At 35.9% G+C, this 114540-nt stretch carries 135 protein-coding genes, 3 pseudogenes and 3 riboswitches (2 of these 141 running past the window's edge); of the genes and pseudogenes, 103 read left to right on the plus strand and 35 right to left on the minus strand.

Annotated features, from left to right (window positions below; all coding sequences use genetic code 11):
- From phoX to glcK, 10 genes are all read left to right on the plus strand, one after another.
- Positions 1-599, plus strand: partial view of a phosphate ABC transporter substrate-binding protein PhoX gene (gene phoX / locus ABH961_RS11050; RefSeq protein WP_098653267.1) — the 3' portion only. It extends 319 nt beyond the left edge of the window; 599 of the gene's 918 nt are visible here — the last part of the coding sequence; its start codon lies beyond the left edge, outside the window; the stop codon is at positions 597-599.
- A gap of 27 nt (positions 600-626) precedes the next feature.
- Positions 627-1577 (plus strand): phosphate ABC transporter permease subunit PstC, encoded by a 951-nt coding sequence (gene pstC, locus ABH961_RS11055; protein ID WP_000940910.1) that lies wholly within the window; start codon positions 627-629, stop codon positions 1575-1577.
- A 1-nt stretch (position 1578) separates the two neighbouring features.
- The gene (gene pstA / locus ABH961_RS11060; protein WP_098653268.1) at positions 1579-2445 is read left to right on the plus strand and encodes a phosphate ABC transporter permease PstA; all 867 of its coding nucleotides are present in this window, start codon (positions 1579-1581) and stop codon (positions 2443-2445) included.
- A gap of 28 nt (positions 2446-2473) precedes the next feature.
- Positions 2474-3289: a phosphate ABC transporter ATP-binding protein gene (gene pstB / locus ABH961_RS11065; protein WP_000226689.1), complete on the plus strand. Its 816-nt coding sequence runs from the start codon at positions 2474-2476 to the stop codon at positions 3287-3289.
- Between the two features lie 165 nt (positions 3290-3454).
- Positions 3455-4111 carry a phosphate signaling complex protein PhoU gene (gene phoU / locus ABH961_RS11070; RefSeq protein WP_048541577.1) on the plus strand — a complete coding sequence of 219 codons (657 nt, stop codon included), beginning with the start codon at positions 3455-3457 and terminating at the stop codon, positions 4109-4111.
- Positions 4112-4489: 378 nt separating this feature from the next.
- On the plus strand, positions 4490-6844 hold the full coding sequence (locus tag ABH961_RS11075; RefSeq protein WP_098047948.1) for a sugar phosphate nucleotidyltransferase: 2355 nt from the start codon (positions 4490-4492) through the stop codon (positions 6842-6844).
- A 68-nt stretch (positions 6845-6912) separates the two neighbouring features.
- A complete protein-coding gene (gene rpmG, locus ABH961_RS11080) occupies positions 6913-7062 on the plus strand; it encodes a 50S ribosomal protein L33 (protein ID WP_001265616.1) in 150 nt (49 codons plus the stop codon).
- A gap of 104 nt (positions 7063-7166) precedes the next feature.
- Positions 7167-7745 carry a 5-formyltetrahydrofolate cyclo-ligase gene (locus ABH961_RS11085; RefSeq protein ID WP_001206435.1) on the plus strand — a complete coding sequence of 193 codons (579 nt, stop codon included), beginning with the start codon at positions 7167-7169 and terminating at the stop codon, positions 7743-7745.
- Between the two features lie 103 nt (positions 7746-7848).
- Positions 7849-8049 carry a YqgQ family protein gene (locus tag ABH961_RS11090; RefSeq protein ID WP_000253699.1) on the plus strand — a complete coding sequence of 67 codons (201 nt, stop codon included), beginning with the start codon at positions 7849-7851 and terminating at the stop codon, positions 8047-8049.
- A 19-nt stretch (positions 8050-8068) separates the two neighbouring features.
- The gene (gene glcK / locus ABH961_RS11095) at positions 8069-9052 is read left to right on the plus strand and encodes a glucokinase (protein ID WP_000391711.1); all 984 of its coding nucleotides are present in this window, start codon (positions 8069-8071) and stop codon (positions 9050-9052) included.
- Between the two features lie 80 nt (positions 9053-9132).
- Here glcK and ABH961_RS11100 read toward each other — a convergent pair whose 3' ends face one another.
- Entirely contained in the window at positions 9133-9306 is a 174-nt protein-coding gene (locus tag ABH961_RS11100; protein ID WP_000524847.1) for a DUF2759 domain-containing protein, read from the minus strand.
- Positions 9307-9476: 170 nt separating this feature from the next.
- On the opposite strand from ABH961_RS11100, the gene ABH961_RS11105 reads away from it, so the two are divergent.
- Positions 9477-10106, plus strand: a complete 630-nt coding sequence (locus ABH961_RS11105) for an MBL fold metallo-hydrolase (RefSeq protein WP_048541550.1) — start codon at positions 9477-9479, stop codon at positions 10104-10106.
- Positions 10107-10115: 9 nt separating this feature from the next.
- Positions 10116-11228 carry a class I SAM-dependent methyltransferase gene (locus ABH961_RS11110; protein WP_098681505.1) on the plus strand — a complete coding sequence of 371 codons (1113 nt, stop codon included), beginning with the start codon at positions 10116-10118 and terminating at the stop codon, positions 11226-11228.
- A gap of 151 nt (positions 11229-11379) precedes the next feature.
- On the opposite strand, the gene ABH961_RS11115 is transcribed toward ABH961_RS11110, so the two are convergent.
- The 4 genes from ABH961_RS11115 to metI all read right to left on the minus strand — a co-directional run bounded on the left by ABH961_RS11115 (position 11380) and on the right by metI (position 15051).
- Complete coding sequence (locus ABH961_RS11115; protein WP_000894375.1) at positions 11380-11670, minus strand: ArsR/SmtB family transcription factor; 291 nt, start codon at positions 11668-11670, stop codon at positions 11380-11382.
- Positions 11671-12103: 433 nt separating this feature from the next.
- A complete protein-coding gene (locus tag ABH961_RS11120) occupies positions 12104-12616 on the minus strand; it encodes a cysteine hydrolase family protein (RefSeq protein WP_048541554.1) in 513 nt (170 codons plus the stop codon).
- Positions 12617-12778: 162 nt separating this feature from the next.
- A complete protein-coding gene (metC, locus tag ABH961_RS11125; protein ID WP_000122285.1) occupies positions 12779-13942 on the minus strand; it encodes a cystathionine beta-lyase in 1164 nt (387 codons plus the stop codon).
- Positions 13939-15051 (minus strand): cystathionine gamma-synthase/O-acetylhomoserine thiolyase, encoded by a 1113-nt coding sequence (gene metI, locus ABH961_RS11130; protein WP_048541556.1) that lies wholly within the window; start codon positions 15049-15051, stop codon positions 13939-13941. The genes metC and metI overlap by 4 nt, the downstream gene beginning before the upstream one ends.
- 242 nt (positions 15052-15293) lie before the next feature.
- A riboswitch (SAM riboswitch) is annotated at positions 15294-15403 on the minus strand.
- Positions 15404-15606: 203 nt separating this feature from the next.
- A riboswitch (SAM riboswitch) is annotated at positions 15607-15716 on the plus strand.
- Between the two features lie 70 nt (positions 15717-15786).
- Between metI and ABH961_RS11135 the strand changes: the two genes are divergently transcribed.
- The 6 genes from ABH961_RS11135 to ABH961_RS11160 all read left to right on the plus strand — a co-directional run bounded on the left by ABH961_RS11135 (position 15787) and on the right by ABH961_RS11160 (position 23496).
- A complete protein-coding gene (locus tag ABH961_RS11135; RefSeq protein WP_048541557.1) occupies positions 15787-17619 on the plus strand; it encodes a bifunctional homocysteine S-methyltransferase/methylenetetrahydrofolate reductase in 1833 nt (610 codons plus the stop codon).
- Positions 17619-21017, plus strand: a complete 3399-nt coding sequence (gene metH, locus ABH961_RS11140; protein ID WP_098681506.1) for a methionine synthase — start codon at positions 17619-17621, stop codon at positions 21015-21017. Before ABH961_RS11135 ends, metH begins: the two co-directional genes overlap by 1 nt.
- An 18-nt stretch (positions 21018-21035) precedes the next feature.
- Positions 21036-22094: an undecaprenyldiphospho-muramoylpentapeptide beta-N-acetylglucosaminyltransferase gene (gene murG, locus ABH961_RS11145; protein ID WP_088064408.1), complete on the plus strand. Its 1059-nt coding sequence runs from the start codon at positions 21036-21038 to the stop codon at positions 22092-22094.
- A 96-nt stretch (positions 22095-22190) separates the two neighbouring features.
- A complete protein-coding gene (locus ABH961_RS11150) occupies positions 22191-22451 on the plus strand; it encodes a DUF3966 domain-containing protein (protein WP_000817963.1) in 261 nt (86 codons plus the stop codon).
- Positions 22452-22553: 102 nt separating this feature from the next.
- Complete coding sequence (locus ABH961_RS11155) at positions 22554-22928, plus strand: nucleoside 2-deoxyribosyltransferase (RefSeq protein ID WP_404519402.1); 375 nt, start codon at positions 22554-22556, stop codon at positions 22926-22928.
- A gap of 79 nt (positions 22929-23007) precedes the next feature.
- Complete coding sequence (locus ABH961_RS11160; protein WP_141497593.1) at positions 23008-23496, plus strand: hypothetical protein; 489 nt, start codon at positions 23008-23010, stop codon at positions 23494-23496.
- Between the two features lie 36 nt (positions 23497-23532).
- Here the strand turns inward: ABH961_RS11160 and ABH961_RS11165 are convergent, their stop codons facing one another.
- Positions 23533-23844, minus strand: coding sequence for a hypothetical protein (locus tag ABH961_RS11165; RefSeq protein ID WP_001093232.1), 312 nt, complete (start codon positions 23842-23844; stop codon positions 23533-23535).
- 252 nt (positions 23845-24096) lie between these two features.
- Here ABH961_RS11165 and ABH961_RS11170 point away from each other — a divergent pair, with 252 nt between their 5' ends.
- Both ABH961_RS11170 and ABH961_RS11175 read left to right on the plus strand, forming a co-directional pair.
- Positions 24097-24312 (plus strand): DUF3912 family protein, encoded by a 216-nt coding sequence (locus ABH961_RS11170; RefSeq protein ID WP_001008334.1) that lies wholly within the window; start codon positions 24097-24099, stop codon positions 24310-24312.
- Between the two features lie 98 nt (positions 24313-24410).
- Complete coding sequence (locus ABH961_RS11175) at positions 24411-24818, plus strand: hypothetical protein (RefSeq protein WP_048546457.1); 408 nt, start codon at positions 24411-24413, stop codon at positions 24816-24818.
- A gap of 233 nt (positions 24819-25051) precedes the next feature.
- Here the strand turns inward: ABH961_RS11175 and ABH961_RS11180 are convergent, their stop codons facing one another.
- From ABH961_RS11180 to ABH961_RS11190, 3 genes are all read right to left on the minus strand, one after another.
- Complete coding sequence (locus ABH961_RS11180; protein ID WP_048546455.1) at positions 25052-26446, minus strand: L-cystine transporter; 1395 nt, start codon at positions 26444-26446, stop codon at positions 25052-25054.
- Positions 26447-26552: 106 nt separating this feature from the next.
- On the minus strand, positions 26553-26795 hold the full coding sequence (locus ABH961_RS11185; RefSeq protein WP_000440719.1) for a DUF2626 domain-containing protein: 243 nt from the start codon (positions 26793-26795) through the stop codon (positions 26553-26555).
- Positions 26796-26920: 125 nt separating this feature from the next.
- Positions 26921-27616: a helix-turn-helix transcriptional regulator gene (locus tag ABH961_RS11190; protein ID WP_048546453.1), complete on the minus strand. Its 696-nt coding sequence runs from the start codon at positions 27614-27616 to the stop codon at positions 26921-26923.
- A 205-nt stretch (positions 27617-27821) separates the two neighbouring features.
- Here ABH961_RS11190 and comGA point away from each other — a divergent pair, with 205 nt between their 5' ends.
- The 10 genes from comGA to ABH961_RS11240 all read left to right on the plus strand — a co-directional run bounded on the left by comGA (position 27822) and on the right by ABH961_RS11240 (position 33436).
- Positions 27822-28865, plus strand: a complete 1044-nt coding sequence (comGA, locus tag ABH961_RS11195; RefSeq protein WP_048546451.1) for a competence protein ComGA — start codon at positions 27822-27824, stop codon at positions 28863-28865.
- Complete coding sequence (gene comGB, locus ABH961_RS11200; RefSeq protein ID WP_098076701.1) at positions 28858-29889, plus strand: competence type IV pilus assembly protein ComGB; 1032 nt, start codon at positions 28858-28860, stop codon at positions 29887-29889. The genes comGA and comGB overlap by 8 nt, the downstream gene beginning before the upstream one ends.
- Positions 29890-29900: 11 nt before the next feature.
- Positions 29901-30200 (plus strand): competence type IV pilus major pilin ComGC, encoded by a 300-nt coding sequence (gene comGC, locus ABH961_RS11205; RefSeq protein ID WP_048546447.1) that lies wholly within the window; start codon positions 29901-29903, stop codon positions 30198-30200.
- Positions 30197-30652, plus strand: coding sequence for a comG operon protein ComGD (comGD, locus tag ABH961_RS11210; RefSeq protein WP_098047944.1), 456 nt, complete (start codon positions 30197-30199; stop codon positions 30650-30652). Before comGC ends, comGD begins: the two co-directional genes overlap by 4 nt.
- Positions 30645-30947: a competence type IV pilus minor pilin ComGE gene (gene comGE, locus ABH961_RS11215; RefSeq protein ID WP_098088696.1), complete on the plus strand. Its 303-nt coding sequence runs from the start codon at positions 30645-30647 to the stop codon at positions 30945-30947. Before comGD ends, comGE begins: the two co-directional genes overlap by 8 nt.
- Positions 30917-31387 carry a competence type IV pilus minor pilin ComGF gene (gene comGF / locus ABH961_RS11220; RefSeq protein WP_404519530.1) on the plus strand — a complete coding sequence of 157 codons (471 nt, stop codon included), beginning with the start codon at positions 30917-30919 and terminating at the stop codon, positions 31385-31387. Before comGE ends, comGF begins: the two co-directional genes overlap by 31 nt.
- Entirely contained in the window at positions 31384-31755 is a 372-nt protein-coding gene (comGG, locus tag ABH961_RS11225; protein ID WP_098076695.1) for a competence type IV pilus minor pilin ComGG, read from the plus strand. Before comGF ends, comGG begins: the two co-directional genes overlap by 4 nt.
- A gap of 175 nt (positions 31756-31930) precedes the next feature.
- The gene (locus ABH961_RS11230) at positions 31931-32581 is read left to right on the plus strand and encodes a 2OG-Fe(II) oxygenase (RefSeq protein WP_048546438.1); all 651 of its coding nucleotides are present in this window, start codon (positions 31931-31933) and stop codon (positions 32579-32581) included.
- Positions 32582-32699: 118 nt separating this feature from the next.
- Positions 32700-33197 (plus strand): shikimate kinase, encoded by a 498-nt coding sequence (locus ABH961_RS11235; RefSeq protein ID WP_098047940.1) that lies wholly within the window; start codon positions 32700-32702, stop codon positions 33195-33197.
- A 38-nt stretch (positions 33198-33235) separates the two neighbouring features.
- Positions 33236-33436, plus strand: a complete 201-nt coding sequence (locus tag ABH961_RS11240; protein WP_000106080.1) for a YqzE family protein — start codon at positions 33236-33238, stop codon at positions 33434-33436.
- A gap of 68 nt (positions 33437-33504) precedes the next feature.
- Here the strand turns inward: ABH961_RS11240 and ABH961_RS11245 are convergent, their stop codons facing one another.
- Entirely contained in the window at positions 33505-34137 is a 633-nt protein-coding gene (locus ABH961_RS11245) for a VC0807 family protein (protein ID WP_001073110.1), read from the minus strand.
- Positions 34138-34277: 140 nt separating this feature from the next.
- Positions 34278-34395: pseudogene (locus ABH961_RS11250) on the minus strand (GTP pyrophosphokinase).
- 73 nt (positions 34396-34468) lie between these two features.
- Here ABH961_RS11250 and ABH961_RS11255 point away from each other — a divergent pair.
- Together ABH961_RS11255 and ABH961_RS11260 are read left to right on the plus strand one after the other, a co-directional pair.
- On the plus strand, positions 34469-34696 hold the full coding sequence (locus ABH961_RS11255; protein ID WP_000032702.1) for a hypothetical protein: 228 nt from the start codon (positions 34469-34471) through the stop codon (positions 34694-34696).
- Positions 34697-34793: 97 nt separating this feature from the next.
- Complete coding sequence (locus ABH961_RS11260) at positions 34794-34925, plus strand: hypothetical protein (RefSeq protein WP_000064661.1); 132 nt, start codon at positions 34794-34796, stop codon at positions 34923-34925.
- Positions 34926-34961: 36 nt separating this feature from the next.
- On the opposite strand, the gene ABH961_RS11265 is transcribed toward ABH961_RS11260, so the two are convergent.
- Together ABH961_RS11265 and ABH961_RS11270 are read right to left on the minus strand one after the other, a co-directional pair.
- A complete protein-coding gene (locus ABH961_RS11265; protein ID WP_098047939.1) occupies positions 34962-35756 on the minus strand; it encodes a YqhG family protein in 795 nt (264 codons plus the stop codon).
- Positions 35743-37425 (minus strand): DEAD/DEAH box helicase, encoded by a 1683-nt coding sequence (locus ABH961_RS11270; RefSeq protein ID WP_001100048.1) that lies wholly within the window; start codon positions 37423-37425, stop codon positions 35743-35745. Before ABH961_RS11270 ends, ABH961_RS11265 begins: the two co-directional genes overlap by 14 nt.
- 391 nt (positions 37426-37816) lie before the next feature.
- Between ABH961_RS11270 and gcvT the strand changes: the two genes are divergently transcribed.
- From gcvT to ABH961_RS11330, 12 genes are all read left to right on the plus strand, one after another.
- On the plus strand, positions 37817-38917 hold the full coding sequence (gene gcvT, locus ABH961_RS11275) for a glycine cleavage system aminomethyltransferase GcvT (protein ID WP_000631766.1): 1101 nt from the start codon (positions 37817-37819) through the stop codon (positions 38915-38917).
- A 20-nt stretch (positions 38918-38937) separates the two neighbouring features.
- Positions 38938-40281 (plus strand): aminomethyl-transferring glycine dehydrogenase subunit 1, encoded by a 1344-nt coding sequence (gene gcvPA, locus ABH961_RS11280; protein WP_048546431.1) that lies wholly within the window; start codon positions 38938-38940, stop codon positions 40279-40281.
- Positions 40278-41753 carry an aminomethyl-transferring glycine dehydrogenase subunit 2 gene (gene gcvPB, locus ABH961_RS11285; protein ID WP_000795689.1) on the plus strand — a complete coding sequence of 492 codons (1476 nt, stop codon included), beginning with the start codon at positions 40278-40280 and terminating at the stop codon, positions 41751-41753. The genes gcvPA and gcvPB overlap by 4 nt, the downstream gene beginning before the upstream one ends.
- A 328-nt stretch (positions 41754-42081) precedes the next feature.
- Entirely contained in the window at positions 42082-42285 is a 204-nt protein-coding gene (locus ABH961_RS11290) for a DUF3929 family protein (RefSeq protein ID WP_000639160.1), read from the plus strand.
- 70 nt (positions 42286-42355) lie between these two features.
- On the plus strand, positions 42356-42547 hold the full coding sequence (locus ABH961_RS11295; protein ID WP_000535935.1) for a hypothetical protein: 192 nt from the start codon (positions 42356-42358) through the stop codon (positions 42545-42547).
- Between the two features lie 116 nt (positions 42548-42663).
- Positions 42664-43038 carry a GntR family transcriptional regulator gene (locus ABH961_RS11300; protein WP_001021351.1) on the plus strand — a complete coding sequence of 125 codons (375 nt, stop codon included), beginning with the start codon at positions 42664-42666 and terminating at the stop codon, positions 43036-43038.
- 3 nt (positions 43039-43041) lie between these two features.
- The gene (locus ABH961_RS11305) at positions 43042-43914 is read left to right on the plus strand and encodes an ABC transporter ATP-binding protein (protein WP_098124029.1); all 873 of its coding nucleotides are present in this window, start codon (positions 43042-43044) and stop codon (positions 43912-43914) included.
- Positions 43895-44563 (plus strand): ABC-2 transporter permease, encoded by a 669-nt coding sequence (locus ABH961_RS11310; RefSeq protein ID WP_098831468.1) that lies wholly within the window; start codon positions 43895-43897, stop codon positions 44561-44563. Before ABH961_RS11305 ends, ABH961_RS11310 begins: the two co-directional genes overlap by 20 nt.
- Positions 44564-44577: 14 nt before the next feature.
- Complete coding sequence (locus tag ABH961_RS11315; RefSeq protein ID WP_098076686.1) at positions 44578-45210, plus strand: ABC-2 transporter permease; 633 nt, start codon at positions 44578-44580, stop codon at positions 45208-45210.
- Positions 45211-45241: 31 nt separating this feature from the next.
- Positions 45242-45865: an ABC-2 transporter permease gene (locus ABH961_RS11320; RefSeq protein WP_404519408.1), complete on the plus strand. Its 624-nt coding sequence runs from the start codon at positions 45242-45244 to the stop codon at positions 45863-45865.
- A 10-nt stretch (positions 45866-45875) separates the two neighbouring features.
- Positions 45876-46472: an ABC-2 transporter permease gene (locus ABH961_RS11325; protein ID WP_048546478.1), complete on the plus strand. Its 597-nt coding sequence runs from the start codon at positions 45876-45878 to the stop codon at positions 46470-46472.
- Positions 46473-46718: 246 nt separating this feature from the next.
- Positions 46719-46907, plus strand: a complete 189-nt coding sequence (locus ABH961_RS11330; protein WP_404519409.1) for a hypothetical protein — start codon at positions 46719-46721, stop codon at positions 46905-46907.
- A 16-nt stretch (positions 46908-46923) separates the two neighbouring features.
- On the opposite strand, the gene ABH961_RS11335 is transcribed toward ABH961_RS11330, so the two are convergent.
- The 5 genes from ABH961_RS11335 to ABH961_RS11355 form a co-directional block, all read right to left on the minus strand.
- Entirely contained in the window at positions 46924-47181 is a 258-nt protein-coding gene (locus ABH961_RS11335) for a DUF3975 family protein (RefSeq protein WP_098076677.1), read from the minus strand.
- 15 nt (positions 47182-47196) lie between these two features.
- Entirely contained in the window at positions 47197-47511 is a 315-nt protein-coding gene (locus ABH961_RS11340; RefSeq protein WP_000312623.1) for a DMT family transporter, read from the minus strand.
- Between the two features lies 1 nt (position 47512).
- Complete coding sequence (locus ABH961_RS11345) at positions 47513-47845, minus strand: DMT family transporter (protein WP_000312348.1); 333 nt, start codon at positions 47843-47845, stop codon at positions 47513-47515.
- A gap of 71 nt (positions 47846-47916) precedes the next feature.
- Positions 47917-48498 carry a TetR/AcrR family transcriptional regulator gene (locus ABH961_RS11350; RefSeq protein WP_048546415.1) on the minus strand — a complete coding sequence of 194 codons (582 nt, stop codon included), beginning with the start codon at positions 48496-48498 and terminating at the stop codon, positions 47917-47919.
- 98 nt (positions 48499-48596) lie between these two features.
- Complete coding sequence (locus ABH961_RS11355; RefSeq protein WP_098076674.1) at positions 48597-49574, minus strand: LacI family DNA-binding transcriptional regulator; 978 nt, start codon at positions 49572-49574, stop codon at positions 48597-48599.
- Positions 49575-49892: 318 nt separating this feature from the next.
- Here ABH961_RS11355 and ABH961_RS11360 point away from each other — a divergent pair, with 318 nt between their 5' ends.
- Complete coding sequence (locus ABH961_RS11360) at positions 49893-50429, plus strand: DNA polymerase III subunit delta (RefSeq protein ID WP_141519961.1); 537 nt, start codon at positions 49893-49895, stop codon at positions 50427-50429.
- Positions 50430-50468: 39 nt separating this feature from the next.
- Here ABH961_RS11360 and ABH961_RS11365 read toward each other — a convergent pair whose 3' ends face one another.
- A complete protein-coding gene (locus ABH961_RS11365) occupies positions 50469-50852 on the minus strand; it encodes a rhodanese-like domain-containing protein (RefSeq protein ID WP_000108656.1) in 384 nt (127 codons plus the stop codon).
- A gap of 170 nt (positions 50853-51022) precedes the next feature.
- Between ABH961_RS11365 and ABH961_RS11370 the strand changes: the two genes are divergently transcribed.
- The gene (locus tag ABH961_RS11370) at positions 51023-51859 is read left to right on the plus strand and encodes a lipoate--protein ligase family protein (protein WP_404519411.1); all 837 of its coding nucleotides are present in this window, start codon (positions 51023-51025) and stop codon (positions 51857-51859) included.
- 28 nt (positions 51860-51887) lie between these two features.
- Here the strand turns inward: ABH961_RS11370 and ABH961_RS11375 are convergent, their stop codons facing one another.
- The 4 genes from ABH961_RS11375 to ABH961_RS11390 form a co-directional block, all read right to left on the minus strand.
- A complete protein-coding gene (locus ABH961_RS11375; RefSeq protein ID WP_000111930.1) occupies positions 51888-52727 on the minus strand; it encodes a hypothetical protein in 840 nt (279 codons plus the stop codon).
- 200 nt (positions 52728-52927) lie between these two features.
- Positions 52928-53599, minus strand: a complete 672-nt coding sequence (locus tag ABH961_RS11380) for a DUF1048 domain-containing protein (protein WP_098642278.1) — start codon at positions 53597-53599, stop codon at positions 52928-52930.
- Positions 53600-53606: 7 nt separating this feature from the next.
- Positions 53607-54293 carry a DUF1129 family protein gene (locus ABH961_RS11385; protein WP_098047931.1) on the minus strand — a complete coding sequence of 229 codons (687 nt, stop codon included), beginning with the start codon at positions 54291-54293 and terminating at the stop codon, positions 53607-53609.
- A 5-nt stretch (positions 54294-54298) separates the two neighbouring features.
- A complete protein-coding gene (locus ABH961_RS11390; RefSeq protein WP_048546407.1) occupies positions 54299-54616 on the minus strand; it encodes a PadR family transcriptional regulator in 318 nt (105 codons plus the stop codon).
- Between the two features lie 156 nt (positions 54617-54772).
- Here ABH961_RS11390 and splB point away from each other — a divergent pair, with 156 nt between their 5' ends.
- From splB to ABH961_RS11405, 3 genes are all read left to right on the plus strand, one after another.
- Positions 54773-55798 (plus strand): spore photoproduct lyase, encoded by a 1026-nt coding sequence (splB, locus tag ABH961_RS11395; protein WP_404519413.1) that lies wholly within the window; start codon positions 54773-54775, stop codon positions 55796-55798.
- A 144-nt stretch (positions 55799-55942) separates the two neighbouring features.
- Positions 55943-56371 (plus strand): transcriptional regulator MntR, encoded by a 429-nt coding sequence (gene mntR, locus ABH961_RS11400; protein ID WP_001143070.1) that lies wholly within the window; start codon positions 55943-55945, stop codon positions 56369-56371.
- A gap of 54 nt (positions 56372-56425) precedes the next feature.
- Positions 56426-57088 (plus strand): HAD family hydrolase, encoded by a 663-nt coding sequence (locus tag ABH961_RS11405; protein WP_048546402.1) that lies wholly within the window; start codon positions 56426-56428, stop codon positions 57086-57088.
- Here the strand turns inward: ABH961_RS11405 and ABH961_RS11410 are convergent.
- Positions 57085-57486 carry an SA1362 family protein gene (locus ABH961_RS11410; RefSeq protein ID WP_048546401.1) on the minus strand — a complete coding sequence of 134 codons (402 nt, stop codon included), beginning with the start codon at positions 57484-57486 and terminating at the stop codon, positions 57085-57087. The genes ABH961_RS11405 and ABH961_RS11410 overlap by 4 nt on opposite strands.
- Before the next feature lie 79 nt (positions 57487-57565).
- Positions 57566-58486 (minus strand): DUF1385 domain-containing protein, encoded by a 921-nt coding sequence (locus ABH961_RS11415; protein ID WP_000807116.1) that lies wholly within the window; start codon positions 58484-58486, stop codon positions 57566-57568.
- Between the two features lie 244 nt (positions 58487-58730).
- Between ABH961_RS11415 and ABH961_RS11420 the strand changes: the two genes are divergently transcribed.
- The 4 genes from ABH961_RS11420 to efp are packed head-to-tail and all read left to right on the plus strand — an operon-like array spanning position 58731 to position 61357.
- Complete coding sequence (locus ABH961_RS11420) at positions 58731-59219, plus strand: YqhR family membrane protein (protein WP_000076890.1); 489 nt, start codon at positions 58731-58733, stop codon at positions 59217-59219.
- A 52-nt stretch (positions 59220-59271) separates the two neighbouring features.
- Positions 59272-59712: a type II 3-dehydroquinate dehydratase gene (gene aroQ, locus ABH961_RS11425; protein ID WP_000757087.1), complete on the plus strand. Its 441-nt coding sequence runs from the start codon at positions 59272-59274 to the stop codon at positions 59710-59712.
- 4 nt (positions 59713-59716) lie between these two features.
- Positions 59717-60778, plus strand: a complete 1062-nt coding sequence (gene pepQ / locus ABH961_RS11430) for a Xaa-Pro dipeptidase (protein WP_098076666.1) — start codon at positions 59717-59719, stop codon at positions 60776-60778.
- Positions 60779-60799: 21 nt separating this feature from the next.
- Positions 60800-61357, plus strand: coding sequence for an elongation factor P (gene efp / locus ABH961_RS11435; RefSeq protein WP_000626521.1), 558 nt, complete (start codon positions 60800-60802; stop codon positions 61355-61357).
- A 35-nt stretch (positions 61358-61392) separates the two neighbouring features.
- Here efp and ABH961_RS11440 read toward each other — a convergent pair whose 3' ends face one another.
- Together ABH961_RS11440 and ABH961_RS11445 are read right to left on the minus strand one after the other, a co-directional pair.
- Positions 61393-61713, minus strand: a complete 321-nt coding sequence (locus tag ABH961_RS11440; protein WP_098076663.1) for a hypothetical protein — start codon at positions 61711-61713, stop codon at positions 61393-61395.
- The gene (locus ABH961_RS11445; RefSeq protein WP_098076660.1) at positions 61694-62272 is read right to left on the minus strand and encodes a GNAT family N-acetyltransferase; all 579 of its coding nucleotides are present in this window, start codon (positions 62270-62272) and stop codon (positions 61694-61696) included. The genes ABH961_RS11440 and ABH961_RS11445 overlap by 20 nt, the downstream gene beginning before the upstream one ends.
- 179 nt (positions 62273-62451) lie before the next feature.
- Here ABH961_RS11445 and ABH961_RS11450 point away from each other — a divergent pair, with 179 nt between their 5' ends.
- The 9 genes from ABH961_RS11450 to ABH961_RS11490 are packed head-to-tail and all read left to right on the plus strand — an operon-like array spanning position 62452 to position 67961.
- The gene (locus tag ABH961_RS11450) at positions 62452-62733 is read left to right on the plus strand and encodes a YqhV family protein (protein ID WP_000816054.1); all 282 of its coding nucleotides are present in this window, start codon (positions 62452-62454) and stop codon (positions 62731-62733) included.
- Between the two features lie 27 nt (positions 62734-62760).
- Entirely contained in the window at positions 62761-63687 is a 927-nt protein-coding gene (gene spoIIIAA / locus ABH961_RS11455; RefSeq protein WP_098076657.1) for a stage III sporulation protein AA, read from the plus strand.
- Positions 63681-64196 carry a stage III sporulation protein SpoIIIAB gene (spoIIIAB, locus tag ABH961_RS11460; RefSeq protein WP_000238693.1) on the plus strand — a complete coding sequence of 172 codons (516 nt, stop codon included), beginning with the start codon at positions 63681-63683 and terminating at the stop codon, positions 64194-64196. The genes spoIIIAA and spoIIIAB overlap by 7 nt, the downstream gene beginning before the upstream one ends.
- Positions 64197-64210: 14 nt before the next feature.
- Positions 64211-64414: a stage III sporulation protein AC gene (gene spoIIIAC, locus ABH961_RS11465; RefSeq protein ID WP_000020914.1), complete on the plus strand. Its 204-nt coding sequence runs from the start codon at positions 64211-64213 to the stop codon at positions 64412-64414.
- A 23-nt stretch (positions 64415-64437) separates the two neighbouring features.
- Positions 64438-64821 carry a stage III sporulation protein AD gene (gene spoIIIAD, locus ABH961_RS11470; protein WP_079998460.1) on the plus strand — a complete coding sequence of 128 codons (384 nt, stop codon included), beginning with the start codon at positions 64438-64440 and terminating at the stop codon, positions 64819-64821.
- A gap of 10 nt (positions 64822-64831) precedes the next feature.
- Positions 64832-66004 carry a stage III sporulation protein AE gene (gene spoIIIAE, locus ABH961_RS11475; protein WP_048546392.1) on the plus strand — a complete coding sequence of 391 codons (1173 nt, stop codon included), beginning with the start codon at positions 64832-64834 and terminating at the stop codon, positions 66002-66004.
- 12 nt (positions 66005-66016) lie between these two features.
- Positions 66017-66649, plus strand: a complete 633-nt coding sequence (gene spoIIIAF, locus ABH961_RS11480) for a stage III sporulation protein AF (RefSeq protein ID WP_001161039.1) — start codon at positions 66017-66019, stop codon at positions 66647-66649.
- On the plus strand, positions 66639-67301 hold the full coding sequence (spoIIIAG, locus tag ABH961_RS11485) for a stage III sporulation protein AG (RefSeq protein WP_048546389.1): 663 nt from the start codon (positions 66639-66641) through the stop codon (positions 67299-67301). The genes spoIIIAF and spoIIIAG overlap by 11 nt, the downstream gene beginning before the upstream one ends.
- 15 nt (positions 67302-67316) lie before the next feature.
- Positions 67317-67961 (plus strand): SpoIIIAH-like family protein, encoded by a 645-nt coding sequence (locus ABH961_RS11490; RefSeq protein WP_048546387.1) that lies wholly within the window; start codon positions 67317-67319, stop codon positions 67959-67961.
- An 86-nt stretch (positions 67962-68047) separates the two neighbouring features.
- Here ABH961_RS11490 and ABH961_RS11495 read toward each other — a convergent pair whose 3' ends face one another.
- Positions 68048-68242 carry a hypothetical protein gene (locus ABH961_RS11495; RefSeq protein WP_002107729.1) on the minus strand — a complete coding sequence of 65 codons (195 nt, stop codon included), beginning with the start codon at positions 68240-68242 and terminating at the stop codon, positions 68048-68050.
- A 470-nt stretch (positions 68243-68712) separates the two neighbouring features.
- Here ABH961_RS11495 and accB point away from each other — a divergent pair, with 470 nt between their 5' ends.
- From accB to ABH961_RS11570, 15 genes and pseudogenes are all read left to right on the plus strand, one after another.
- Entirely contained in the window at positions 68713-69201 is a 489-nt protein-coding gene (accB, locus tag ABH961_RS11500) for an acetyl-CoA carboxylase biotin carboxyl carrier protein (RefSeq protein ID WP_000472875.1), read from the plus strand.
- A 16-nt stretch (positions 69202-69217) separates the two neighbouring features.
- Positions 69218-70570 carry an acetyl-CoA carboxylase biotin carboxylase subunit gene (accC, locus tag ABH961_RS11505; RefSeq protein ID WP_000592872.1) on the plus strand — a complete coding sequence of 451 codons (1353 nt, stop codon included), beginning with the start codon at positions 69218-69220 and terminating at the stop codon, positions 70568-70570.
- 23 nt (positions 70571-70593) lie between these two features.
- Positions 70594-70986 carry an Asp23/Gls24 family envelope stress response protein gene (locus ABH961_RS11510; protein ID WP_000807630.1) on the plus strand — a complete coding sequence of 131 codons (393 nt, stop codon included), beginning with the start codon at positions 70594-70596 and terminating at the stop codon, positions 70984-70986.
- Positions 70987-71333: 347 nt separating this feature from the next.
- Positions 71334-71726: a N utilization substance protein NusB gene (gene nusB / locus ABH961_RS11515; protein WP_000830249.1), complete on the plus strand. Its 393-nt coding sequence runs from the start codon at positions 71334-71336 to the stop codon at positions 71724-71726.
- A 23-nt stretch (positions 71727-71749) separates the two neighbouring features.
- Positions 71750-72610 carry a bifunctional methylenetetrahydrofolate dehydrogenase/methenyltetrahydrofolate cyclohydrolase FolD gene (gene folD / locus ABH961_RS11520; RefSeq protein ID WP_000226735.1) on the plus strand — a complete coding sequence of 287 codons (861 nt, stop codon included), beginning with the start codon at positions 71750-71752 and terminating at the stop codon, positions 72608-72610.
- 26 nt (positions 72611-72636) lie between these two features.
- Entirely contained in the window at positions 72637-73995 is a 1359-nt protein-coding gene (gene xseA, locus ABH961_RS11525) for an exodeoxyribonuclease VII large subunit (RefSeq protein WP_404519417.1), read from the plus strand.
- The gene (xseB, locus tag ABH961_RS11530; RefSeq protein WP_000428423.1) at positions 73985-74215 is read left to right on the plus strand and encodes an exodeoxyribonuclease VII small subunit; all 231 of its coding nucleotides are present in this window, start codon (positions 73985-73987) and stop codon (positions 74213-74215) included. Before xseA ends, xseB begins: the two co-directional genes overlap by 11 nt.
- Positions 74215-75105, plus strand: coding sequence for a (2E,6E)-farnesyl diphosphate synthase (gene ispA / locus ABH961_RS11535; protein ID WP_000150365.1), 891 nt, complete (start codon positions 74215-74217; stop codon positions 75103-75105). The genes xseB and ispA overlap by 1 nt, the downstream gene beginning before the upstream one ends.
- Before the next feature lie 301 nt (positions 75106-75406).
- Positions 75407-77299 carry a 1-deoxy-D-xylulose-5-phosphate synthase gene (gene dxs / locus ABH961_RS11540; protein WP_000366437.1) on the plus strand — a complete coding sequence of 631 codons (1893 nt, stop codon included), beginning with the start codon at positions 75407-75409 and terminating at the stop codon, positions 77297-77299.
- A 3-nt stretch (positions 77300-77302) separates the two neighbouring features.
- Complete coding sequence (locus ABH961_RS11545) at positions 77303-78142, plus strand: TlyA family RNA methyltransferase (protein WP_001274751.1); 840 nt, start codon at positions 77303-77305, stop codon at positions 78140-78142.
- Between the two features lie 142 nt (positions 78143-78284).
- Positions 78285-78734, plus strand: a complete 450-nt coding sequence (argR, locus tag ABH961_RS11550) for an arginine repressor ArgR (RefSeq protein WP_001032581.1) — start codon at positions 78285-78287, stop codon at positions 78732-78734.
- Between the two features lie 266 nt (positions 78735-79000).
- Positions 79001-80740, plus strand: a complete 1740-nt coding sequence (recN, locus tag ABH961_RS11555) for a DNA repair protein RecN (protein ID WP_000947743.1) — start codon at positions 79001-79003, stop codon at positions 80738-80740.
- Between the two features lie 118 nt (positions 80741-80858).
- The gene (gene spoIVB, locus ABH961_RS11560) at positions 80859-82157 is read left to right on the plus strand and encodes a SpoIVB peptidase (RefSeq protein WP_048546381.1); all 1299 of its coding nucleotides are present in this window, start codon (positions 80859-80861) and stop codon (positions 82155-82157) included.
- A gap of 287 nt (positions 82158-82444) precedes the next feature.
- The gene (gene spo0A / locus ABH961_RS11565; RefSeq protein ID WP_033658812.1) at positions 82445-83239 is read left to right on the plus strand and encodes a sporulation transcription factor Spo0A; all 795 of its coding nucleotides are present in this window, start codon (positions 82445-82447) and stop codon (positions 83237-83239) included.
- Positions 83240-83467: 228 nt separating this feature from the next.
- Positions 83468-83860 (plus strand): annotated as a pseudogene (locus tag ABH961_RS11570) (glycosyltransferase family protein); the annotation flags it as partial.
- 186 nt (positions 83861-84046) lie between these two features.
- Here the strand turns inward: ABH961_RS11570 and ABH961_RS11575 are convergent.
- Positions 84047-84193, minus strand: coding sequence for a YycC family protein (locus ABH961_RS11575; protein WP_001247671.1), 147 nt, complete (start codon positions 84191-84193; stop codon positions 84047-84049).
- Positions 84194-84243: 50 nt separating this feature from the next.
- Here ABH961_RS11575 and ABH961_RS11580 point away from each other — a divergent pair, with 50 nt between their 5' ends.
- Positions 84244-84972: a glycerophosphodiester phosphodiesterase gene (locus tag ABH961_RS11580; protein ID WP_048546379.1), complete on the plus strand. Its 729-nt coding sequence runs from the start codon at positions 84244-84246 to the stop codon at positions 84970-84972.
- Between the two features lie 48 nt (positions 84973-85020).
- Here the strand turns inward: ABH961_RS11580 and ABH961_RS11585 are convergent, their stop codons facing one another.
- On the minus strand, positions 85021-85254 hold the full coding sequence (locus tag ABH961_RS11585) for a DUF2627 domain-containing protein (protein WP_001190198.1): 234 nt from the start codon (positions 85252-85254) through the stop codon (positions 85021-85023).
- 136 nt (positions 85255-85390) lie between these two features.
- Here ABH961_RS11585 and ABH961_RS11590 point away from each other — a divergent pair, with 136 nt between their 5' ends.
- The 19 genes and pseudogenes from ABH961_RS11590 (at position 85391) to ABH961_RS11680 (ending at position 104078) form a co-directional block, all read left to right on the plus strand.
- On the plus strand, positions 85391-87463 hold the full coding sequence (locus ABH961_RS11590) for a sigma-54 interaction domain-containing protein (protein ID WP_048546377.1): 2073 nt from the start codon (positions 85391-85393) through the stop codon (positions 87461-87463).
- Between the two features lie 195 nt (positions 87464-87658).
- Positions 87659-88558, plus strand: coding sequence for a phosphate butyryltransferase (yqiS, locus tag ABH961_RS11595; protein ID WP_088048131.1), 900 nt, complete (start codon positions 87659-87661; stop codon positions 88556-88558).
- Between the two features lie 34 nt (positions 88559-88592).
- A complete protein-coding gene (locus tag ABH961_RS11600; RefSeq protein ID WP_000171359.1) occupies positions 88593-89693 on the plus strand; it encodes a leucine dehydrogenase in 1101 nt (366 codons plus the stop codon).
- 87 nt (positions 89694-89780) lie between these two features.
- A complete protein-coding gene (gene buk, locus ABH961_RS11605) occupies positions 89781-90884 on the plus strand; it encodes a butyrate kinase (protein WP_000056197.1) in 1104 nt (367 codons plus the stop codon).
- A 4-nt stretch (positions 90885-90888) separates the two neighbouring features.
- On the plus strand, positions 90889-92310 hold the full coding sequence (gene lpdA, locus ABH961_RS11610; RefSeq protein WP_000090438.1) for a dihydrolipoyl dehydrogenase: 1422 nt from the start codon (positions 90889-90891) through the stop codon (positions 92308-92310).
- A 27-nt stretch (positions 92311-92337) separates the two neighbouring features.
- Positions 92338-93339 (plus strand): 3-methyl-2-oxobutanoate dehydrogenase subunit alpha, encoded by a 1002-nt coding sequence (bfmBAA, locus tag ABH961_RS11615; protein ID WP_000852549.1) that lies wholly within the window; start codon positions 92338-92340, stop codon positions 93337-93339.
- Positions 93340-93352: 13 nt separating this feature from the next.
- Positions 93353-94336 (plus strand): 3-methyl-2-oxobutanoate dehydrogenase subunit beta, encoded by a 984-nt coding sequence (gene bfmBAB / locus ABH961_RS11620; RefSeq protein WP_000290073.1) that lies wholly within the window; start codon positions 93353-93355, stop codon positions 94334-94336.
- Positions 94337-94351: 15 nt separating this feature from the next.
- The gene (locus ABH961_RS11625; RefSeq protein ID WP_098068060.1) at positions 94352-95668 is read left to right on the plus strand and encodes a dihydrolipoamide acetyltransferase family protein; all 1317 of its coding nucleotides are present in this window, start codon (positions 94352-94354) and stop codon (positions 95666-95668) included.
- Positions 95669-96008: 340 nt separating this feature from the next.
- A complete protein-coding gene (locus ABH961_RS11630) occupies positions 96009-97187 on the plus strand; it encodes an FtsW/RodA/SpoVE family cell cycle protein (protein WP_000831201.1) in 1179 nt (392 codons plus the stop codon).
- 107 nt (positions 97188-97294) lie between these two features.
- Positions 97295-97999 carry a DUF421 domain-containing protein gene (locus ABH961_RS11635; RefSeq protein WP_048546371.1) on the plus strand — a complete coding sequence of 235 codons (705 nt, stop codon included), beginning with the start codon at positions 97295-97297 and terminating at the stop codon, positions 97997-97999.
- Positions 98000-98069: 70 nt separating this feature from the next.
- Positions 98070-98534 carry an NUDIX hydrolase gene (locus ABH961_RS11640; RefSeq protein WP_404519420.1) on the plus strand — a complete coding sequence of 155 codons (465 nt, stop codon included), beginning with the start codon at positions 98070-98072 and terminating at the stop codon, positions 98532-98534.
- Positions 98535-98655: 121 nt separating this feature from the next.
- Complete coding sequence (locus tag ABH961_RS11645) at positions 98656-99063, plus strand: YjdF family protein (RefSeq protein ID WP_000366594.1); 408 nt, start codon at positions 98656-98658, stop codon at positions 99061-99063.
- A 142-nt stretch (positions 99064-99205) separates the two neighbouring features.
- Complete coding sequence (locus ABH961_RS11650) at positions 99206-99619, plus strand: BrxA/BrxB family bacilliredoxin (RefSeq protein WP_001998211.1); 414 nt, start codon at positions 99206-99208, stop codon at positions 99617-99619.
- Positions 99620-99871: 252 nt separating this feature from the next.
- The gene (locus ABH961_RS11655; RefSeq protein WP_000735475.1) at positions 99872-100651 is read left to right on the plus strand and encodes a transporter substrate-binding domain-containing protein; all 780 of its coding nucleotides are present in this window, start codon (positions 99872-99874) and stop codon (positions 100649-100651) included.
- A 36-nt stretch (positions 100652-100687) separates the two neighbouring features.
- Positions 100688-101347 (plus strand): amino acid ABC transporter permease, encoded by a 660-nt coding sequence (locus ABH961_RS11660; RefSeq protein ID WP_048546366.1) that lies wholly within the window; start codon positions 100688-100690, stop codon positions 101345-101347.
- The gene (locus ABH961_RS11665; RefSeq protein WP_098076652.1) at positions 101340-102062 is read left to right on the plus strand and encodes an amino acid ABC transporter ATP-binding protein; all 723 of its coding nucleotides are present in this window, start codon (positions 101340-101342) and stop codon (positions 102060-102062) included. The genes ABH961_RS11660 and ABH961_RS11665 overlap by 8 nt, the downstream gene beginning before the upstream one ends.
- A 100-nt stretch (positions 102063-102162) precedes the next feature.
- Positions 102163-103131, plus strand: a complete 969-nt coding sequence (locus ABH961_RS11670) for an aromatic acid exporter family protein (RefSeq protein ID WP_098076649.1) — start codon at positions 102163-102165, stop codon at positions 103129-103131.
- Positions 103132-103147: 16 nt separating this feature from the next.
- A pseudogene (locus ABH961_RS11675) lies at positions 103148-103706 on the plus strand (L,D-transpeptidase).
- A gap of 132 nt (positions 103707-103838) precedes the next feature.
- The gene (locus ABH961_RS11680; RefSeq protein WP_000281162.1) at positions 103839-104078 is read left to right on the plus strand and encodes a DUF3894 domain-containing protein; all 240 of its coding nucleotides are present in this window, start codon (positions 103839-103841) and stop codon (positions 104076-104078) included.
- 77 nt (positions 104079-104155) lie between these two features.
- Here the strand turns inward: ABH961_RS11680 and prli42 are convergent, their stop codons facing one another.
- The gene (prli42, locus tag ABH961_RS11685) at positions 104156-104248 is read right to left on the minus strand and encodes a stressosome-associated protein Prli42 (RefSeq protein ID WP_000549038.1); all 93 of its coding nucleotides are present in this window, start codon (positions 104246-104248) and stop codon (positions 104156-104158) included.
- A gap of 190 nt (positions 104249-104438) precedes the next feature.
- Between prli42 and ABH961_RS11690 the strand changes: the two genes are divergently transcribed.
- Together ABH961_RS11690 and ABH961_RS11695 are read left to right on the plus strand one after the other, a co-directional pair.
- Positions 104439-104984: a GNAT family N-acetyltransferase gene (locus ABH961_RS11690; RefSeq protein ID WP_002008488.1), complete on the plus strand. Its 546-nt coding sequence runs from the start codon at positions 104439-104441 to the stop codon at positions 104982-104984.
- A 127-nt stretch (positions 104985-105111) separates the two neighbouring features.
- Positions 105112-106230 (plus strand): tripeptidase T, encoded by a 1119-nt coding sequence (locus ABH961_RS11695; RefSeq protein ID WP_048546358.1) that lies wholly within the window; start codon positions 105112-105114, stop codon positions 106228-106230.
- A gap of 44 nt (positions 106231-106274) precedes the next feature.
- Here ABH961_RS11695 and ABH961_RS11700 read toward each other — a convergent pair whose 3' ends face one another.
- A complete protein-coding gene (locus ABH961_RS11700; RefSeq protein WP_046957503.1) occupies positions 106275-106475 on the minus strand; it encodes a hypothetical protein in 201 nt (66 codons plus the stop codon).
- Positions 106476-106619: 144 nt separating this feature from the next.
- Between ABH961_RS11700 and ABH961_RS11705 the strand changes: the two genes are divergently transcribed.
- Entirely contained in the window at positions 106620-107858 is a 1239-nt protein-coding gene (locus tag ABH961_RS11705) for a DNA polymerase IV (RefSeq protein ID WP_048546356.1), read from the plus strand.
- Between the two features lie 41 nt (positions 107859-107899).
- On the opposite strand, the gene ABH961_RS11710 is transcribed toward ABH961_RS11705, so the two are convergent.
- The 3 genes from ABH961_RS11710 to ABH961_RS11720 form a co-directional block, all read right to left on the minus strand.
- Entirely contained in the window at positions 107900-108601 is a 702-nt protein-coding gene (locus ABH961_RS11710; RefSeq protein WP_116443035.1) for an MgtC/SapB family protein, read from the minus strand.
- Positions 108602-108712: 111 nt separating this feature from the next.
- Positions 108713-111418, minus strand: a complete 2706-nt coding sequence (mgtA, locus tag ABH961_RS11715; protein ID WP_142330264.1) for a magnesium-translocating P-type ATPase — start codon at positions 111416-111418, stop codon at positions 108713-108715.
- A 328-nt stretch (positions 111419-111746) separates the two neighbouring features.
- Positions 111747-111914: riboswitch (M-box (ykoK) riboswitch) on the minus strand.
- A gap of 170 nt (positions 111915-112084) precedes the next feature.
- Complete coding sequence (locus ABH961_RS11720; protein ID WP_016086371.1) at positions 112085-112336, minus strand: DUF3932 family protein; 252 nt, start codon at positions 112334-112336, stop codon at positions 112085-112087.
- 189 nt (positions 112337-112525) lie between these two features.
- Here ABH961_RS11720 and rnz point away from each other — a divergent pair, with 189 nt between their 5' ends.
- The 3 genes from rnz to sdaAB form a co-directional block, all read left to right on the plus strand.
- Complete coding sequence (rnz, locus tag ABH961_RS11725) at positions 112526-113449, plus strand: ribonuclease Z (RefSeq protein ID WP_000397450.1); 924 nt, start codon at positions 112526-112528, stop codon at positions 113447-113449.
- Positions 113450-114001: 552 nt separating this feature from the next.
- Positions 114002-114148 (plus strand): hypothetical protein, encoded by a 147-nt coding sequence (locus ABH961_RS11730; RefSeq protein ID WP_179194447.1) that lies wholly within the window; start codon positions 114002-114004, stop codon positions 114146-114148.
- Between the two features lie 44 nt (positions 114149-114192).
- Positions 114193-114540: the 5' portion of an L-serine ammonia-lyase, iron-sulfur-dependent subunit beta gene (sdaAB, locus tag ABH961_RS11735; protein ID WP_000877441.1), read on the plus strand. The gene runs 312 nt beyond the window's last position; only the first 348 of its 660 coding nucleotides appear in the window; the start codon lies at positions 114193-114195; its stop codon lies beyond the right edge, outside the window.

Below are 114540 nucleotides of genomic sequence, written 5' to 3' on the forward strand. Positions count from 1 at the left end.
CGTTTGAAGTCGCTTACGATGGTCTTACGATCGTTGTGAATCGCCAAAATACTTGGGTAGACAATATGACGGTAGACGAGTTACGTCTATTATGGAGTGAAGATGAAAGCGAAAAGCGATGGTCACAAATTCATTCATCATGGCCACGTGAACAGGTGAAGTTTTATGCGCCAGGTGTAGACTCTGGTACGTATGATTATTTTCAAAATGTCATCTTACAAAATAGTCGCATTGTAAAAAAAGTCTCTTTGTCTGAAGATGATCAAGTTATTATGCAAGGGGTAATGAATGATAAAAATGCCATTGCTTTTGTAGGATATGCTTATTATATGGCCAATCGAGATAAGGTGAGAGCAATAAAAGTGAATGGTGTACTTCCGACGAAAGATACCATTCAATCAGGTAAGTATAAGCCATTATCTAGGCCGCTATTTGCTTATGTGAATGATGCATCTATCCGAAATAAAATGAATGTAGCAAATTATATTGAGTTTATGATTCAGCATGTTGGTGATCTCGCTGAAGAGGTAGGATATGTAAAATTACCAAAAGAAAAATACAATGAACAGCTGCGGATGTTAACAGAAATAAAAAGGTAATGTCAGGGTGGAAAGGGGTTTTCATCTTTGGCTCATAATGACAAAAGTCAAATTACATTTTCTGTACAACATTTGATTGAAAGAAATACAAAACAAAGAAAAAAAACGCAGCGAATCAATCGAATCGTTCCGTTATTACTAAAAATAATTGCTAGCGTGTCTATTGTAACGACACTTGGAATTATTTTCACACTGGCAAATGAAACATTGATGTTTTTTCAAACAATACCATTACACTCCTTTTTGACGGGAAAAGAATGGTTACCTTTTTTTGAAGATCCTAAATTCGGTATATTACCACTTATATGTGGAACGTTCCTTGTAACAGCAATTGCCATGTTCGTAGCAATTCCTATCGGTTTAGCGTGTGCTGTATTTTTAAGCGAATATGCTTCAAACGGTGCAAGGAAAGTATTAAAACCGATGTTAGAACTATTAGCAGGTATCCCGACAATTGTATATGGTTTTTTTGCATTAACAGTTGTCACACCACTTTTACAACGGATTATACCAGATTTACAGTTTTTTAATGCGATTAGTCCAGGTATTGTTATTGGTTTTATGATGATACCTACAATTGCATCTCTATCTGAAGACGCGATGAGAGCTGTAGCGAAAGGAACGAAAGAAGCTTCGTTAGCACTTGGAGCAACTCGGTTTGAGATGGTAAAACAAGTCGTGTTTCCTTCGGCTTTTACAGGGATTATGGCAGCGATCATATTAGCTGCTTCCAGAGCAATTGGTGAAACGATGATAGTTGTAATTGCAGCGGGATCTACACCGAATGTATCGCTCGATCCGACGCACTCTATTCAAACGCTAACAGCCTATATTGTGCAAGTGAGCTTAGGTGATGCTCCGCATGGAACAATTACGTATTACAGCATGTACGCTGTAGGCGCAACGTTATTCTTGTTTACTCTTATAATGAACATCATTTCATACTCTATTATGCGCCGCTTTAGGAGGGTGACATAATATGCGAATGTTGAATCATAAAAAAATACAAGAAAATATGGCATCACGTTTTTTAAAAGATCGAGTTTACAAGTTGTTATTTTATATAGCAATTTTGTTTTCAATAGTAATACTGCTTATTTTACTTTTTCAAATTTTTGAAAAAGGTATAAGTTACCTTTCGTTAGATTTCTTTACAAACTTCGCTTCGCGTAATCCGAAAGAAGCTGGGATTGCTGCAGCTTTGTCAGGAACAATATTATTCATGAGTATTGTTATACCAGTCTCCTTTATATTTGGAGTTGGAACTGCTCTTTATTTGGAGCAATATGCGAAGGAATCTATATTTAAAAAGGTAATAGAAATTAATAATCAAACGTTAGCAGGAGTACCTTCCGTTGTATTTGGATTACTCGGCTTAACTATTTTTGTATATGCTCTTCATTTAGGGGAGAGTATTATTGCGGCGGCACTGACGATGAGTTTACTCGTTTTACCGACAGTTGTTGTAGCGAGTCAAGAAGCGATACGATCTGTACCAAGTTCATTATTAGAAGCTTCTTACGGATTAGGTGCTACGAAGTGGCAAACGATGTATCAAATTGTATTGCCATCTGCTTTCCCGGGAATTATAACGGGTTGTACGTTAGCGATATCAAGGGGGATTGGAGAAGCGGCACCGCTATTAGTTATCGGGGCACTTGCATTTGCAAATTATGTTCCATTTAGTATGTTTGATAGATTTACAGTTTTACCAATTCAAATTTTTAATTGGATGAGTAGACCGCAAGAAGAATTTCAGTATGTAGCAGCTGCTGGGATGATTGTTTTGTTAGGTTTATTACTCTTTATCAATATGTTTGTCTTATGGTTACGAAATCGAAAATAAGTTGGAAATGGATGAAAGGGGAATTCAAATGGTAGCAACAGTAGTAAATGTACAGGTGAAAAACGAGGAGAAAATCGAGACTGCACCAAAGAAAGTAGTATTTGATACGAAAAACTTAAATTTATGGTACGGAGAAGACCATGCTTTAAAAGATATTAACTTAAGCATTCATGAGAATGAAGTTACAGCAATTATCGGGCCAAGTGGTTGTGGTAAATCAACGTACTTAAAAACATTAAATCGTATGGTAGAGTTAGTACCAATCGTGCGAACTACAGGTGTAATTGAATATAGAGAGCGCAATATATTTGAAAAATCATACCCAGTTGAAGAATTAAGAACTCATGTGGGAATGGTGTTCCAAAAGCCAAATCCATTTCCGAAATCTATTTATGAAAATGTAGCATATGGCCCGAAAATTCATGGTATTCGTGATAAGAAAACATTGGATGAAATTGTTGAAAAAAGTTTACGTGGAGCAGCGATTTGGGATGAGTTAAAAGATCGTTTGCATGATAATGCATACGGTTTATCTGGTGGACAGCAACAGCGTCTATGTATCGCACGTTGTTTAGCAATTGAACCAGACGTTATTTTAATGGATGAGCCAACATCGGCACTAGATCCAATTTCAACATTAAAAGTAGAAGAATTAATTCAAGAGTTAAAGAAAGACTTTAGTATTGTGATCGTAACGCATAACATGCAACAAGCAGCACGTATTTCAGACAAAACTGCTTTCTTCTTAAGTGGAGAAGTTGTGGAGTATACAGATACAAATAAATTATTTACGACACCTTCAGATAAGCGTACAGAAGATTATATTACAGGCCGATTCGGTTGATATCGTTGCAAGGCTAAGAGCAAATACCCTCTTAACAGAGGGTATTTCTTATTTTTACCTCATTTAATTAGAGAAGTAATACTTCTCCTATCTTAAGGCTTATTACAAGTAGGCTAGGTAGGAGATCTATATATAATGGCACATAATATTGAGGGGGAAGAAACAATGGTAAGAGAACAGTTTCAATGTGATTTAAAAATGTTGCAGCAAAAGGTGATTGAGCTTGGAGAGCTAGCGAGGGAAGCTTTATTGCTTGCTATGGAAGGTCTTCATAAAAGGGATGTAGAGAAAGCGTTAGAGGTAATAGATGGTGATTATCGTATGGATAATTTAGAAGAGGAAATAAATGATCTTGCGCTTATGCTTATTACGAAGCAGCAACCTGTAGCAAGTGATTTAAGAAGGATTTTCATTTCAATTAAAACAGCGACAGATTTAGAGCGTATTGCAGATCATGCTGTTAATATTGCGAAATCAACAATTCGTCTTGGGGAAAAAGAGGTGGTTGTTAGTTTGCACAATCTTGATGAAATGTTTGCAATTGCAAATAAGATGCTACAGTTAGCGCTAGAAGCATATGAGCAAGAAAATTTAACTTTGGCGAAACAAATTGCTGAAATGGATGATTCAGTTGATGAAATATATGGGAAAGCGATTCGTGAATTTATATCTTCAGTTCCAGAACAACCAGAAGCAATTACACAAATTACACAATTATCCTTTGTGGCGAGATATATCGAGCGTGTAGCAGATCATATTACAAATATTGCTGAAAATGTTTTTTATTTAGTAAAAGGAAAGCATTACTTATTAAATGAATAAAGAAAAAGGCAGGTGAAACATCACCTGCTTTTTTTAGTCAAAACATGACAAAAAAAGCTCGTTGTTTCCTTTAGTTTATGATGATAAGATGTATCATAATATAATGGAAAAAATAGGACATATATGTTGTTCACTTATTAAGAGATATTTTACTAAGTTAATAGTAAGCGCTTTCTTTCGTGGCGTTGAAAAGGTACATGTATATAGACAGTTTTACCGCCTGTAAAAGCCCGAGTGGTCAGGGCTAATAATCAGTGGGAGATGCACAAAATCCCTACTAATTAAAGTTTCATTTTATACTGCTAGTTAATGCGGGGTAGATAATATACATATCGTATATGAAGTTACTGATCATTATATAAGTGGAGGCTGAAGTATATGAAGGGGGTTATTTTAGCTGGAGGAAAAGGACGACGCCTTAGACCATTAACATGTAATACTCCAAAGCCGATGTTACCATTATTAGAAAAGCCAGTTTTGGAATACAATATTGAATTATTACGTCAGCATGGTATTCGTGAAATTGCAATTACTGTTCAGTATATGAGTACAGCCATTAAACAATATTTTGGTGACGGTAGCAAATGGGGAGTTAACTTGTACTACTTTGAAGATTCTCCCCCGCTTGGAACCGCAGGGAGTATTAAACAAGCGGAAACATTTTTAGATGAAACGTTTGTTGTGATAAGCGGGGATGCGTTAACTGATTTTCAATTATCAGAAGGAATTATGTTTCATGAACAAAAGAAAAGAATGGTAACTATGTTTGTAAAGGAAGTAGAAAACCCACTCTCATTCGGTTTAGTTGTAATGAATAAAGAACAAGAGGTTACACGATATATAGAAAAACCGAGCTGGAATGAAGTAGTCTCTAATATTGTGAATACAGGTATATATATTATGGAGCCAGAAATTTTTTCTTACATACCGCCCCGAGAGTTTTTTGATTTCAGTCAAGATGTGTTTCCGCTATTGGCAAATAAGAACGCGTTATTTGCATATTTGTCAGAAGGTTATTGGTTAGATATCGGTACATTTGATCAATATCGACAAGCACAATTTGATTTGTTAACGAAAAAATTGCAAGTACCTATTCCTTACACGGAAGTATTGCCGATGGTATGGATGGGGGAAGGTGTGACGATTGGAAAAGGAACGAAAATTCACGGTCCTTCTTTTATTGGAGAAGGAGCAAAGATTGGTGCTGGAGCTGTAATTGAGCCATACTCTATTATCGGGAAAAATAGTGTGGTTTCAAGTTATTCTCATCTTCAAAAAAGTATTGTTTTTGCAAATGCGCACATTGGTCAGTATTGCGAGCTATTAGAAACGATCATAGGAGAGCATACAATGGTGGAAGATGACGTTACACTGTTTCAAAAAAGCATTGTAGCGGATCATTGTCATATAGGGAAAAGTACGGTAATTAAGCAAAAGGGAAAACTATGGCCATATAAGGCAATTGACAGCTATTCAGTAGTAGGATCGGCTGGTGTTCAAGAAAGCGAAAAGAGTGCAGGATGGTTGCAAAAAAGCCGCATTGTAGGAAGAGGCAATGTTGAAATCACTCCTCAATTTATTGTGAAAGTTGCGATGGCGTATGGATCTCTTTTTGCCAAAGGAGAAAGTATATTAATTGGGAGTCAAGAACATATAGAAACGACTTCTTATAAAAATCTCTTTCTTCATGCGATTCATGGTATCGGGGTTCATACGATGGAATGCAAAGAAATGAACGAATCGCTTTTTCAGTATAGCATTCAGGATTTACAATGTGCTGGTGGGGTTTTCATTCAAGTGGAAAATGAAAAAGAGGTTGTTATAAAGTTATATGGTAAGGATGGGGTACAATTAACGTATAAGCAGCAAAAAGCGATAGAACAAGTATATATGTCCGAGTCGTTTTATTACGTATGTGAGAAAGAAATGGGGCGGAATAAGCTAGTCCACGTTTCTTTACATGATTATATAGAGGCTGTATTAGAGCGCGTTGATATTGAGAAAATACAAAAACAAAAGTTTCATCTTCTTATTAATAAGAGGAATGATATGTTACAACATTTACTGATGCTCTTTTTACAAAGGCTCGGATGCACAGTTACATGGATTTATGCGGGCGAACAAAAGGATCATGTGAAAGCTTTGATGAAATCAAGCAAAGCAAATATGGCACTTATGTTTTCAGAGCAAGGAAATTATTTCGAGTTATATGATAATCATAGTAATATTTACCAAGGAACAGATTTTGAAGAGGTAGATATTCCAGATTTATTACTTGAATCAGCAGGAAATATTTACCCGATGTCTTTGAAATTAGGAGAATGTTACCTTCTATTTTATACGCAGGATGAAAAAAAGTCGTTTCAAGCGAGATGGAAGCGAGATATTTTATATCGAATTGGAAAATTATTCGAGTTAATAGCATTGCAGGGGAAAACATTTCTCAGCATAGTAGAGCAATCACCGCCGCTTTATCTACTTTGTGATGAAGTTGTATGTTCATGGAATGAAAAAGGAAAAGTAATGAGGAAATTATTGGCTGATATGGAAAGAAAGGAAGAAGGTATATTTGAAGGAGTACAGTTCAAATATACCGAAAAAGAGTGGTCTTATATCGTTTCTGACACAAAACAACCGAAATTTTTAGTGTATTCGCATGCCAGAAACCCAGTAATAGCAAGGGAAAATATGAAAAATCTTATAGAAAAAATTAGACAATATCAAAAGGTGTAGAATTTTTATTTTAAAAGTGGTATTATAGTATAGTCTGATTTAAGTTATTAGTACTGGAGGGAATAAGAATGCGTGTGAATATTACTCTAGCATGTACAGAATGCGGAGATCGTAACTATATCTCAAAGAAAAACAAACGTAACAACGCTGAGCGTATTGAGCTTAAAAAGTATTGCAAGCGTGACAAGAAGTCTACGTTACACCGTGAAACAAAGTAAGCAGTAGGAATATTTTCCTACTGTTTCTTTTTTTATTCGATTCCTCTGTTAAAAGTGATACACTATCATCGTAGAGCAAAGTATCACTGTGAGGGGGAAAGTGTGTGAGAGAAGAGAAAGTACGTTTACGTAAACAAATAATAGAGCACATGAATTCTTTATCAGAAGAACGGTATACAACTTTATCAGAGCAAATTGCATTTTCGTTGTATGCGCAAAAAGAGTGGGCTGAAGCTAAAACAGTTGGAATCACTCTCTCAATGGAAAATGAAGTGAATACATATGCTATTATCGAAAAAGCTTGGGAAGAAGGAAAGAAAGTTGTTGTTCCAAAGTGTAACAAAGAAACACGAACAATGTCTTTCCGGCAAATTAGTAATTTTGATCAATTAGAAATAGTGTATATGAATTTACGTGAACCAATTCCAGCGCGTACGGAAGAAGTGAATGCAGATGACATTGATCTTCAAATCGTGCCAGGTGTAGCTTATACAGAGCGAGGAGAGCGGATTGGATATGGCGGTGGGTATTATGATCGTTATCTCTTGCATTATAAAGGGAAAACGCTATCATTAGCTTATAGTTTTCAAATAGTAGAACATATTCCAGTAGAGCCGTTTGATAAAAACGTAGAAAAAATTATTACAGAAAAAGGAACAATGGTTAAAAATGGGCTTGTATAGACAAATAAAAATTGACGAGACTTTTTCTTCTTGATTATAATAAAATATGTGAACGTTTTCTTATTATAATTTTTTATAGTAAGTGAGCATAGAGGGTGATAAAATGGTATCTATTTATGATATTCAGCAATTGCTAAAGAAATTTGGTACGATTATTTATACGGGTGATCGAATTGCAGATTTACAATTAATGCAAGATGAATTGCGTGAATTAAATCAATCACAGTTAATCGATCCACAAGACTATCAAACAGCTTTATTTTTATTGAAGCAAGAAATTCAAAAAGAGCTAAATAAGAATTAGATAAAGGTAGGTAAGCAACATGGAAGAGAAATGGTTAGTTGGGGTTGACCTTGGTGGTACAACAATTAAATTAGCATTTATTAATGTGTACGGTGAAATTTTACATAAGTGGGAAATCCCTACGAATACAAATGAGCAAGGAAAACATATTACGCTTGATGTAGCGAAAGCTATTGATAAAAAGTTAGAAGAGTTAGGTGAATTGAAAAGCAAGTTAATCGGTATTGGTATGGGAGCTCCTGGTCCTGTACACGTGGCGTCTGGAATGATTTATGAAGCGGTCAATTTAGGATGGAAAAACTATCCGTTAAAAGATTTATTAGAAGTAGAAACAGGATTACCTGTTGTTATTGATAATGATGCAAACTTAGCAGCGCTTGGTGAAATGTGGAAAGGTGCTGGTGAAGGAGCAAAAGATTTAATCTGTATGACACTTGGCACTGGTGTTGGTGGTGGTGTAATCGCCAATGGTGAGATTGTACACGGCGTAAGCGGAGCTGCTGGTGAGATTGGACATATTACAGTAGTTACAGAGAATGCTTTCCCATGTAATTGCGGGAAGTCTGGTTGCTTAGAAACTGTAGCATCTGCAACGGGTATTGTGCGTGTTGCTATGCAAAAAATACAAGAGACTAATAAAGAGAGTGTTCTACGTTCTATGTTAGCAGAAGAAGGGCGTATTACATCAAAAGATGTGTTTGAAGCACTTGGACAAGGTGACGAGCTAGCAGGCGAAGTAGTAGAAAAAGTAGCTTCTTATTTAGGGTTAGCTGTAGCGAACCTTGCTAGTACGTTGAACCCAGAGAAAATTGTTATTGGCGGGGGCGTGTCTAAAGCTGGAGATGCACTATTAGAGCCAATTCAACGTTATTTCGAGCAATATGCTTTCTCACGTGCTGTAAAGAGCACAAAGTTAGCGATTGCAATACTTGGTAATGATGCAGGTGTTATCGGAGGAGCTTGGCTTGTAAAAAAGCACAAATACGAAGCGAAGATGGTATAAGTTGTGAAATATGAAAAGAGGAAGGGGAAACCCTTCCTCTTTTTGTGTGAAATCTTGATGAAGAATAACATGTAAATGAATTAAGCTGCTGGTGGGTACCCGTTATATAGAACAGTCATGATCGTAAACCATCCGAAAACGAGTACAGTTGCAATTGCAAAGCCGCCCGCGAATAAGTTTTTTTCGCGAAGAGTTCTAAGCGTAGCGAATACAGCTAACAGAGTGACTAGCGCAAAAATAATAACAAGGCCCATACAATATCCTCCTCTGTCTACCCATTCCTCAATATGAGTTTTTAGAATATTAACTCTTTTATATTGTACATGTTTTAAAAATGATTGTCGAGATAGCATCCTTTCTTTTCCTAAGAGAAAAAAATGTTGTATCATTGAAAGTAAGTTTAATAATTGGAGGAGATTTTCATATGAAATGGATACAAATGCCGTTAGGCCCATTACAAACGAATGCTTATATTTTAACGAATGATCAAAATGAGTGTATTATCTTTGATCCTGGTCACGAAGGAGAGAAGCTCGTTACATATTTACAAGAAGAACAATTAAAGCCACTTGCTGTTTTATTAACACATGCTCACTTTGATCATATTGGTGCTGTTGACGCGGTAAGAGACGCTTTTCATATTCCTGTGTACGTACATAGAGAAGAAGCAGATTGGTTAGGCGATGCAACTGTAAATGGCTCTCAAATTTTTATGATGAATCGCAGTATTACAGCAAAACCAGCAGATCATATTATTGATGCAGAAGGTGCATTAGCAATTGGTTCATTTAATTTTGAGATTTTTGAGACGCCAGGACATTCTCCAGGCAGTATTTCTTATTATTGTAAAGAGGCGAATGCTGTATTTTCTGGTGATGTATTGTTCCAAATGAGCATCGGAAGAACAGATTTACCCGGTGGAAGTTTTGCTGAATTGATTGGAAGTATTGAAGAAAAATTATTTGTATTACCAGATGAAACAGCGGTGCTATGTGGACATGGTCCAGAAACAAGCATTGGTTTTGAAAAAGAAAATAATCCATTTTTACAGTAAGGAGCTAGTATGGAGATGGAGCTCATTTTAAAAGAATGGATGGAGAAAGAGAAGGATTATTCAATTTCATATAGTACGTATATGAACCTCGTATTGTACACAGAGGGACATGGCTATTATATGAAGGAACGTGAAAAAATTGGAAGACAAGGGGATTTTTTTACAAGTAGCAACGTATCCTCTGTTTTTGCAAAAACATTTGCTAAATTTTTTATTCGTCTTGTTGAAAATGGTGAAGTTGCTCCGAATATTTGTGAGATTGGTGGGGGAACAGGAAGGTTTGCCTATGATGTTTTACAAGAGTGGAAGCAAGTATCTCCAGAAACCTTTATTGATTTAAACTATTCAATGATTGAAATGAGCCCTGTTCATAGAAACTTACAGCAGAAAAATCTTTGTTCGTTTTCTAATGTATCGTATTATACGTCGCATAGTGAAATGGGAGAATCGTTCGAAGGGATTCTTTTTTCGAATGAGTTATTTGATGCATTTCCTGTTGAAGTAATTGAGAAGAGAAATGGAATATTGTATGAAGTACGTGTGACGTACACAGAGGAAGGGAAACTCGCAGAAGTATGTAGACCGCTACAGAAAAATATTGGTCGATACTTATTGAAATATAATATTCATCTTGCTGAAGGTCAGCGTTTTGAAGTGCCACTTGCGATGGAAGAATATATAGAAGAAATTGCGAAATGGTTTCAACGAGGTGTATGTATTACCGTTGATTATGGATACACAAAAGAAGAATGGATGCATCCTGCACATCAAGAAGGAAGTTTACGAGGATATTACGAGCATAAGTTAATCCGTAATCCTTTAGAGCATCCAGGTGAAATGGATCTTACTACTCATATTCATTGGGACGAACTGAAAGAGATGTTTAGCCTGCAAGGCATGAATATAGTATGGCATAAGAAGCAATCTGAGTTTTTGTTAGCAGCAGGAATATTAGATCAGCTTACGGGTCACCAAGATCGAAATCCTTTTTCTGAAACTCAAAAACAAAATCGTGCAGTTCGTTCTATGATTTTGAGCGGAGGATTAGGGAGTGCATTTGATGTTGTGATACATACGAAACATATGCAACAGTTACACTTGGATCAGCATTTGAAAATATAAAAAAACAAGACACAGCATATTTCTGTGTCTTGTTTTTTAATACGACTTTTTAATTATGTAGCATCATATATTTTCTCTCATGATATATATTTATATTAAAGATATGAGATAAAAAATATAAAATACGCCCTTTTTCTCTGTTTATGAGCTCTTAACCTAATAATACGCGAACGAGTTGAATAATTGTCTCGTTTTCTACTTTGTAATAAATTTCCAATCCTTTTCTTTCACTGGAAACGATTTTAGCACTTTTTAATTTTGCTAAATGCTGTGAAATTGTAGATTGTGGCATGTTTAAGCCAGTGTACATTGTAGAAACGTTGCTTGGACCACGTTCAATTAATCCTTTTACAATACATAAGCGAACAGGATGAGCAAGTACTTTCAATAATTCTGCATTGCTTTCATATAGTTCTATTTCTTTTTGAAAGGTTTCTAACATGTTCTTTTCCACCTCCGTGTGAGCTGTTATACCATACTATACATACCAAAAAATTAAAGAAAAGAAAACAGTTGTTGCAGAAAAAAAGTCCTAAAGTAAAGAAATTGTAAGAAAAGAGACCCTGATGTAAATAAAGTAGATAAATTTGCATGGTTTTGTAAAATGACATTTTTGGGCGAAAATTTCGATGCGTTTTAAAAATTGAAAGATATAGATATATTTGTAACACAATTTTATCATGATTTTCTTATTCTTTCAAATGAATATACAAAATTTTTAAAATAATAAGAAAAAGGAATTATAATGTTATATATAGAATATAAAACAGGTTAAAAGAAAGGAAGCTGAATATAGTCAGCTTCTTTATGGTGATAACAAAATATTTGAGTATAGCTGATAAATTTTAGAATTACCAAGACATTAGTTATATATTCTAGAGTTCATCTTTTATCAGCTTTAAAAATCTGCGGTTCCATATGTTCTCATAAAAATCAATCGTCTCTTTTGCGGACATAAATGGATTATTTAACGTAGAGGTTGCTTTCTGTACCATGAAGTTTTCGTATTCTAGTCCATGGGAAAATTTAATCGTAGCATCCATACAGTACTCTGTTTGGGCACCACAAAATTCAATACGGTGTACAGATAATTGTTCTAAAATCTCTTTCAAGTTTGTTTTATAAAATGAATTGGCATGTGTTTTTCTTACAAAAAAATCTTGTTCCTGAACATCTAGATCAGCATGAATAGCCCAAAGTTCTTTTTCGGGTACTAAATCATCGTCACAATGTTGAATAAAAATGATGGGTTTATTTGATTTTCTGTATGAAGAAATTCTTTTATTTACTTTTGTAAGTAAATTTTGTAAATCGAATAAATGCTCTTCGCTATAACATACTCCATTTTGTAAATCGATAACGATTAAAACATCTGCACAAATATCCATTATTTTTGCCCCCTTTTTTACTTCTTAATATATCAATTAATTCATTATTTAGAAATAGATGGTGCTCTTTTGTTTTTTTATGGACTATACGAAAAGTAAAAAATATACTTAACGGTATAAAAAAGAAGATATGAAAACTTAATTTCATATCTTCTGTTCGTTCTATGCATTTACAGGTTCTTCTACATAAGAAAGGGCATTTTCAAAATCGGATATTAAATCGTCAACATTTTCAAGGCCGACGGATAACCGAAGTAATGAATTAGAAATCCCTCTTTCATCACGAGCTTCTTGCGACAATGCTGCATGTGACATTTTAGCTGGGTAGGAAAGAATCGATTCGACAGCTCCTAAACTAACTGCAAAGACAGGTAATTTTACTTTTGATAAAAATTGGCGGAGTGCGTCTTCTGATTGTAAAGTGAAAGATAGGACAGCTCCGGCTGATGTAGCTTGAGATTGTTGAATATCAAATCCAAGATGTGTTTGTAAGCCAGGATAATAGACATTTTTAACTTTAGCGTGCTCTTGTAAATAATGTGCAATTTTATTGGCGTTTGCAGCTGAATGCTCAAGACGTACATGCAATGTTTTTAGACCGCGAAGTACGAGAGAACAATCTTGAGGACCTAAAATAGCGCCGAATGCATTTTGTAAAAATCCAAGTTTTTGAGCGAGTTCGGCATCTTTTACAACCGCTAATCCGGCAGTAACATCACTATGACCGGCAATGAATTTTGTGGCACTATGAAGAACGACATCGGCGCCAAGATCAAGTGGTTTCTGGAATAGTGGTGTCAAAAATGTATTATCAACAAAAGTAAGGGCGTCAATAGATTTTGCAAGTTTAGAAACAGCACGAATATCTGTCACTTTTAAAAGTGGATTAGAGGGTGTTTCCACATAAAAGAGTTTTGTGTTTGGCTTAATGTTTTGCTTTATTTCTTCTACATTTGTCATATCAACAAATGTATGTGACACACCGTAACGGGAGAGCACTTCAGTTATAATTCGGTAAGTTCCTCCGTATACGTCTTCTGAAATGAGTACGTGATCGCCTTGTGAAAGAAGGAGGAATGCAGTAGAAATCGCTGCAATTCCTGATGCGAAGGCAAATCCCTTTGTTCCTCCTTCTAATAAAGCAATGATATCTTCAAGAGCTTCACGAGTTGGATTACCAGAGCGACTATAGTCATATTTTCCGAACGTATCTACATCAAACTGATGGAATGTTGATGTATTATAGATGGGAACGTTAACAGCTCCTGTTTGTGAGTCATGTTTATATTGGTTGTGCAGTAAGAGTGTATCTATAGAATAACTCATATTCTTACCCCTTCTTTTACAAGTTTAATGGCTTGCTTTAAGTCTTGAATTAAATCGTTACTATTTTCAATGCCAACGGAAAATCGCAGAAGACGATTACATACACCGTTTGCTGTTCTGATTTCTTCAGGAATATCAGCGTGTGTTTGCGTTGCTGGATACGTCATTAAACTTTCAACACCACCAAGACTTTCAGCAAATGTAATTAAGGATAAAGATTGTAAGAATGGATTAATCCATGTTTCATCTTTCAGACGAAATGAGATCATGCCACCTCTTCCAGGATAAAATACATCTGTCACCCCGTCTTCATCATTTAAATAAGCAACAACTGCTTTTGCATTTTCTTCATGTTGTCTCATGCGAAGCGCTAACGTTTTCATACCACGAATTAATAGCCATGAGTCAAATGGACTTAAGACCGCACCAGAGGCATTATGATAATGAGCGATTTCCTCACAAAGTTCCTTTCCTTTTGCAACGACAAGTCCGCTTAGGACATCGTTATGTCCTCCTAAATATTTCGTTGCGCTATGAAGTACAATGTCGGCACCTTCTGTTAATGGCTGCTGTATATAAGGCGTATAGAATGTGTTGTCTACAATAAGAAGTAGTCCGTGTCTTTTCGCTACAGTTGCGACAGCGGCAATATCAGTAACTTGCATTAACGGATTAGTTGGAGTTTCTATGAAAATAGCTTTCGTTTCAGTTGTGATAGCTTGCTCAATTTGTTTAATGGATTGTGTATTTACGTATCTACATCGAACATTCCACTTTTTTTCGTGCTCAGAAAATAATCGATAAGTGCCCCCGTATAAATCTTCAGATACAATAAGTTCGTCTCCAGAACGGAATAGGGAGAGGACGAGGAGAACAGCTGCCATCCCTGAACTACAGGCATAACCTTGTTCACCATATTCTAAGTCTGCGATTGCCTGCTCTAAAAGACCACGAGTTGGATTGCCAGTTCGTGAATAGTCAAAGCCAGTAGAGTTACCAATTCCGTCATGACGATAAGCAGTTGAAAAATAAACAGGTGGGTTAACAGTTCCTGTTGTAGTTTCGCTCCGGTTTCCGATTTGTGCTAGTTTTGTTTCAATAGTTGACATGTGAAAATTCCTCCTTTTTAAATTAACAATTAAGTGAATGTAAAGTGAAACTTTAATCAGTGAGGGATTCATCCCCACTGATTATCAGCCCTCACCAATCGGGCTTTTACGGGCAGTTGATTCCCACCTAACTTCTTTGTTCCAGCTGAATTTTGAGTTGGGAATCTTACTGCCCTCAAATAGCGGGGGAAAATAAAAAAAGCCTTCTAAAGAAGAAGGCTTTCGGTTTGAATAGAGTCTTCTTCTCATCTGTCAAATCTTTCACAATTTGCTGGAATTAGCACCTTATTAACAAATGTTAATGGTTGCTGAGGCGTCAAAGGGCCAGTCCCTCTACCTCTCTAGATAAGAATGTTCGTATGAAATTTTATTATGTTTTTAACTTTACAACAAAAGATAATTGAATTGCAACTTTATTTTAAATAATTTTTATTTTTCCGCAAGTGTCATTGACTTTTGCATTTGTGCATGCTAAATTTATTAAAAAATTAACAAACATTGTTAAAAGGGGAACGTATTTCCTTTTAGCTACATAAATAAAATAATAAAGACAAACTCTTATTGAGAGCGGTGGAGGGAAAGGCCCTGTGAAACCCAGCAACCTTCAAACGAAATGTTTGAAACGGTGCTAATACCTGCAAAACGAATGTTTTGCATAATAAGAGGAGGAACAATTATGTCCCCCTCTTCAAAGTGAAGAGGGGGTTTTTATATTGATAGAAATGAGGGAGATTTGTGAAATTACTAGATTTATTATCAAAAGGAATTGTAATAGGTGATGGTGCGGTTGGGACGTTATTACATTCACATGGTTTGCAAAGTAGTTTTGAAGAATTGAATATATCTGATCCAGATTTAATTATATCGATTCATAAGCAATATGTAGCTGCTGGGGCTGATGTGATTCAAACAAATACGTACGGAGCAAATGAAGCGAAATTACGTATGTATGGTTTAGAAAATCAAGTTACTGAAATTAATAGAGCCGCAGTAAAACTGGCGAAAGCATCTGTTACAGACAGAAATGCAATTTTAGGAACAATTGGTGGTATGAAACATATCGGAGCTGTTACGACAACTGATATGGAAAGAGAATTTATGTTACTGGAACAGGCAAGTGCATTACTAGAAGAACAGGTTGATGGACTGCTATTAGAAACTTTTTATGATGAGTTTGAATTACTTCATGCTGTTCAGGTGTTACGAAAACAAACGAATATTCCAATTGTAGCTCAATTAGCATTGCATGAGGCAGGTACAACTCAAAATGGAAATGATGTAAATGAAATATTAAAACAGCTTTTAGATTACGGTGCAAATGTTGTTGGATTGAACTGTCAACTAGGGCCACTTCACATGACGGAAGCTTTTAAAATGATATCGATTCCGCAAAATGGCTACTTGTCAGCATATCCAAATGCAGGTCTCCCGAATTATGTGGAGGGACGCTACGTATATGAGGGAAGTCCGGCTTATTTCGAAGCGATGACACCGAAATTTATTGAGCAAGGTATCCGATTATTGGGTGGTTGTTGTGGCACGACTCCAGAACATATTGAAAGTATGAAACGTGCAATTGCAAATGTTACACCTGTAATAGAAAAGGATACGATTCAAAGACCGAAAGTAGTTCATACACATGAGAAACGTTCGAAAGCTCATGTCACTTTAGCAGAGAAAGCAAAAAAACAAACGACAGTAGTAGTGGAATTAGATCCACCGAAAACGTTAGATACGCAGCGATTTTTTGAAGGCGCAAGAGCATTGAAAAGAGCTGGGGCAGATGCTATTACTCTAGCAGATAATTCATTAGCATCGCCTCGCATCTCGAATATGGCAATGGGGGCATTATTAACGAAGCACGATATTCCGGTATTGACGCACTTAACGTGTAGAGACCATAACGTCATCGGACTACAATCTCATTTACTAGGCCTATCAGCGTTAGGTATGGAAGAAGTGTTAGCTTTAACTGGGGATCCAGCACGCGTTGGTGATTTTCCAGGTGCCACTTCTGTATATGATTTGTCCTCTATTGAGCTCATTAAAATGATTAAAGAAATGAACGACGGGCGCTCGATTTTAGGGAAATCAATTGGTCCAGCAACAAGGTTTTCAGTGGGAGGTGCGTTTAATCCGCATGTAAGACATTTAAAAGCAGCGGTTAAGCGAATGGAACGGAAAATAGATGCTGGAGCGGAATATTTCTTAACGCAGCCAATTTATGATATCGCGTTAATTGAAGAAGTGTATGAAGCGACAAAGCATTTGGAACAACCTATTTTTATTGGGATTATGCCATTAATAAGTAAAAGGAATGCAGATTTCCTTCATTTTGAGGTACCGGGTATTACACTACCTGAAGAAATAAGGGAGAGAATGGATGGACATGAAACGAAAGAGGCAGCAATTGAGGAAGGAATTCTCATTTCACAAGAATTAATCGATGCGGCGATGAAGTATTTTAACGGCATTTATCTTATTACACCATTTCTAAAATATGAAATTACAGAACATCTTGTTAAATATGTGAGAGAAAAGCAAGAAGTGAAAGAAGGTATTAATTGATGAAATGTATAGAAGAAAAATTACAAAATAACATCTTAATATTAGATGGTGCAATGGGAACAATGATCCAGCAAGAGGACTTAACTGCGGAAGATTTCGGTGGAGAAGAGTACGAAGGCTGTAATGAATATTTAGTAGAAACAAGGCCTGATGTCATTTTAAAGATTCATAAAGCTTATATTGAAGCTGGAGCAGATATTATTGAAACAAATACATTTGGGGCGACAAATATTGTATTAAGTGATTATGAGTTGTCTCATTTAGATGAGGAATTAAATGAGACGGCAGCGCGTTTAGCGAAGCAAGCGGTCAAAGAAAGCGGGAAGGAAGTATATGTTGCGGGAGCAATGGGACCAACAACGAAAGCGATTAGTGTTACAGGTGGTGTGACGTTTGAAGAATTAATTGAAGCCTATACACGGCAGGCTAGAGGCTTATTGAATGGCGACGTAGATGTATTACTCGTTGAGACGAGTCAAGATATGCGTAACGTGAAGGCTGCTTATATTGGAATTCAAGCAGCTTTTGATGAGCTAAATAAAATTGTACCTATTATGATTTCAGGAACGATTGAACCGATGGGAACGACTCTGGCCGGACAAACAATTGAGGCTTTTTACTTATCAGTAGAACATATGAAGCCATTATCTGTTGGGTTAAACTGTGCGACCGGTCCGGAGTTTATGAGAGACCATATTCGTTCACTATCTGAGTTGTCGGAGTGTTACATTTCTTGTTATCCAAATGCAGGTCTTCCTGATGAAGATGGACATTATCATGAATCGCCATCTTCTCTCGCTGAAAAAGTGAAGCGATTTGCTGAAGAAGGATGGGTTAATATTATCGGTGGTTGTTGTGGCACAACACCAGAACATATAAAAGTAATGAAATCCGCGTTAGCCTCTCTTAAGCCGCGTGAACACCACGAAAGAGCTGGACACGGGGTTAGTGGATTAGAGGCACTTCAATATGATGACTCTATGAGACCATTATTTGTTGGTGAAAGAACAAACGTTATTGGGTCACGTAAATTTAAACGATTAGTAGCAGAAGGGAAATTTGAAGAGGCTGCTGAAGTCGCAAGAGCGCAAGTGAAGAAAAATGCTCATATTATTGATATTTGTATGGCAGATCCTGATCGCGATGAAATAGAAGATATGGAAAACTTCTTGGCAGAAGTTACGAAAGTGTTAAAAGTACCAATTATGATTGATTCAACAGATGAAAATGTGATGGAGCGAGCTCTTACTTATATACAAGGAAAAGCTGTTATTAATTCAATTAATTTAGAAGATGGAGAAGAACGATTTAAAAAAGTGACGCCGCTTCTTCAAAAATATGGTGCTGCTATTGTTGTAGGAACAATTGATGAAGATGGTATGGCGGTTAGTGCAGAACGAAAACTCGAAATCGCAAAAAGAAGTTATGAGTTATTGACGACGAAATATGGTATACGCCCGTCAGATATTATTTTTGATGCACTTGTATTTCCTGTAGGGACAGGTGATGAAGAATATATCGGCTCGGCGGCAGCGACGATAGAAGGAATTCGTCTTATTAAAGAAGCCTTACCAGAATGTTTAACGATTTTAGGTGTAAGTAACATATCTTTTGGTTTACCACCAGCTGGCCGAGAAGTATTAAATTCCGTCTTTTTATATCATGCAACGAAAGCAGGATTAGATTACGCAATTGTGAATACGGAAAAATTAGAACGGTATGCGTCAATTCCAGAGGAAGAAAAACGTCTTGCTGATGCACTACTTTTTGAAACGACGCAAGAGACGTTAGAAGAATTTACAAATTTTTATCGCGCGGCAAAAAAGAAAGATGTCGTTACCCAAGAAACATTAACTCTTGATGAGAGGCTGGCAAATTACATTGTAGAAGGTACGAAACAAGGACTACAAGAAGATTTAAGCCGTGCACTTACAGAAGGAAGAAAACCTTTGGATATTATTAATGGCCCACTTATGACAGGAATGGATGAGGTGGGACGATTATTTAATAATAATGAGCTTATCGTTGCCGAAGTATTGCAAAGTGCTGAAAGTATGAAAGCTGCCGTAAGCTATTTAGAGCCACATATGGAATCTAGCGAGAGTGCGAAAAAGGGGAAAGTATTATTAGCAACTGTTAAAGGTGACGTACATGATATTGGGAAAAACCTCGTTGAAATTATTTTATCGAATAACGGATATGAGATTATTAATTTAGGAATCAATGTTCGTTCGGATCGAATTGTTCAAGAAGTACAAGAAAAGAAGCCTGACATTATTGGTCTTTCTGGTTTATTAGTAAAATCAGCGCAACAAATGGTAACGACTGCTGAAGATTTAAAAGCTGCAAATATTGATGTTCCAATCGTTGTAGGCGGGGCAGCGTTAACGAGAAAATTTACAGAAAATCGTATTTCACCATCATATAAAGGGCTCGTATGTTATGCGAGTGATGCGATGACTGGTCTTGATATTATTAATAAGCTTCAAAAGGAAGAAGAGCGTGAGAAGATGAAACAAGATAAAAAAGAGCGTCATCTTCATATCGTAAAAAAAGAGGAGAAGAAAGTAGAAATTCCAGCAGTAATTGAGCCATTAGCGAAGGCAGAGGTTATGATACCTGATTCAACAAAACGAATTGTATTACGTGATATTCCAGCCCTTCATCTCGCTCCATTTTTAAATAGACAAATGCTACTTGGACATCACCTTGGATTAAAAGGAAATGTGAAGAAGCTTTTGCGAGAGGGAGATAAGAGAGCACACGAATTAAATGATTTAATAGATGAATTATTGCAGGAAGGACAATCTTGGTTAAAACCGAAAGCGGTGTATCAATTTTTCCCAGCGCAAAGTGATGGACAAAACATTGTAATATATGATCCAGAAGATCATACGCGTGTTATAGAGCGTTTTACATTCCCAAGACAAGGAAAAGCACCATATCGTACTTTAGGTGATTATTTACGACCAGTTGGAGATGAGATGGACTATGTTGCTTTCCTATCTGTTACGGTTGGGGAAGGCGTTCGGAACATTGCTGAAGAGTGGAAGGCGAAGGGTGATTATTTACGCAGCCATGCGATCCAATCGTTAGCGCTTGAACTAGCAGAAGGTCTTGCTGAAAAAACACATATGCTCATTCGTGATCGCTGGGGTATTCCAGATTCACTAGAACTGACGATGGAAGAACGTTTCCGTACGAAATATAGAGGGATACGAGTGTCTTTCGGTTATCCAGCATGTCCAGAACTTGCGGATCAAGAAAAGTTATTTCGCCTTATTCATCCAGAAGAAATAGGTATTTCATTAACAGAAGGATTTATGATGGAGCCAGAAGCGTCTGTAACGGCTATGGTATTTTCTCACCCTGAGGCAAGATATTTTAGTGTATTATAGTGTAGAAGGGGGAGACGTATGAAGAAAATAGTCTTTACAGGTGGCGGTTCGGCAGGGCATGTAACACCTAATTTAGCCATCATTCCACATTTACAAGAACAGAATTGGGATATCTCGTATATTGGTTCTCATCAAGGGATTGAGAAAACGATTATAGAAAAGGAAGGCATTCCGTACTATAGTATTTCAAGTGGAAAGCTACGTCGTTATTTTGATTTAAAAAATATAAAAGATCCTTTTCTTGTAATGAAGGGTGTTATGGATGCGTATGTAAGGATTCGAAAACTAAAACCGGATGTGATTTTTTCAAAAGGTGGTTTCGTATCTGTACCAGTCGTAATTGGAGGCTGGCTAAATAGAGTCCCTGTTTTATTACATGAATCTGATATGACGCCAGGACTAGCAAACAAAATTGCGCTCCGTTTTGCTTCGAAAATATTTGTTACATTTGAAGAAGCTGCGAAACATTTACCGAAAGAAAAAGTAATCTATACAGGATCTCCTGTACGTGAAGAAGTGCTAAAGGGAAATCGTGAAAAAGGTTTAGTGTTTTTAGGTTTTTCACGTAAAAAGCCAGTTATTACAATCATGGGAGGAAGTTTGGGCGCAAAGAAAATTAATGAAACGGTTCGAGAAGCGTTACCAGAACTTTTGAAAAAATATCAAATTGTTCATCTTTGCGGAAAAGGTAATCTTGATGAAAGCTTACAAAATAAAGAAGGATATAAACAATTTGAATATATACATGGAGAACTGCCAGACATATTAGCGATAACAGATTTTGTTATTTCACGTGCGGGCTCTAATGCAATTTTTGAGTTTTTAACATTGCAAAAGCCGATGGTTTTAATTCCGCTATCGAAATTTGCAAGTCGTGGAGATCAAATACTAAATGCAGAGTCTTTTGAAAGACAAGGATATGCTTCCGTATTGTATGAGGAAGATGTGACTGTGAAATCACTTATAAAGCATGTCGAAGAATTAAATCAAAATAATGAAATGTATAAAACAGCACTAAAAAAATATAATGGAAAAGAAGCAATTCAAACAATCATTCAACATATTTCAGAGGCATGATGAAACAATCATGTCTTTTTTAGTAGGATGAAAGATTCCAAGGATTGATATTTTTATGTTACAATAACAAATGGATTAGTAGGGAAATTCCAAGTAATGAAGCGTGAAAATACGAATGGATTAGGAGTGACTGTGTTGGAGCTAAGTCTCTATGAAAATACTGCACTTATTATATGCTTTGTGTTGTACGTTGGTAGTGTTATTGTTTATATTTCAAGGAAATTTTCGCAAGAAAGAGAGCTTGAAAAATCAGAAATAACAGCTGAACTAGAAATGTTAGCTGATGAAAGTTATAAAAAGAAGAAAATAAAAGAAGAGCATGAAGAATCCCATCATTTAAACGCAAATAAGTTTTAAAGATGGGGATTTTTTTTTGAAGTCGTTCTTTAGTTCTTTATTATGTTTATAGCAAGTAACGCTAAAAGGAGTTTCCCGTACATAATGAAGGAGTGTATATAAATGAATTTTTATGTCGCCTCAGGATTCCAAAATAAACATCTTGTACGTTCTATAGCAAATGAACTGAAACATGCAGGATGGCACCATACATATGATTGGACAAGAAACGAAAGAGCAGTGAATCAAGATCAATTAAGAGAAATTGGTCAGACAGAAAAGAATGCTATTAAAGAAGCGGATGTCTTTTTACTTATATTAGATGGCGGAAACGGGAGCCATACAGAGTTTGGAATGGCGATTGCGCTAGAGAAAAAGATATATGTATATCATGAAAGAAACCCGCTTCAAACAACGTTCTATCATTTGCCAGAAATAAATATTTTTGAAGGAGATGCAACTGAATTTGCATCTTATGTTATGAATCATGTGAAATAATAGTAACGACCTAAAAGGTTATAAAAGTGATCTTTTGGGAACAGTGATGATAAGAAACGTATATAAAGGAGTATATAATATGAAATTAGAAAATGGATGGGAAACGAGCTTTTTAGAAGTCGTACAAAATAGTGAATTTAAGAAAGAGGCCGTTCTTAGTCAATTGCTTTGTGGGGATAGTGAAGAAGTAGAAGAGCTTGTGGATGATTACGGATATGAAGAGATTATTGAACGCGAACATGATGATGAATTAGCAGAAGTTTTAGGTGAAGAACTTTTCGGTGAGATGGAACGACACGTATTCTTATCTTCACAGCCAGAAGAAAAACTTATTTCATTCGTAAATGGATTAGGTTTTCATGTGTTAGATTGGATCGTTCTTCTTGAAACAGAATTTGGCATTGATAGTGTACACTTTACGTCGGACGCCGTGAAAATGTTAGAAAAACGCTTTAGACAATTTCCATACATAGAAGATAAGACAATTTTTGATATGACATTTGGAGAAGCAATGGATGTATTAGAATCCATTACAGGATTACAACTGAAGGAAAAGATGAACGTATAATGTAAAAAAAGAACGTGATATCCTCACGTTCTTTTTTTACATTATAATAATTTTGTCATCTAGTTTTGTTTGTCCGCTAAGAAGTGCGTTTAAATATTCCACTTTTCTTATACAGGCCTGTATATGTCTTTCAACCTCTTGCAACTCTGCTTGGTGATGTGTTTCAATCGGATGAATTTGTACGTTGAATTTTTCAAATTGACTACTATATGTTATTTCTGCATAGCCGCTCATAATATCCATTTCGTTATGAAATAAAAATTGTTTCGTTTTGTCACAGAATGATACATTCTGAAAGCCATATACTTTTAATGCGTCAATTACTTTTTTAATCATTTTTGTATTCATTTTTTAACCCTCTTTGCGAAGTTCTACTTATATATTATAACATAAAAAATTACATAGAAAGCGCTTCCAAGTGTATTTTATTATAAACTTTACGTTTCAATCACAAAAATGAAACAAAGAAAAAATAATTGTAAAGAAGGGAGGACTCTTTTATTGTTTCGTCATATATATAGAGAAATAGTGCAAGGAAAGGAAAATTTCCGAATTTGAGTTCGTATTTCAAATTTAAGCGCAATAAAAGAGGTGAGAGACTTGAACTTTGATATTGTAGGACAAAAAGCATATATAAAAGATGGACCGCATCGGAACCGAATTGGAATTGTAAAGAACAGCGAGACAAAATTAGAATCGCAGTTTGCTATTGTAATTGGAGAACAAATCATTGATGTAGAGCTAAAGGATATCGTGTTAGTTGGAGTAGACGTAGGACAATTTCATAAATGGTGCGAACAAAATGGTTATTTGTGAAAAGGACGGGCTGTGAGATAATAAAAATAATTGTAGCAGCATAAGAATGAGAGAATACGAGATTGGTATTCTCTTTTTCAGTGTTTTAGGAGGCGAGAATGAAGTATAAAGAACAAGATTTTACATTGGAGTTAAAAGAGAAAATTCAGTGTATGGAGAAGGAAACAGAGAGAATATCATTTAAACTTTTTAAAGATTATTCACATTTGTACATAGAAAAAAACATGGAATTATTTATAGAACTCATCAGAGATAAAGAAGATCCTTTTGAAACAGGATATTATTCATCCATTTCGATAGCTGTATTAGATGAAGAAGGAGAGATGACTGAATTTTATACAGTTCCTATCTGGGAATGTTGTAATTATTTTTTAGGAGTACCGCTTCAAATAAGGTTTTGGGGAAGTAAGTTAAGTGGTGAACTTGTTGATGAAACTTATTGTGAGATAGAGGAGGAGTTAAAGGAGCGGTTGGAAGAGTTTTTACAGTTTGCAGATGAGGAATAATAGTTAGTCTTTAGTTTATAATTAATAGTTATTAAAAAAATGAAAAGTAGCATAATTTAGTTATATCTATACGTAATGATATATAAGTGGTGTTCTTATCATGGCTGAAGTAATTGGTAGAGCTTTATACATAGTGTTTGAAACAATATGTTATGCCTTATGTATAAAAGACAAAGAGGAAGATGAAAAGAACTAAAAAAGGACGCTAACAGTTTTTGTTAGCATCCTTTTTATTATGAAGCAATTTCACCAGTTTTTGTATCATCTTGATTGTACGTATCTTGATCTAATTCACCAAGCCATTTACTAGAAATAAGACCTGCTGTCATAGAACCACTTACGTTAAGAGCTGTACGACCCATATCGATTAATGGTTCAACTGAGATAACAAGAGCGACAATACCGATTGGTAAGTTCATTGTAGATAGTACGATTAACGCTGCGAATGTTGCACCACCACCAACACCGGCAACACCGAATGAGCTAATAGCAACGACAGCGATTAAAGTTAAAATAAATTGTGGTTGTAATGGATCGATTCCTACAGTTGGAGCGACCATCATTGCAAGCATTGCTGGATAAATACCTGCGCAACCGTTTTGTCCGATAGATACTCCGAATGATGCTGCGAAGTTTGCAATCCCTTCGGAAATACCAAGCTTTTCTTTTTGCGCTTCAATATTTAATGGCATTGCACCAGCACTAGAGCGAGATGTGAATGCAAATGTTAATACAGGGAACACCTTTTTTAAATATTGAATTGGATTTAAACCAGATAGAGCAATTAATAATAAGTGGATAACGAACATTATGATAAGTGCCACGTAAGACGCTAACACGAAGTTACCAAGTTTTAAAATAGCATTTATATCGCTACCAGCAACTGTTTTTGCCATAAGAGCTAATACGCCGTATGGAGTAAGACGTAAAATTAATGTTACCATACGCATTACGATTGCATATACAGCATCAAGCATTTTCTTAAATAGTTCTGCTTGTTCTGGATATTTTCGTTTTACCCCTATAAAGGCGATACCGATAAAGGCTGCAAATATTACAACAGAAATTGTTGATGTTGGACGAGCACCTGTTAAATCAAGAAACGGATTTGTAGGTAACAGCTCTAATAATTTATCTGGAATTGTTGTTTTTTCAATAGAAGTAAATCTTTCTTCAACTAGTTTCAGACGAGCAGATTCTGCATCACCTTGTTGCAGGCCTGTTGCAGATACATCAAATCCTGCACTTGCGGCGATACCGACAGCTGCAGCAATTCCTGTAGTAAGAATTAAAATTCCGATAATAAGACCACTAATTTTACCAAGGTTTTTCGTTAACTGTAATTTTGTAAATGCGGAAATAATAGATACTAAAATAAGTGGCATAACGATCATTTGAAGTAATTTCACATAACCGTTACCGATCAAGCCAAACCAAGTATTTGATTCAATAATTACTTTAGAAGTTGGCTCATAAATAAATTGTAATATAAGACCGAATATAATTCCGACTCCTAAAGCAGTAAATACACGTTTATTAAAAGATACATGCTTACGTTGCATATAATATAATACGCCAACTAAGATGAGCATGACTGCAACGTTAATTCCGACAAGCAGTGTATTCATGTTGATTCCCCCTAATTCCAATCTGTTATATAGAATATAAGGTAATAAAACCTATAAGTCAACTAGGGAATTGCGGAATTAAAAAAAAGATGGCAAAATGCCATCTTTAATGTCCAGCTCCAGGGACAAGTAAAAACGTCGTGTAGTATGTAAATCCTATGAAGAAAACAGTTAAATATGCCCCGAATACGTATATATACATACGCTCTGTTAAATTTAAATAGCTTAAAAGTACGAAGAAACCTGTTTGTCCTAAAAATAGTAGTGCGGCCTGTTGCATATCCCCTACGTAAAACATAACCGAGAAAATTCCAGTCCAAAAGCCGAGAACGCGAAACATGCGCTCCATGCCATCTCCCTCCTTTTCTAAAAAAAGTAAACCTCTCCTCATTATAGTTTATTTTTCTTACTATTGTAAATATTCATTCATATAAAAAGAAGCCAATTATAATTGGCTTCTTTTTATATGAGAAATTAAATTGTTAGTTTATAATTACAAGATTTACATCCATCTAGTAGACTATCGTTTCGAGTTAATTCCGTGTTAGGGAATAGGATTTCAAAAATCCCTTTCATCATATCTCCGTGCATATTACAAATTTCAGTTGGGTGATGAACAGCAACCTCTTTAAATGGACAATTGTGTACATCGTAGAAAATTTTCGTTCCATCTGCACTTAATTCAAATGCAGGTGATAAACCAGCTGTTGAGAAAGCTTCTTTTGCAATTTGGACTTTTTGCTCTACTGTTAAAGCATCTTCATTCACATGTAAACGCTGCATATGTTGTTGCATTAACTCGGCCCCGAATTGTTTTCCTGTTTCGTATAGCGCTTTTTCACCAGCGGCGCCAAGGCTAAGTAAAGAATTAAATGCTATTCTTGCTAACAATTGATAATCGCGGAATGGAAATTGTAATTGAATCACATCTTCAGATAATACATATAATCTGCTTGGTCTTCCGCCTTTTCCAGTTTTTTTCGTTTCCGATTTCAGCATATGAACATCTTCTAATTTAGATAAATGTAAACGTGCTACGTTTGGATGAATGGCAAACTCATCTGCAATTTCTTGTACAGTTACGTAACTATGTTTTTGAGAAATATATTTATAAATGTAATAACGAGTTGGGTCAGATAATACACCAGTAATTTTTAAAGCTTGTTCCATGAGGATCTCCACCTTTATCACTTTATCCAAGATAATAACATTATAATACAGATAAACTTCCATATAGGTAATTTCAGACAATAATTCGGAAATTGTTCATAATTTCACAAACATATTTTCCCTTTTTGCTCTAGTGAAAATACAAAAATACCGATTTTTCTGATGGTTTTTTTCATGCTATATACATAGTGGGGAGGGAAAAATGATGAATGGAATTGAAAGCTTTGCGAATATGATTTTGAAAGAGGCGTGTAGGGTACAAGCTTCGGATTTACACATTGTGCCCCGGAAGAAGGATGTAGCGGTTCAACTACGTATAGGAAAAGATTTAATGACGAAACAATACATTGAAAAGGAATTTGGAGAAAAACTTGTTTCACACTTTAAATTTTTAGCATCCATGGATATAGGGGAGAGGCGGAAGCCACAAAATGGTTCATTGTATTTACAAATGGATGGACAAGAAGTATATTTGCGCCTTTCCACGCTTCCAACCGTATATCAAGAAAGTCTCGTTATTCGTCTTCATTTACAAGCATCTATTCAGCCGTTATCTCATCTTTCGTTATTTCCAAGTACAGCGAAGAAACTACTTTCTTTTTTGCATTATTCACATGGGTTACTCGTCTTTACGGGACCGACTGGTTCAGGAAAGACAACAACAATGTATGCATTATTAGAGGTAATTAGAAAAAAGAAAACACGTCGCATCGTTACACTAGAAGATCCAGTTGAAAAAAGAAATGACGATGTATTACAAATTCAAATAAATGAAAAAGCAGGTATCACATATGAGGCGGGACTGAAGGCTATTTTACGCCATGATCCAGATATTATTTTAGTCGGTGAAATTCGTGATGAAGAAACAGCGAAAATTGCTATAAGAGCAAGTTTGACTGGACATTTAGTAATGACGACATTGCATACGAATGATGCGAAAGGAGCGATACTTCGGTTTATGGACTTTGGCATAACAAGGCAAGAGATTGAACAATCTTTATTGGCTATAGCTGCACAGCGACTTGTCGAATTGAAGTGTCCGTTTTGCCAAAGAAAGTGCTCAACTTTATGTAAATCAATGAGGCAAGTAAGACAAGCGAGTATTTATGAGTTGTTATATGGATATGAGTTAAAACAAGCGATTAAAGAAGCAAACGGGGAATGTGTCACATACGAGCATGAGACATTAGAATCTTCGCTACGAAAAGGATACGCTTTAGGATTTTTAGAAGAGGATGTGTATGTTTAAGAGAATATGGAGTTTAAGTGATCAAGTAGTATTACTGAAACGATTAGGAGAACTATTAGAAAAAGGATACTCCCTTTTGCAGGCATTAGAATTTTTACAGTTTCAATTACCTTTAGAAAAGAAAGTACAATTGCAGCGTATGATTGATGGGTTAAAAGATGGAAAAAGTCTACACGATTCTTTTCATCAATTAAAGTTTCATCAGGAGATGTTAAGCTATTTATTTTATGCCGAGCAACATGGTGATATTTCTTTTGCGTTGCAACAAGGGAGCTCACTTCTTTATAAAAAGGATAAGTATAGGAAAGATATGATGAAAATAATGCAGTATCCTATGTTTTTGGCGTTCTTTTTAATAATCATGATTTTTGTTTTTAACCGCATTTTATTACCGCAGGTTGACATGGTATATAGTTCGTTTGGTTCTACAGCACCTTTACTTACAGAACAAATATTAAGTGCAATTAAGCTGCTACCCTATCTTATTATGAGCACTATTTTTATCGTCTTAATTGGCTGTAGTGTATATATAGTTTACTTTCGGAAGCTCCCGCATATGAAGCAGATAAAAATTATGCTTCGTATTCCCCTCATAAAAACATTTCTTATTTTAAAGCATTCGCATTATTTGGCTACTCAATTGAGCGGCTTATTACACGGAGGACTATCGGTACTTGAGGCTATAACAATAATGATGGAGCAAAAGTATCATCCATTCTTTCAGTATGAAGCGGGCCGAATTAAACACCAATTAATTGCGGGAGAACCGTTGCAAGCTATTATTGCAAAAAGTGGATATTACGAGGAAGAGCTATCTTATATTATTACGCATGGACAAGCAAATGGTAATTTGGCAATTGAATTAGGTGACTATAGCGATCTTATCATGGAGAAGATGGAGCAAAAAGTTAAACGTATGTTAGTGATCATTCAACCGATTTTGTTTACGTGTATTGGAGGAATAGTCGTTCTTATGTATTTAGCGATGATTATGCCAATGTTTCAAATGATGAATTCTATTTAGGAGGTATTTACATGCAAAATGAGGAGGGATTTACCCTTTTAGAAATGTTATTAGTTATGGTCGTTATAACTGTACTATTACTATTAATTATTCCGAATGTAGTTACACAGCGTTCATCCGTCGAAGGAAAAGGATGTAAAGCCTATGTGAAATCTATAGAAGCGCAAATACAAGCATACCATTTACAACATAATAAAATTCCTTCGCTAAAAGAGCTAAGGGATGAAAAATATATTACATCTGATAAGTGTCCGAATGGTGAATCCATTCATATTTCAAATGATGGCACAGTAACAACTGGGAAACTGTGAAACAAAAAGGTTTTACTCTTTTAGAAATGCTACTCGTTCTCTTTGCAATTTCTGTGCTAAGTATGGTCATGTATTACAATGTACATTCGTTATATGAAAAACGGAAAATCGAACAATTTTTGAGGCAGTTTTCAAATGATATTTTGTATATGCAACAATTAGCGATAAACCGTCAAAAACATTATACATTACGATGGTATAAAGATAGACATATGTACTATATAGGGGAATCGAGTACGAATCTTGCTATCATTAAAAGAGAATATGATAGCGATATACAAATTGATTTGAATACTTTTCCCAATCCGATGACATATAATCCGAGTGGAAATATTAATAGAGGTGGTACAATTTTACTTTCGTATCGAAGTTATAAATATGAGGTTGTATTTCAGCTTGGAAGAGGGAGATTTACGTATCGTGAAATGTCAAAAAGGGTCAGTGATGGCTGAGATGCTTGTAGCATTAAGTATAGTAATGATGGCGGTATCTTTACTACTTCCGCAAACAGTATTAATTATGCAAGAACGAAAGAATATACAGATGCGTTATAATGCATTTGTATTATTAAAAAGGGAAGCAGCTTTATATATGTATGAAAATGAGGCGAAACAACAGAAAGAAAAAGTCATAAATGGAAATGTATATTACACATATTGGGGAGGAAATGAAGTTTGTGCTATGTGGAAAGATGTGAAAGGAAGAATGATGGAACAATGCTTTTATGCAGGAGAAAAAACAAATTAGAAGTTGGATTTACATTAATAGAAATGATCGTATGTTTTTTTCTGTTATCACTGTTCTTTTTACTCTTGCCACGTTTAAACTTTATCGGAATAGAAAACAAACAATTGAAAGGATTAAATAATTGGGAATGGGATGTGTTTATAGGACAAGTACAGTTAGAGTTTCGTGAAGTATCTTTTGTAGAAAAAATAGTCCCTGAAAATAAAGATAATCTTTTGCGCTTCCGTCTTCGTACTGGAGATGAAGTGACGTATGAAAAATTGAATAATCATCTTATAAGAAAAGTGAATATGCGCGGAAGAGAAGTTATATTACAAAATGTTGAAATGGTTTCGTATGAAGTAACACCTCATTTGCTCTTTATAAATGTGAAAGATATGAGTGGGAAAATATATGAAGGTGTAGCTGTCAGGTATAGCGAAATGGAAATAAATACATGAGAAAACAAGCTGGATTTACGATGCCAGGAACAATCATTTTTCTTGTATTATTAACTTCGTTCTTTGTATACGAAACGAATATGTTGCTTATAGATAAAAAATTTTATATTGAAATAGAGCAAAAGTTTGTACTGGAAGAACTACTAAATCGATCAATTACAAATATAAAAAAAGACTTACAGCAAAAAGAAAAGGAAGATACTTTTTTCTTTCAATATGAAAAAGGCGAAGCAAGTGGAAATTACGTCTTTGAAAACGATGATATACTCGTTTCGTTGCAGTGCAAAATTAAACAGGAAATTTTGTATAAAGTAAGTTTTTGGTATAGAAAAAAGGATGAAAAAATATTCGATTGGATAGAAGGATAGTCTGTGAAATATACGGACGAAAACCATAATTTCTCATTTTGTAATAGGTTGTTTTTTAAAAGGAAATGGATAAATAAAACAATTGAAAGTTTAAATTTTCTCAAAAAAGAGAAAGGTAGAAAGAATATGATATATTCAAGCTATCCAAACATATTTTTTTAGGGAGAATAGGGAAATGATAAATAACAATCAAATAGGTGAAAATAAGGAACAAACTATTTTTGATCATAAAGGAAATGCAATTATGACAGAAGATAGGGAAATACACATTATTTCAAAATTCGAAGAACCTCTTATTGTCGTGTTAGGAAATGTATTAAGTGATGAAGAATGTGGAGAATTGATTGAATTGTCTAAAAGTAAAATAAAGCGTTCTAAAGTTGGTTCATCACGTGATGTAAATGATATTCGAACGAGTAGTGGTGCATTTTTGGACGATAATGAACTTACTGCGAAGATTGAAAAACGAATTTCATCTATCATGAATGTTCCTGTGTCGCATGGAGAAGGATTGCACATTTTAAATTATGAAGTGGATCAACAGTATAAAGCGCATTATGATTATTTTGCAGAACATAGTAGATCAGCTGCTAATAATCGTATTAGTACGCTTGTCATGTATTTAAATGATGTAGAAGAAGGCGGAGAAACGTTCTTTCCGAAATTAAATCTTTCTGTACACCCTAGAAAGGGAATGGCAGTATACTTTGAGTATTTTTATCAAGACCAATCATTAAATGAGCTGACGTTACATGGAGGGGCACCTGTAACGAAAGGTGAAAAATGGATTGCAACGCAGTGGGTGAGAAGAGGCGCTTATAAGTAAAGGCGTGTATGAGACGTTTTGTTCTTCATTGTATAAGAAGAACAAAACGTTTTTTTATTAAATAATGGAATCATTCGTTATAATAACAAATAATAACGAATGATTGAGAGGAACGAACATGAAATCTATATACATAACCGGTTATATGGGAGCTGGGAAAACAACAATTGGAAAAGCGTTAAGTAAAGAACTTCATATGGATGTTGTCGATACAGACCAAAAAATTGAAGAGAATCAGGAGAAGGCAATTCGTGATATTTTTGCCGAAGAAGGCGAAATCGCTTTTCGGGAATATGAAAGTGAAATGTTACGTTCACTACCGAGTTGTAATGTAATTATTACAACTGGTGGTGGAATCATCGAGCGAGAGGAAAACCGAAAGTGGATGAAGGAAAATGGAACTGTCGTGTATTTATATTGTGATCCACATGTAATTGCAGAAAGACTTCGTGAAGATACGACACGTCCACTATTTCAGAAGAAAGATATAGAGGCATTTGTGGCAAAATTTGAATCGCGCCGAGCTCATTATGAAGAGGCTCATATACATATTGATACGACGAATAAATCGGTAAAACAGATTATGAATGAGTTAAAAGAAAAGATTAATGAATAAAAAAGTGGACATACTAATCAAGTAGAGGTGATGATAATATGTCTACTAATGATTATGTTCGCTTTGTGACGCAGCAGTTTGTGTCGTATATGGATGCTCCAAAAGAAGATCGTAAACAAAAGAAAGAACAACGTCGTGCTGAAAAAGAGCCATTTATGAATAAATGGTTTGGTGTTATGCCGCTTAGTGCTGCTTTGTTTTATCGAAACGTAAAAGATAAAAGAAAAAAATCAAGTTAACGATTTCGTAATATGTGTAGCAAAATGAAAATCCCCTAGTAGCATCATACTACTAGGGGATTTTTTATTTACTGTACAGATTCTTTTTCTTCTGTAACGGCATGTATTTTATTGTTAACCCATACGAATCCTATTCCGATACAAATGGAAATGCCCCACCCAACAGCGGTCATAATCGCTCTCATTTCACCATAGCCATCTACACCGAAAACAGAGATGAAATAAATTTTTAAGAAGCTTTTTAATATAAATTGTAGCCCGAAAAATAGCGTTAAATATTGTAGTGCTGGATAGATCCGACTATCACGATACAGTTCACGACTTTTATCACGGTCATGGCCTTGCAATGCGGCAATATCTGCTGCGAAATATAACATAAGTGGTTTTTTTATAAAAATGGTACATATGACGATAATACCGAGTACGATGTGATAATACGCATCGTTCCACAACATTCGTTCAGCTGATCCAGATAATAGGTCTACTGTTGTATTAGAAATGAGTGTAATTAAAATAAAGAATCCTGTTACGTTAAACTGTTTTTCTTTTTTAAAGGTATACAGTGTATAAATAATCCCCGGAACAGAGGAAAGTAACATCGCGTAATAAGGATCGATATAAGGTTTTGCAAATTTCCAAATGAGGAATGGGATTACGAGATAAAAGACAAGATCTAATATAGCTTTTTTATTTTGATTCATATAAATCCTCCTTAAGTCATACATATATTTTATAATATAATTTCTGAAAATTGTATAAAGTTTAATAGGAAAAGAAAAAATATATTAATTTTTGAGGGATTAGTAGATTAAAAAAATTGCCCCTAGCGTAGTAAGTTTTTTTAGTATATAATAAAGGAAACGCTTTCATTTTTTGGTTTGTTCACAAAATGGACGGAAAATCACATATTTACTATCGATATGTTGCTTTATAATGAAACTAATTAAATATACATGCATACAATATTGTGAAATAAATAACATAAATAATCTATATAAATGTAAACGTTATCAAAATAGAGAGGTGGAGACAATGAGTAAATTTTTCTTCAATCATAATCCAGCAACAGTAGAGGATGGAAGGCTTGTTAAGTATGCTGAAATTATTTATGGAGAAGGTGGCCGTTCTGTATTAGAAAATTTAATGGTGAAGGCATCTATCAGATTGCGTGATCGTTATCCGAATAAATCTGACGAGCAGATCTCGAACCTTGTAAATAAAGGCATCCATGATATGTTTCAAAAATATGTGAGTGAGTAAGAGTAGCCAATGGCTGCTCTTATTTTTTTGTATAAGGATTGTATCTCTAGCTGAAAATAAGGATGTATTTTGAAAGATATAAAAAGGAGTGATAAAGATGAGCAATGGAATTGGTCGTTCAAAAGAAAATCTTCCAACTGATGCTAATCATGTGAGCGCAAAGGATCGTGCGCATCAAAAACGTATGGCAAAGCAAAAACAACAAGAGCGTAATGGCGATAGAGGATAACTCAAAAAAAGCTCCTTCTAAAACAGAAGGGGCTTTTTAAGATAGAAAATGATTTGCGGTAACATAAAAAAGTCCACCGTTAATAATTTGCACTGTAATACGTGGCTCGTATTGTTCTTGTAGTGCTTGTTTTTCAATTTCATAGCTTTCGGGAAGTTCATCACTTTCTTCATAAAAACGATTTAAAAGGTCTAAATCATGATTCCAGCGCACTCTTGCTTCTTTCGCCCACGTATGGTCATCTTCTGCAATAATATTTTTTAAAGCGTCCTCTATACGTTGTAAACCGCTTTGCGGTTTAATGATAGGTGAGAGCGTAAAACAAAAGTCAGGTATTTTCGGTGTAAGTTTAATTTTCGTTAATGTTTCATGAAAGTTTGCAATCATTGTGCCAGAAATGAGATGAATACCAATCGAGTGAAGGATGTCCTTTTTTCGATCACATTGATAGGAAACTTTAATATTTACACCGAGCCACGGATGGAGCGGTGTATGTGTCGCTCCGCTATGCCGTACTTCCTCATATAAACGTATGTAAGAGCCTAATTCTTTTGTCGTTTGGAAAATTTGATGAAGGCGTGGGGAACCGTAGTGAATCAGTTCACCATCGCTTTCTTCATTTTCTGGATTCGTAACAAGAGTAAGGCGCATCGGATTCGGTATGCCTCCTGTTTTCTCGAGATAGTGCCAATAAAAAGGGCGATTCATTAATAATTTATCCATCTCAATTGTTAACTGCACATCTAATAAATGAGGAGAACGTTCTAAAATTTCACAGTTATTCGCCTCAAAAAAATTGTATAAGTAATTATGAATTTCATGTTGCTGCATAGCCTTGCACCTCAGCTTCATTTCGTTTCGCAAAGTCGATAATAGATGTTAAGTTTTCCATCTTAATTCGGATTTCTCCTTCGCTTTTTGATTGCGCAAATATTTCTTGAATGTGCGCGTCGATGTTTTTCATATTAATTCTCGTTAAAATTTCATCAAGCTCTCCGATAACACGCTCAAATAAATTGATTTTTTCATATAACAGTTTCAAAATATGTTCTTCAACAGTATGTTTTGTAGCTAAGTTATAAATATGAACATCATTCTTTTGACCAAGACGGTGAATACGTCCGATTCTTTGTTCAAGACGCATTGGATTCCATGGCAAGTCATAATTGATCATATGGCTACAAAACTGTAAGTTAATCCCTTCGCCACCAGCTTCCGTTGCAATTAATACTTGTGCGTGGTTTTGGAAAAGCTCCTTCATCCAATCTTTCTTCCCGCGTTTAAACCCGCCGCGGAATGGAACGGAAGAAATACCGTGTTGTTGTAAAAACCATTGTAAATACATTTGTGAAGCTCTATATTCAGTGAAGATAATGACTTTATCGTCAATTTCTTTTATAAGCTCAAGAGCTTTATTCGCTTTTGAGTTGAAAGGAATATGATTAATTTTGTCCATTAGCACATCAATATGTGGGTCCTTTATGTAATGCTCATTTTCTTTCTGCCTTTTTTCCACATGTTTTTTTAATGAGTAGTAAACAGCTTCACGACTACTACACGCTTCCCGTTTTAAAGTTAACGATGAGAAAGCAGATGTGAAGGCATCTTGTCCTCGCCAATTTTCAATACCATTATACAAAGCTTGCTCTTCTTCATTAAACTCAACAAAAATTGTACGTACATGTCTTTTTGGCCAATCAATTCCGGTATTATGACGTCGATTTCGGACCATCACTTTGTTAATAAGAGCTTTTAAATCTTCATCAGATTCGGCGGAACGATTTTTTGAAGCGTAATATTCTTCAAAGTTGGATTGATTGCCTAAATGTCCTGGCTTTAATAAAGATACAAGGTTAAAAATTTCATCGATCTTATTTTGAACAGGCGTAGCGGTTAATAATAAACAAAATTTCTTTTTTAATCGTTGTGCAAATTCATAGTTTTTTGTTTTATTATTTTTAAGTTTATGTGCTTCATCGATAATAATAAGGTCATATTCTAGGTTCAAAACGATATCGCGATGCGGTGAACGTTTTGCAGTATCAATTGATGATACAATCACATCGGCTTGTTCCCACGAGTAGCTTTTCTTTTGGGCTACAGCTGGAATAAAAAACTTTGTATTTAATTCGTATGCCCATTGTGATACGAGAGAGGCAGGGACGAGTATAAGTACTTTTTTCACAAGACCGCGGACCATATATTCTTTTAAAATAAGCCCAGCTTCAATCGTTTTCCCAAGTCCCACTTCATCTGCTAGTATCGCTTTACCATTCATTTGTTCAATGACATTTTGAGCGACTTCTAATTGATGAGGAAGTGGTGTGAAATGAGATAAATGCTTCGGTGCTTGTAATCCATCGAAAGTAGGAACAAGTAACGATTTTTCTGTTTTATAAGCTAAATGATATAAATCCCAGTTTGTCCAAGGACCATCTTCGTTAATTCTATTTAAAAAATTGTTTTGCCACGTTCGATCTACGGAAATATCGACATTCATTACGACTCTCCCACCTTTTATAAACTAAAGTAATTATTAAAAAATCTTTATTATATAAGCCTTGTAATAAGGCTCTATTACACTTGCTGAAAGTTAAAGAATAGGAAAAGATAAAGGGCTAAATTTTGAAAATTGTATTTAATAAGATTAAGAATGAAAAATTCTAAATTATTTTTTATGCTAGAATATTGATGAAATATAGCGAATAATGTTAGGATAATGGTGTGAAATGTGTGGAATCTTTCGTATTTTATCCAAGAAAGTGATTTTTTATTTACGCTTTCATAAAAAAATATAATGAGATTCCGTATATCCTATCTTTTCAGAGTGAAAATGTTTAGATATGGCGAGCAACTTTTATTGATTTGTCAAAGCATAAGGGGGAGAGAGCATGATTACATTACAACGTACACCGTTATTTGATGTATACGCGAAGTATGGTGGAAAAACAATCGACTTCGGTGGTTGGGAATTACCAGTTCAATTTTCAAGCATTAAAGAAGAACATGAAGCTGTACGTACGGCTGCAGGTTTGTTCGATGTGTCTCATATGGGAGAAGTTGAGGTAAAAGGTGTAGATAGTTTAGCATTTTTACAACGTGTTGTTACAAATGACGTTTCTACCTTAAAGGTAGGAGGCGCACAATATACAGCTATGTGCTACGAAAATGGTGGTACAGTAGATGATTTATTAATCTACAAACGTGGTGAAGAAGACTATTTATTAGTAATCAATGCATCAAATATCGAGAAAGATTACGAATGGTTAGCTAGCCATGTAATTGGCGATGCAACAGTAGTCAATGTTTCTAGTGAAGTTGCACAGCTTGCAATTCAAGGTCCAAAAGCAGAAGGCATTTTACAAAAAGTTGTGTCAGAAGATTTGAAAGAAATTAAGTTCTTTAAATTTAAAAACGATATTCTTGTAGATGGAATTCCAGCACTTGTATCTCGTACAGGTTACACAGGTGAAGATGGATTTGAAATTTACTGTAAGAGTGAAGATGCTGCAAAACTTTGGGAGAAACTTCTTGAAGTTGGAGCAGAAGAAGGCTTAAAAGCATGTGGTTTAGGTGCTCGCGATACACTTCGCTTCGAAGCAACATTACCACTTTATGGTCAAGAATTATCAAAAGATATTACACCGATTGAAGCTGGCATCGGCTTTGCGGTAAAACCAAATAAAGAAGCAGACTTCTTTGGAAAAGAAACGTTAAAAGAGCAAAAAGAAAACGGTGCGCCTCGTAAATTAGTCGGCATCGAAGTAATCGAACGTGGAATTCCTCGTACGCATTACCCTGTATTTATTGGAGAAGAAAAAATCGGGGAAGTAACGAGTGGTACACAATCTCCAACGTTAAAGAAAAGCATTGGTTTAGCACTAATTGATGTAAAATACGCAGCAGTTGATACAGAAGTAGAAATTGAAATTCGTAATAAACGCGTCAAAGCAGTAGTTGTTCCAACACCATTTTATAAACGTTCAAAGTAACGGGGAGAGGGGTAGATTTCATGTTGCATCGTTATCTTCCAATGACAGAAGAAGACAAAAAAGAAATGTTACAAACGATCGGCGTTCAAACGGTCGATGAGTTATTCTCTGATATTCCAGAGAGTGTTCGTTTTAAAGGGGATTTAAAAATTAAAGAAGCAAAATCAGAGCCAGAGCTTTTAAAAGAGTTAACTCAAATGGCTAGTAAAAATGCTAACTTAAAAGAATACGCTTCTTTCTTAGGAGCAGGTGTATACGATCATTACGCTCCAGTAATTGTAGATCACGTTATCTCTCGCTCAGAATTTTATACAGCTTACACGCCATACCAACCAGAAATTTCACAAGGGGAATTACAAGCGATCTTTGAATTCCAAACAATGATTTGTGAATTAACAGGAATGGATGTAGCAAACTCTTCTATGTACGACGGAGGTACAGCTTTAGCTGAAGCAGCAATGCTAGCAGCTGGCCATACTCGCAAAAAGAAAATTCTTGTATCTAGTGCAGTTCATCCAGAATCAAGAGCAGTACTTGAAACGTATGCAAAAGGTCAACATCTTGAAGTTGTTGAAATTAATCATAAAGATGGTGTAACAGATTTAGACGTATTACAAAGTGAAGTAGATGATACAGTTGCTTGTGTAATCGTTCAATATCCAAATTTCTTCGGACAAGTTGAAAAATTAGCTGATATTGAAAAAATCGTTCATCAACAAAAATCATTATTTATCGTTTCTTCAAATCCATTATCATTAGGCGCATTAACACCACCAGGAAAATTTGGTGCTGATGTTGTAATCGGTGATGCACAACCATTTGGTATTCCAACGCAGTTTGGTGGACCACACTGTGGTTACTTTGCAACAACGAAAGCATTTATGCGTAAAATTCCAGGACGTCTTGTTGGACAAACTGTAGATTCAGATGGTAAACGTGGATTTGTATTAACGTTACAAGCACGTGAACAGCATATTCGCCGTGATAAAGCGACGTCTAACATTTGTTCAAACCAAGCGTTAAATGCATTAGCAGCATCAGTTGCAATGACGGCACTTGGTAAACAAGGTGTGAAAGAAATGGCACGTCAAAACATTTCTAAAGCACAATATGCAAAACGTCAATTTGAAGCGAAAGGCTTCACTGTAACATTTGCTGGACCATTCTTCAATGAGTTTGTTGTAGATTGCAAGCGTCCAGTGAAAGAAGTAAACGATGCATTATTACAAAAGAATATTATCGGCGGTTACGACCTAGGCCGTGATTATAAAGAGCATGAGAACCATATGCTTGTAGCAGTAACTGAGCTTCGTACAAAAGAGGAAATTGACACACTTGTAAACGAAATGGGGGCTATCCAATGAAGAACCAAGACCAAGCACTTATCTTTGAAGTGAGTAAAGAAGGACGCATAGGATATAGCCTACCAAAATTAGATGTAGAAGAAGTGAAACTAGAAGATGTGTTTGAGAGCGATTATATTCGAGTAGAAGATGCAGAGCTACCAGAAGTATCTGAACTTGACATTATGCGCCACTATACAGCACTTTCAAACCGTAACCACGGTGTAGATTCTGGATTCTATCCACTTGGATCTTGTACGATGAAATATAATCCGAAAATTAATGAGAATGTAGCTCGTTTCGCAGGATTTGCAAATATTCATCCATTACAAGATGAAAAGACAGTACAAGGTGCAATGGAATTAATGTACGACTTACAAGAGCACTTAATTGAGATTACAGGTATGGATACTGTTACATTGCAACCAGCAGCGGGTGCACACGGAGAATGGACAGGTTTAATGTTAATTCGTGCATACCATGAAGCAAATGGTGACTTTAACCGTACGAAAGTAATTGTTCCTGACTCTGCTCACGGAACGAATCCAGCATCTGCAACTGTAGCTGGTTTTGAAACAATTACAGTAAAATCAAATGAACATGGTCTTGTTGACTTAGAAGATTTAAAACGTGTTGTAAACGAAGAAACAGCAGCACTTATGTTAACAAATCCTAATACATTAGGTCTATTCGAAGAAAATATTTTAGAAATGGCAGAAATCGTCCATAACGCAGGCGGTAAATTATACTATGATGGTGCAAACTTAAATGCGGTATTAAGCCAAGCGCGCCCAGGAGATATGGGATTTGACGTTGTGCATTTAAACCTTCATAAAACATTTACAGGTCCTCACGGCGGCGGTGGCCCAGGTTCGGGTCCAGTAGGTGTGAAAGCTGATTTAATTCCGTACTTACCAAAACCAATTTTAGAGAAAACGGAAAATGGCTATCACTTTAACTATGATCGTCCAGAAGCAATTGGACGCGTAAAACCATTCTATGGTAACTTCGGAATTAACGTTCGTGCATACACATACATTCGTTCTATGGGTCCAGATGGACTACGTGCAGTAACGGAGTATGCGGTATTAAATGCGAACTATATGATGAGAAGATTAGCACCATTCTATGATCTTCCGTTCGATAGACATTGTAAGCATGAGTTTGTATTATCAGGTCGTCGCCAAAAGAAACTTGGTGTACGTACATTAGATATCGCAAAACGCCTGCTTGATTTCGGTTACCATCCACCGACAATTTACTTCCCATTAAATGTGGAAGAATGTATTATGATTGAGCCGACAGAAACAGAATCAAAAGAAACATTAGATGGTTTCATTGATAAGATGATTCAAATTGCTAAAGAAGTAGAAGAAAATCCAGAAGTTGTACAAGAAGCGCCACATACAACGGTAATTAAACGTTTGGATGAAACATTGGCTGCTCGTAAACCAGTTTTACGTTATGAAAAGCTAGCTCCTGTACAAGTTTGATTAGCATAACAAAGGAAGAACTCGCTATATGCGGGTTCTTTTTTTGTATGGAGAATTTGTCCCACGATTTGTGGGCTGATTAAAGTTTCACTTTATGCAGAACTAGTGAAGAAAATGTTAAAATTTTATATTTTTTGTTTCATAATGGTGTAAAGAAGTAGTTTCATAGGTGATTTTGTTGAAAAAGTCGGTTTGATAAAAGTATTTATTTTTGTTAGAATTTTATTGAAATTAAGAAGATGCAATGAGATAGGAATGACTCATTTTTATGTATATGTGAAAAAACGAGCAAGTTGGGGGTGAAAATGTGGGATATCGGTGTTATAGAATGATATACCATTTAGAAAACGGAAAAACGATTAAAGATGTAAAAGAATTTTGTTATCGAGATCAAGGAAAAGTATTAGAAAGAGTAGCACATCGTGTAATGGATAATAGAGAAGTGACTGCAATTGATAAGCAAGGAACAATCATTTCAATAGCATGTGAGGACATTGTAAAGGTGGAACTTGATTACATAACAGAAAGTTAACCTTGAGTCATATCGAATTATTCGATACAATATACTGTTGAATGGTGACGAGAGAAGAGAGGAGTTTATTATGGGTAGTACAAGACACTTTTATATGTTTATCTTAGCGTTTGTTCTTGTTGTAGCATTAACGATTTATTTAATTGTTGATAGCACTTGGTACAACACAGTTCATCCAGCGTTCCTTCTGTTTATGTATGTAGGAATTGCGGTAGTGAGTTTCGGAATGAGAGATGAGATGTTAGATCGCTTTGAAAAGTGATACATATACGAAAGACCAACAGGAAAATGTTGGTCTTTTTTTCTTGCCAAAAATAGGATGGTGTGTATATACTGTATATATAAGGTATACACAGTATATACACACTGGAGGAAAACATGAATATTATTATTTCGAATTCTTCCCAAGACCCTATTTATGTACAAATAAGAAAACAATTAAGCCAGCTTATTTTAAATGGTGGTTTAAAGGGTGGAGACCAATTACCGTCTATTCGTAGCTTAGCGAAGGAATTACAAATTAGTGTAATTACAACGAAGCGTGCGTACGAGGAGCTTGAAAAAGAAGGATATATAGAAACTGTTGCTGGGAAGGGGACTTATGTTTCACGTAAAAATAATGAACTGCTAAAAGAACAAAGGCTGCGTCTATTGGAAAGTAAAGCGGAAGAGATTGTAAATGAAAGTAAAGCGTTGCAGCTTTCACTTGAAGATTTACAGCAGATGATTGCGTGTTTATATGAGGGGGAATAAGAGATGTTAGAGCTAAAAAATGTTTGTAAAAGTTATCAAGATTTTGCAGTGAAAAATATAAGTTTTACACTGCCACGCGGATATATTATGGGATTTGTCGGACCGAATGGCGCAGGGAAAAGTACGACGATTAAAATGATTATGAACTTAATTCGAAAAGATAGCGGCGATATAAAAATTTTTGGCAAGGACAATAAGAAAGCTGAAAAGGAGATAAAACAAAATATTGGTTTTGTATATGATGAAAATCATTATTACGAAGATTTAACGTGTGAACAAATGAAACGTATTATTGCACCGTTATATAAAAAGTGGGACGAAGAGCAGTATCAATCGTATATGCATAGACTGCAAGTTCCGAAGTATAAAAAAATTAAAGAACTATCAAAAGGGATGAAAATGAAATTTGCGATTGCTATCGCACTTTCACATCACGCAGAGTTTATCATTATGGATGAACCGACAGCAGGATTAGATCCAGTTGTTCGAAGTGAATTACTTGATATTTTGCAAGAAATTGTAATGGAAGATGAAGTATCCGTATTATTCTCAACGCACATTACAACAGATTTAGAGCGCATCGCAGATTATATTACGTTTATCAACGATGGCGAAATTATATTTACTGGTGAGAAAGATGAATTAATGGAGAACTACGTAATCGTAAAAGGAAGTAACGATTTATTAGACCGAGAAGGAAAAGAGCTATTTGTTGGATTACGAAAAAATAAATTTGGTTTTGAAGGTTTAGCGAAGGATAAACAAGCGATTGTCGATTGGTTTGGAAATGAGGTTGTATTAGAAAAGCCTACATTAGACGATATCATCGTTTACACCGCCAAAGGGAGAGGTGCTTATGCGTCAGCTCGTATATAAAGATTTGTTCTTTTTTCGGGGGATATGGCCAGTGTATCTTACTATACCCTTTATATTCTTTTTGTTTGAACCCGGTGATGGAATGCTGTTTCCTATGAGTTGTTTATTTATAACTCTTTCCTCAGTTACGATATTAATTGTAATAGATGAACGGAATACAAGTGAAATTATTATGAATAGTTTACCGTTAAGTAGAAAGGATATCATAATTGCTAGATATATTTCCTGTGCAATATTCATTGTAGGGGGCATGTTTTCCACTATGCTAGTTGTTTTTTTTATAAGGTGTATCGCTGTTATTGGTGATATCGGTGCATACTATCCTAAACTTTATATTGAGATTGCATGGTATGAAGTAATAAATGGAATTGTTTACGCCGTATTTTGGATGGTCACCTTTTTCCCTATTTATTATGTTGTAAAATCGAAGGCGGTAATAAGTATAATAGCAGCAGCTTCAATACTAGTTGGGGGGATACTTTGGATATTTATTAGTGATCGGCTGAATGAAACAACACCTTCATTCATTGAGTGGATTATGAATCCAGTGCATATCGGTGTATTTATAGTTGGAGGAATTATATTAGCTAGTGTCTATATCGCTTCTATGTTTCTTACAATTAAAATTTATGAAACGCGTGATTTATAGAGAGGGGAATTCATATGCAAAAGTTGATTTTGAAGGAGTTTTTCTTACAGAAGAAGATGTTTCCTTTCTATTTTTTAATACCTATTTTATCTGTTTTTAGAAATTCCGTAGAACCGATGGGGATTGCAATAGGATTATTTATAACATGTAGTACGATTATATATATTTCTTTTTATTATGACGAGAAAAGTAAAACAGAAAAAGTATTAGTGAGTTTGCCTATAATGAGAAAGGAGATAGTTATAGCTAAATATATTTCAAGCACATTATTTATTATAGTCGGTTTGAGCATAACTTCTATAGTCGTAATACTAGGAAATATTTTGTTGAACAGAGATATAGTTATTCCTGGATATGCAATATTTTCAGCAATAGTAGCAACTTTGATTTATTGTGTAGTAACGATACCTACTAATTACATTGGAGGATATAGAGCTATTACTGTCTTGAATGTGATTATGATTTTTCCTTTAATGGGTATGATTGGTCTTATGTACAATATTTTTGGTGATGAAATAATTATGTTAAAAGTACTCCACTCTCAAGAGGCTACACTAGCAATGAGTTTTCTTGGTATCGGAGTGTTAGTAAGTATAGTCATATCAATGTTTCTCTCAATGAAAATGTTTCAGGAGGCAGAGTTATAGAAGGGACATTTTCATATTAGGAGGGTAAAACATGATCAAGCAATTAGTCTTAAAAGATATAGTGTTGCAAAGAAAGTTAGGATTTGTTTATCTTATATGTTTGTTTTTCCTTGCTATTGTTGATTTTCGTAGTGATAGTTTCCTTATGACGATTAGTGTATCTATACCTTTTCTTGGTATGGTACTGTCAATGAGTTATGAGGGGAAAAATAAAAGTGAGATGATAGTAAATAGTTTGCCGTTTGAGCGTAAAGAAATTGTCATAGCAAAATACATATTTGTAAGTATTTTAGTTGTTTTAGGTGGGATTTTCTCACTTGTAGTTGGTTTAATTCAGTTACAAAATGAACATATAACTGTATTTATGCTATGGGGAGAGATTCTTGGCGGAATAACGGGAGGATTGGTTTATAGCATGATTGTACTCCCAATCGAATTTTCAGTAGGATATAGTAGTGCAAAACAAATTGCTCCTTTCATCGGAATTGCATTTGGGTATTTAAGTGGATTGATTGTAAGTAACGTATGGTTAGATGTAGAGAATGCTTGGAACATGAGTCTAGTCGTAAATATTTGTTTTATAGCAGGACTCCTTCTTTTATATGTTATGTCTATGTTTTTCTCAATTCATTTGTACAATGAACGTGATTTATAAGGAGGGAGCAATTGTGAAGCAACTTATAATAAAAGACTTTATCGTGCAATGGAAATTTTTAATTTGGTACATACTGTATCCTGTTTTCTTTTATATGGCCGTAACAGATACGGAAAATCTGTTCATAATTATGTCAGTAATTTTTACAATTGGGGCAACAGTAAAAACATTTGAAGCAGATAGTAAAAATGAGAGTGAAGTTATAGTAAATAGTTTACCAATATTGAGAAAACAAATTGTGTATGCGAAATATATAGTAGCAATTATTATTCTTTTTATAAGCGTAACGGTCGGTTGTTTCACGATGGGAATGAAGAATGGGGTTAACCTATTTGGATTTATTGAAACGACAATGGTTGCTAGTATTAGCTTTATTTTAATGTATTTAAGCTTTGTTTTACCAATATCGTTTTGGTTAGCATATAAAAAAACTATTTTTATTGCGATTTTTATACTAATAGCACCTATGGCTATTTCTTCTATTTTCTTTGGAATCAACCTAGAACAAATTCAACTATATAACAGTGTGTTATTTGTTAGTTCAATATGCATGTTCATAGTATCTGTCTTCGTTTCAGTGAAGTTGTATGAGAAGAGAGAATTTTAAAAGGTGCCTTATATAAGGCACCTTCTTCAATAACGACAATATGAAAGTAAGAGTTTATAAACAGAGAGGCTGTTTGGTACAACATCTTTTGGAGTATGTAATATAAAGCTGAAAATGATAACGAGAATGAGAAAGAGGAAAAATAAAAATAGGATCTGCTTATGTATAGAATTTTGCATATTATCCACTCCTTTTTTAGGTAGTATGTCCAAAAGAAAGGAGTGTATGAAAAATGTTAGGGGGAGAATGATGAATAAAAGAAAATGGTTATATAGAATAGGGATATTTCTATTTTCAATCGGTCTCATATTAGCAAATTTTTACTCAGATATACCATCACCATTTCCTAATTTACATAAAGGAGTTGGTATAAGTATTGTCATAGTTGGTCTACTTTGTCTTATCGTATCAAACTTCTACAGAAAGTCTGAATGAATATAAAAAAGGACAGTTACTCTTTTTCAGAGTAACTGTCCTTTTTAAATAATTTATTCCATAGCTTGGCGATACTCCATATAATGACGATTGCAATGGAGGCAATGATGGACCAAACAATTGATATCATTTCAAGTGTCATGTTAGGAAGGAATGTGAGAATGGATACTATTTTATGAAACAACCATTCTATTATATGAAAACTAATTTGCAGTAGAATGACAGTCCCAAGCGTAATCCATGCTAACAGTTGCTTCCCTTTTTCTTTCCACATGACATTCACCTCACGTTAGCTTAATAGTTTTAAGCCAACAGCGCCGCATAGAATGCAACTTAAGAAGGCAAGACGACGCCAATCCGCTGATTCGCGGAAAATAAGAATGCCTAGAAGCGCGCTTCCGGCAGTTCCGATTCCAGTCCAAATCGCGTAAGCAGTTCCCATCGGTAACGTGTTCATCGCAAGGGATAAGAAGAAGAAGCTTACGCCGAAGTTAGCGATCAAAATAACTTTTGGTGCCCAGCCTTTCTTTTCAGTGGCTACTTTCATAAAGAGTACACCAATAATTTCACAAATACCAGCTAGAATTAAAAATACCCAAGCCATTTTATGCGGCCTCCTTCGCTTCTTTTTCTTCTGTTACTCGTTTTAAACCAATTACGCCGAAGAAGATTAAGCCGATTAATAAAACTTTTACAATAGAGAAAGGTTCTCCGAAGATGAAAATTTCTGTAAGAACGATCCCACCAGCTCCAATTCCTGTAAAGACGGCGTATACAGTGCCGACAGGTAAATCTTTATAAGCTCTGAATAATAAAACGAAACTAATTGTAATTAATAACGCAACGCCAGCCCATTCAAGTGGTGCCTCCGCGTGTTTTAGTCCAATTACCCAAAAGATTTCAATAATACCAGCTAAGATTACATAAATCCATGCCATATGTCATTTCTCCTTCCTACCAGTCGTTAGGTAAAGGGCTTAAAAACGACGCATTGCAAAGGAGCAATCCGTCAGTTTGAAAGGCCTCGCCAAAATACTTGCCAAGAGGCGTTTAAACGAGTCTCAAAGCGATTTAAACCTGCGAATAGTAGTTCAACCATAAGTCCGTCTAGTAAGCATAGAAAAGCTTCTAGAGCGTCTTCTACTTCAATGTTATGCAGCTCACTTTGCTCGTTTGCCTGTTTAAATATAGGGAATAAAAGTTTTCCGACGTTTTCAATGTGTGCATTCGCTTTTTCGATAATTTGTACGCGGAATGCATCAGGCGGAAAATAAGAAGTTCGTAACCAAAACATTGATTCTTCACTTTCACCAAATCGTTTTGCGTAGCCCTTTAGTAACTGTAAGAGCAATTCTTCAGTAGACGAATTTGAAAATTTTTCGATATCGTCTGTGAAGCTCTGTAAATCTTTTTGAAGAGCAGATTCTAAACATATAAAATATAGCTCTTCTTTTCCTTTAAAGTGTGCGTAAATCGATGGTTTTTTAATCCCAACTTCTTGAGCAATATTTGCCAATGAAGTTCCTTCATAGCCGTAGCGTGCGAAATGAGAAAGTGCTACAGCTTTAATGCGGTTTGCTGTCATTTTCATCCCCTACCTACCGTTCGTTAGGTTCATTATATGAGATGGAAAATATAAAGTCAATAGGTGAAGAGCTGAAAAAGAGCGCTACAGGTAACGCTCTTTTTTTAGACAGTATCTCGCTCAATTAAATGGAATGAAAGCTCTTCTGCCTTCCCGGCAATTTGCTCGCTTTGGATTTGTTTATGGAATAAAGAAAAAGCATGTGAGCCCATTGCGAGACCGGGGTGTTCAATTGTGGAAATTTCTAACGCCTTTGAAATTTCATGATTATCAAATCCAAGGATAGCAAGTTCTTCAGGGACTCGAATGCCATGTTTTCGCGCCTCTGTTAATAAACCAGCTGCAACTTGATCGTTCGCTGTAAAAATAGCGGTTGGGCGATTTTTCATGTTTAAAATGCGATGAAGTATTTTTGCACCATCCTGCATCGTATAGCATTGATGAAAAATCCAATCTGGATGTACCGTTTTACCTTCGTTATGCAGCGTATCAGCAAATGCTTTTTCGCGCTCCATAGAATTTGCACTCGTTTTTCTTGCTAAACAGATTCCGATTTTTTCATGGCCTTTACTGAGTAAATAGGCAGTGCCGAGACGGAAGCCTTCATAGTGATCTACGTAGACGGATGAAATGAGGGGATGCTTTATCTTTTCACATGAAATAATAGGGGCAAATTTTGCGAAAGGTTCAATTTGTTCCCAAGAACTCGTTCGAGAGCAAATAATCATTCCATCGAATTGTTTCATTTTCATCATTTCAAGAACACGAATCTCTTCGAGGCTATCGTAATTTGTTTGACATAAATTAATGTGATATCCAGCTGCTAACGCTTTGTTTCCGATTCCTTCAATAATGGTACTGAAGTATGGAAGATTAATGAAAGGGAGCATAACCCCGATTGTATATGTTTTTCCCTTTATTAAATGAATAGCATTTATATTTTTTGCATAGTTCAATTCTTCAACAGCATCTAGAACACGCTTACGCTTTTCTTCTTTTACGTAAGGGTGATTATTAAGAACGCGGGAAACAGTTGATATGGATACACCAGCAGTTTTTGCAATTTGTTTTATATTGGCCATATGTATCACCTCTTCCACTTATTATAAAGGGAAAATAATAAGAATGAAAAAATCTTGACCTGAAAAGCTTTTCACAAACTATGGTATGAATAAGGCTTCTTTTTATTCGCGTAACCTTTTTATTTGGGCGTGAGAATGATAGAGGTCTTTTTTGCGTCTATAAAAGAAGTTTTGTCAAAATGTGTGAGAATAACGTGGAAAGTTTTCAAAGGTGGAGTTTGGTAGCGAAGCGAATATGAAGAGCATATAAACGCTTCGTTCGTTAAGAGAGCGGTATGAAAGGGCGGAAACAAATTGAAAAAAAGAATCATTTGTTTCGTGTTTTCTAGTTTCGTGCTTAGTTCGTGTTCGTTTCAGCAAACGATGCAAGAAGAAAAGCACTTTGTGGGAACAACAGGAGGAACTATAGATCGTGTTACGGATCCAATTCCGCTGAAGGAGCTTCCAAAATATTTTCCAGTGAAATTTAAAGTTCCGTCGTTTTTACCGTATGACATTACGAGTGATGTGAAGGGGGAAGTCAGAACGATTGGAAAGAAGAAGGCTGTTGTCATGATTAAATATAAACAGCGGGAGCCGGGGAGAAATGAGTACATTGAGCTAAATGTTGCGAACTTTCCTTATAGTTTTCCGGATTTCGTGGAAGAGAAGCGATTTCAAGAACAAATGAAATTGAATAATGGGGCGTTCGCTTATTTTAAAAATAAGGATGATTCCGAGCGAGGAGACGAGTTTGCTACGCTTATATGGAAAGAGAAAGGACTTGAATATCAGATTTTGTATCGTAATGCACAAGAGAATGACAAAGATGTGATTAAACAAAATTTATTATACATTGCGAATAATATGGAATGAAAAAACTAGCTGAATCATTCAGCTAGTTTTTGTATGTTATTATTTCTTTTTAATTTTTCCAGTCCACGTTTTGAATCCACCTTGTAATTGGTAGAAATCTTTGTAGCCTTGTTTCTTTAAGTATTGAGCCGCACGACCAGTACGGAATCCGCTTTGGCAGTATAAGTAAACTGGTTGATCTTTACGAAGTTCTTTATGACGAAGGCGAATTTGTGATAACGGAATGTTACGTGCGCCTAAAATATGCCCTGCAGTATATTCGTCTGCTTCGCGAATATCGATAAGCTGTGCTTTACGGTAGCCAGCGCGAAACTCTTCTTCTGAAAGTGTTTTAATTAATTTTCTCTGATAGAAATACATCCATACAGTGTAGCCGATGAACGCTACGATTACGGCTAATAAAATAATCCAAGTTGTTGACACGGTTCTATCGCTCCCTTTTTTCTTATCCTACTTTCAATATTATAATGCCCGTATGTATTTATGCAACAGATTCATTTGCATATAAGAAGAAATTTCGTATTCTTTCACAAATTTTGTCGAATTTGGTAGACTAGAGAATGTGAAAAATAATTGGTTATATGAGGTGCAGGATGGGAAAAGAAAAATGGTGTTATATTAACTCTGGTCAATGTTCACCGGCATTTAATATGGCGTTAGATGAATGTTTATTAAATTGGCAAAGTGAAAAGAAAATGCCACCAACCATTCGTTTTTATGAATGGGAAGTACCAACATTAACAGTTGGGTATTTCCAGCGTGTTGAAAAAGATATTAATATGGATGTAGTTAACGAAAAGAAATACGGATTCGTTCGTCGTCAAACAGGCGGCAGGGGTGTGCTACATGATAAAGAATTAACGTACAGTGTTATTGTGTCTGAAGATCATCCAAATATGCCAAAAACAGTTACAGAAGCGTATCGTATTATTTCGCAAGGTTTACTAGACGGTTTTAAAGCATTAGGATTAGAAGCTTATTATGCAGTTCCAAAAACAGAAGCAGACCGTGAAAATTTAAAAAATCCACGTTCAGGCGTATGTTTTGATGCGCCATCTTGGTATGAAATTGTAGTAGAAGGAAGAAAAATCGCAGGTAGTGCTCAAACACGTCAAAAAGGTGTAATTTTACAGCACGGATCGATTCCGTTAGAAATAGATTTAGATGAGTTATATGATCTGTTTTTATTCCCGAATGAACGTGTAAAAGAGCGTATGAAGAGTATGTTCTCTTCTAAAGCAGTAGCAATTAATGAATTAACAGACCGTACGTTTACAATCGATCAGTTAATTAAAGCGTTTGAGGTTGGGTTTGAAAGAGGATTAGATGTAGAACTTGTTCCATATGAATTAACAGAAGAACAATTACATGAAGTGCAAACATTAGCAAAAGAGAAGTATGAAAGTAAGGAATGGAACTATAAAAAATAAGAGGCGGCAATTGCCACCTCTTATTTTTTTATAGTAAATTAAGTACTTTTTCTACTTTGATTCCTTTATCTTGTAAAGAACGAAGGCGATTTACAACGTCCATAATTTCTTTGTCAAATGTAACGCTAATACCTTGGCTTTGTAGTTCTTTTTTTAATCCTTCAATAGAATCATCTATGTCGATGCCAAGCTCGTAATCTTGACAAACTTCAATTGTCTTTTTCACGAGTTTCACATAATTTTCTTGTAGTTTTGTATTTGTTTCAGTCAAAGCAGGTTGCTTCGGTTTTGCAGGCGCGACCGGTGCTGTCTCTTGCTTTGTAACTGGAGTAGGTACTGCTTTTTTCACAGGTGCTGGAGTAGATAATTCCACAGCAGCTTCTACACTTACTGGCTTCGGCGTTGGTACCGGAGTAGGTTTAGGTGCTGCAGGTGTTTCTACTCGCGTAACAGGTTTTGGAGCCGGTGTAACTGCTTTTGGAGCTTCTACAACTACTTCTTTTTTCGGAGTAGCTTCTACAACAGTTTCTTCTTGCTCAGCAGCTTCTTTATTCTCTTTGCTCCACATAACGCGTTCAACTTCTAGAGAAACATTGTTTTTGTTCATCGCTGTTAATGTAACTTTACCAACTTCAGCGTTCCCAGTGAAATCAACAATTTTATAAATAACACTCTTGTTCCAATCCACGTTTCCGCTCAAAAATAATTCTTCGTTACATTTTGGCGTTAAGCCCTCGATTTTAATTTCTGCGTTTACACCGTTTTCACTATATACCATAATTAGCGAAGCATTTACATCTTCGTCTGCTAACATTAGTTCACGTACCATTTTGCCGGTGCGTACTTGCGTTTTCTTCTTAACTGACATTTAATTTCTCCTCTCAAAAATTCAGTAATAATAAAAAAATCGTATAACGAAAAATAATTGCTCACGAAGATTTATGATACCGATAATAAAAGCATCACGTCAACAATTAACTTTAATTATTTTGCATTTTTCTTATTTTCTTTATGAAATTTTTCAATTTGTAAAATTAGACAGAAGAAAAACAGCCTTTTGAAAGGCTGTTAAAAATTTGATTTTTTATATAGTAATTTATATAAAACAAAAAATGAGATAGCGATTAAGGCGTTTTGCCAAAAGGTTAGATGATAAATGAGATAAGGTTGTTTTTTAAAATAAACATGTAAAAATACAGATGCGCAAAATGGAGTAGCGAACGTAAATCCAAATAGAATTCTTCTTTTCCAAGTCGTTTTTTGATCAAAAGAGTAACGCTTTAAAAAATACAAAATAAGCAGTATTCCTAGAATAATGAGTGAAACAGACAAAATAGTTCCAGGGACACTAAAAGCTGGAGTGAAGTGTTCCGTATTCTTTCCAAAAGTTAAAATGAAAAATGAAACAATTGCATCGATTCCAAACTGTATAGCAAGAAGTAAACTAATAGCAAAACCGATTAGAGAAGTTTTTTCTAACTTTGTTTGGGTTGGTAAAGCTGATATAAGTTCATCGCAATAAGATTGTAAATCATCTCCAAAGATGTCATAAGCATTTTTATTTTCGGCTTGTGCTTCGATGAGATGATCTAATATTTCTAGTAACAGTTCCTCCATTTGTTGCTCGGGTACGTTTGATATTCGAAGATATAATAACATATCACCATAAGCAGCTTCGTTTTCAGATGTTAATAACTTTCTTTTTTCATTGTTTAACTTAACCATTTCTTTTTCGGTCATCGTATCGTTACTCCTTTTTAAAGTCTAAATATTCTTTTTTGAAGAAGATTTTGTATAGTGCATAGCAAGAGATAGCCAGTAAAGTGCCGATCCAAGGTGAGATTTGTAATGTAGTATAGGGCTGTTTCATAAATAAAAAGGAAATACCGATTAATAGTACCCATAGACTATGGCGTATTAAAAAACTTCCTACGTGTTTCCAAATAGTTGTTTTATTTTTAAATAAGTCAGTGTTAATAAAGTCAAAGACGAAACGTATGATGAGATGTATGGACAGTATAAATGCAAACAGATAAATGAAATCAATGTGTACAAATTTAAAACGCGTTTCATTTGAAAATAAGGGGAATACCAATGCAATCACGGAAGAAATTGCAAAGTATATTGCTAACAAATAACTAGTTATAAATAAAGGAATCGATAATTGTTCCCATAAACTTGGCTTCGGTAGGGCAGCAATGAGTTCGTCACAGTATGCCTGTAAGTCGTCGCCGAAAATATCATAAGCAGTTTTTTCTTCTTGCTGCCCTTCAATAAGGTGATCTAGAATTTCAATTAGCAATTCTTCCGCATGGTATTCTGGTACTTTAGCTAAGCGAATGTATATTAACATGTCACTATAGGCGGTTTCATTTTCTGTAGTTAATAATTTACGCTTTTCGTTATTTAGTTCGATTAAATCTTTCGCCTTCATCCCTATCACTCCCCTTGTAATAAATTGTTCACTGTAGTTGAAACCATTCCCCAGCTTTGTTTAAATTCTTCAAGCTGTTCTAATCCTTTCTCGGTTACGTGATAATATTTACGTTTTGGACCAAGTGAGGAGGCTTTTAATGTTCCTTCAATCAATTTTTCTTTTTGCATACGTAACAATAACGGATATATGCTTCCTTCGCTTACGAATGTAAATCCTTGTTTATTTAATTTTGTACTCAGTTCATATCCGTACACTTCTTCTTGTGAAATGATGTATAGGATGCAACCTTCGAGCACACCTTTTAACATTTGGCTGTGCATGATTTCACCACCTTTTACTCAGGTAACTTGCGTTGCAAGGTAGCTGATATCCAAATTATAACATTCAGTAACTTGCAACGCAAGTTACTGAAGTGGAAAACTTTAATGCGTGTTAAATTTTCAGTGTTTCCCATACTAACGAGAGGAGGGAAGTATATGAAACCATTTATGCCAAAACTCGTTTACTTTGAACCGAAGGCACTCGAATATCCGCTTGGAAAAGAGCTGTATGAGAAGTTTACGAAGATGGGATTAGAAATTCGTGAAACGACATCCCATAATCAAATTAGAAATTTGCCAGGTGAAAATGACTTGCAAAAGTATCGTAATGCAAAGGCAACACTTGTCGTTGGGGTGAGGAAAACATTAAAGTTTGATACGTCAAAACCGTCAGCTGAATATGCAATCCCGCTCGCAACGGGGTGTATGGGACATTGTCATTATTGCTATTTGCAAACGACACTTGGGAGTAAGCCTTACGTTCGCGTGTATGTCAATCTTGATGAAATATTTGAGAAGGCAAAGCAGTATATGGATGAAAGAGCACCTGAAATAACACGATTTGAAGCGGCTTGTACATCAGATATTGTTGGAATTGATCATTTAACACATGCATTAAAGCGGGCGATTGAATTCATTGGAGAAAGTGAGCATGGGCGTTTACGTTTCGTTACGAAATATTCGCACGTTGATCATTTATTAGATGCAAAACATAATGGGAAAACTCGTTTTCGATTTAGTATTAATTCACGGTATGTAATCAAAAAATTTGAGCCGGGGACATCACCTTTTGAAGAACGAATTGAAGCAGCTCGTAAAGTAGCAGGTGCGGGTTATCCACTTGGGTTTATAGTTGCGCCACTTTATATGCATGAAGGATGGGAAGAAGGATACCGTGAACTATTTGAGCGACTGTACAATGCGCTAAAAGATTTGTCGATACCGAATTTAACATTTGAATTAATTCAACATCGCTTTACAAAACCAGCAAAAAAGGTCATTCAAGAGCGTTATCCGAATACGAAACTGGAAATGGATGAAGAAAAGCGTAAATATAAATGGGGACGATACGGCATCGGGAAATACGTATATAAAAAAGATGATGCGGAAGTATTGGAAGAAACGATTAGAGGATATATTCATCACTTTTTTCCTAACGCAGAAATTCAATATTTTACATGAAAAGAACTTGTATTGGAATGCAAGTTCTTTTTTCTTTTATATATTTAGGCTTGTTTTCAACTTGTCACGTTATTCTTTCTGGTGTATCATTTTATTGATTGCTTCGTACGGAATGAGCAAAATGAAATTGGATGGAGGAAACCGATGCCTACCCCTAGTATGGAAGATTATATTGAACAAATTTATTTGTTGATTGATGAAAAGGGTTATGCCCGCGTATCTGATATTGCTGAAGCGCTGAGTGTACATCCATCCTCTGTAACAAAAATGGTGCAAAAATTAGACAAAGATGAATATCTAATTTATGAAAAATATAGAGGGCTTGTATTAACATCAAAAGGTAAAAAAATCGGAGAGCGTCTCGTATACCGTCATGACTTGCTAGAGCAATTTATGCGTATTATCGGTTTGGATGAAAGTAAAATTTACAATGATGTAGAAGGAATTGAACATCATTTAAGTTGGGAAGCAATTGACCGTATTGGTGATCTAGTGCAATATTTTGAACAAGATGAGATTCGAGTGGAAACACTTCGTGGCGTTCAAAAAGCAAATGAAGAGAAAAGTAATTAAGGGGGAACGTATGTCGTTTCCTTTTTTATTTCAACCGAAAAGGATGGGGAAATTATGAAAGCAATTATTTTTGATTTTGATGGATTAATTGTGGACACAGAAACAATATGGTTTCACTCTTTCAGAGACGCCGTTCGTGAGTACGGTGGGGAGTTACCTTTAGAGGAATTTGCAAAATGTATTGGAACGACAGATGATGTACTATATGCATATTTAAATGAGCAATTAAAAGAGAAGTTTAACAAGGATGCATTAAAAGAAAAAGTGAAAACTTTACATAAAGAGAAAATGAAAATACCAGAAGCTCGTGACGGGGTAAAAGAATATTTAGAGGAAGCGAAAGAAATGGGATTGAAAATCGCATTAGCTTCCAGTTCATCTAGAGAATGGGTTACTTCTTTTTTGGAAGAGCTACAAATTCGAGATTATTTTGAAGTCATTAAAACAAGGGAAGATGTTGAGAAGGTAAAACCGGATCCAGCACTTTATCGAATTGCAATAGAAGATTTAGGGATTGATCCGTCTGAAGCTGTTGTATTTGAAGACTCGTTAAACGGATTAAAAGCAGCGATTGCAGCAGGATTAAAGTGCGTTGTTGTACCTAATGATGTGACACGGAATTTACCATTTGAAAATCATCACCTTCGAATTGAAAGTATGAAAGATAAAAGTTTGAAAGAAGTACTGCAAAATATAAAAAAAGACCGTATTTCCTAAAAGGAAGCACGGTCTTTCTTTTTGTTTTTTTTACCTTCAATAACAGTTAAATGAGATTGTTTTCTTTTTCGCTTCAAAGTGGAAGGAGCGCCTTTTTTCCCTTTGTCATTAGAAGCGTTTGATTTAAATAAAGAATTGCTTAGGGGTGCTACATTTTGTTTCCCATGTTTGCGGTTCGATTGTTTCGCTGCACGCTTATAAGAGCTTTGCGAATTTGCAGAACCACTAGAATTTGTAAACATCTTGTATAGCAAATAAAAGATACCGACAACAAGTAACATGTACCCGATATTTCTTAATACACCCATTGGATTTGTAATGACAGATGAGACAAGGCCGAATATTGCTAATCCGATAATAAGCATAACTATAGCGAATGTAAACGAACGACCGTTCATAAGGGACACCTCCTAAAAACATATATTAAAATTAGTATATTAACGATGAGGAAAGGAGTTGAACACCAATTTTAAATAATTATTGTTTGTTTTCTAAACGTAATAATTCTTCAAACGATGCAATGGCTACTTCCACTTGATCATCTGTTGGTTCTTTCGTTGTTAATAGTTGCAGCCATAGTCCGGGATATCCAAGTATGCGTAATACTGGAATATCGCGTAATCGATTTGTAAATTGTAACACTTCAAAAGAAATGCCGAGTACGACTGGAATTAATAAAATTCGGTTTACGACTCTGGCCCAAAGTGGATCTGTAGGGACAAGGAAATAAACAAACATTCCAATAATGACTGTAAATATAATAAAGCTACTGCCACAGCGATAATGAAGGCGAGTTTGTTTTTGAACATTTTCTACAGTCATTGGAAGATTATTCTCATAGGCATTAATTACTTTATGCTCCGCACCATGGTACTGAAATACCCGCTTAATAAGTGGGGTTAAAGAAATAAAGTATATATAGCTCAATAATAGCATGAGCTTAATGACACTTTCGACAATGATTTGCCCTGTATGAGAAGGGAAAATCGGTCTCGTTAATTCAGCTAGTAGTGCAGGAACTGCTGTGAAAATGACTTTACCGAATATGAAAGATAAAACGCCAACTGCTGCAACTCCTAATACCATCGTTAATTTCGATTGTTCTTCTTTGTTATTTGCAATTTGTTCGTCTTCTTCTGGGTGGACATCAAATCGTTCTGAAGCAAAGTTTAAATGTTTTGCTCCATTCGCACTTGCATCCACAATAGCGGCAATCCCTCGTAAAAATGGAATTTTTTTCAGGATAGATAATGCTTTATTACGAACGCGTGGTAATCGATAAAATTCAATCGATTTGTCTTTACGACGAACCGCTGTAACAGTATATTCTCTACCGCCAAACATAACTCCTTCTATGACTGCTTGCCCGCCATATATTTGTTTTGACTCTTCTGCCATGTTAACACCAACCTGTATTTGTTTCTCTCTTATGTAGAAAAAGAGGCAATTGTCATACTGGGTTCTGTCATTTTGAAATAAGACAATCACCGAGTTTCCTTTATTTTATCGACAAATACAAGTATATGACAAGGAAAAATGTTAAGAGAGTCGGACATTTCTTATTCTTTTTATAGACAAATTTCGCAGTATTTAAACATGGTTCAAAATAGTTTCGGGCATACTATTGAGCGGAGGTGTCGATGTGAGTCAAGAACAATTAGGAACAAGGAATTTTGTACAAATTGGTTTATTTGGTGGAATCTTTTGGGGGGGGATATGGTATTTCCTTCATATATTTTCATTTACGGAAGCAGGACCGAACTATTTACTTTTACCATTTGCCTTTGGAAGCTGGAAAGAAGGGGTATGGGGCAATGTGTCAGGAATTGTTTGTATGGGACTACTTTCGATTTTAATTGCCTTTTTGTATAAAGCTTTTTTGGCAAAGTTTGAAGGAATTATTCCAGGGATGATTTATGGGCTATTTTGGTGGGCGTTACTATTTTTCGGAATGGGATTAATAGCGCCTGCCATTAAAAGTGCACTCCATTTACCGAAAGAAACAATTGTGACGACGATATGTATTTTTATATTGTATGGTGTGTTTATAGCATACTCTGTTTCCTACGCAGTAAATACCAATAAAGCTGAGCGAGAAGGGGAAGAGAAGACAAACTATTCAAATAAGTGACTCCTATGTTAAAATGTTGTATAGATATTTAATATTAAGGAGTTTTAAACATATGAAAAAGGTACTCCTCGTAAACGGTCCTAACCTAAATCGCCTCGGTGTCAGGGAGGTAAATGTATATGGAAAGGGCACGCTAGCGACACTTGAAGCAGATATGAAGCAAGAAGCAGAAACAATGGGAGTGGAGTTAGAATGTTTCCAATCGAATCATGAAGGTGCGATTATCGATCGTATTCATGAGGCGGAAGATATATATGAAGGGATCATTTTAAATCCTGGAGCATTTACGCATTATAGCTATGCGATTCGAGATGCAATTGCGAGCATTTCGATTCCTGTTATTGAAGTACATATTTCTAACATTCACCAGCGTGAGTCGTTCCGTCACGAATCTGTGACGGCAGCTGTTTGTGCGGGACAAATTGTTGGATTTGGTTTTTATGGCTATAAGTTAGCGTTATTTGCATTAATGGAGAAATTGAGGGAGGCATAAAGTAATGGAGAAAATCGAAAGAGTAAGAAGTGCATTTGATGAGGCTGGTATTGACGGTATTTTGTTAACAAATGAACATAGTCGTAGATATATGGCTAACTTCACAGGAACAGCTGGTGTTGTACTGATTTCGAAAAATCATGCTCAATTTATTACAGATTTCCGTTATGTAGAGCAGGCTAGTAAACAAGCGGTTGGATACGAGATTGTACAGCATGCAGGATTAATCATTGATGAAGTTGCAAAGCAAGTGAAGGAACTGGGAATTCAAAAGCTTGGCTTTGAGCAAGATACTCTTACATATAGTTCTTATTCAGCGCATAAAGAAGTAATCGATGCTGAATTTATCCCAACTTCTGGGCTTGTAGAAAAGTTACGCTTGATAAAGACTGATTCAGAGATTAAGATATTAAAGGAAGCTGCACAGATTGCAGATGCTGCCTTTGAACATATTCTATCATTCATTCGCCCGGGAGTATCTGAAATTGAAGTGTCAAATGAACTTGAATTTTTCATGAGAAAACAAGGAGCAACATCTTCTTCGTTTGATATTATCGTTGCTTCAGGTCTTCGTTCGGCATTACCGCACGGCGTGGCATCTGAAAAAGTGATAGAAACAGGAGATTTCGTTACATTAGACTTCGGCGCTTATTACAAAGGGTATTGCTCTGATATTACTCGTACGATCGCAGTTGGTGAACCATCTGATAAATTGAAAGAAATTTATAATATCGTTTTAGAAGCACAATTACGTGGTGTGAACGGTATTAAAGCTGGTTTAACAGGCCGTGAAGCGGATGCGTTAACGCGCGATTACATAACGGAAAAAGGATACGGTGAATACTTCGGACACTCTACTGGTCATGGAATCGGTCTTGAAATCCATGAAGCACCAGGTTTAGCGTTCCGTTCTGATACAGTTCTTGAACCAGGTATGGCTGTAACAGTAGAACCAGGTATTTATATTCCAGGTATTGGCGGCGTACGTATTGAAGATGATATCATTGTAACAAGTGAAGGTAATGAAGTAATTACGAAATCACCAAAAGAACTTATTATTTTGTAATATACAGGAGGATTTTTTTACATGATTTCAGTAAACGATTTTCGTACAGGTTTAACAATTTCAGTGGACAATGCCCTTTGGCAAGTAATGGATTTCCAACACGTAAAGCCAGGTAAAGGTGCTGCATTCGTTCGCTCTAAACTACGTAACCTTCGCACAGGATCTGTTCAAGAGAAAACATTCCGTGCAGGTGAAAAAGTAGAAAAAGCACACATCGAAAACCGTCGTATGCAATACTTATACGCGAGCGGTGAGTCTCACGTATTTATGGATAACGGAACTTACGAACAAATCGAACTTGGTGAAAACCAAATCGAGCGCGAACTTAAATTCCTAAAAGAAAACATGGAAGTATCTATTATGACATATCAAGATGAAGTACTTGGTGTTGAACTTCCGAACACAGTTGAATTAAAAGTGTCAGAAACAGAGCCTGGTATTAAAGGCGATACAGCTTCTAACGTAACAAAACCAGCTACATTAGAAACTGGTCTTGTTGTACAAGTACCAATCTTCATTAACGAAGGCGAAATGCTTATCATCAACACTGGTGAAGGTAAATACGTTTCTCGTGCATAGTAGAAAAGCACTCGTGATCATCACGAGTGCTTTTTTTATAGGAAATAGGGTAAATAATAAATCGTGGTTATAACAAAGCTGACTAAGACAAGTGAAAGGGTACCCATAATGTAAGGGGTCAAAACAATTTGAAATGGTTTTATCTCGCCAGTCTCAACGCCAGTCAGTATTTTACTGATGGCATGATCTGTAATGTTGTTTCTATGATTACTCATAATAATTAGCCACGTAATTGCAAATATTGCTAAACTACCAAGGAAAAAGGCCTCTATAAATGACCAACCGACCAATAATGAAAAAAGATAAATAAGAGCTAATTCTACTACGACAGTTAAACTAATTTTTACTACCTTCATATTTTTCCTTCTCCTTTTGTAGGTCTAGCCAATTTAGAAATTTTTCACGTGACACGACATGTAGTACACAAGAAGATTTTACTTCATTCTCTAAGGCAGAATGTTCACCAGGGAATCTATCTTCCACATGCAATGAAATATAAGGCAGTTTTTCTTGTGCTTTTAACGAACGGACATTATTCGTTTTAGCTCCAGCAAATACGTAGGAAAGTTGTAAGTCTAAAAAAGCAATTTTAAAGATTTCTTTTTTAGCAGCCTCATTATATCCTTTTCCCCAGTATGGATAGCCGAGCCAACTACCAATGTGAGATTGTTTCTTCTCATAATTAATATGTTTAAGTGTGGTGAGACCAATTATTTCGTTTTCTTCATTTACAATCATTCTCGATAAAGACCTCTTTTGGCGCTCTTCTTCTATTACGAAAAGAAGAAATGCTTTCGTGTCTTCGATCTTTTCTACTTTTATTCCTAATGCATTTTTTACGTGTGGATCACTTGATAGCTTGAAAATCACATTTGCATAGCGTAAATCGAGTGGTACTAAAGTAACGTGTTGCATCGTCTATACCCCTTTTAAATTAAATATACCATAAAATAATAGGAATATTCAGATTTAATAAAAGTGTTAGAGAAAAGTTATGTTTTTAATTCTGAAATAGACAACCTCTGCATATGGTTGTACAAATATATTCTTTTTTAGCATACGCACTAGTAACCGTTATGGGAGAAGGTGGGAGAATGAAACAGTGGCTAGCGGCAATGGAAACATCCGTGCTTGTAATGGGGTTACTTCGGTTGTTTTCAGGTAGCGCGGAAATATTCGCCGCTTTGCTTATGCTTTATGTGAATGATGCGAAGAAAGCATTGTTTATAAATGGTATGTTGGCGTTTGTTGGACCGACCGTATTAATTTTAACAATGACAATAGGCATAGCGAGTGTGGCAAGTGAGATTTCTTTCTTGAAACTCTTTTTTCTAGCGCTTGGAATTGGCTGCATTTTTATCGCGTTGTTGAAATAGTAAGTCGAGTATAGTGGGGAGAAGCTGATGAAAGAAGTATTAGAAGTTTTACCGAAAACGATGAAGCAGCTAGTGGAAAGTTGTAAGTGGTGCGATGCTCTAGAGGAAATTCGTGTTCGAATTGGAAGACCGCTAGAGTGTATTGCTCATGGCGAAGTGTTTTTTTATGACTATACCGTTACAGCAGAGGATGCCATTTACTTATTGAATAAGTTAAGTCAATTCTCAATTTATACGATGGAAGAGGAATTAAAACGTGGGTATGTGACACTTCGAGGAGGACATAGAATCGGCTTAGCTGGAAAAGTCATTACAGAAAAAAGCGCAGTGAAAATGATTCGAGATGTCTCTTCCTTTAATATTCGTATCGCTCGTCAAAAAATAGGAATTGCTGAACCACTTTTGCCGTATTTGTATGAATCACGATGGTTAAACACGATGGTAATTGGCCCACCCCAAACGGGGAAAACAACACTTTTAAGAGATGTAGCACGTTGCATGAGTCAAGGTGTAAGTGCGTCGAAAATTCCTTCTTGTAAAGTGGGGATTGTTGATGAGCGGTCAGAAATTGCAGGCTGCGTGAAAGGTATTCCGCAATATGACTTTGGAGCGCGAGTAGATGTGTTAGACGCATGTCCAAAAGCTGAAGGAATGATGATGATGATTCGTTCTATGAGTCCAGATGTTTTGATTGTAGATGAAATTGGACGTAAAGAAGATAGTGAAGCAATTATGGAGGCGGTGCATGCTGGGGTTCAGCTTTTTATAAGCGCACATGGATTTTCTTATGATGATGTTGTGAAACGTCCATCACTAAAAGCGGTGCTGGAGCTCGGTATATTTGATAGGTTTGTGGAGCTATCAAAAGCAAGAGGGCCAGGAACAGTTATGCAAGTAAAAGATAAATATGGAAAATCGGTATTACCTCATAGAAAGGCTGAGGGCGTATGGTAAAAATATTTGGTGCAGTGTTAATCGTTGCGGTCAGCACCTTTTTCGGATTTTCATACGCTAAAAGATACAGTGAGAGACCAAGGCAACTTAGATTATTAAAAGCGGCACTTCAATCATTAGAGGCAGAAATTATGTATGGGCACACACCTTTGTCTGAAGCTGCCGAGCGATTAGTGAAACAAATGCCTAAGCCGTTAAATTGGATATTTCAAAGTTTTGCTAGAAGGCTAGAAGGCGGAGAACAAACAGTAAGAGAAGCTTGGATAGATAGTTTGAAAGAAAATTGGAAGCTAACAGCATTTCAACAAACTGAGTACGAAATTTTGCAGCAATTTGGCGAAACGCTCGGACAGCATGATCGTGAATCACAACAAAAACATATACGCTTATGCATTACACATTTAGAGAGAGAAGAAGAAGAAGCGAAAGCGTTACAACTGCAATATGAAAAAATGATTAAGAGCTTAGGGGTACTAGCGGGGCTACTTATCGTAATTTTACTGCTATAGGAGGGAGAAAGGCGATGTCCATTGATGTTGGATTAATATTTCAAATCGCCGGAATCGGCATTGTTTTAGCTTTCATTCATACCGTACTAAAAGAATTAAAGCGAGAGGATATTGCAAATTGGGTTATCCTTGTCGGTTTTGTCGTTATTTTATTTCATGTGGCATTTTTAATTAATACGCTATTCGACAAGATTAAGAGTGTCTTTCTCTTCCAGTAAAGGAGGCGGTTCGAATCGAAATTATACAAATTGTCGGATTAGGCCTCGTTGCTACGTTTTTAGCAGCTGTATTGAATCAGCATAAATCTAGCATTACGTCGTTATTTATTGTGTTCGTAGGTAGCGTGATGTTTCTTCTTTTAATTGATCAAATTCACTCTATTTTACAAATGATTGAGAGGGTAGCGAGTGAAGCGAAAGTTAGCAACGTATATGTAGAAACGTTGCTAAAAATTATTGGGATTGCGTATATTGCTGAGTTTGGAGCGCAAATTACAAAAGATGCAGGGCAGGGGGCAATCGCTTCGAAAATTGAATTAGCTGGAAAAATCCTAATTCTAGTAATGGCGATTCCGATTTTGACGGTTGTCATTGAAACTATTCTCGGATTTTTACCGACGGGATAAGGGGGAGTGAATGTTGAGGGGGTTTGGAGCTAAGCTGCTATTTGCTTGCTTCCTTTTCTTTTCTTTACCGGTTGTTGTACAAGCTTCTCCTGTAGAAACAAACGTCGTTGATCAACAATTGGATAAGCTCGGAATTGAAGATGTGAAGCAATTTTGGGACGGGCTTGTTACAAAATATGGAGGTTATTTACCAGAGAGTCAAAAAGGTAGCTTTATGGAGTTTGTAAAGGGAGAAAAAGAAATTTCTGTAAAAGAGTGGATGCTAGGTTTATTAAAGTATTTATTTCATGAGCTTGTTGCAAATGGGAAGCTGCTTGGAACGCTCATTATGCTTACAATTTTTAGTGCATTGTTGCAATCACTGCAATCTGCATTTTCAAAGAGTAGTGTAAGTAAAATTGCCGATGCTGTTGTATATATGGTACTGATTATTTTCGCATTAAATAGTTTTTATGTCGTCATGACATATGCAAGAGAAACGATACAAACAATGGTAGATTTCATATTAGCGCTATTGCCAATCTTGCTTGCACTCATAGCAACTGGAGGTGGTGTTGTATCTGTATCGTTTTTTCATCCGATTATCATTTTCTTAATGAACACGAGCGGGCTTTTGATGAATTATATCGTTCTACCACTTTTATTACTTGCAACGATATTAAGTATTGTAAGTACGATGAGTGATCAATATAAAGTTACGAAATTGTCCAAGCTTCTGCAAAACGTTAGCGTTGGGATTATCGGTATTTTTTTAACGATTTTTTTAGGGGTATTATCTGTACAAGGAACAGCGACAGCTGTTGCTGATGGAATCGCTGTGAAAACTGCTAAATTTGTAACAGGGAACTTTATTCCCGTAGTAGGAAGAATGTTTACAGAGGCGGCGGATACCGTTATTAGTGCATCGGGATTATTAAAAAACACAGTCGGAATTATTGGGCTCGTCATTCTATGCTTAATTGTTGCTTTTCCAGCGATTCAAATTTTTTGTATCGCGTTTATTTATAAATTTGCAGCAGCAGTATTACAGCCAGTTGGCAGCGGAGCAATTATTCAATGTTTAGATATTATCGGGCGAAGCATTATTTATGTATTTGCTTGCTTAGCTATCGTATCATTTATGTTCTTTTTAAGTATCACAATTATTATTGCTGCGGGGAACATTACACTTATGATGCGGTAGGAGGTGAAGGGTATGCAATTTGTTACAGAGTGGATTAGAAATATTATCGTTTTTTTACTCTTAGCGACAATGCTGCATCTTATTCTTCCAAATTCTAATTTGCAAAAGTACGTCAAATTCGTTGTAAGTCTATTATTAGTTGTTTTAATCTTAACGCCTCTTTTTAAACTATTGCAAACAGATGTGAATGAAGTAATCGCAAATTTTAATGAAGAGAAGTATGTAGCAGAAGGATCTGTAAAAAATTCAATAGATTCGAAGAAAAAAGAAATACAAGCTCTAACACGTGCATATAGTTTAGAAGAGATGGCTACCAAAATGAAAAAAGAAGTAGGAAAAGAATTCGAGAAAAAGTATGGTATGACAGTCTCTGAAATACAAATAGTCGCAGCGGAAAGTACAGCGGAAGTAAAGTCAGCGAAAGATATTCAAACTGTTGTTGTGACGCTGAAAGAAAAAGAACGTAGTAAAAATGATGCAATCGAAACAGTAAAACCAGTTGAAATTAACACGAAAGAACCACCGAAAAAAGTAGAAGAAACGAATGTGGAAATGAAAGACTTCTTTTCAAGCAGGTGGCAACTAGAGAATAAACAAATCCAAGTTCAAATGGAAGGGAGGACAGGTAGAGTAAATGGACAATAAAGATAAAAATTCGAAGTTCTCATTTTTTCGAAACTTATTGAATGGGGATGAAAAAGAAAGCAATGAGAAGGGAAAAAAGGTAACACCTAAGTTTTTACTTGTCCTACTCATACTTGGGATTTTGCTTATGTTTTCTAGTAATTTCTTTTCAGGAAAAAAAGAAGAAGTACCTGTATTTAAAGAACAAAAAACGCAAAACCAAGAAAAAGACGTACCAACTTTTGGACAAAAAAATAACGATAATATGTCAAATGTAGAAAAATATGAAAAAGCGTATGAACAAGAATTAAAAGCAGCCTTAGAAGAAATAGCGGGAGTAAAAGATGTAACGATTAAAGTGAATTTAGATTCATCAGAAGAAAAAATATTAGAAAAAAATACAGTGAAACGTTCACAAACAACAGGTGAAACAGATAAGACAGGTGGTAAGAGGGAAGTAGAAGATGAGTCCCTTGATGAAAAGACAGTTATTATACGTGAAGGTGATAAAGAAACTCCCGTTGTTTTGCGAACAGAGAAACCGAAAGTGCGAGGTGTCCTTGTCGTAGCAAAGGGAGTGGATAATATACAAGTTAAAGCGATGGTAAAAGAAGCTGTAATACGGCTGCTAGATGTACCAGCTCATCGTGTTTCAGTTTCGCCGAAAAATTGATAGGGAGGAAATCAAGTGTTAAAAAAACAAACGGTTTGGCTATTAACGATGTTAAGTTTAGTTGTTGTACTATCTGTTTATTACGTAACAACTCCTGACAAAATGAATACTGCATCGCCGGCAACAGGTGAAAAGATTGGACAAGAAAAACAAGGTACTGATAAAGCGGTAACAAATGAAGCACCGAAAGAAACGCCAAAAAAAGAAACTACAAGCAAAGAAACATCAAATAAAGAAACAGACAAAAAAGAGAGTGCTCAAAAAGAAACAAGTAAAAAAGATGCTAACGTAACAGTTCAATCAAGTGATGAAAATTTCACAGCGTTACGTATGCAAATGGAAGATCAGCTAAGTGAACAAAAATCAAGATTACAAGAAGTGATGAATTCAGCAAAATCTTCAGCAACAGAAAAGAGTAAAGCGAAAGATAATTTTGATGCAATTACTACAATGGAAACGAAGCAAGAATTACTTGAGACAGTGATTAAGTCTCAAGGAGGATATAAAGATGCCCTTGTAAGAGCTGATGGAACTGACATTAAAGTAACTGTGAAAGCAGCAAAGCATTCACAAAAAGAAGCGAATAAAATTATACAGCTTGTAAGAAGTGAAGGCGGATCAAAAGATGTAGGTGTGAAATTTGATCCACCAACAAAATAAAAACTAATAATCCGCGGGGGAATCCCTCGCGGATTATTAGTTTTTACGAATCGGGTTGTTTGAAAATAGTTATAGAAAAAAAGCTATCATTTTCGATAGCTTTTTTCTGTTTCGTCTTTGTAGTTGTTTTTATTATGTTCAACTCGGAACGGAGAAATACGTTGTGAGTAAAAGATTAGCGGTTCATGGTAATGATGATTACTTTTTCCGGATTTGACGTGGATGAAGAGAACGAATGCCCAGACCATTACGGCAGGTAAGAAGAGAATGAGCCATATCATATGTCCACACCTCGATACGATATATTTTCTACACTTTGAACATACTATTCTTATATGAAGGAATGATGAACGGTGTGTAAACAAAAAAATAATATTTGGTAAAAATATGTTGTTGACTATAGATGAGGTGAAGAGTGGAGCGGTAATGATTTGTTTATTGTGTAGCATTGTGAAAAAAGTAAGGAATGTTTTTTTAGAAGTGGTCTTGCCAATTTTGTGTGAAACTTGGTATTATTACTAGGTAATAAATTTTTATTGGAATAATATTTTTACAGGAGTTTCGATTTATTATAAAGAAATATAAATTGGAATGTTTAAAAAATTTATCGTAAGATGGAAATAGCAATTATTTCTATTAGTAAATGAAATGCATTTTCTAATAGAGTACATCGTATTTTTACAGTCAATCTAGTTTTAGTGGCGATAATCTGTAAAAACGGGACAAACAAGAGTATGGGAGTGGATTTTACATGTTTAAAATTCAAGAAGTTCGTGAATTAATTAAATTAATTGATAGCTCTAATATTGATGAATTTGAATACAAAAAAGATGGTACGACAATCAAAATGAAAAAGCGTGGTAATGAAGTTGTTGCGGTGCAAGCACCTGTAGCAAAACAAGTCGTGCAACCAGTAGCACCTGTTGAAGTTGAAACAACAGTAGCGGCAGCACAAGTGGAAGTACCAAAACAAGAAGAGCAAAAAGTGGTTCAAAATGAAAACCTACATAAAATTACATCACCGATGGTAGGTACATTCTATTCTTCATCTTCGCCTGATACACCTGCATATGTAAGTGTAGGAGACAGAGTATCAAAAGATTCTATCGTATGCATTGTTGAGGCTATGAAGTTATTTAACGAAATCGATGCAGATGTAGATGGTGAAATTGTTGAGATTCTTGTTAATAATGGACAGCTTGTTGAGTATGGACAACCGCTATTTCTTGTAAAAGCGTAATAAGGGAGTCTTTGTGATGATAAAAAAAGTATTAATAGCCAATCGTGGGGAAATTGCTGTACGAATTATTCGTGCTTGTAAAGAAATGGATATTGAAACAGTCGCAATTTATTCAGAAGCAGATAAAGAGTCACTTCACGTACAAATTGCTGATGAGGCGTATTGTGTAGGACCAACGATTTCGAAAGAAAGCTATTTAAATTTGACGAACATTATTAGTGTTGCGAAGTTAACAGGCTGCGATGCTATTCATCCAGGATACGGATTTTTAGCAGAGAATGCAGATTTTGCAGAGCTATGCCGTGAATGTAACTTGATTTTTATCGGTCCAAGTCCAGAAGCTATTTCAAAGATGGGCACAAAAGACGTTGCTCGTGATACAATGAAAGAAGCAGGGGTTCCGATTGTACCAGGTTCACAAGGGATTATTAAAAATACCGAAGAAGCGATCGAGCTTGCTAATCAAATTGGATATCCAGTTATTATTAAAGCGACTGCAGGTGGCGGCGGAAAAGGTATTCGTGTTGCACGCCATGAAGAAGAGCTTGTAAAAGGAATTCAAATTACACAACAAGAAGCTAGTACCGCTTTTGGGAACCCTGGTGTATACTTAGAAAAGTACGTTGAAGATTTCCGCCATGTTGAGATTCAAATAATGGCAGATACACATGGAAATGCCATTCATTTAGGAGAGCGTGATTGTACAATTCAGCGCCGCTTGCAAAAACTACTAGAAGAAAGTCCATCACCTGCACTTGATGAAAATGTTCGCAAGCAGATGGGTGATGCGGCAGTTAAAGCGGCGGTAGCGGTTGATTATACAGGTGCTGGTACGGTTGAGTTTATTTATGAATATAGAACGAAAAGCTTTTATTTCATGGAGATGAATACGAGAATTCAAGTTGAGCATCCAGTTACTGAAATGGTAACAGGGATGGATTTAATTAAAGAACAAATTCGTGTTGCTTCTGGAGAAAAGTTATCGTTACAGCAAGAAGAAGTACAATTTAATGGTTGGGCAATTGAATGCCGAATTAATGCGGAAAACCCTGCCAAAAAATTTATGCCATCCCCAGGTAAAGTAGAAATGTACTTGCCACCAGGCGGATTTGGTATTCGCGTCGATTCAGCTGTATATCCGGGATATTCAATCCCACCTTTCTATGATTCGATGGTTGCTAAATTAATTGTTCACGGAAAAACACGTGAAGAGGCAATTGCAAAAATGAAGCGTGCACTCAGTGAGTTTGTCATTGAAGGCGTACATACGACAATCCCGTTCCATTTGCAATTGCTAGATCATCCTGATTTTGTAAAAGGTGAGTTTAATACGAAGTTTTTGGAAGAGCATGAACTTGTGACGCAGTGATACATTAAAGGAGGTTTTTTTTCATGGCTGAACATATGTTAGATATGGGTCAAGATACAACTCTTGGTAAAGTAGAAATTGCACCAGAAGTAATTGAAGTAATCGCAGGTATTGCAGCTGCTGAAGTAGAAGGTGTAGCGGCAATGCGTGGTAATTTTGCTACAGATGTTGTTGAGAAGTTAGGTAAGAAAAATCATGGTAAAGGTGTAAAGGTTGAATTAGCAAACGAAGATATTATCGTTGACCTTTATGTTGTAATGTATTTTGGCGTAGCAATTCCAGTTGTTGCACAAAAGATTCAAGACAACATTCGCCAGGCACTCTTTACAATGACAGGGCTTGAGCCAAAAGAAGTGAATGTTCACATCGTTGGCGTAACATTCGAAACACAGAAAACAGAAATTGAACCAGTGTAAGAATGAAAAAGGTGCCTAGTAACATAGGCATCTTTTTTATCGTTTCATTTCTTCACAAATTAAAACCCTCTAATTATTATACTATTTCAAAAAATAAGAAATCAAAAAGAAGATATTTCGTTTTTCCAAAAAACGTACATTGTGATAAGATATGGAACTTGAAGTTAATCTTTTTATTATTTTTCAGCCTTGTAACCCGTGTGTGAAACGATAAATTGTGTTATTATCATTGTATTATAAGGTTGGAAAATCAATGAAAACTGTAAGAGTAAGTGAATTGACGGCTTATAAATTATAATAATATAACAAAGCATAAGGAAAGACTTGAAGCATAAAGGAGAGTTACAATGAAACGTAGGACGGCTAGAGAAAGAGCTATGCAAGCATTATACCAAATGGATATTACAGGTGAATTAGAACCGAAAGTAGCGGTGGAAAACACGCTAGATGAAGGTGAAGAAACAAATGAGTTTCTAGAATCACTTGTAGTAGGTTTTGTAGAAAATAAAGAAGTAATTGATGAAGCGATTCGTCAAAACTTAAAAAAATGGAAGCTGGAGCGTATTAGTATTGTTGATCGCAGTATTTTACGTGTAGCTGTGTATGAAATGAAATACATGGAAGAAATTCCACACAACGTAACAATTAATGAAGCGATTGAAATTGCTAAAACATTTGGGGATGAGGAATCTCGTCGTTTTATTAACGGCGTTTTATCTAATATAAAAGATACACTGTAATTTCTTTAAGGGGGAATCTTAAAATGGTAGCAGTAATCATCAAAGGAAATGAAGTTGCGGAGAAAAAACGAGCACAATTAACAGAAGAAGTTGTGAAGTTGAAAGAGCAAGGGATTGTACCAGGATTAGCAGTTATTCTAGTTGGAGAAGATCCAGCATCTCGTTCTTATGTAAAAGGAAAAGAAAAGGGCTGTGAACAAGTAGGAATCTATTCAGAGCTAATTGAACTTCCTGAAACAATTACTGAGGAGCGTTTGCTTGCTGAAATCGATCGCTTAAATGGCGATGACCGTATTAATGGCATTTTAGTGCAATTACCTTTACCAAAACATATTGAAGAAAAAGCTATCATTGAAAGAATTTCACCAGAAAAAGATGTAGATGGATTTCACCCAATCAGCGTGGGACGTATGATGACGGGACAAGATACATTCCTTCCATGTACACCGCACGGTATCGTAGAATTAGTAAAAGAAACAAATCTTGATATCTCAGGAAAACATGTTGTAGTAATTGGAAGAAGTAATATTGTCGGCAAGCCAGTGGGGCAATTGTTCTTAAATGAAAATGCAACTGTCACATATTGTCATTCTAAAACGCAAAATATGAAAGAGTTAACGAAGTTAGCTGATATTTTAATCGTAGCTGTTGGACGACCTAAAATGGTAACAGCTGATTATATTAAAGAAGGAGCGGTTGTAATCGACGTTGGTGTGAACCGTTTAGAAACAGGTAAACTTTGTGGTGATGTTGATTTTGACAACGTGTTAGATGTTGCAGGTTACATTACACCTGTGCCAAAGGGTGTTGGTCCAATGACGATCACAATGCTTCTTCATAATACTGTTGAATCTGCTAAGCGTGCAGGTGTCGTTTGTAAATAATTTGAGTCGGCTATGAGGAGAGAGAAATGGAAAAACAATATTTAACCGTTACAGCGTTAACACGCTATATAAAAACAAAAATAGAATATGATCCGCATTTGCAGTCTGTTTGGTTAAAAGGTGAAATTTCCAACTTTAAAAATCATAGTCGTGGCCACATGTACTTTACATTGAAAGATGAAAATGCAAGAATCGCAGCGGTTATGTTTGCGGGTCATAATCGTAATATTAAATTCAGACCTGAAAATGGGATGAAGGTACTTGTGAAAGGGAAAATTTCCGTTTACGAGGCGAGTGGTTCTTATCAAATTTATATTCAAGACATGCAGCCTGACGGAGTCGGAAACCTGCATTTAGCTTACGAACAATTAAAGGTTCGTTTAGAGGAAGAAGGTTTGTTTTCTCAAGTTTATAAAAAAACAATTCCTCCTTATGCTAAAACAATAGGTGTGATTACGTCGCCAACAGGGGCAGCGATTCGTGATGTTATAACAACGATTAAACGTCGTTATCCAATTGGAAATGTTATTGTGTTTCCGGTACTTGTACAGGGGGAGTCAGCAGCTCCCTCAATTGTACAAGCGATTCGTACAGCGAATGAAATGGGAGAGATAGATGTCCTAATCGTTGGGCGAGGGGGAGGCTCTATTGAAGAGTTATGGGCTTTCAATGAAGAAATGGTAGCAAGGGCAATCTTTAAGAGTGAGATCCCTATTATTTCAGCAGTAGGCCATGAAACGGACTTTACAATTGCGGATTTTGTTGCCGATTTACGTGCGCCAACACCGACTGCAGCAGCTGAGCTGGCAGCGCCTAACATTATAGAGTTACAAGAAAAGGTATTACAAAGAACTCTAAGATTGCAAAGAGCAATGAGAGAGTTAGTACATAAAAAAGAAGAAAAACTACAAGTATTGCAAAAATCTTATGCGTTCCGTTATCCAAGACAAGTATATGAGCAAAAAGAAGAGCAATTAGATAGAGCGTTAGAACAGCTTGTTTTAGCGAAAGAGCGCTATATTGATAAAAAGGTAAATCAGTTAAAACAGCTTTCATTTTATTTAGAGAAGCACCACCCAGCTCAAAAAATTCTGCAAACGAAGGTAGCGGTTGAAACATTGCAAAAGCAATTGCAACGTGAAATGCAAACATTACTTCAAACGAAAGAATTTGCTTTTGTCAGAGCTGCTCAAAAACTTGAAGCGTTAAGTCCGCTTAAAGTAATGATGAGAGGGTACGGGCTTGTATATGATGAAGAGAAGCAAGTGTTAAAAAGTGTGAAAGATGTTAGCCTTGGAGATGCTGTTTCAGTTCAATTACAAGATGGAATACTAGATTGTAGCGTATCAGGCATAGAGGAGCGTGAATTGAATAATGGAAAATAAATTAAGCTTTGAAGAGGCAATTTCGCAACTTGAGCACCTCGTTTCTAAGCTAGAGCAAGGTGACGTACCTTTAGAAGAAGCAATTTCTTATTTTAAAGAGGGTATGGAATTATCTAAGCTTTGTGATGAGAAGTTGAAGAACGTACAAGAACAAATGGCAGTTATTCTTGGGGAAGATGGAGAGCTTGAACCGTTTACTGCTTTAGGAGATGAAGCATAGTGACTATTGCTTTTGATACTTTTTTGAAAGAAAGTAAAACTTTCGTAGAAGAGAAGCTTGTAAGCTATGCAAATGAATTACAATGTCCAAATGTACTTCGTGAAGCGATGGCATATTCTTTGGAAGCGGGTGGAAAGCGTCTCCGCCCGTTACTTTTATTTGCGACATTACAAGCGTTTGGTAAAGAAAGAAATCTTGGAATAGGTGCAGCTTGTGCTCTTGAAATGATACATACATACTCGTTAGTTCATGATGATTTACCTTGTATGGATGATGATGATTTAAGAAGAGGTAAGCCCACAAATCATAAAGTATTTGGTGAAGCGATGGCAGTTTTAGCAGGCGATGGTTTGTTGACCTATGCTTTTCAAGTTATTATGGCATATGAACAAAAGGAAATCTCTGCTGAAAAAAAAGTAAGACTTGTACTTGAGCTTGCAAAAGCGGCAGGACCAGAAGGAATGGTTGGCGGACAAGTGGCAGATATGGAAGCTGAAGGGAAACAGCTTACGATTGATGAGTTGGAGTATATTCATAAGCATAAGACTGGGAAACTACTTGAATTCGCTGTACTTGCAGGATCGATACTTTCTGATGCCACAGAAGAACAAGAAGAAAAGTTACTTGCGTTTGCAAAATATATCGGCCTAGCTTTCCAAATTCGAGATGATATTTTAGATGTGGAAGGAACCGAAGAAGAGATTGGAAAACCGATTGGTAGTGATGTTTCCAACGAAAAGAGCACATATACGACGTTATTTACTGTAGATAGAGCAAAGGATATTTTAGAAGAAACAATTGCAAAAGCAAAAGGTGCTATTGGTTCCTTGCAATTACAAGATGAATATTTACTATCTATTTGCGATTTGATTGCAAAACGTAATAACTAATATAACAGCGTTTCCATTTGTTGAGTCATTCATCATTTTATGATATAAATGTAGGAAAAGGTTTTTCTTTTCTTGTTATTGGCAAAAATATATGTAGATTACATTGCCGTTATCACTTCGTGTTAGCGGCTATTTTTTTCATCGCCTAAAGAAATATGGTTTATAATAGGATTAGGGCGCAATAGACTGGTTAATTGCAGGACAAGGTGAAAAATAAAAAAGATAATTTCTTGTTTTGTGTAAATGTTTTTTATAATATTTGACATGTTGACAGATTATGAAATGAAAGTGAGTGATCCATGTGGATCTAACGCAAATTCAAAACCCTAGTTTTTTGAAAGATATGTCTATCGGTGAACTAGAGGGATTGAGTGAGGATATTCGTAAGTTTTTAATTGAAGAGCTCTCTCAAACAGGTGGACATATTGCACCTAATTTAGGTGTAGTAGAACTCACAATTGCTCTGCATAAATTATTTGATAGTCCGAAAGATAAATTTTTATGGGACGTAGGACATCAATCCTATGTACATAAAATTTTAACAGGACGTGCAAAGGAATTTGGTACATTAAGGCAATATCAAGGTCTATGTGGTTTCCCAAAACGTTGCGAGAGTGAGCATGATGTATGGGAAACTGGCCATAGTTCGACATCATTATCTGCTGCAATGGGAATGGCTCTAGCACGTGATTTAAAGAAAACGAAAGAATATGTTATACCAATCATTGGAGATGGTGCTCTAACCGGCGGAATGGCTTTAGAGGCATTGAACCATATTGGACATGAAAAAACAGACATGATTGTTATTTTGAATGATAATGAAATGTCAATTGCACCAAACGTTGGTGCGCTTCATAATGTACTGGGACGTCTACGTACCGCAGGGAAATACCATTGGGTAAAAGATGAACTAGAGTATATATTAAAGAAAATCCCAGCAGTCGGTGGGAAAGTTGCTGCGACAGCAGAGAAAATAAAAGATAGTCTTAAATATTTACTAGTATCCGGTGTCTTTTTCGAAGAATTAGGCTTTACATATTTAGGTCCAGTTGATGGGCACGATTATGAAAAGTTATTCGAAACGTTGCAATATGCAAAGAAAACAAAAGGCCCAGTGCTTGTTCATGTTATTACGAAAAAAGGAAAAGGTTTTAAACCAGCTGAGAGTGATGTTATTGGAACTTGGCATGGAACAGGACCTTATAAAATTGAATCAGGTGACTTCGTTAAACCGAAAGAAGTTGCACCGGCATGGAGTGCTGTTGTTAGTGATACAGTACTTAAGCTAGCGAGAACGGATGAGCGTATCGTTGCAATTACACCTGCAATGCCTGTTGGATCGAAACTTGAGAAATTCCAAAAAGAATTCCCGGATCGTATGATTGATGTAGGTATTGCAGAACAGCATGCTACAACAATGGCGGCGGGTATGGCAACGCAAGGAATGAAGCCATTCTTAGCGATTTATTCAACATTTTTACAAAGAGCATATGATCAAGTTGTTCATGATATATGCCGCCAAAATTTAAATGTCTTCATCGGAATCGATCGCTCTGGTTTAGTAGGAGCAGATGGTGAAACGCATCAAGGGGTATTTGACATCTCATTCTTACGTCATTTGCCGAATATGGTACTTATGATGCCGAAAGATGAAAATGAAGGGCAACATTTAGTATATACGGCGATGCAATATGAAGATGGACCAATCGCATTACGTTATGCGCGCGGTAATGGACTTGGTGTTCATATGGATGAAGAACTAAAGGCGATTCCAATCGGTACTTGGGAAACGTTAAAAGAAGGTACACAAGCGGCTATTTTAACATTTGGTACGACAATACCAATGGCAATGGAAGCAGCTGAGCGTCTTGAAAAGGCTGGAGTTTCAGTGAAAGTAGTGAACGCTCGCTTTATTAAACCGATGGATGAAGCATATTTACATGATCTCTTAGGGAAAAATATACCGATTTTAACGATTGAAGAAGCTTGCTTAATTGGTGGTTTTGGAACGGGAGTAGTTGAATTTGCATCTGAGAACGGGTACCATAGTGCGTTAATTGAACGAATGGGTATTCCAGACCGTTTCATAGAACACGGTAGTGTAACAAAATTATTAGAAGAAATTGGTTTAACGACAGATGCTGTTGTAGACCGTATTCATACAATGATTCCATCAAAACAAAAAAGGGCGTAACAAATGAGTGCAAAAAAAGAAAGAGTAGATGTACTATTAGTAGAGCGAGGACTTATAGAAACACGTGAGAAAGCAAAACGCGCCGTTATGGCCGGACTTGTATATGCGAATGAGATGAGACTTGATAAGCCAGGAGAGAAGATCCCACAAGATACAGAGATTACGGTGAAGGGACAAGTTATGCCGTATGTAAGCCGTGGTGGTTATAAACTTGAAAAGGCATTGGAGACATTTCACCTGGATTTACAAGATAAAGTTATGATAGATATTGGTTCATCAACTGGTGGCTTTACAGATTGTGCGCTTCAAAACGGAGCGAAATTATCTTATGCATTAGATGTGGGATACAATCAACTTGCGTGGAAATTGCGTCAAGATGAGCGTGTTGTCGTAATGGAACGGACAAACTTCCGTTACGTGACACCAGCAGACTTAGAACGTGGTTTACCGCAATTTGCTAGTATCGATGTTTCATTTATATCATTAAAGCTTATACTGCCGGTTTTAAAAACAATGCTTATGCCTAATGGGGATGTAGCAGCGTTAATTAAACCACAGTTTGAAGCTGGAAGAGAGCAAGTTGGGAAAAAAGGTATCGTTCGTGATCGAAAAGTACATGAGGCTGTCGTAGAAATGATTGTCGACTTTGCTATAAAAGAAGGATACGACGTAGAAGGTTTAACATTCTCACCAATTACGGGCGGGGATGGTAATATTGAATTTTTAATTCATCTGAAATGGCATGGTGAACGTGAGAATGGCGAAAATCATTCTCCAGTTTCTGTTGAGCAAGTAGTTACAGAGGCGCATGATGTCCTAAAACAAAAAGGAAAAGGGGAATAACATATGTTGTTCCTCTTTTTGTTGTAATTGTATAATGATTGTAAAAACAATTGTGTACAAGCAACGAATTATAAGTTAACATAAATAAGTGAAGTATACCAATGTTTAAACTATGGTAAGAGATAGTGTGAGGTGCAAATGTATGAATAAAGGTCAGCGCCATATTAAAATCAGGGAAATTATTGCGAACAAAGAAATTGAAACACAAGATGAATTAGTTGATATTTTACGTAATGAGGGATTTAATGTAACGCAAGCAACAGTATCGCGCGATATTAAAGAACTGCACTTAGTGAAAGTGCCATTACATGATGGGCGCTATAAATATAGCTTGCCAGCAGATCAACGATTTAACCCGTTACAAAAATTAAAACGCAATCTAGTGGATTCATTTGTAAAATTAGACACGGCAGGACATATGCTTGTGCTAAAAACATTGCCTGGTAACGCTCATTCACTTGGAGCACTTATTGATCATTTAGAGTGGGATGAGATCATCGGAACCATCTGTGGTGATGATACTTGCTTAATTATTTGCCGTACACCTGAAGATACAGGTGTTGTCTCTGATCGTTTCTTAAATATGTTGTAAAAAAAAATCTTGTTTGCTTTCCTCTGTAAAGTGGAAAGTGAACAGGATTTTTTTATTGGTTAAAAATGTTAATTCTTAATTGTAATATAATATTTTCTCTGAATAAAATTAGAAAATAGGTGGATTGACCCGTAAAACGAATGTTTGGTACAATGGAGCGGTTAGAAAAGTAATTTATACATACAAACATATAGTTTGACTATTTGAATGAAGAACTGAGAAAAGCCCTTAATAGGGGATTAGTTTATAACGAGGTGAATGGGGCATTGTTATCGGAATTATCGATTAGAAACTTTGCTATTATTGAGGCATTAAATATTTCTTTTCAAAAAGGGTTAACGGTTTTAAGTGGTGAAACAGGGGCCGGAAAATCGATTATTATTGATGCGATTAGTTTACTTGTAGGTGGCCGTGGTTCAGCGGAATTTGTTCGATACGGAACAGAAAAAGCTGAGATAGAAGGGCTATTTTATGTAGAAGATGATAAGCATCCGTGTATTGAAAAGGCAGAAGAGTTGGATATAGAAATAGAAGACGGCATGATTATTTTGAAGCGTGATATCGCTGCAAACGGAAAAAGTGTATGTCGTGTAAATGGGAAACTGGTCACCCTTAGTATATTAAAGGAAATTGGAAAAACACTTGTTGATATTCATGGGCAGCACGAAACACAAGATTTAATGAATGAAGAGCGTCATATGTTTATGCTTGATCATTTTGATGGAGATCGCATTGTCAAACAATTGGGTATATATCAAAATGTATACGCTGACTATGAGAAATTAAAAAAACAGTTAAAATCGTTAAGTGAAAATGAACAACAAATGGCGCATCGCTTAGATTTAATTCAATTCCAGCATGAAGAAATCAGTAAGGCGGATTTAAAGATGGATGAAGAAATTGAATTAACTGAAGAACGATTGCAAATTTCTAATTTCGAAAAAATTTACAAAGCATTAGGCGATGCATATCGCTCATTAAGCGCTGACGGACAAGGGTTAGATAATGTACGAAGCGCAATGGGACAAATGGAGAGTATTACACATTTAGATGAAGTTTATCAAGAAAATCATGATTCAATTGCAAATAGCTACTACTTATTAGAAGAAGTTGCATATCAACTTAGAGAAAAGCTCGATATGATGGAATATGATCCGAAGCGTTTAGACGAAATTGAAACGCGTTTAAATGAAATTCGTATGCTAAAGAGAAAATATGGAAATACTGTAGAAGAGATTTTAGCGTATGCTGATAAAATTGAACAAGAAATTTTTACGATTGAAAATAAAGACGTTCATATTGAAACGACGAAGAAGCAATTAAAGGAATTAGAAAGTGTTATTCTGCAAGAAGCAACGTCGTTAAGTAATATGCGTCATGAGCTTGCAGAGCATCTTACAAATGCCATTCATCAGGAATTAAAAGAATTATATATGGAGAAAACAAAATTTGAAGTGAGAATCATGAAGAGAGAAGGAAATGCTGAAGAGCCTCTTGTTGAGGGTGCCCCGGTAAGACTTACGGCGGATGGCTACGATCATGTGGAATTTTATATTTCAACAAATCCAGGTGAGCCGCTAAAACCACTTTCAAAGGTCGCTTCTGGCGGAGAGTTATCTCGTATTATTTTAGCTTTAAAAAGCATTTTTTCTAAGCATCAAGGTGTTGCATCTGTTATTTTTGATGAAGTGGATACTGGTGTAAGTGGTCGGGTTGCACAGGCTATTGCGGAAAAAATTTATCGAGTATCAGTAAACTCGCAAGTACTTTGTATTACGCACTTACCTCAAGTAGCTTCAATGGCGGATTCACATTTATTTATTCGAAAACAAGTAGCGAATGATCGGACAATTACATCAGTTACCGTTTTAACTATGGAGGATAAAGTAACAGAAATAGCTCGAATGATTTCTGGTGTGGAAATTACAGATTTAACGACAGAACATGCGAAAGAATTACTTACGCAAGCGCATCATTTTAAACAGACAGCAGAGGCTATCCAGTAATGGATAGCTTTTTTTCTCAAATAATGATTTCTTAATTCTTCCGGTTATAAATAAAGCACTGCAAGGAGAGATTAAAAAGTGAAGCCAAGAGGCTGAATGTGGGGTAGGAGCGAGGAGAGTGAACAAATTGAGATTAGAAAGATTTCGCAAAATAATAGGTCTTTGTCTCCTTGTTTCTTTAGTTTTTATTGGGTGTTTTAAACCGCTTCGGACGTTTATTTCATCCCCGAAGCAACTTGTTGTTTTTGAAGGGCAACAATCAGAAATAGCTTCATTACCAGTTTTTCACGCTTCATCTACAGATCGTCATGTGTTTACAGTAAGTTCCAATGAACAAAAACAAGGACTTATGGTAAATCCTCATCAAAATGGTGAAGCAGATATGGTGTTTCAGCTTGCTGGTTTTCCAGTGAAAAAAGTAAATGTGAAAGTATTGAAAGATTTTAAAGTTATTCCAGGTGGACAATCAATTGGTGTGAAGTTAAATACAAAAGGGGTACTTGTTGTAGGCCATCATTTAATTCAAACTGAAAAAGGGAAAGTATCTCCTGGTGAAACAGCTGGTGTGCAAATTGGAGATATGATTACTGAAATTAATGGTAAAACAATTGAAAGAATGAGTGATGTAGCGCCATTTATTCATAATAGTGGTGAAACAGGTGAACCGCTTAATCTTGTTTTGTTAAGAGATGGAAAACATATCCGCACTAAGTTAACACCACAAAAAGACAGTGGAGAATCGTCTTATCGTATTGGTTTATATATTCGTGATTCGGCAGCTGGAATCGGAACAATGACATTTGTTCATCCTGATTCTATGAAATATGGGGCACTTGGTCATGTCATTTCTGATAACGATACGAAAAAGCCGATTCAAGTCGAAGATGGACAAATTATGCGTTCGACAGTTACATCAATTGAAAGAGGTAGTCATGGGAATCCAGGAGAGAAATTAGCGAGGTTCTCACCAGATCGTGAAGTGATTGGTAATATTACAATAAATAGTCCATTTGGTATATTTGGGAAATTGAATACAAATATACCAAATGGCGTAATGGATAAAGCGATGCCTATTGCACTATCTCATCAAGTAAAAGAGGGACCGGCAAAAATATTAACAGTTATTGATAAAGATAAAGTGGAAGCGTTTGATATTGAAGTTGTAAGTACAGTACCGCAAAAGTTTCCAGCTACAAAAGGCATGGTAATAAAAGTAACAGACAAACGTTTATTAGCGAAAACGGGTGGTATCGTACAAGGCATGAGCGGAAGTCCAATTGTACAAAACGGGAAAGTAATTGGTGCTGTTACACATGTATTTGTAAATGATCCAACGTCAGGATATGGTGTTCATATTGAATGGATGTTACATGAGGCTGGAATTAACATTTATGAACAAGAAAGAAAAGCGAGCTAATTATTAATTAGCTCGCTTTTCTTTTGAAAAATTCGTTGAAATTTTGTAAAAGCTCCGCAAGAGGTGTTTTTTGTTGTAAAATAAAAGAAAAGGGTTGAACGTTTCGTTGTATTTCTATGATGGAATGTGTTGCGAAAGGGAATAAATGAACGATAAACATATTTTTTTGTGATTTTATCGGAAAGTAACAAACTTTAAAAGGGAATTTTCACACAATTGTCGAACAATTCATGTAGCCTAGAAGGATACACATGTCGGAGAATCGATTCGGTAAGGGAGGAAAAGCTGTGGAGAAAATTAAAGTCTGTCTTGTAGATGATAATAAAGAATTAGTATCAATGCTAGAGAGTTACGTAGCTGCTCAAGATGATATGGAAGTAATCGGTACTGCTTATAATGGTCAAGAGTGTTTAAATTTATTAAATGATAAGCAGCCGGATGTACTTGTTTTAGACATTATTATGCCACATTTAGATGGTTTAGCTGTACTAGAGAAAATGCGAAATATTGAAAGGCTAAGACAGCCTAGCGTAATTATGTTGACAGCATTTGGACAAGAAGATGTGACGACAAAAGCTGTTGACTTAGGTGCTTCATATTTCATATTAAAACCATTTGATATGGAGAATTTAACGAGTCATATTCGTCAAGTGAGCGGTAAGGCGAACGCTACCATTAAACGTCCACTTCCATCTTTCCGTTCAGCAACTACAATAGATGGAAAACCGAAAAACTTAGACGCGAGCATTACGAGTATCATTCATGAAATCGGTGTGCCTGCTCATATTAAAGGGTATATGTACTTAAGGGAAGCAATCTCTATGGTGTACAATGATATCGAATTACTTGGATCTATTACGAAAGTATTGTATCCAGATATCGCGAAGAAATATAATACAACAGCAAGCCGCGTCGAGCGTGCAATCCGTCACGCAATTGAGGTAGCATGGAGTCGTGGGAATATTGATTCTATTTCGTCCTTATTCGGTTATACAGTATCCATGTCAAAAGCAAAACCTACGAATTCCGAGTTTATCGCAATGGTTGCGGATAAGTTGAGACTTGAACATAAGGCTAGCTGAGAGTAAAGATAGTAAGGGATTTAAGTTTTAGTAAAGCTTAATCATTCTTTAAATTTATACTCGATATTAAATGTAAAACCAATGAACTTTTTATTTAATGACCAATGAATTTTAGAATTCGTTGGTCTTTTTATTTTATTGAGAACAAGAGATCATTTGATATCATGGAAGATAAATCCTGTTTTTAGTAATATTACATATAAGTGAGTTTTTTAAAAGATAATTAAAAATGAAAAAATAACTAGAGAATGGGTATCAAGTCAGTTCTCCATGTACCGTATTGGACAATGGTTTGAGCAGAAGAACGACACGATAACTAATTACGTATCGAACTATAGTACAACGAAGTATAAAATCGTTACTGTATATTCGTATGTTATCAAATTATTTGTTTATGTAGCTGTTCTGGCGGCTGTTATACTTTATAAAAAGAAAGATGAAAATGAATCGGAAGTTATACGAATTGCGATGATTAGTACGTTAGGGGTGTTTACTTTCTTATTACTATGGGAAACAGCTCCTCATTATACTTATGAAGCATTTGCATTTATGAATATTCCAGCTTCTTTAGGGTTGTATAAATTGTTTATGATTTTTAATAAAGAAAAGAAACATGCATAATTTGAGTAACTGAAATGAGTAGTAAGAAACCCCCTCTTTTATTAAAAGAGGGGGTTTAATTTATTGATTATAAATGTTTGAAAAAAGATTAAATGGAATCATAGTATATCTGTTAAAGGATTTTAGTAGGGAAGTCATCCGTGATATAATAGAAAATAATAAAAAGCCCTGCAAAACAGGACTGTATTATTCCTCGTCTTTATTTTGTTTTTCTAATTCAACTAACTTTTGAATTAGAATGTGCTGCGGCATATGCATAAGTTGTTCAAGTGGAACACCTAATGCTTTTGATAGGCGGACTGCAGTGTCTGGAGAAATTTGTAATGGTCTCATAGAAGTACCTCCTTTTTCGTATAGTATAGCATAAGATTGGGGGAGTGAGGATGACTCTTATATTTGCACATCGTGGTGCAGCGGGAACGTACCCAGAAAATACAATGATTTCATTTGAAGCAGCTGAATCTTTTAGAGCAGATGGAATTGAGCTTGATGTTCAATTAACGAAAGATGGAAAAGTGGTCGTCATTCATGATGAAACAGTGGACCGGACAACAAATGGAAAAGGTGCGGTTCGTAATTATTTATATGAGGATTTATGTAAATTAGATGCGAGCTATAAATTCGGTGATAAAGTAGGCTTTTGTAAAATACCTCTTTTAGAAGAGGTATTAGAATGGATTGATAAAACAGAGTTGCTACTTAATATTGAACTGAAAAATAATAAAATTCCATACAGAGGTTTAGAGGAAGAAGTTATAACGCTTGTACGGAAATGTAATCTAGAAGATCGTGTTATATTTTCTTCATTTAATCACTACAGTATGAAAAGGTGTCATATGATGGCTCCTGATATTCAAACAGCGATTTTATATCGTGAAGGTTTGCATAGTCCGTGGGCGTATGCGAAAAAAATGGGCGCTACAGCAGTGCACCCTAATTATCGTTATCTTCAAGATGCTGTTGCTGAATTAACGATGGAAAGTGGTGTAGAGGTTCGGCCCTATACAATAAATGAAGAAACGCTTATGCGTAAATATTTTGATATGAATATTTCGGCAATTATTACTGATTACCCCGAAACAGCAAGAATGTTATTGCCAATAAAAAAATGAGACCGCGTGTAACGGTCTCATTTTTTATTTATAAATAGTGGGGCCTTCCTACCTTCTAAAGCGAGCTTGTACTTTATTTCGTTTACGGTCTCGGTGTAAGACGAAGCCTCCGAAGATATAAAACCCGAGCCCGAAGCAGAGAGCGCCGATTAAAAATTGTAACCATAGTATAGAGAGTGGAGGAAATAGAATCCCGAATACAGTATCTCTCATTAACTTAATGCCAAACACAGCTAATGAAATAGGGATGAGTGCTAATGATAGAGCAAGGTAACGCTGCATATAAACGCTCCTTTTCAGATTATTTTGTTTATTTTAATGATGTTATATGAAAAGGGGGTTTGTCAAGAGGGGGCTGAACGAGTAAGATAAGGGTGTGAAAAATTTTGCAGAGATACTTCGAGAGGAAGTGTAATATATGAAACAAAAAGTTTTAATTGTTGGTGCAGGTGAAGGTGGTAGTACACTGCTGAATCTGTTACAAAGTTCAAATATATTTCAAATTATAGGGATTATTGATATAAATCCGATAGCAAAGGGATTACAAATGGCTAAGGAATATGGGGTTACAATTGGAGAGAGTGTAACGCCGTTTCTTTCTATGCATATTGATGTAATGTTTGATATGACGGGTGACGATGATTTACATAAAGATTTAATAAAGAAAAAGCATAAAGATACTCTTCTTATACCAGGTGATATTGCGAAAATTGTTACGAGATTAGCACATGAGAAGGAAAGTTTAATTGGAAAATTAGAAGAACAGACGCAGCAAGGGGATTTAATTTTAAATTCTACGCATGACGGTATGATTGTGATTGATCGAGAGGGACAAGTACGCCTATTTAATAAAAGTGCAGAGCGTATTATCGGATATAAAAAAGAAGATGCGGTAGGGAAATATATTTTAGAAGTTATTCCGACTAGTAAATTGCTTCGTATTATACGTACGAAACAAATAGAAGTAAATTATGAACTGACATTAGAGAATGAAAAGAAAATTATTACAACCCGTATTCCAATATTAAAAGAGGGAGGAGAGGTACAAGGGGCATTTGCGATTTTTAAAGATATAACAGAGGTTGTAGATCTTGCGGAAGAAGTTACAGATTTAAAGGAGATTCAAACGTTACTTGAGGCGATTATCAACTCGTCTGAGGAAGCAATTTCGGTCGTGGATGAAAAGGGAAGAGGATTAGTAATTAACCCTGCGTATACGAAATTAACAGGTTTAACAGAAGAGGACATTATTGGGAAACCGGCTACAACTGATATTGTAGAAGGTGAAAGTATGCATATGAAAGTACTTCGAACGCGTAGGGCGGTACGCGGAATACATATGAAGATTGGACAAAAGAAGCGTGATGTAATTGTAAACGTAGCGCCAGTTATAGTGGATGGGATATTGAAAGGAAGCGTTGGTGTAATTCGTGACGTATCAGAAATTCAAAAGTTAACAAATGAATTGAATAGAGCAAGGCAAATTATTCGAACGTTAGAAGCGAAATATTCATTTGATGACATTGTCGGAAATTCAGATGAAACAACGGCCGCTATTGAACAGGCGAAACTTGGAGCGAATACACCGGCAACAGTATTACTACGCGGAGAATCTGGAACGGGTAAAGAATTGTTTGCACATGCAATTCATAATGGAAGTAATCGAAAATATAATAAATTCGTCCGGGTAAACTGTGCTGCTATTTCCGAGACTTTATTAGAAAGTGAATTATTCGGTTATGAGGAAGGTGCATTTTCAGGAGCAAAAAGAGGCGGAAAACGAGGTTTTTTTGAGGAAGCGAATAACGGTAGTATCTTTTTAGATGAAATAGGAGAATTGTCTGCAAATACGCAAGCAAAACTCCTTCGCGTGTTGCAAGAAAAAGAAATTGTAAAAGTTGGTGGAACGAAAGCGATACCTATAAATGTCCGGGTAATTGCAGCGACACATGTGAATTTAGAAAAGGGCATTCTAGAAGGAGAGTTTAGAGAAGATTTATATTATCGATTAAATAAAATTCCAATTCAAATTCCGTCTCTTCGTCAGCGAAAAGGAGATATACCGGCAATTGCAGACAGATTGATTCAAAAAATTAACCAAGATTATGGTCGGAATGTAGAGGGGCTCACTGATTCGGCTATTTCATATTTACAATCATATGAATGGCCAGGAAATGTGAGGGAGCTTGAAAACATTTTAGGACGAGCTATTATCTTTATGAATTATAACGAAATATATATTGATGTCCACCATTTACCACCTTTACATACAGAGGAGCAGACTGAGGTAAAACAAAATAACTTATTACCTGAATTAGAAGAAAAGCCACTTGAACAATTAGTGACAGAGTTTGAAGGGCATATCATTCATGAATGTTTAGAGAGGTTTGATGGAAATAAAACAAAAACTGCAAGAGCATTAGGAATTTCGGTTCGAAATTTATATTACAAGCTAGAAAAGTATGAGTGTGCAAAAAATAGCATGCAATAAATTGCGTACCGTGCAATTTATTGCATGGTATACAAAAAGCGACAAAATAAGACAGAATGTTTTGTTATTTTCCAAAGTATTGATTTTACTGCATTTTGAATGCGTTTTCATTATTGGTAAGACCACTTTTGAAAGTTGGCACGGTATTTGCTTTATAAATAGACGAGGGACGACGGAAAGGGTTGATTACAAAATATGAAGTTAGAACACTTAATTGATCAAGCAGCAGGACAGCCTAAAAAAACTGTGGCTGTAGCAGTAGCTGAAGATCATGAAGTAATTGAAGCTGTAGCGAAAGCAATTAAATTACAGCTAGCTCAATTTCGTCTATATGGAAATCAAGAAAAAATAATGGGGATGCTACAAGAACATGGTTTACAAACTTCAGAACACATTGAAGTGATTGCAGCAGCGTCAAGTGCTGAGGCTGCAGAACTTTCTGTTAAAGCTGTAAGAAATGGCGAAGCAGATGTGCTTATGAAGGGAAACATCCCGACAGCAAATATTTTGAAAGCTGTATTAAATAAAGAGTGGGGACTTCGTAAAGGTAGCGTACTTTCACACGTTGCAGCATTTGAAGTTCCAAATTACGATCGTCTTATCTTTGTTACAGATGCAGCGATGAACATTGCACCTGATGTAACACAAAAAGCTGCTATTATACAGAATACTGTAGAAGTTGCCCAGGCAATAGGAATAGATTTGCCAAAGGTAGCACCAATTGCAGCGGTAGAGGTTGTGAATCCTGCGATGCAAGCGACAATTGATGCAGCGATGTTAACTCAAATGAATCGCCGCGGACAAATTAAAAATTGTGTCGTTGATGGACCACTTGCTTTAGATAATGCAGTATCACAAATTGCAGCAGAACATAAAGGCATAGTAAGTGATGTAGCAGGTAAAGCAGACATTTTACTCGTCCCAACGATTGAAGCTGGAAATGTGCTATACAAATCACTCGTATACTTTGCGGATGCAAAAGTAGGAGCTATGATTGCTGGCGCAAAAGCACCAATTGTTTTAACATCTCGTGCTGATTCAGCAGAAACAAAAGTATATTCATTAGCATTGGCAGTTACGACTGCTTCAAAATAAACCAAACAGGGTAAAACACTAGGGGGAAACGACAATGACATTAGAAATCTTCGAATACTTAGAAAAATATGATTATGAGCAAGTAGTATTTTGTCAAGATAAAGAATCTGGTTTAAAAGCAATCATCGCAATTCATGATACAACACTTGGACCAGCTCTTGGTGGAACAAGAATGTGGACATATGATTCTGAAGAAGCGGCGATTGAAGATGCATTGCGTCTTGCAAAAGGGATGACATACAAAAACGCAGCAGCTGGCTTAAACTTAGGTGGTGCGAAAACAGTAATTATCGGTGATCCACGTAAAGATAAGAGCGAAGCGATGTTCCGTGCATTAGGACGATACATTCAAGGATTAAACGGACGTTACATTACAGCTGAAGATGTTGGTACAACAGTAGATGATATGGATATTATTCACGAAGAAACTGATTTTGTAACAGGTATTTCACCATCATTCGGTTCTTCTGGTAACCCATCTCCAGTAACTGCATACGGTGTTTATCGTGGTATGAAAGCAGCTGCGAAAGAGGCTTTCGGTACTGATAATTTAGAAGGAAAAGTAATTGCTGTTCAAGGTGTTGGTAACGTAGCGTACCACCTATGCAAACATTTACATGCTGAAGGAGCAAAATTAATCGTTACAGATATTAATAAAGAAGCTGTACAACGCGCGGTAGAAGAATTCGGTGCATCAGCAGTTGAGCCAAATGAAATTTACGGTGTTGAATGTGATATTTACGCACCATGTGCATTAGGCGCAACAGTTAATGACGAAACTATTCCACAACTTAAAGCAAAAGTAATCGCAGGCTCTGCAAATAACCAATTAAAAGAAAATCGTCACGGCGACATGATTCATGAAATGGGTATTGTATACGCACCAGACTATGTTATTAATGCTGGTGGTGTAATTAACGTAGCAGACGAATTATATGGATACAATAGAGAACGTGCACTAAAACGTGTTGAGTCTATTTATGACACAATTGCAAAAGTAATCGAAATTTCAAAACGCGATGGCATTGCAACTTATGTAGCAGCAGATCGTTTAGCTGAAGAGCGCATTGCAAGCTTGAAAAACTCTCGTAGCACATACTTACGCAACGGTCACGACATTATTAGCCGTCGCTAATCATTCATATATTACTTTTACAAAAGGTGTGGTTACCTCTTATGAGGTTTCCACCTCCTTTTGAATTTATTAGTGGAGGTAGCAACAGTGTCTTTAAATCGAATTCTTGTTATTAATCCGGGTAGTACATCCACAAAAATTGGTGTTTTTGATAATGAAAGGCCCGTTTTAGAAGAAACTATTCGTCATGACGAAGAACAAATTGGAAAATATAAAAGAATTATCGATCAATATGAGTTTCGCAAAGAAACGATTTTAGAAGTTCTACATTCTCACGGTATTAACATTTCAAAGTTAAACGCAGTTTGTGGGCGTGGGGGATTACTTCGTCCAATCGAAGGCGGAACATACACAGTAAACGATTCGATGTTAGAAGATTTGAAAAATGGGTTTAGCGGTCATCATGCTTCAAACCTTGGAGGCATTTTAGCATATGAAATCGCTTCTGGATTAAATATTCCGGCATTCATAGTAGATCCTGTCGTTGTAGATGAAATGGAGCCGGTTGCTCGTATAAGCGGTATTGCTGGTATGGAACGTAAAAGTATTTTCCATGCATTAAACCAAAAAGCGGTTGCTCGTAAAGTGGCTGAAGAATTAAATCACAAATACGAGGATTTAAATTTATTAGTTACACATATGGGTGGCGGTATTACAGTTGGTGCTCATAAAAAAGGAAAAGTTATTGATGTGAATAACGGCTTAAACGGAGAAGGCCCATTTAGTCCAGAGCGTGCGGGTACAGTACCGGTAGGGCAATTAGTGGAGATGTGTTTCTCTGGTGAGTATTACCGTGACGAAATGGTTAAAAAACTTGTTGGACAAGGTGGACTTGTAAGCCTAATCGGTACAAATGATGCGATCAAAGTGGAACAAATGGTTGAAAAAGGTGATCCAGAAGCAACTCTTATTTATAAAGCAATGGCATATCAAGTTGCAAAAGAGATTGGCGGAGCTAGCGCTGTACTTCACGGGAAAATTGATGCAATCGTTTTAACTGGTGGACTTGCGTACAGTAAAATTCTTGTTGATGAAATAAAAGAACGTGTTGACTGGATTGCAGATGTTATCGTACATCCAGGGGAAGATGAATTACAAGCATTAGCAGAAGGAGCACTTCGTGTATTACGTGAAGAAGAAGCGCCGAAAGAGTATGTTGTACGAGAAAAACAAACAGTAGCTAGGGGTTGAGATAATGGCAAGAGAATATGATTTAGTCATCGTTGGCGGCGGTACTGGTGGATATGTTGCTGCTATTCGAGCATCACAACTAGGTTTAAAAACTGCACTTGTTGAAAAAGAAAATCTTGGTGGTACTTGTTTGCACAAAGGATGTATTCCTAGTAAAGCTCTTTTACGTAGTGCGGAAGTATACGCAACTGCTAAAAAAAGCGAAGAGTTCGGAGTTATTGCAAGTAATGTAGAACTAAACTTTGCGAAAGTGCAAGAGCGTAAAGAGAAGATTGTAACGCAACTTCATAAAGGTGTTCAACACTTAATGAAACAAGGTAAAATTGATGTGTTTGAAGGTATCGGCCGTATTCTTGGCCCATCTATTTTCTCTCCAATGCCGGGGACAATTTCAGTTGAACTTGCAAGTGGAGAAGAGAATGAAATGTTAATTCCAAAAAATGTACTTGTTGCAACAGGTTCTCGTCCGAATTCATTACCAGGTTTAGAATTAGACGGAGAGTATGTAATGTCTTCCGATCATGCTCTAAAAATGGAAACGCTTCCTAGCTCGATTATTATCGTTGGTGGCGGTGTAATCGGTATTGAGTGGGCATCTATGCTTGCTGACTTCGGTGTAGAAGTTACAGTATTAGAGTATGCGAAAACGATATTACCACTAGAAGATCAGGACGTTTCAAAAGAAATGCAACGTCTATTCAAGAAAAAAGGTATTAAAGTGGTAACTGGTGCAAAAGTATTACCAGAAACATTGGTAAAAGATAACGGAGTAACAATTCAAGCTGAACATAACGGTGAGAATAAAGAATTTAAAGCAGAAAAAATGCTTGTATCTGTAGGAAGACAAGCCAATACGCAAAATATTGGTTTAGAGAATACGGATATCGTTGTGGAAAAAGGATACATTCAAACAAATGAGTTTTATCAAACGAAAGAATCTCATATTTACGCAATCGGAGATGTAATCGGCGGCTTACAACTTGCTCACGTTGCTTCTCATGAAGGAATTGTTGCAGTAGAACATATTGCTGGTAAAGAAGTTACACCAATTGATTACTCTATGGTATCAAAATGCGTATATAGCAGTCCAGAAGTTGCTTCTGTCGGTTTAACAGAACAAGAAGCGAAAGAAAAAGGCTATAAGTTAAAAGTAGGTAAGTTCTCATTCCGTGCAATCGGAAAAGCACTTGTATACGGCGAATCAGATGGTTTCGTAAAACTTGTAGTTGATGAAGAAACAAATGACATTCTTGGTGTTCATATGATTGGACCACATGTAACAGATATGATTTCTGAAGCTGGTCTTGCAAGAGTACTTGATGCAACACCGTGGGAAGTAGCACATACAATTCATCCGCATCCATCATTATCTGAGGCGATTGGTGAAGCAGCATTAGCTGTAGATGGAAAAGCGTTACACGCATAAAAATGTGGATTTAGGAGGTTATGAAAAATGGCAGAAGTAAAAGAAAAGCGCCATGAAGAGCTTGGCTTAAGTGATGAGCAAGTATTAGAAATGTTCCGTACGATGTTACTTGCACGTAAAATCGACGAACGTATGTGGTTATTAAACCGTGCGGGTAAAATTCCATTCGTAATTTCTTGTCAAGGACAAGAGGCTGCACAAGTTGGAGCAGCATTCGCTCTTGATAGAGAGAAAGATTATGCATTACCATACTACCGTGATATGGGTGTTGTACTAGCGTTCGGTATGACAGCTAAAGAGCTTATGTTGTCTGCTTTCGCGAAAGCTGGAGATCCAAACTCTGGTGGTCGTCAAATGCCTGGTCACTTCGGTCAAAAGAAAAATCGTATTGTGACAGGATCATCTCCAGTAACAACGCAAGTACCACATGCAGTTGGTATTGCATTAGCTGGAAAAATGGAAAAGAAAGATTTAGTAACGTTTGTTACATTTGGAGAAGGTTCTTCAAACCAAGGTGACTTCCATGAAGGGGCAAACTTTGCTGGTGTACACAAACTACCTGTTATTTTCATGTGTGAAAATAATAAATACGCAATCTCTATTCCAGTTGAAAAACAATTAGCATGTAAAAACGTATCAGACCGTGCAATTGGTTACGGTATGCCTGGATATACAATAGACGGAAACGATCCGCTTGCAGTATATAAAGCTGTAAAAGAGGCAGCAGACCGCGGTCGTCGTGGTGAAGGCCCAACTTTAATTGAAACAGTATCATATCGTTTAACAGCACATTCTAGTGACGACGATGATCGTGTTTATCGTGATAAAGAAGAAGTAGAAGAAGCAAAGAAAAAAGATTCAATTATAACATTTGCAGCTTATTTAAAAGAAGCTGGCGTGTTAACTGAGGAATTTGAAAAACAAATGTTAGACGAAATTATGCATATCGTAAATGAAGCAACAGAATATGCAGAAAATGCTCCGTATGCAGCACCTGAAGATGCATTGAAGCACGTATACGCAGAATAGGGGGGAACGTTTCATGGCTGTAATGTCTTATATTGATGCTATTACATTAGCAATGCGCGAAGAAATGGAACGCGATGAGAAAGTATTTGTTTTAGGTGAAGATGTTGGTAAAAAAGGTGGCGTATTTAAAGCGACACACGGATTATATGATCAATTTGGTGAAGATCGTGCGCTTGATGCACCGCTTGCAGAATCTGCAATTGCTGGGGTAGCAATTGGTGCGGCAATGTATGGTATGCGTCCAATCGCTGAAATGCAGTTTGCCGATTTCATCATGCCAGCAGTAAACCAAATTGTTTCTGAGGCAGCAAAAATTCGTTATCGTTCTAATAACGATTGGACTTGTCCAGTTACAATTCGTGCGCCATTTGGCGGCGGTGTTCACGGTGCATTGTATCATTCGCAATCTGTGGAAGCGATGTTTGCGAACCAACCAGGTTTGAAAATTGTTATTCCTTCTACACCATATGATGCAAAAGGTTTATTAAAAGCAGCAATTCGTGATGAAGATCCAGTATTATTCTTTGAGCATAAGCGTGCATATCGCTTAATTAAAGGTGAAGTGCCAGAGGATGATTACGTATTACCAATTGGAAAAGCAGATGTAAAACGCGAAGGTGACGATATTACTGTTATCACGTACGGATTATGTGTTCACTTTGCTCTTCAAGCAGCTGAGAAGTTAGCGCAAGATGGCATCTCTGCACATGTCCTTGATTTACGTACTGTATATCCATTAGATAAAGAAGCAATCATTGAAGCAGCTTCTAAAACAGGTAAAGTTCTTCTTGTAACAGAAGACAATAAAGAAGGAAGTATTATAAGTGAAGTGGCAGCAATTATTGCTGAAAACTGTCTGTTTGATTTAGATGCGCCAATCGCACGTCTTGCAGGTCCAGACGTTCCAGCAATGCCATATGCACCAACAATGGAAAAATTCTTTATGGTAAATCCAGATAAAGTTGAAAAAGCAATGCGTGAACTTGCGGAATTTTAATCGGGGGGACTATACATGGCTGTAGAAAACATCACAATGCCTCAGCTCGGGGAGAGCGTTACAGAGGGTACAATTAGTAAATGGCTCGTTAATGTTGGCGATCACGTAAACAAGTATGATCCGCTTGCAGAAGTAATGACTGATAAAGTAAATGCTGAAGTACCATCTTCTTTCACTGGTATTGTGAAAGAATTAATCGCTGGTGAAGGTGAGACGTTAGCTGTAGGTGAAGTAGTTTGTGTTATTCAAGTAGAAGGCGCAGATGAAGTAGCAGCGACAGCTGTTGAGGAAAAAACAAAAGAAGAACCAAAGGCAGAAGTAGCTACGCCTGAAAAAGCACCGAAAGCAAAACAACCAACTGATGGAAAACCACGTTTTTCACCAGCTGTTTTAAAACTTGCAGGTGAGCATAATGTTGATTTAGATTTAGTAGAAGGTACGGGAGCAAATGGCCGTATCACTCGTAAAGATATTTTAAAGCTAGTGGAATCTGGAAATATTCCGCAAGCAGGTGCGAAGAAAGAGGAAGCGGTAGCAGCAGTAGTAGAAGTGCGTCCAGAAGCACCAAAAGCAGCGCCAGTAGCACAAAAAGTAGAAGCTGCAAAACCAGTTTCTGTACCAACAATGCCTGGCGATATCGAAATTCCAGTAACAGGTGTGCGTAAAGCAATTGCGGCGAACATGTTACGTAGTAAACACGAAGCGCCACATGCTTGGATGATGATTGAAGTAGATGTGACAAACCTTGTGTCATACCGTAATTCAATTAAAGGTGATTTCAAAAAGCGCGAAGGCTTTAATTTAACGTTCTTTGCTTTCTTCGTAAAAGCAGTAGCGCAGGCGTTAAAAGAGTATCCTCAAATCAATTCAATGTGGGCTGGCGATAAGATCGTTCAGAAGAAAGATATTAACCTTTCTATCGCTGTTGCAACAGAGGACGAACTATTTGTACCAGTAATTAAACACGCGGATGAGAAGACGATTAAAGGTATCGCTCGTGAAATTACAGAGCTTGCAGGAAAAGTACGTACGAAATCGTTAAAAGCGGATGAAATGCAAGGTGGAACATTTACAATTAATAACACAGGATCATTTGGTTCTGTTCAATCTATGGGTATTATTAATTATCCACAAGCGGCTATTTTACAAGTTGAATCAATTGTAAAACGCCCAGTAATTATGGATAATGGTATGTTCGGTGCTCGCGACATGGTTAACTTATGTTTATCACTTGATCACCGTGTACTAGATGGCTTAATTTGTGGTAAGTTCTTAGGACGTGTAAAAGAAATTTTAGAAAATACGTCAGAAAATAATACATCTGTATATTAATAAAAAGCTCGCTTATGCGAGCTTTTTATCATCTTATTTCTTCATCTACATTCTACTATATGTATAATATCTTCCCCAGTAATCTTACAATGAACGATTATGTATTAGGAATTTATGAAAATACATTGCTGATATATGGTATATGGATATAAAATAAGAAAAGAATAATTTTTTTGGCAAATCTTACTGACGAAACTGTAGTATAATATATTGTATTGTATGAAAAAGAGAGTTATTCTATATAAGTGTTTTATAGATAATGTGTAATCAGTCGTCAAAACATGAAGAATGTTGACTCCTGGTTTTTTATTTTGCTGTAACAATGTTTCAGGAGGATGTCATGAAAAGAAGTACCGAGTTTCTAAAAAGTTTAGATGTAAAATTAATATTAATTTTGTTAGCATTATGTGTTACGAGTATAGCTGCTATATATAGCAGTCAGCAAACTGGCCAATATGGAGAGGCAAACTTTGCGATGAAACAGGGTTTGAACTACATAATTGGAGTTGTATTGTTATTGCTTGTTGCAAGCATCGACTTAGATCAATTACAAAAATTGTCTTGGCCACTTTATATCGTCGGATTTGGTTCACTTATTCTTTTGAAAATACTACCGGTTTCCACTTTCACACCTGAAAAATTAGGTGCAAAAAGATGGTTTGTATTTCCGTTAGTTGGACAAATTCAACCATCTGAGTTTTTCAAAATTTCATTGCTTCTCGTAGTAGCAAGTATAGCAGTGAAACATAATGCACAGTATATGGCAAGGACATTCCAAACGGATTTACAATTAGTAGGTAAAATTGTGCTTGTATCCCTTCCGCCTATGGCTGTTGTATATAGCCAACCAGATACAGGGATGGTGTTCTTATATGCTGCTGCAATTGCATGTATTTTATTTATGTCAGGTATTCAGAAGAAATTGATAGCGTTATGTACAGTTATTCCAGTCACCATACTATCGGCGTTAATATTTATTTACGTAAGGTATGAGGATTTCTTCTTTAATAAGTTAGTTACGTTACTAAAACCTCACCAACAATCACGTATTTTAGGTTGGTTAGATCCATTTGAACATACAGATCAAGGTTATCAAACACAGCAATCGATCTTAGCTGTAGGTAGTGGCGGTATGGAAGGGAAAGGATTTGGCGAAGGGAACGTCTATATCCCTGAGAAGCATACTGACTTTATTTTTGCTACAATTGCCGAAGAAGGTGGATTTATCGTAGCAGCGTTAGTTGTATTCTTGTTCCTATTACTACTATATCGAACAATTATTATCGGTTATTCTGCTGATAATTTATTCGGTACATTATTATGTGCTGGATCAATCGGAATATTAACGGTTCAAATATTCCAAAACATCGGTATGATCGTTGGATTAATGCCTGTAAAAGGGATTGCATTACCGTTCTTATCATATGGGGGGAGTTCCTTGTTCTCTAATATGATTATGATGGGTCTCATATTATCCGTACGAAAAACGTATAAAAAGTATATGTTTTCCGTCAAGTAAGAAAAGCTGATTCGTTTAAAAACGAATCAGCTTTTTTACATATATGCTCTTAAACGTTGCAAACTAAAACAAAGTAGCAGTTTGAGACGGGTAAGGAGTGCAAAGTGATGCATATGCATATTTTTGAAGGGGCACGGCATCTTTCCAATAGTGAATGGGTTATTCGGGCTATTATAGCATACATATTTTTAATATTAGTTGCGAAAGCGATGGGGCAAAGATCCATCGCGCAACTTCGTTTTTTAGATGTCGTATTAGTATTATTGCTTGGTGGAAATATTTCTAACGCATTATCTGATGAAAAAGTAGGATTACTCGGATCAATGATTACAACGTTCATACTCGTTGTACTTCACATTATAAGCTCAGTCTTAATGTTGAAATGGGATAGATGGAGACGCTTTTTAGAGCCAGCACCTATTATTCTTATACACAATGGTTCCATTGATTTTAGCAATTTGAAAAAAGCGAGAATTACGGTGGAATATTTATTTTCGGAACTTCGTATGCGAAATGTGAGTGATATTCAAAAGATTAAATTAGCATTATGGGAAGCGAACGGTGTCGTTTCTATATTTCAGTATCCAGAATATGAAGCAGTTTCACGGCTTGATCTGAAAGTGGCGGGAAAAAAATCTCCAGTTTCATTTGTATTAGTAAAGGATGGGAGCATTCAGAAAGATGTTCTTGCTTTATTAGGGAAAACAGAAGAATGGGCGAGAGAATTTCTAGAGAAAAACGCAGAAGTTGAATCCATTATGTTAGCTACAGTAGATGAAGCACATAAAATAAATATTTTGTTAAAAAAATGAAAAATATACGCATTTTGTCGTTTCATACATATGATACAATAGTGTGGACAACGAAAAAGGAGGCGATACGATGGGATATGTAGAAGAATTACGAAAAATAGTTGGTCATCGCCCTTTAATTTTAGTTGGTGCTGTTGTACTCGTTATAAATGAAAATGGGGATGTTTTATTACAGCAAAGAACAGAGCCTTACGGAAAATGGGGATTGCCTGGCGGATTAATGGAGCTTGGCGAATCACCAGAAGAAACAGCTTGCCGTGAAGTATATGAAGAGACAGGAATAGAAGTGAAGAACTTGCGATTAATTAATGTATTTTCGGGAGCGAATTATTTTACAAAACTAGCAAATGGTGATGAATTTCAATCCGTAACGACAGCCTATTATACGGATGAATATGAAGGGGAGTTTGTTATGAATAAAGAAGAAGCGGTTCAGCTTACATTCTTCCCACTAACAGAACTACCTGATTATATTGTAGGATCGCATAAAAAAATGATTGGTGAATATATGAAGATTATGGAAAAAAGGATATAATAATAATGAAAGAAATACAAAAACACAGTTCTGGTTGGTAGTCCAGACGCATGATTTCATGTCAGTAACCTTCCCCTCCGGGATGTCCCGTATTTCTAATTTTTTTAAGGAGGGGCTGTCAGTGGATTTGACAGTATATCACGATGGTCAATTTTTTGTTGGAATCATTACATGTAAAGAAAAAGGGAAGTTGTATGGAGCGAGGTATATCTTTGGAACGGAACCTTCAGACGAAGAAGTGCTTATATTTGTGAACGGTTCAATGTTAGCGTATTTTCAGCACTTTGCAAAATGTGGCGTGGAAGTGAAAGAAAAACAGCGTCCCAAAAATATAAAGCGGATCATACGACAAGCAGCAAAAGAAGTAAATGTAAACCGCTTTACTAAGGCGCAAGAGGCAATTAGCTTATCTTATGAACTGCATAAACAAGAAAAGAAAGTGCAATCTAAGGAGAAGCGAGAGGCTGAAAAACAAAGAAGACGTTTAATTAAAGTACAAAAAGCAAAGCAAAAACATCGTGGTCATTAAGAAAAGGTGTTAGAGCAGGGCTCTAACACCTTTTCTATACCCAAATACAAGTAAACTTACTTGTATTTCATAAACATTAACTGGTAAGATACAAATAGGTAGTTTTAGAGGAGGGAAAAGATTGATTAATTTTAACTTTTTTATGAATGATGTTGTCCGCCAAGCACGTGAAGAGATTGTTTCTGCTGGATATACAGAATTGACGACGCCAGAAGCAGTAGATGAAGCGTTTAAAAGAAATGGAACAACACTTGTAATGGTAAACTCTGTATGTGGTTGTGCAGGTGGCATTGCTCGTCCTGCTGCTGCGCATTCTGTACATTATGATAAACGTCCTAACCACCTTGTAACGGTGTTTGCAGGGCAAGATAAAGAAGCAACAGCAAGAGCTCGTGAATATTTCGAAGGGTATCCACCTTCTTCTCCATCATTTGCTTTATTAAAAGATGGAAAAATTGTAACGATGGTAGAACGTCATGAAATTGAAGGTCATGAACCAATGCAAGTTATTGCAAAACTACAATCTTATTTCGAAGAGAATTGTGAAGAACTATAAATATAAGCGAAAAGGCGGTACGTCCACAATGAAGTGGATGTACCGCCTTTTTTTATTTAGTATTAAAATTTATGGGATATGCATAGTTATGTTGTTTTATGCAATATTTTATACATAACAAACGTTGTTTGTATTGAAATTTTATTTATTTTTATTTTATATATTGCATAAAAATTAAAGTGCTGATACAATACAAACATCGAATAAATATTCTATTAAACTTTTAAATATACATTATTAGGGGGAAGAAAGATGAAGAAGTTATTATCAATATCGTTTGCACTTATTTTAATTGTAAGTATGTTCAGTGCTTGTAGTAATGGGGAAGAAAAGGCTACTGGAAAAAATAAGAAAGTACTGGTTATGGGGACTTCAGCAGATTATAAACCATATGAATACGTAGAAGCTTCAAAAAGTGATGAAATTATCGGCTTTGATGTTGATGTTGCTAAATATATCGGAAAAGAACTTGGTTATGAAGTGAAAGTGAAAGATATGGATTTTGGTGGTTTATTAGCATCCCTTAGCTCAGGAAAAGTTGATTTCGTAATGGCAGGTATGACGCCAACGGCAGAGCGTAAAAATAATGTTGATTTCACAGATATATATTTTGTTGCGAAAAACATGGTCGTTTCTAAAAAGGATTCTAATATTCAATCTGTAGAGGATTTAAAAGGGAAAAAAGTAGGGGTACAAACAGGATCTATCCAAGAAGAGAAAGCAGCAGAATTTAAAAAACAAGTAGATTTCAAAGTTGAGGGACGTGACCGTATACCAGAAATCGTACAAGAAATTAAAGCTGGTCGTTTTGACGCTGCAATTATAGAAGACACAGTTGCTAAAAATTATTTAGAAAAAATGAAAGAATTACAAGGAATTGAAATTAAAGAAGCACCAGAAGAAGTAGGAGCAGCAATTGCCCTTCCGAAAAATAGTGATAAAACAGCAGAATTTAATAAAGTAATTAAAAAAATGCAAGAAAATGGAGAAATGGATAAATTAGTGAAGAAATGGTTTGGCAGCGAAAAATAAGCTGCCTTTCACTTTTCTGTGAGGGGAATGAAAAGAATGAACTTAGATTTTTCGGCGATTACGCCTTCGATACCATATATACTAAAAGGGCTAGAAGTTACTTTAAAAATTGTAGCAGTATCAGCGTTAGTTGGGTTTATTTTAGGAACGTTATTAGCGCTTTGCAAAATTGCTAGAATACGAGCATTAAATATAGCGGCAGATTTTTATACATCAATTTTCCGTGGTACACCACTTGTATTGCAATTAATGATTATTTATTTCGGTGTCCCGCAAATAATTGGTTATGAAATACCAGCATTCTTGGCGGCTGTACTAGCATTTAGTTTGAATTCAGGTGCATACATGTCAGAAGTAATCCGTGCCGGCATTCAAGCGGTTGATAAAGGACAAACAGAAGCGGCGATGGCATTAGGAATTCCATACGGAAAAATGATGCGAAATATCATTTTTCCTCAAGCTTTAAAAAATATATTACCGGCACTTGTAAACGAGTTTGCGACACTTACGAAAGAATCGGCTGTAGTAACAGTAATAGGAGCGACCGATTTAATGCGCCGTGCTTACATTGTAGGCGGTGAGACGTTTAAATATCTTGAACCATTACTTTTTGTTGGACTTATTTATTATATGCTAGTCATTATTCTTACATTAGTCGGGAAGGCAATTGAAGGGAGAATGAAGAAAAGTGATTAAAATTGAAAACCTTCATAAATCATTTGGAAAAAATGAAGTATTAAAAGGGATTACAACAACGATTGAAAAAGGGGAAGTAGTAGCAATTATTGGACCGTCTGGATCAGGGAAATCAACATTTTTACGTTGTATGAATGTGCTAGAAGCACCGACAAATGGTCACATTTGGATTGGAACGGAAGAAGTAACGAATCCGAAAACGAATATTATGCACGTTCGTGAAAATGTTGGAATGGTATTTCAGCATTTTCACCTATTTCCTCATATGACTGTATTAGAAAATATTACGTATGCTCCTATCAATGTAAAAGGAGTAACGAAACAAGAAGCTGACAAGAAAGCCGAGAAACTTTTAGAAAAGGTCGGTTTATTAGATAAAAAAGATACGTATCCGAATCGTCTTTCGGGAGGACAAAAGCAACGTGTAGCAATTGCGAGAGCGTTAGCGATGGAACCAGAAGTTATGTTATTTGATGAACCAACATCAGCACTAGATCCAGAGATGGTAAAAGAAGTGTTAGAAGTTATGAAATCATTAGTTACGACAGGAATGACAATGGCGATTGTTACACATGAAATGGGATTTGCAAAAGAAGTAGCAGATCGTGTTCTCTTTTTAGATGGTGGAAAGCTTGTAGAAGATAGTGTGCCAGCAGAATTTTTTGCAGCACCGAAAAGTGAACGTGCGCAACAATTTTTACAAAAAATATTGTAATCTGTAAAAGTTACGTGAATAATAAGTAGAAAAGGATGACATTGTGTCATCCTTTTTTTATACTAGCTGTAAATACGTTTATACATATAGGAGCAATGATATGTTCAAAATTGGATACCGTACAGTAAAAACAGCAATAGGGACAGGCGTAGCCGTTTTTATTGCGCAGTTATTAGGATTAGAATTTTATAGTTCAGCGGGCATTTTAGTTATATTATGTGTACAAAATACGAAACGTAAATCACTTCAAGTATCGCTACATCGTTTTTTAGCTTGTGTATTATCAATGGTATTCGCGTTTTGTATTTTTGAAACAATTGGATATACACCACTTGCAATTAGTATATTATTACTTACATTTATTCCGACTGCAGTTATGCTCAAAATTCAAGAAGGTATTGTCACGAGTTCAGTTATTGTGATGCATCTATATTCATTGAAACAAATTACATGGCTTATTGTTGGGAATGAAATTGCGATATTAACGATAGGAATTAGCGTGGCTTTATTAGTGAATATGTATATGCCAAGTAGTGAAAATAAGCTAAAAGAGTATCAGGATACAATAGAAAGTAACTTTAAAACAATTTTGTTTGAAATGGTCGTGTATTTACGAAACAGAGAAAGTAGCTGGAGCGGGGCAGAACTTATTGAAACTGAAAATATGCTAAATGAAGCTAGAGATTTATCGTTTAAGAAACTTGAGAATGCATTTATGCGAGAAGATGACTATTACTATCGTTATTTTAATATGCGTATGCAACAATTCGAAATTTTAGAGCGAATGATTCCGTTAGCAGCTTCTTTATCGTGGACATATGAACAAGCTGACATGATTGCGGATGTGGTTGAAAACATTAGTAATGCTATTAGCCCTCAGAGTACCGGGGTTATTTCTTTAAGACAGCTTCAAGAAATGAGAGAATTATTTAGAGATATGCCATTGCCCGTTACACGTGAAGAATTTGAGATACGTGCGAAACTTGTTCAACTTGTATACGAAATGGAACAATATTTACTCATTAAAAGTCGCTTTAAGGGAAAGGATAATATAAAAGAACTTATATAGAAGGTAGGAATTATCTATGCCGTATCTTCTCTCTTTCATATTATGTCTTTCTTTATCGCCTATTTGGCCTCTTGGTGATAATCCACGTGCCGGAGATCCTTTCATTATTGTAAATAAAGCGACGAATAAACTAGCTTATATTGACGATGGGAAGATTCAGAAGGTTTTTCCAGTCGCGACAGGGAAAACAAATGAATTAACTCCAGAGGGAACTTTTGATGTTGTAATGAAAGCGAAGGATCCGTATTATATTGCGAAGGATATTCCAGGTGGGTCACCGAAAAATCCACTTGGGTCAAGGTGGATTGGATTTAATGCAAGAGGAACTGATGGAAGTAAATATGGAATACATGGAACAAACCAACCTAGTTCAATTGGAAAGTATATTTCACAAGGATGTATACGAATGAAGAAAAACGATGTGGAGTATTTATTTGATCGCATTCCAATTGGAACGAAAGTATGGATTGTGAAGTCGAAAAAATCATTTCAGCAATTGGCAAAAGAAAAAGGAGCCATTGCATATGAAAAAGCCAACAAAGGTTGGCTTTTTCATATGCAATAAGTTGTCTTGACATGTGTACATAACCATGAGTTAATGAGAGTATAGAAAGATAAAGTGAAACTTTAATCAGTGGGATGTTTTTTACCTGCGGATTATCAGCCCTCACCGATCAGGATAAAAATTAGATAAAGGGGTTGCTCATATGTACTTGAATCCAAAAATTTCGTATATGCAATTTTTTATGGGATTTCTATTTGTTATTACATTCATATTGGCAACTTTTAATATATGTTCTTATCTTGTAGCAATTGTATGTATGGCATTACTCAATCTTACTTTTGTTATTGGAGCATTTCAGCAGAAACAATATACAAGTTTTATAACAGCACTTGTAATGTCATTCTCCTTTAGTATTGTAGCGATTGTGCTTTATATAAAATAAACCATCTCGATATCGAGATGGTTTATTTTATTGTGTTATGTGTAAAAAGTAAAAAAAGGACGAACACATCGTCCTTTTTACCAAAACATACTTGCGCCAGCAAGTAATGTTGTTACAAGCATAGAAATTAGCATTACATAAATCATAACTTTTTGAGCTTTTTTATGCATCGTTAAACCTCCTTGCAAATCAGTACAATATCATTGTAACGAGAAATGATATTGTGGACAAGGGGAGAGAAGTGACAAAATTCGAGAAGTGCGTGTAAAGTATAACAGGAAATTTGTATGTATGTAGAGAATATATAATTAATGATAGAGTATAAGTTTTTTGTTATGCAAGCTGAAGAATGGAGATACGATGATGAAAATATATGAAACAAATCGTTTACATTTAAGGGAAATTGATGAGTCGTATGCTGAAAAAGTTCTTCAATATTACGACAGAAATCGTGAATTTTTAAAAGCTTGGGAAGAGTATAGACCGGATGATTTTTTTACGTTAGATTATCAGAAGAAAAAGTTACAAAAGGATAGAAAAGAGTTTGCAGAAGGTAAAATCATCAGGCTTTGGATTTTTAAAAAGGGTGATGATACGAAAATAATTGGATGTATTTCATTTAATTTAATTGTTCGCGGAATTTATCAATCTTGTGTACTCGGCTATAAATTAGATAAGGCAGAGTTAAACAAAGGTTATACGACAGAAGCGCTTAGAAAAGCGATTCAAGTTGCTTTTGAAGAATTTCAGTTACATCGTATAGAAGCACCGATTATGCCACGAAATTTAGCATCTATACAAGTAGTGACGAAGATAGGCTTTCAATATGAGGGCGTGTCTAGGAAAATGTTAATGGTTAATGGAGTATGGGAAGATCATATGCGCTGGGTATTGTTAAATGAGTAATAGAAAGCAGATGGTTATCTAGACATATAAACCGTCTGTTTTTTGTCTTGTATTTCGAAACTTTTGCGAAATTCTGTTATAATTAATAGTGTTACATACATAATGGTAGTGCAGGAGGCGCAGTCTTATGATTAATCAAGAACGTTTAGTAAATGAATTTATGGAATTAGTACAAGTAGATTCTGAAACGAAATTTGAAGCAGAAATTTGTAAAGTATTAACAAAGAAGTTTACAGATTTAGGTGTAGAAGTATTTGAAGATGACACAATGGCTGTTACTGGGCATGGTGCAGGTAATTTAATTTGTACTTTACCAGCAACAAAAGATGGTGTTGATACAATTTACTTTACTTCTCATATGGATACAGTAGTTCCTGGTAATGGAATTAAGCCTTCTATTAAAGATGGATATATCGTATCAGATGGTACTACGATTTTAGGTGCGGATGATAAAGCTGGATTAGCATCAATGTTCGAAGCAATTCGTGTTTTAAAAGAGAAAAACATCCCTCATGGTAAAATTGAATTTATTATTACAGTTGGAGAAGAATCTGGTCTTGTTGGTGCAAAAGCATTAGATCGTGAGCGCATTACAGCGAAATACGGTTACGCATTAGATAGCGATGGAAAAGTTGGTGAAATCGTTGTTGCAGCTCCAACACAAGCGAAAGTGAATGCAATTATTCGTGGGAAAACAGCTCATGCTGGTGTAGCACCAGAAAAAGGTGTATCTGCAATTACTATCGCAGCGAAAGCAATTGCGAAGATGCCACTTGGTCGTATTGATTCTGAAACAACTGCAAATATTGGACGTTTTGAAGGTGGTACACAAACAAATATCGTTTGCGATCATGTACAAATCTTTGCAGAAGCGCGTTCTTTAATCAATGAAAAAATGGAAGCACAAGTTGCAAAAATGAAAGAAGCATTTGAAACAACTGCAAAAGAAATGGGTGGTCATGCAGACGTTGAAGTAAACGTTATGTACCCAGGATTTAAATTTGCTGAGGGCGATCACGTTGTAGAAGTTGCAAAACGTGCAGCTGAAAACATTGGTCGTACACCTTCTCTTCACCAAAGTGGTGGCGGAAGTGATGCAAACGTAATTGCAGGACACGGTATTCCAACAGTTAACTTAGCGGTTGGTTATGAAGAAATTCATACAACAAACGAAAAGATTCCTGTTGAAGAATTAGCGAAAACAGCAGAATTAGTTATAGCAATTATTGAAGAAGTAGCGAAGTAATGGAATAGAAAAAGCGTGTAAATCACAATTGATTTACACGCTTTTTATTTGGATTCGATTGCTTTTACAAGGCGGATCAGCCAATATAAGAAAATCCATGGCAATATATAAGTTGTTGCTATATGTACTAGGCGAGGGAAGAACCCAAACGTATTAATATTAAAAATAGGAAGCAGTAAATAATTAATGGCTATGATTAATATAATCACAAGGAACGTATAGTTGAGTTTATTAGTTGATTTCATCATAATCATCCCTTTTTGTGATTTTATACATTTTATGTAAATTATATCAAATGTATGAAAGGAAAAGAACAAGCAATTATTATAACTATTATGCAAAATTTGATATAATGAAAGAACGAACGTTCTGATTAGGGAGTGAGTACTGTGCGAGAAATGTATCCGAAAAATGGTCGTGTTATTTTGCATGTAGATATGAATTGTTTTTTCGCATCTGTTGAAATTGCTCATGACCCATCATTACAAGGGAAGCCGTTAGCAGTTGCTGGAAATGAAAAAGAAAGAAAAGGAATTATTATAACATGTAGTTATGAGGCAAGAGACTATGGAATACGTACAACGATGCCTCTTTGGGAAGCAAAAAGGTTATGCCCGCAATTAGTTGTAATGCGTCCTAATTTTACATTATATCGTGAAGCTTCATTTCAAATGTTTCAAATTCTTTCCCGTTTTACGGAAAAAATACAACCAGTCTCTATAGATGAGGGGTATTTAGATATTACAGATTGCTACGCACTCGGTTCACCTCTTGAAATAGCAAAGATGATTCAGCAGGCGTTATTAACAGAGTTACAGCTTCCGTGTAGCATCGGAATTGCTCCTAACCTTTTCCTAGCAAAAACAGCTTCTGATATGAAAAAGCCTCTCGGTATTACGGTGCTTCGAAAACGAGATATTCCAGAAATGATTTGGCCACTTCCAGTTGAAGCAATGCATGGAATTGGAGAAAAAACAGCTGAAAAATTAAATGATATTCATATACAAACAATTGAGCAGTTAGCAAAAGGAAACGAACATATCATTCGCGCTAAAATTGGAAAGCATGGCGTTGATTTACAACAGCGGGCAAAAGGTATGGATGATAGGGAAGTTGATCCGAGTCAAATGGGACAACATAAAAGTGTCGGTAATTCGATGACTTTTTCAAAGGATATGGATGAAGAGAAAGAATTACTTGATATGTTAGAACGGCTATCAAAATCAGTGAGTAAAAGATTACAAAAGCGAACGCTTGTCAGCTATAATATTCAAATTATGATTAAATATCATGATAGGCGGACAGTAACGCGGAGTAAGCAATTGAAAAATGCGATTTGGGAAGAACGAGATATTTTTCAGGCAGCATCTCGTTTATGGAAGCAACATTGGGACGGTGATTCCGTTCGTTTACTAGGTGTTACAGCTACTGAAATAGAGTGGAAGACAGAATCGGTGAAACAATTAGATTTGTTTTCATTTGAAGAAGATGCGAAAGAAGAGCCGCTACTTGCTGTCATCGATCAAATTAATGATAAGTATGGAATGCCGATTTTACAACGAGGTAGTCAATTATTACGTAAGCAAGAAAAGTCTTTTCAGCAAAAGTTAGAAAATAAGTTTATGTAGAAGGTGTCATGAAGCTGTAAATATCATGACACCTTTCATTTTTAACTTACCTCTAAATCTAATGAAGTTTTCCAACCAGCTGCAGTAACATCAGATTCTAATAGCATTCTACCTACTACTTTTTCAATTAGGACTGCTGCATTTGTACTGCAATGTAATGTAGCTTGTATACACACTTTTTGATTAGAATCTACGTCTTCGCTATACAATTCTTTTAAACCGATGCCTTCAGAACTTACCATGTGCATAAGTAAAAAACGAATATGGGATTCATGTTCCTCTGAACAAGTAAGAGAAAGTAAGTAATTCGTTTGTTCAGGTGATTCTTCTTTTGATTTCTGATTCATAAAGAGAGCGATTGGGCGAAGTAGTATATTTGCTAGTAAAACGCCGGCTGCACCTAATATAGCTGCAACGAGGAAACCAGCACCTGTAAGAGTACCAACAGCAGCTGCGCACCATAGAGTAGCTGCTGTATTAAGCCCTCTAATACTAAAACCATCGCGGATTATAACGCCGCCTCCTAAAAAACCAATCCCACTAACGACTTGAGCAGCAATACGTGAGGGGCTAGCATCGTGATCAAGCATGACGGATAATAAAACAAATATACAGGCACCAAGTGATACGAGAGCATTTGTCCGTAATCCAGCCATCCTGTGTCTCCATTGCCGTTCCATTCCGATGCAAGCACCTACAATAATTGCGATAAATAATCTTAATACAATGTCATACCATACCATCATGGTCACCTCCATACATATAAGTCCATGTTATATTTTTGAGAATGCGTGGGGAGTACCTGCTCATTCTCATTTTTATCCCACTATTTGCGGGCTGATGAAAGCTTCACTTTATAACCAGCTATGAAACTTTTTAATATAAACTTTTTTTAGGAACTGTGTTAAGAAAGCATAGCCTAATAGTATTCCTATTAACCAAGGGAAGTAGCTAAGTGGTAATGCTTGTAATCCAACGGCTGCTCCAAGTGGCGAGAATGGAATATAAATTCCGATTGCCATAATACAAGCGGTTAATAAAAGAACCGGTATTGATGCAGTACTTTGAATGAACGGAATCTTCTGTGTTCTTATCATGTGAACAATTAAAGTTTGTGTTAGCAATCCAACGACAAACCAACCAGATTGGAATAATGATTGTTCGCTAGCTGTATTTGCACCGAAGACGTTCCACATGACTACGTATGTGATAATATCAAATATGGAACTAATGGGACCGATGCAAATAATGAAGTTTCGTAAGTTGGCAGTATCCCATTTTCTTGGTTTGTCTAAAAACTCTTTATCCATTTTGTCCCATGGGATAGACAGTTGTGAAATATCATAAAGTAAGTTTTGAATTAAAAGGTGAATGGCAAGCATCGGCAAGAAGGGGATGAAAGCACTTGCTACTAATACACTAAATACATTTCCGAAGTTAGAGCTAGCTGTCATTTTAATATATTTTAAAATATTTCCGAATGTAGTACGTCCTTCTAAAATGCCTGCTTCTAATATTGTTAAACTTTTTTCGAGTAAAATAATGTCGGAAGACTCTTTTGCAATATCAGTAGCAGTATCAACACATATGCCAACATCAGCTTCACGTAACGCTACGGCATCGTTAATGCCATCTCCCATATAACCTACAGTGTGTCCGTTTCCTTGTAATACTCGTATAATGCGAGATTTTTGCATTGGATTTAGTTTAGCAAATACAGTTGTTTCTTCGGCTAATTTTGCTAATGCTTTATCAGGTAAAGAATCGATTTCGTAACCAAGGACAGGCTCACCGATATTTAATCCAACTTCTTTGCAAACTTTTCTTGTCACGATTTCGTTATCGCCAGTTAAAATTTTTACTTGTACACCATGTTTCTGCAATGCTTGAATGGCAGTAGCTGCAGATGGTTTCGGTGGATCTAAAAAGCCAATATATCCAGCGAGAATCATATCATTTTCATCTTGTACCGCGTACTCTGTATCATTTATTGGTCTATCTTTTTTATAAGCTACAGCAATAACACGCATACCTTCACTATTTAATGTCTCACTTAGTTGTTTTACATTTGAACGCATGTCATCGGTAAGAGAAACAACTTTTCCATCTACTTCAGTGTAGTTACAAATAGATAAAATTTCTTCTACTGCTCCTTTACAAACCATTGTATGTTCACCTGAAATATCTTTCACGATGACAGACATACGCCGGCGAGCAAAATCAAATGGAATTTCATCTAGTTTTTGAAAAATGGATGGATTAAACTTCTGGTTTTCTTCTGTATGCTTCATAACGGCTTTATCTATTAAATTTTTCAATCCTGTTTGATAGAAGCTATTTAAATAGGCAAAGTGTAATACACGATTACATGTATTACCGTTAGGATCTAAATGGCGGACAAGTACAACTTTATCTTCTGTTAAAGTTCCTGTTTTATCGGTACAAAGAATGTTCATAGCACCTAAGTTTTGAATAGAATTCAGTTGTTTTACAATTACTTTTTGTTTAGACATGTTAACGGCACCTTTTGCTAAATTAGCAGTTACAATCATTGGTAACATTTCAGGTGTGAGACCAACAGCAATTGCGATAGCGAAGAAGAAAGCCTCTTGCCAATCCCCTTTTGTGAATCCATTAATGAGAAGAACGATAGGCGCCATAATAAGCATGAATGTAATTAAGAGCCAGCTTACTTTGTTTACACCTTTATCAAAGCTTGTTTCTACTCGTTTGCCGATAACCCTTTTTGCTAAAGAGCCGAAATACGTATCGGTACTTGTGGAGATGACAACAGCTTTTGCACTACCACTTACAATATTTGTACCCATAAAACAAAGGTTTTCCATATCGAGTGGATTGTAATTTTTTTTCATGTTTTTCGGTAAGATATGTTTATTCTCTGTATGATAGCAGTTTTCGTACTTTTCCACAGGCAGTGCTTCCCCAGTTAAAGAAGACTGATTCACAAATAAATCTTTAGCTGAGAGAATACGCACATCAGCCGGAACGATATCACCGGCTGAAAGTGAAATAATATCGCCAGGTACAAGTTCTTCAATTGGAATTTCCATTGTATAATTTTGCTTTAAATTTGTTACTTTTTTTGTTTCGTGTACAAATCCATCTATTCTAAAGACGCTCGCCGTTGTTCGAACCATAGCTTTTAACTGATTCGCAGCTTTTTGAGAACGAAATTCTTGTAAAAAACGAATCGTTGCACTTAGCATTACCATTACAGATACGACAAGGGTTCCTTGTATGTCATCTGTGAAAAAAGAGAGTGCGCCGAGAGCTAATAAAACAAAAATAAACGGATTTTTAAATGCCAGTAGAAATTGAATGTACCACGGTGATGTTTTATTATGAGCTATTTCATTCGGGCCATATAAAGTAAGTCTAAGAGCCGCTTCTTGTTTAGAGAGTCCATCTTTTGTTGTTTCTAAAAGTTGTAACGCCTTGTTTGCATCTTGTGTTGCGACTTCCACCAATAATTCATTATTTGTTTTCATACGATCTTGATCGTATGAATGTTTTGTTTCTTGTCTTTGTAAATTTAACATCGGTAGTTCCTCCTTTTTCATGAAGGAGGAAACAATCTGTTACTCGACTATTTAAAATTAGGAGGAACAGCTTCTTTCCTACCTACATGATGAAATATTAACGTAAAACATATGGGTATCTGGGCCGAATCATCAATTGCCAACTGTTCCTCACCTCCGTACAATTTAGTAGTTTCTGAATATGCTATGTTTGTTTCATAGTAAGGTGCATATATAAAAAGACCTTTACTCAAAACGAGTAAAGGTCTGAATTCGCAGTTAAAAGAGTCCACAACAAAGACTGTTAATAAACATAGATAAAAACAGTTTTTGTGCATGACAAAAATAGATGCACCTCTCCCTCGTTGAGTTTTAGCACTGTATAGCATAGGTACTGAAACCAGCTACGTTAAGAAAGGCCTTCATTCCGACCTTTCCTGTTGACCCATTGGCGTCTCTCGACATTTTTGGGCAGCAGCGTTTCTCTATACAGGAGCCTCACCTAACAGAGACCATATTCAATTACAATTTGAATGTTAGCACTGTAAATTTATAGTGTCAATATCTTTTTTTTGAAAAATCAAATAGGTTTATGATGGCTATATAGTAGGAAATAAGAGGAGTTTTTTTTGAAATAAGGTGGGGAAATAAATAAAAAGCACTGATTACAGTGCTTTTTATTACAGATTATGAGATTGTAGTATTTTCAAAAATAACAATTTCTGAACTGTTTGTTGTTGAAACGCGTTGTGCGTAATATGTTAAAGCTGAAGAAATATATGTTGGTAATGAATCATTTGTATGTGTTGTTGTATATTCATGGATTAATTCTTTCAAAGTCGTCCATTCTAATTGTGCTGGGTGATCAGACACGAAAGAACTTACCCAGCGATCAAATGAAGATGAAAAATCAGTTTGTAAACGAAATGCTTCTTTCATAATAAAACGCTCCCTTAAAATGTAGTATAATCATTTTAACATAAAACACGAACGATTACTAAGTTTTTTGAGTATAACGTTCGTGATATATAGTTGTCTAGATGATTGGTTATGTAAATTCGATTTGCCATTTGAAATAACATTCCGTAAGATGAAAGGTAGATTATATAAAGAGCTGGAGGAAAGAAAGTGGAATTTGTATTTTTAGGAACTGGTGCAGGTGTTCCTTCGAAAGGAAGGAACGTTTCGGCAATTGCTTTGCAATTGTTAGAAGAACGAGGACAGACTTGGTTATTTGATTGTGGCGAGGCGACGCAACATCAAATATTACATACATCAGTACGCCCACGCCGCATTGAAAAAATATTTATTACGCATTTACATGGTGATCATATTTTTGGCTTGCCTGGTTTATTAGGAAGCCGTTCATTTCAAGGAGGGACTACACCTTTAACAGTGTATGGACCAAAAGGAATTAAACAATTTATTGAAGTGGCATTATCAGTAAGTACGACACATGTAAAATATCCACTTGAAATTGTGGAGATAACAGAAGAAGGTACTGTATTTGAAGATAATGAATTTCACGTGGAAACGAAAAGATTGTCACACGGTATTGAATGTTTTGGGTATCGTATTGTAGAGAAAGATATACAAGGTGCTCTTTTAGTCGATAAATTGCTGGAGATGGGTGTGAAACCGGGCCCGCTCTTTAAACGTTTAAAAGATGGAGAAGTAGTTGAATTAGAAAATGGTACGATATTAAATGGAAAAGACTTTATTGGTCCACCTCAAAAGGGAAGAATTATTACCATCTTAGGCGATACAAGATATTGTGAAGCGAGTAGAGAGCTGGCACAAGACGCTGACGTACTTGTTCATGAAGCAACTTTTGCAGCAGAAGATGAACAACAAGCGTATGATTATTTTCATTCCACATCTAAGCAAGCTGCGAGTATTGCACTTCAGGCAAATGCAAAACGATTAATATTGACTCATATTAGTTCTCGTTATCAAGGGGATACATATAAGGAATTATGGAAAGAGGCAAGAGAGCTATTTTCTAATACAGAAATAGCTACGGACTTGAAAATTTTTCCGGTAGAAAGATAATAATGGTGTGAAAAAATGGTGACGAAAGGTTGCCATTTTTTTATTTCTAAAAAAAATTTAAAATAAAACTGTTATCATTTTATGTTTATATTGGATGGAACAGAAAGTTTTAATGATGTGAAGAAATAGGATGAAAATGCATAATACCGATTGTTTAGAAAAACTGTTATATAAGTCAGATGACATAAGAGTGGTACAAATAGCAAAAACAGATCGTTATTCAGAACTTTTAAAATTCATTAAAAGTAAGCGTTTTATTAAAAACGAGCTATAATGAGGGCAGATCAAAATTTATTGTAGGCTACATGCATTTTAGCCATTTGTCGTAATAAGTGAAGTTGACTAAATCGTGAGAGAGCAACATGGAATTTATAATAGGAAAGATATTACTATTATTTGTACTAAGTCTTTTTTCATTTTTTAGCTTTAAAGCACTAAAAGATATGAAAGCAATGGGCGTTTCACTTGTTTATGCTATGCTTGTAAGGGGTTCTGTGTTAAACTTTGGATTGCTACAAGACTTTATTGTGGATTAGCTTATATGATTAGTAAATGAAGGTAATGCTAAGTTTCTTATTTATTATGATAATTGGTATTATTTCAGGATATATTGTTTCACTGTTATTCAAAAACTATCCAATTCGTATAGCGGAACAAATTCGTCGTACAACTGGAAAAGCAACCGATTCGGTAGCTTAATAGAATAGTAAAATTTTTTTCATAGAGGTTTAGGGGGAGTTATGATGAAGTATCGCTCAGTATTTGATATTATTGGTCCAGTTATGATTGGTCCATCAAGTTCACATACAGCAGGCGCAGCAAGAATGGGGCAAGTTGCTCGCCAGCTGTTTCGTCATGAACCAGAAAGAGTAAGTATTTCATTATATGGATCATTTGCAAAGACGTATCGTGGGCATGGTACAGATGTAGCGTTAATAGGTGGGATATTAGGGTTTGAAACAGATGACTTACGTATTCCAGAAGCGCTAGACATAGCAAAAGAGCGCAAAATCGAAGTAGAATTTATTGAAGAAGATGCAAATGCACCTCACCCAAATACAGCGAGAATTCGTTTGTATAAAGGTGAAGAA

Origin of the sequence: Bacillus sp. RC251 (genome assembly GCF_044908765.1) — a bacterium.
GTDB lineage: Bacteria > Bacillota > Bacilli > Bacillales > Bacillaceae_G > Bacillus_A > Bacillus_A wiedmannii.

Coding starts and splice junctions, on each gene's coding strand:
- pstA (WP_098653268.1), top strand. CDS start 1,579: ATGCGAATGTTGAATCATAAAAAAATACAAGAAAATATGGCATCACGT.
- pstB (WP_000226689.1), top strand. CDS start 2,474: ATGGTAGCAACAGTAGTAAATGTACAGGTGAAAAACGAGGAGAAAATC.
- phoU (WP_048541577.1), top strand. CDS start 3,455: ATGGTAAGAGAACAGTTTCAATGTGATTTAAAAATGTTGCAGCAAAAG.
- ABH961_RS11075 (WP_098047948.1), top strand. CDS start 4,490: ATGAAGGGGGTTATTTTAGCTGGAGGAAAAGGACGACGCCTTAGACCA.
- rpmG (WP_001265616.1), top strand. CDS start 6,913: ATGCGTGTGAATATTACTCTAGCATGTACAGAATGCGGAGATCGTAAC.
- ABH961_RS11090 (WP_000253699.1), top strand. CDS start 7,849: ATGGTATCTATTTATGATATTCAGCAATTGCTAAAGAAATTTGGTACG.
- glcK (WP_000391711.1), top strand. CDS start 8,069: ATGGAAGAGAAATGGTTAGTTGGGGTTGACCTTGGTGGTACAACAATT.
- ABH961_RS11100 (WP_000524847.1), bottom strand. CDS start 9,306: ATGGGCCTTGTTATTATTTTTGCGCTAGTCACTCTGTTAGCTGTATTC.
- ABH961_RS11105 (WP_048541550.1), top strand. CDS start 9,477: ATGAAATGGATACAAATGCCGTTAGGCCCATTACAAACGAATGCTTAT.
- ABH961_RS11110 (WP_098681505.1), top strand. CDS start 10,116: ATGGAGATGGAGCTCATTTTAAAAGAATGGATGGAGAAAGAGAAGGAT.
- ABH961_RS11115 (WP_000894375.1), bottom strand. CDS start 11,670: ATGTTAGAAACCTTTCAAAAAGAAATAGAACTATATGAAAGCAATGCA.
- ABH961_RS11120 (WP_048541554.1), bottom strand. CDS start 12,616: ATGGATATTTGTGCAGATGTTTTAATCGTTATCGATTTACAAAATGGA.
- metC (WP_000122285.1), bottom strand. CDS start 13,942: ATGAGTTATTCTATAGATACACTCTTACTGCACAACCAATATAAACAT.
- metI (WP_048541556.1), bottom strand. CDS start 15,051: ATGTCAACTATTGAAACAAAACTAGCACAAATCGGAAACCGGAGCGAA.
- metH (WP_098681506.1), top strand. CDS start 17,619: ATGAAATGTATAGAAGAAAAATTACAAAATAACATCTTAATATTAGAT.
- murG (WP_088064408.1), top strand. CDS start 21,036: ATGAAGAAAATAGTCTTTACAGGTGGCGGTTCGGCAGGGCATGTAACA.
- ABH961_RS11150 (WP_000817963.1), top strand. CDS start 22,191: ATGAAGCGTGAAAATACGAATGGATTAGGAGTGACTGTGTTGGAGCTA.
- ABH961_RS11155 (WP_404519402.1), top strand. CDS start 22,554: ATGAATTTTTATGTCGCCTCAGGATTCCAAAATAAACATCTTGTACGT.
- ABH961_RS11160 (WP_141497593.1), top strand. CDS start 23,008: ATGAAATTAGAAAATGGATGGGAAACGAGCTTTTTAGAAGTCGTACAA.
- ABH961_RS11165 (WP_001093232.1), bottom strand. CDS start 23,844: ATGAATACAAAAATGATTAAAAAAGTAATTGACGCATTAAAAGTATAT.
- ABH961_RS11175 (WP_048546457.1), top strand. CDS start 24,411: ATGAAGTATAAAGAACAAGATTTTACATTGGAGTTAAAAGAGAAAATT.
- ABH961_RS11180 (WP_048546455.1), bottom strand. CDS start 26,446: ATGAATACACTGCTTGTCGGAATTAACGTTGCAGTCATGCTCATCTTA.
- ABH961_RS11185 (WP_000440719.1), bottom strand. CDS start 26,795: ATGGAGCGCATGTTTCGCGTTCTCGGCTTTTGGACTGGAATTTTCTCG.
- ABH961_RS11190 (WP_048546453.1), bottom strand. CDS start 27,616: ATGGAACAAGCTTTAAAAATTACTGGTGTATTATCTGACCCAACTCGT.
- comGA (WP_048546451.1), top strand. CDS start 27,822: ATGAATGGAATTGAAAGCTTTGCGAATATGATTTTGAAAGAGGCGTGT.
- comGB (WP_098076701.1), top strand. CDS start 28,858: ATGTTTAAGAGAATATGGAGTTTAAGTGATCAAGTAGTATTACTGAAA.
- comGC (WP_048546447.1), top strand. CDS start 29,901: ATGCAAAATGAGGAGGGATTTACCCTTTTAGAAATGTTATTAGTTATG.
- comGE (WP_098088696.1), top strand. CDS start 30,645: ATGGCTGAGATGCTTGTAGCATTAAGTATAGTAATGATGGCGGTATCT.
- comGF (WP_404519530.1), top strand. CDS start 30,917: ATGCTTTTATGCAGGAGAAAAAACAAATTAGAAGTTGGATTTACATTA.
- comGG (WP_098076695.1), top strand. CDS start 31,384: ATGAGAAAACAAGCTGGATTTACGATGCCAGGAACAATCATTTTTCTT.
- ABH961_RS11230 (WP_048546438.1), top strand. CDS start 31,931: ATGATAAATAACAATCAAATAGGTGAAAATAAGGAACAAACTATTTTT.
- ABH961_RS11235 (WP_098047940.1), top strand. CDS start 32,700: ATGAAATCTATATACATAACCGGTTATATGGGAGCTGGGAAAACAACA.
- ABH961_RS11240 (WP_000106080.1), top strand. CDS start 33,236: ATGTCTACTAATGATTATGTTCGCTTTGTGACGCAGCAGTTTGTGTCG.
- ABH961_RS11245 (WP_001073110.1), bottom strand. CDS start 34,137: ATGAATCAAAATAAAAAAGCTATATTAGATCTTGTCTTTTATCTCGTA.
- ABH961_RS11255 (WP_000032702.1), top strand. CDS start 34,469: ATGAGTAAATTTTTCTTCAATCATAATCCAGCAACAGTAGAGGATGGA.
- ABH961_RS11260 (WP_000064661.1), top strand. CDS start 34,794: ATGAGCAATGGAATTGGTCGTTCAAAAGAAAATCTTCCAACTGATGCT.
- ABH961_RS11265 (WP_098047939.1), bottom strand. CDS start 35,756: ATGCAGCAACATGAAATTCATAATTACTTATACAATTTTTTTGAGGCG.
- ABH961_RS11270 (WP_001100048.1), bottom strand. CDS start 37,425: ATGAATGTCGATATTTCCGTAGATCGAACGTGGCAAAACAATTTTTTA.
- gcvT (WP_000631766.1), top strand. CDS start 37,817: ATGATTACATTACAACGTACACCGTTATTTGATGTATACGCGAAGTAT.
- gcvPA (WP_048546431.1), top strand. CDS start 38,938: ATGTTGCATCGTTATCTTCCAATGACAGAAGAAGACAAAAAAGAAATG.
- gcvPB (WP_000795689.1), top strand. CDS start 40,278: ATGAAGAACCAAGACCAAGCACTTATCTTTGAAGTGAGTAAAGAAGGA.
- ABH961_RS11290 (WP_000639160.1), top strand. CDS start 42,082: ATGATATACCATTTAGAAAACGGAAAAACGATTAAAGATGTAAAAGAA.
- ABH961_RS11295 (WP_000535935.1), top strand. CDS start 42,356: ATGGGTAGTACAAGACACTTTTATATGTTTATCTTAGCGTTTGTTCTT.
- ABH961_RS11300 (WP_001021351.1), top strand. CDS start 42,664: ATGAATATTATTATTTCGAATTCTTCCCAAGACCCTATTTATGTACAA.
- ABH961_RS11305 (WP_098124029.1), top strand. CDS start 43,042: ATGTTAGAGCTAAAAAATGTTTGTAAAAGTTATCAAGATTTTGCAGTG.
- ABH961_RS11310 (WP_098831468.1), top strand. CDS start 43,895: ATGCGTCAGCTCGTATATAAAGATTTGTTCTTTTTTCGGGGGATATGG.
- ABH961_RS11315 (WP_098076686.1), top strand. CDS start 44,578: ATGCAAAAGTTGATTTTGAAGGAGTTTTTCTTACAGAAGAAGATGTTT.
- ABH961_RS11320 (WP_404519408.1), top strand. CDS start 45,242: ATGATCAAGCAATTAGTCTTAAAAGATATAGTGTTGCAAAGAAAGTTA.
- ABH961_RS11330 (WP_404519409.1), top strand. CDS start 46,719: ATGATGAATAAAAGAAAATGGTTATATAGAATAGGGATATTTCTATTT.
- ABH961_RS11335 (WP_098076677.1), bottom strand. CDS start 47,181: ATGTGGAAAGAAAAAGGGAAGCAACTGTTAGCATGGATTACGCTTGGG.
- ABH961_RS11340 (WP_000312623.1), bottom strand. CDS start 47,511: ATGGCTTGGGTATTTTTAATTCTAGCTGGTATTTGTGAAATTATTGGT.
- ABH961_RS11345 (WP_000312348.1), bottom strand. CDS start 47,845: ATGGCATGGATTTATGTAATCTTAGCTGGTATTATTGAAATCTTTTGG.
- ABH961_RS11350 (WP_048546415.1), bottom strand. CDS start 48,498: ATGAAAATGACAGCAAACCGCATTAAAGCTGTAGCACTTTCTCATTTC.
- ABH961_RS11355 (WP_098076674.1), bottom strand. CDS start 49,574: ATGGCCAATATAAAACAAATTGCAAAAACTGCTGGTGTATCCATATCA.
- ABH961_RS11370 (WP_404519411.1), top strand. CDS start 51,023: ATGGGAAAAGAAAAATGGTGTTATATTAACTCTGGTCAATGTTCACCG.
- ABH961_RS11375 (WP_000111930.1), bottom strand. CDS start 52,727: ATGTCAGTTAAGAAGAAAACGCAAGTACGCACCGGCAAAATGGTACGT.
- ABH961_RS11380 (WP_098642278.1), bottom strand. CDS start 53,599: ATGACCGAAAAAGAAATGGTTAAGTTAAACAATGAAAAAAGAAAGTTA.
- ABH961_RS11385 (WP_098047931.1), bottom strand. CDS start 54,293: ATGAAGGCGAAAGATTTAATCGAACTAAATAACGAAAAGCGTAAATTA.
- ABH961_RS11390 (WP_048546407.1), bottom strand. CDS start 54,616: ATGCACAGCCAAATGTTAAAAGGTGTGCTCGAAGGTTGCATCCTATAC.
- splB (WP_404519413.1), top strand. CDS start 54,773: ATGAAACCATTTATGCCAAAACTCGTTTACTTTGAACCGAAGGCACTC.
- mntR (WP_001143070.1), top strand. CDS start 55,943: ATGCCTACCCCTAGTATGGAAGATTATATTGAACAAATTTATTTGTTG.
- ABH961_RS11405 (WP_048546402.1), top strand. CDS start 56,426: ATGAAAGCAATTATTTTTGATTTTGATGGATTAATTGTGGACACAGAA.
- ABH961_RS11410 (WP_048546401.1), bottom strand. CDS start 57,486: ATGAACGGTCGTTCGTTTACATTCGCTATAGTTATGCTTATTATCGGA.
- ABH961_RS11415 (WP_000807116.1), bottom strand. CDS start 58,486: ATGGCAGAAGAGTCAAAACAAATATATGGCGGGCAAGCAGTCATAGAA.
- aroQ (WP_000757087.1), top strand. CDS start 59,272: ATGAAAAAGGTACTCCTCGTAAACGGTCCTAACCTAAATCGCCTCGGT.
- pepQ (WP_098076666.1), top strand. CDS start 59,717: ATGGAGAAAATCGAAAGAGTAAGAAGTGCATTTGATGAGGCTGGTATT.
- efp (WP_000626521.1), top strand. CDS start 60,800: ATGATTTCAGTAAACGATTTTCGTACAGGTTTAACAATTTCAGTGGAC.
- ABH961_RS11440 (WP_098076663.1), bottom strand. CDS start 61,713: ATGAAGGTAGTAAAAATTAGTTTAACTGTCGTAGTAGAATTAGCTCTT.
- ABH961_RS11445 (WP_098076660.1), bottom strand. CDS start 62,272: ATGCAACACGTTACTTTAGTACCACTCGATTTACGCTATGCAAATGTG.
- ABH961_RS11450 (WP_000816054.1), top strand. CDS start 62,452: ATGAAACAGTGGCTAGCGGCAATGGAAACATCCGTGCTTGTAATGGGG.
- spoIIIAA (WP_098076657.1), top strand. CDS start 62,761: ATGAAAGAAGTATTAGAAGTTTTACCGAAAACGATGAAGCAGCTAGTG.
- spoIIIAB (WP_000238693.1), top strand. CDS start 63,681: ATGGTAAAAATATTTGGTGCAGTGTTAATCGTTGCGGTCAGCACCTTT.
- spoIIIAC (WP_000020914.1), top strand. CDS start 64,211: ATGTCCATTGATGTTGGATTAATATTTCAAATCGCCGGAATCGGCATT.
- spoIIIAE (WP_048546392.1), top strand. CDS start 64,832: ATGTTGAGGGGGTTTGGAGCTAAGCTGCTATTTGCTTGCTTCCTTTTC.
- spoIIIAF (WP_001161039.1), top strand. CDS start 66,017: ATGCAATTTGTTACAGAGTGGATTAGAAATATTATCGTTTTTTTACTC.
- spoIIIAG (WP_048546389.1), top strand. CDS start 66,639: ATGGACAATAAAGATAAAAATTCGAAGTTCTCATTTTTTCGAAACTTA.
- ABH961_RS11495 (WP_002107729.1), bottom strand. CDS start 68,242: ATGATATGGCTCATTCTCTTCTTACCTGCCGTAATGGTCTGGGCATTC.
- accB (WP_000472875.1), top strand. CDS start 68,713: ATGTTTAAAATTCAAGAAGTTCGTGAATTAATTAAATTAATTGATAGC.
- accC (WP_000592872.1), top strand. CDS start 69,218: ATGATAAAAAAAGTATTAATAGCCAATCGTGGGGAAATTGCTGTACGA.
- ABH961_RS11510 (WP_000807630.1), top strand. CDS start 70,594: ATGGCTGAACATATGTTAGATATGGGTCAAGATACAACTCTTGGTAAA.
- nusB (WP_000830249.1), top strand. CDS start 71,334: ATGAAACGTAGGACGGCTAGAGAAAGAGCTATGCAAGCATTATACCAA.
- folD (WP_000226735.1), top strand. CDS start 71,750: ATGGTAGCAGTAATCATCAAAGGAAATGAAGTTGCGGAGAAAAAACGA.
- xseA (WP_404519417.1), top strand. CDS start 72,637: ATGGAAAAACAATATTTAACCGTTACAGCGTTAACACGCTATATAAAA.
- xseB (WP_000428423.1), top strand. CDS start 73,985: ATGGAAAATAAATTAAGCTTTGAAGAGGCAATTTCGCAACTTGAGCAC.
- ABH961_RS11545 (WP_001274751.1), top strand. CDS start 77,303: ATGAGTGCAAAAAAAGAAAGAGTAGATGTACTATTAGTAGAGCGAGGA.
- argR (WP_001032581.1), top strand. CDS start 78,285: ATGAATAAAGGTCAGCGCCATATTAAAATCAGGGAAATTATTGCGAAC.
- ABH961_RS11575 (WP_001247671.1), bottom strand. CDS start 84,193: ATGAGACCATTACAAATTTCTCCAGACACTGCAGTCCGCCTATCAAAA.
- ABH961_RS11580 (WP_048546379.1), top strand. CDS start 84,244: ATGACTCTTATATTTGCACATCGTGGTGCAGCGGGAACGTACCCAGAA.
- ABH961_RS11585 (WP_001190198.1), bottom strand. CDS start 85,254: ATGCAGCGTTACCTTGCTCTATCATTAGCACTCATCCCTATTTCATTA.
- ABH961_RS11590 (WP_048546377.1), top strand. CDS start 85,391: ATGAAACAAAAAGTTTTAATTGTTGGTGCAGGTGAAGGTGGTAGTACA.
- yqiS (WP_088048131.1), top strand. CDS start 87,659: ATGAAGTTAGAACACTTAATTGATCAAGCAGCAGGACAGCCTAAAAAA.
- ABH961_RS11600 (WP_000171359.1), top strand. CDS start 88,593: ATGACATTAGAAATCTTCGAATACTTAGAAAAATATGATTATGAGCAA.
- lpdA (WP_000090438.1), top strand. CDS start 90,889: ATGGCAAGAGAATATGATTTAGTCATCGTTGGCGGCGGTACTGGTGGA.
- bfmBAA (WP_000852549.1), top strand. CDS start 92,338: ATGGCAGAAGTAAAAGAAAAGCGCCATGAAGAGCTTGGCTTAAGTGAT.
- bfmBAB (WP_000290073.1), top strand. CDS start 93,353: ATGGCTGTAATGTCTTATATTGATGCTATTACATTAGCAATGCGCGAA.
- ABH961_RS11625 (WP_098068060.1), top strand. CDS start 94,352: ATGGCTGTAGAAAACATCACAATGCCTCAGCTCGGGGAGAGCGTTACA.
- ABH961_RS11630 (WP_000831201.1), top strand. CDS start 96,009: ATGAAAAGAAGTACCGAGTTTCTAAAAAGTTTAGATGTAAAATTAATA.
- ABH961_RS11635 (WP_048546371.1), top strand. CDS start 97,295: ATGCATATGCATATTTTTGAAGGGGCACGGCATCTTTCCAATAGTGAA.
- ABH961_RS11640 (WP_404519420.1), top strand. CDS start 98,070: ATGGGATATGTAGAAGAATTACGAAAAATAGTTGGTCATCGCCCTTTA.
- ABH961_RS11650 (WP_001998211.1), top strand. CDS start 99,206: ATGAATGATGTTGTCCGCCAAGCACGTGAAGAGATTGTTTCTGCTGGA.
- ABH961_RS11655 (WP_000735475.1), top strand. CDS start 99,872: ATGAAGAAGTTATTATCAATATCGTTTGCACTTATTTTAATTGTAAGT.
- ABH961_RS11660 (WP_048546366.1), top strand. CDS start 100,688: ATGAACTTAGATTTTTCGGCGATTACGCCTTCGATACCATATATACTA.
- ABH961_RS11670 (WP_098076649.1), top strand. CDS start 102,163: ATGTTCAAAATTGGATACCGTACAGTAAAAACAGCAATAGGGACAGGC.
- ABH961_RS11680 (WP_000281162.1), top strand. CDS start 103,839: ATGTACTTGAATCCAAAAATTTCGTATATGCAATTTTTTATGGGATTT.
- prli42 (WP_000549038.1), bottom strand. CDS start 104,248: ATGCATAAAAAAGCTCAAAAAGTTATGATTTATGTAATGCTAATTTCT.
- ABH961_RS11690 (WP_002008488.1), top strand. CDS start 104,439: ATGATGAAAATATATGAAACAAATCGTTTACATTTAAGGGAAATTGAT.
- ABH961_RS11695 (WP_048546358.1), top strand. CDS start 105,112: ATGATTAATCAAGAACGTTTAGTAAATGAATTTATGGAATTAGTACAA.
- ABH961_RS11700 (WP_046957503.1), bottom strand. CDS start 106,475: ATGAAATCAACTAATAAACTCAACTATACGTTCCTTGTGATTATATTA.
- ABH961_RS11710 (WP_116443035.1), bottom strand. CDS start 108,601: ATGGTATGGTATGACATTGTATTAAGATTATTTATCGCAATTATTGTA.
- mgtA (WP_142330264.1), bottom strand. CDS start 111,418: ATGTTAAATTTACAAAGACAAGAAACAAAACATTCATACGATCAAGAT.
- ABH961_RS11720 (WP_016086371.1), bottom strand. CDS start 112,336: ATGAAAGAAGCATTTCGTTTACAAACTGATTTTTCATCTTCATTTGAT.
- ABH961_RS11730 (WP_179194447.1), top strand. CDS start 114,002: ATGAAGGTAATGCTAAGTTTCTTATTTATTATGATAATTGGTATTATT.